Consider the following 114247-nt stretch of genomic DNA (forward strand, 5'->3'; position numbering starts at 1 on the left):
AAAGCGCTCCAGCTGACTGTCGACGAGCGGCTGTACTTGTACGCACTGGCGCTGGAGTCCGGAACAGGTGCCATCCCGCCGGAGGAGCCGCAGCCACAGATCAGCCCTTCGCTCCAGCGTATCTTGAAAGAATTGCGTTCCTGTCCGACGATTATCTCGGATCGGCGCTGCCATATCGTCGGCTGGAACGAAGCCGCCGCACACGTCTTTTTAGACTTTGAACAGATCCCGTACGAGCAGCGCAACATGATCCGTCTTCTTTTTACGCGAAAGGAATTCCAGCGTCTGGCCGTCAACTGGGAGCACTTCGTCAGCGGCTTTCTGGCCATATTCCGGGCGTATTACGGGCAATTCGTGGAGGATGAATGGTACGAGCAGTTTTTGCAGGAAATGCGGGGACTGCATCCCGAATTTCAATCCCTGTGGGAGGAAAGCCGCGTGAGCTCCGCTCCGGAAGTGCTCGTGGAATTCCGCCATGCCAAGGCAGGCAAGATGCTGTTCCATCTCACCTCTCTGCTGGTGCAGGGCGATGTCGCGTTGCGCTGCAGCATCTATACCCCGGACCCCAACTCTGCCACGGAAGCCAAGCTGCAGCAGTTGATGGACGCCCGCAAGTAACCGCGGTTTCAATTAGCAGGAAAAGCAAACAGCCTGACCGCTATGGCCAGGCTGTTATTTTGTCTGCGATTCACTTAGTGGTTCACGATGCCCACGCGCGCTTCCGTCGTCTGGTGGAAATCGGACTCCTCGCAGCCCTCTTTCCACAGCAGGTAGCGGATACTGTCAGCCAGCGCTTCCCAGCTCGCTTCGATCACGTTGGTTGAGACACCGACTGTGCTCCATTTCTCTCCGTTGTAAGAAGACTCGATCAAGACGCGGACCTTCGCTGCGGTCGCTCCGTTATCGTCCAGCACGCGCACCTTGTAGTCGGTGAGGTGCATATTGGCGATACAGGGGTAATACGTTTCCAAAGCTTTGCGGAGCGCGTTGTCCAGCGCATTGACGGGACCGTTGCCATCCGCAGCGGTGTGCACCATTTCCCCGTTCAGGTTGAGCTTTACGGTCGCCTCCGAGGTGATGGCCCGAGACGCCGCTTTTTCCATCAAGATTTTGAAGGAATCGAGGGTGAACAGATTTTTCAGCTTGCCCGCCGCTTCCAGCAGCATCAGCGTAAGCGAAGCTTCCGCCCCCTCGTACTGGTAGCCCTGGAATTCGCGCTCTTTGATGCGGGTAATGATCTCCCGCGCTTCCTCCCGCTCCAGCGAGATGTCGATCTCCAGCTCTTCCATTTTGGCCAGCAGATTGCTTTGTCCCGCCAGCTCGGAGACGAGCACGCGGCGAATGTTCCCGATGTTCTCCGGCTCAATATGCTCGTACGTCTTCGGATCGCGCAGGACCGCGCTGACGTGAATGCCCCCTTTGTGGGCAAAAGCGCTGTGGCCGACAAACGGCTGGTTGTTGGGGAGCGTCATGTTCGCGATCTCCGCCACGTAGCGGGAGAGCTGCGTCAGCTCCTGGAGCTGTTCGCTGCTGACACAGCGGTAGCCCAGCTTCAGCTGCAGGTTGGGGACCACGGAGATCAGGTTGACGTTTCCGCAGCGCTCCCCGATTCCGTTGATCGTTCCTTGCACTTGCGTCGCGCCCGCTTGCACCGCCGCCAGTGCGTTGGCGACCGCCACGCCGCTGTCGTTGTGCGGATGAATCCCGAGCGGCACGCGGATGCCTTCCGTCACGCTCCGCACAATATCGTATATTTCCGTAGGGAGGCTGCCACCGTTTGTGTCACAGAGGACGATCCAGTCCGCACCCGCTGCCTCGGCCGCCTCCAGCACTTGCAGGGCATAGCGCGGGTTGGCTTTGTAGCCGTCAAAGAAGTGCTCGGCCAAAAAGAGGGTAGTCATTCCTTTTTCTTTCAAAAACGCGACCGAATCGGCTACCATCCGCAGGTTTTCTTCCAATGTCGTCTTGAGTGCGTCGGTTACGTGCAGGTCCCAGGACTTTCCAAAAATAGCCGCTGCCTTTGCGCCGCTCGCTACCAGCGCCCGCAGGTTGTCGTCATCCGCTGCTGCCACATGCGGACGACAGGTGCTGCCGAAAGCGGAAACCTTCGCATGCTGCAGCGGAATCTCGCGGATGCGCTCAAAGAACGCCATGTCCTTGGGATTGCTGCCAGGCCAACCGCCTTCGATAAAATCGATACCAAACTGATCCAGCCGCAGTGCGATCTTTATCTTGTCTTCCACCGACAGGCTGATCCCTTCCCCCTGCGTACCATCTCGCAGGGTCGTATCGTACAGATACACCTTGCTATTCATGTCTCCACCCATCTCCACTAATTATCTGAATAATCTTATCATTTGAATCATTAGAAGTCCGGTGATTTAAGTCAGTTGTATCCGTCTCTTCGGCATGAAAAAAGAGGAAAACAACCCAACCAACGCCGAAATGAGCAGGTCCGACACCGCCTCCATCATCACGGATTTCGGTTTTGGACATGCCGAAATACCGGTTTGGGGTCGTTTCTTCTTAAACCGGCATAGTTTTTTCAGATTTTGAACGATTGCCGTGAGCAGTGCCTGCTCCTGCATGCAATCCAGGCCGCGGCTCCGCGCGCGACCCAGGCCATGCGCGACTTTGCTTTCGGCAAACACATGCTCGCACCGCGTCCGTAACTTTTGCAGATGACGGTAAGAACCCTTGAGCTGAATTTGTTTGGCTTTGTTGCGGATTTGGATTTCTCGGATTTTGGCCAGACGCTTGCGTTGTTTCTTCGGATCGTTCGTTTGGCGTTTCCAAGTCGGTACATCTTCCAGTGCCAGGTTGCGAAGCGAAACCAGAGGAATAATCCCTTGCTCGAACAGCGCTTGCAGATAATCTGTCGTACCGTAGGCTTTATCGGCAGAAAGCGTGCGAATCCGGATTTGCGGATGGGCAAAACGGATCGCGGCCAGCTGTTGCAAGCTCGTCTCGCGTTCAGCCGTTCCGGACGCGATGCTCGCTTGCGTAGACAGAATGACGCCGGATTTGACATCCGTCACATGATGCACCAAATACCGCAAATGCGCTTCCTGACCGTTGCTCTTTTTGTACAAGCGAGCATCCGGGTCCGTCACGCTGCGGTAGGTCTTGTTCGAGAACCTTTTGCCATGAAAATCTTCATGTGTCGCTTCGTCTTCCAGACGCCGTTCTGTTCGCGTGGGCGGTGCGGGCGGCCGTCTGTCATCATCGGAATCAGCGGCGTCACCTTCGGGTTGCTCGTCTTGCCGGGCCATGCGAGCCAGGTAGTCTTCAATCGACTCCACAGGTGCCAGAGTGATTTCTTTCAAGCTGTGGATAGAAGCGTTGGCGCGTACTTGGGAACCGTCGACTCCCGCATCTACATCGGGTTGGACCAGTCCGGCGGCGATGCACTGATCGACGACATGTTTCATGAGCGTGTCGAAAATACCGTGTTTTCGCCACAATTTCCGGGTCTTCACCAAGGTCGTCCGATCCGGCAGGGACGGCCTGGATGGATCCGGGCGCAAGACGGATTCGAAATCCAGTCCGCAAAACCACAAGTAGCCCCCATGCATGGGCAACAGTTGATACAATTCCCGTTCGGAATGGTTGAACAAATACGAAAGCAGCATGAGTCGAACCATCCGCTCCGGGTCAGCCGCCGGGCGTCCGGTACGTTCCGTATACAGCGGCGCCACCCAATCATGGACGATGGAAAAATCAAGCGCTTCGTTCAGTTGGCGCAAGATGTGCTTTTTCGGTACGAGTTCATCCATATCCACAAATTGGAACATCTGAGGCTGGATAGCCGATGACTTATAGGCTTTCATGTTCAATCACTCTTTCGATCATCGTGTTACGATATAAATTCGACAAACCCGTGATAAAGGCCTGCTTACGCGGACTTTTTCACCGGACTTTTAGATGTTATCCAGTATACCATAGCCCAAATCGAATTAGAACGTGACCACTATAGGTTTTTTCTATGCACGCATAGGCAAGACAAACGAAGCTGTCCGCTCGATCGCTTCCTCCAGCTGCGGCGTGCTTCCCAAAAAGGGATGCTTGGCACCAAACGTGTGGTCTGCCCCCTCGATCCAGGCCAGTTCACTGTTTTTCGCCGCCTGATGCAGGCGCTCTGCCCCTTTCACCAGTCTGGCAAAGTCATTTTTGCCTTGGATGATGCACAAAGGCTGGGGCATCATTGCGACCTTTTTCAGTAGATCGTACGCTTCCCGGTTCTGGTCGACGTCGTCGATGACAGCCCGTGAGATGGGCATATTCTGGCCCGTGCGCGCATTGGGTATGTATCCGACGCCATTGTCCGCGATTTGACGGCGCAGCTTTTCATCGAACAGATTTACGTCCGCGATCCCGTTCCAGGTAATGATCCCCGCGACCTTGGAATTCCCTGCCCCAAACAGGATGGCATCGCCCCCGCCCTTGCTGTGGCCGAGAACGAAAAGCCGGCCGGTATCCACGTGAGCCGGCAACGGGAGCCGTCCCGACAAGGCCCATTCCGTCAGGATCTGCAAATCGGCGATCTCGCGGGCATACGTATTGCGCCCGAATTTCTCCAGTTCGTCAAACTCCGTCAAGCTCTCCCCGACGCCGTTGCACGTAAAATTGAAGCGGATCGTCGTGATCCCGCGATTCGCGAGAGAATCCGCCACGTACGGAAAGCTGCCCCAGTCCTTGAAGCCTTTGAATCCATGGCAGAACAGCAGCAACGGCTGCCCGTTTCCTGCCGATGCCTCCGTGTGGACATTGCCCCGGAGCGTCAATCCTTCGTCCACGGGAATCGAAAATGCTTGCTGGCCCATGCGCTCCCACCTCTCTCCCTTTTTTCTTCTATTATGCCTCGCTTTGGACCGAAAAGAAACCAAAGAGGCATGAGCGGCGCTGGTGGCCTGCTCATGCCTTTTTTTCACGGAAGTATCCGCTCCTTGTGTTCGCTTCATCCTCCGTTTTTTCCAACAAGGAAAGGGCGTACTCCAACGGTCTGCGTATGGCCAGTTGATACCGTTGTTTCTGGCCGAGCTGCCGGAAGATGTCCCGCCCCGGTTTGGGATTGATCTCGATGATCCACACCCTTCCCTGTACGTCGATACCCAAATCAAATCCGAACTCCATCATTTGCCCGTAATGCTCTTCGATGCGAGCCACCGTCTTCAGCGCGAGCTCCCGGCATTCGCGAATGATTCGCTCCGCCGCTTCCTTCCCGAACCGCTCCGTCAAAAACAGCGCAGCAGGCATTGCCTTTCCGCCCCCGTGCAAATTGGAGGTCGACAATTGCGGAGAGCCGATGCGCAGCCCCATTCCCGTGACTTTCCATTGCCCGCTCCCGTCCTTTTGGACAAGCAGCCGGGCGTCCACGACCCGATGCGGCACCAGTTCCAGTTCCAGCCCCTGCTGAAGGAAAAACTGCTCTTTTCCGTGCTTTTCCCGCTCCATCCACTCCTCCAGCCGCTTGCACAAAGCAGCCTGGGAATACAGCCTTTCACTGCTTTTGGCCTGCTTCTTGGTTCTTCCGTACAATCGGTACCCCTTCTCCAGCCTCTCCACACGCAATATGCTGCGTCCGCCTGTTCCATTCGTCGGCTTCAGGTACAAAAAGCGATGGTGCTTCATCAGCAAGGACAGATTCTCCCTCGAATAGGGCAACGTTTGCGGCAGCCACCTTTCCAGTGCGGGATCCTGTGCCAGCACTTGATGTACCTGAAATTTATTGGAAAATCGGCTGTTGGCATAACGAAACCAGTTTTGCTTGCGGAAGGGCAGGTAGAGACTGTGCTTGGGAAGCGGGTAGTAGCGATAGCGGTCGATGACGATGTCCGGCCAGTCAAACCATTCACTCTTCCAGCCTTTCTCGGCGGGCACGTACCCTCTGATCCTCTTCTCTGCGTAACGGACATCTTGTGGGCCGAACAGGAATACGTTCGCCCCCAGCTCACGTCCTGCCTTCACCAAACGGCGCAAATAAACGGGTTCCGTAAATCCGTCTTCTCTTCGAAAGGTCAGTATGCCGATCCGTTTCCTCACCCGGGGCATCTCCCTCCTTCGTTTGGCTGTCTCGCTTACCTTATCCAGTTTATGGCCAAACGCATAAAAAAGCGCCTTCGCCCGGCTAGGCGAAAGCGCATATTCTCAAGGAAATTGGCATGTTTACCTCTGATGCAGCTCCAGGTAGCGAAGGGCGGTTCGACCGAGCAGCTCGCCTGCGACCAGCATGGCGTCCTCATCGATGTCAAAACGCGGATGATGGTGCGGATATGTGGCGAGCTTGTCGGGATTCCCCGCACCCACGAACAAATAGGCCCCCGGTACCTTCTCCAGGTAGTAGGAGAAGTCTTCGCCTCCCATCAATGGCTTCATCGGCTCTACGCGGCTCTCTCCGAATGCCTCGATCGCCGCTTCCCGGGCAATGGCCGCTTCCTTCTCTCCGTTGATCACAGCCGGATAGCCTCGCTCGTAACGGACGACTGCGCGGCCTCCGAGCATGGCAGCCGTCCCCTCCGCGATTTCTGCGAGGCGCTGCTCCGCGCGGTCGCGCACATCCGGCAGGAATGTCCGCACTGTACCGGTAAGCCGGCAGCTGTCGGCGATGATGTTGTTGTTGTCCCCGCCGTTAAACGTACCTACCGTCACGACGACACTCGCCAGCGGACTGATGTTGCGGCTCGCGATGGTTTGCAGGCTGCCGACGATTTGCGAGCCAATGACGATCGAATCGACGGTTTCCTCCGGCACGGCTCCGTGCCCGCCCCGTCCCTGGATCTCGATGACGAAATCGTCCGTATTGGCCATGATCGGCCCCGGGCTGATGAATACCTTTCCGACCGGCAGCATGGACCAGAGATGCACACCGAATATGGCATCTACCCCGTCGACAGCGCCATCTGCCACCAGCTGCATCGCACCGCCCGGCGATTCTTCCTCCGCATGCTGGAACAGGAAGCGGATTTCCCCGGCGAACTGGTCGCGTCTTGGCGCCAGCACGCTCGCCAGCCCCAACAGCTGGGAGGTGTGGCCGTCGTGCCCGCAAGCGTGCATGACACCCGGCACTTTCGATTTGTACTCTACTTCCTTCAGGTCCTGGATGGGGAGGGCGTCGAAGTCCGCACGCAATGCCACTGTCGCTCCCGGTCGGCCGCCTCGCAGCACGCCGACGACTCCCCGGCCGCCTACGCCTGTGCGCACCTCGTCAAATTTCAATTCTCGAAGAATTTCCGCAATAAATGCGGGGGTCTTCTCTTCCTGAAAAGACAGCTCTGGATACTGGTGCAGATGACGTCTCCAGCCAATCATCTGCGGCTCCATCGCCCGGAGCAGTTCGTTTAGTTGATCCTGTAAGGACATGATCCTCTCTCCTCCACCATTTCGCATTCGAATCCTAGCACGTTGTTTGTCCCTATCATAGCAGAAATCCGTCAAAAAGGGAGAGGAATACTAAGCAAAAGCAGCGAGTCTGCGCTTCCGATCCGCAAACAAAACCACCCCGCAATAGCCTGCTCGCTTGAGCGTCGCGCACGCCTCCGCCCAATGCTGGCCGACCTGCTCCGGGTAGCAGGCGCGGGACGCTACTGTCACCGGGACCTCGTGATGCGCCAAAATTTCCAGCCATCTCCCGGACGGGCTTCCCCCGCGCTGGGGCGTGCTGGCCAATAGCGAAGTCGGCAGCTCTGCTGCCACATCCCGGCGCCGCAGCGCACGCGCAATCCGCTGGTAGTAAGGAAGCAAGGCGGTCTCGTCCCGCATGAAGCCAAAAGACTGCAAACCGTCATCATAGGCGAGCAGATCGAAAAGTCCGCTTTGTACGGCTTGCTCCAGCCAATCAAAGTAATGGCTGTACAAAACGCTTCGCTCCATTCTTTTCAGCCGCTCCCGCGAATCGGCGACGATCAGCCCCAAACCCTTGGGAAACTTTACCGCCCCGATGCACACATCCCAAGGGCCTTGCTCTATGAAGCAAGCGAGGTCTGCTTCCCCGCCCGGAAAATAGTCGAGCTCCAGCCCGATCCGCAGCGCGACCCCTGCTTCTTCCCAGCGCGGTCGCTCCTCGCGCAAGAAAGCGACGTAATCGGAAAGCGAATCGACGGCGACCTGCTCCAGCCACCTGCGCTGCGCCCTGCCCGCCTGGTCGCCTCCGAGGTGCAGATGCTTCTCGTAATAAGGCTTGCCCTCGGAAAAACGATACAAATGCTCGGCAATGCAAACCTCTTGCAGCCCCGCCTTCTTTGCCTGCCTCAGATACAGATCAAGCCACTCCCGCGAGAAGGGACCCTTTTGGAGGCGGACGGCCAGTCTCCCTACCATTTCCTCCGCCCATTCTCTCCTTCCTTGACCCTCATCTTGCCGGTGTGCCGCCTGCAGAGACTCCGCTGTTCGATTCAGCCATTCCAGCGAATACGGCCCTTCTTCCAGACGCACGTGAAAATCTGCCTTCATCCCATCCCCTCCATCCATCCCCTCCATGGGTTTGTCCGAACCCCTCTTCTTCTTTATTATGTGGAAGATGGATGACATATGTCGAAAGAGAAAGGCGAGCACAGTAAGGTTCACCTCTGTATAATAGAGGGTGGGAATCGTTGGAAAATCGGTTGCTGCGCAAAGGAGGCAGACAGAAATGTTCGGGATCATAGTCGGGTGCTTGGTGGGAGGCATCCTGCTTGTCGCTTATGCGAGCGACCGCCAAGCGAAGAAACGCCGCGATTCGTCTGCCCGAACGGCGGGCGCACATTTGCATTTGGCAAATGCCGCCGTAGGGGAAGCACTTATCAGAAATGCCATGGGGTCGTTCGATGATTGTTAAAAGCGAAAGATAGAGAGGAGTAACACGGTGCTGTTTGATAAGGAAATCATCGGTTGGAACAAAGTCCATGACGTCGCAATCGACTCGGCAGAACTGCTGCGGCTGCATGGATGCGAGCATACGGGCGTTCACTCCCGTCGTGTCGCTGCGGAGGCAAAAAGCCTTGCTGAGCGCTTCGGCTCCGATCCGCACGCGGCCATGGTCGCCGGATATTTGCACGATATCAGCGCGATTTACCCCAATGATCACAGAATCGCCGTCGCCAGACAACTCGGGATTGAAATTTTGCCCCAAGAAGAGGCCTTCCCGATGATCATTCACCAAAAACTATCTAGGGAGATGGCGGAATCCTTGTTCGACGTCAGCGATCCCGCCATCCTCTCCGCCATCGAATGCCACACCACCTTGAAAGCAAACCCATCCCAAATGGATCTGGTCTTGTTCGTCGCAGATAAAATCGAGTGGGACCAGGCAGGCACGCCTCCCTATCTCCCGCGCTTGCAAGCGGGGTTGGCCAAGTCGCTGGAGCATGCTGCGTACGCCTATTTGTCTTACATGTGGGAGCAACGGGACAAGCTGCGCGTCCTGCACCCCTGGCTGAAAGACGCGTACCTGTGGCTCTCCGCCCGGCTGTGACATGATTTTTCCGCAACCCGGGAACGCAAAAATCAAAAAAGCGGGAGAGTCTCCCTCTCCCGCTTGAAACGCCTGAGCCACCTGCCCCTTCATACGGCTCATTCTCATTTCCGATCGTATACGTAAAACGTGTGCGGATGACGATTCTTCTCATCCACGATGCCTTCGCGCTTGTCCACCAAGATGAACGCGTCCCGATCCCACTCGGGGAAAAACGTATCCCCTTCCGCTTCCAGATCGATTTCCGTGATGTATAGACGGTCTGCCACATCCAGAAACTGTCTGTAGATCTCGGCCCCGCCGAAAATGATGACATCTCCAAGCGCCAGCACTTCTTCTTTCGTATGGACCACATCGACGCCGTCCGGCTGAAAGTCCCGATTTCGCGTCAGTACCACATTGCGTCTGTTGGGCAGCGGCCTGCCCAGGGAATCGAACGTCTTGCGTCCCATGACGATCGTCTTGCCGGTCGTCAGCGCCTTGACGTGCGCAAGGTCAGCGGGCAGGTGCCACGGCATGACGCCGTCCTTGCCGATCACCCGACCCTTGGCATAGGCGACCAAAAGACTGATCATACCGCCACCTCGCCTTTGATGTGCGGATGGGCTTCATACCCGACGATCTCGATATCGTCATAGGTGAAGTCGAAAATCGATTTCACATCCGGGTTGAGCTTCAGCTTCGGCAGAGGCTTCGGCTCCCGGGTCATCTGCAGCTTGACCTGTTCCACGTGATTGAGGTACAGATGCGCGTCTCCCAGCGTATGCACGAAATCGCCCGCCTCAAGCCCGGTCACATGCGCGATCATATGGGTCAGCAAAGCGTAGCTCGCGATGTTGAACGGGACACCGAGGAACGTGTCACCGCTTCGCTGGTACAGCTGGCAGGAGAGCTTTCCGTTTGCTACGTAAAACTGGAACAGCAGATGACAAGGGGGCAGCGCCATCTTGTCCAACTCCGCCGGGTTCCAGGCGCTGACGACCAAGCGGCGCGAATCGGGATTGCGCTTGATTTCATCAATGACCCATTGGATTTGGTCGACCGTCTTCCCGTCGCGTCCGGCAAACGAGCGCCATTGCTTGCCGTACACCGGTCCCAGATCCCCGTTTTCGTCCGCCCACTCGTTCCAGATCCGCACGCCGTTCTCCTGCAGGTAGCGGATATTCGTATCGCCGGACAAAAACCACAGCAGCTCGTGGAAAATGGATTTCGTATGCAGCTTTTTGGTCGTCACCAGCGGAAAGCCCTCGCTCAGGTCAAAGCGCATCTGATGTCCGAAGATGCTGATCGTTCCCGTGCCTGTCCGATCTTCCTTCGTGACGCCTTCGTCCAGAATGCGCCGGCACAAGTCCAAATATTGTTTCATCGTGATCGCTCCTTTCTCGTCCTCATCTATACTACCGATTCCGCGGCGAAATGGAAAGAAGGGAAATGCGTCCTTGGGGTCAAACCCGGCGGATGGCTGTCCTCCGCGGTCCCAGTCCCGTTTCCCGGCATGCTATAATAGGAAATGCCAACCAGTTTTGCCGGCACTCCCAAAAGAAAGCGTGATCGAAACATGAGCGGAAAAGCTCCTTCCCAGAAAAAGCCGATGTACAAGCAAATCGCCGAGATGATCGAGCAGCGCATCAGCGCGGGTGAATTTCCCGCCGGCAGCTTCCTGCCTTCGGAACGGACTTTGGCGAAAGAACTGCGCGTCAACCGCTCGACGGTCGTAGCCGCTTACGACGAGCTGCAGGCGGCGGGAGTCGTGGAGCGAAAACGAGGGAGCGGCACGATTGTGAGCCAAGATATTTGGGGGCTGGCTCGCACCCGGGTGCCAAACTGGCGCCACCTGAGCGAGACGGGCTCCTTTCGCCCCAACCTGCCGCTCTTCCGCAAAATTCGCCGGGAGACTGAAGCGCACGACTTGATCGACCTGGCGAGCGGCGAGCTGTCGCCGGATCTGGTGCCGCACGAGTCTCTCAAAAGACTGCTTGCAGCGGGAGACTTTCCCGCCCATTTTGGCTACGAGCATTCGCTGGGCAACAGCTCCCTGCGCGAGACGCTCAGCGTCCATATGAAAAAATGGCGGAGCATTGACGCATCCCCTTCCGCCATCCTTATCACTTCCGGTGCCCAGCAAGCCCTGCACCTGGTCGTGCAATGCCTGCTCCAGCCGGGGGATGCCGTGGCGATCGAAGCCCCCTCCTACTGCCATTCGCTGCCGCTCTTCCATTCCTCGGGTTTGCGGACATTTTTGCTCCCGGTGGACCAGGACGGGATTGACCCGGTGCAGCTGGAGGAGCTGCATCGCAAGCACCGCATCAAGATGGTGTTCCTGGCTCCGAATTTTCACAATCCGACAGGGACGCTCCTGTCCTTCGAGCGCCGGCTGCGGCTGCTCGCCATTTCCGCGGAAAACGGCATCCCCATCATCGAGGACGACCCGTACAGTCTGACCTCCTTTTCGGGCGAGCCTGTCCGCACGCTGAAATCGCTGGACAAGCACGGCACGGTGCTGTACATCAGTTCCCTGACCAAGATCGTCGCATCCGGACTGCGGATCGGCTGGATCGTCGGACCGCAAAGTGTCATCGAGCGCCTGGCGGACGCCAGACAGCAGGTCGATTTCGGACACAGTATCCTGCCGCAATGGCTCGCCGACCGTTTCCTCGCCTCTCCCGAATTCGCCGATCACATCCACCGGCTGCGCACGCAATTATCCATCCGCTGCGAGCAGCTCGCGCTTTCGTTGCGAGACGCGTTTGCCGATCAGCTGGAAATGAGCCTGCCAGCTGGAGGCATCCACCTGTGGTGCCGACTTGCCGGCGGCTGGAGCGAACAAAATCTCCTCTCCGAAGCGGTGAAACGAGGGCTCGTTTTCGTTCCCGGACATCTGTTCGGTGCAAGCCCGGGCCATGTTCGCTTCACTTTCGGCCGCACAAGCCTGGAGCACATCCCGGAGGCTGTTTCCCGGTTCGCTGATGCCCTGGATGCAAGTGGATGGTCAAAAAACCAGTAAAGTGGATGGCCCCTTTTTCTACGGCTCATTATATGATCGAGGTAAGCCTGACGGAAAGGAAGAGACAAGGTCATGCCGATTTACCCTTTTATCATCATTGTCTTTATTCTGGTGTTCATCGCCCTGATCCTCACGTTTCGGATCGGTTTGAATCCCGCGGAAGCGAAACAACGCAGTTTTGCCCACCGCTCCCGCAATCTTCTGCTCATCTACGGCACGATCACCCTCGTGCTGGTGATCGCTCTTTCGGTCTATATCTACCGGCTATAGACGCAACAAAGACGCCGTCGAAATATCGTCAAGACGGCGTCCGGATTATCATCTTTGTTTGTTTCCTCTTCCCTTAGACACCTTTGCGGGCTACGTTGGCAGCTTGCAATCCCCGCTGTCCATTCACGATTTCAAACGTGACTTGCTCGCCCTCTTCCAAATTGCGATAGCCCGTACCCGAAATCGCCGAGTAGTGCACGAACACATCGGGTCCCCCATCCCGTTCAATAAACCCATACCCTTTTTCCTTGCTAAACCATTTTACTTTGCCTTGAATCATTGCGCTTCCTCCCTGTAATCAGTGCAGCTCTTACGCTTACCCCATCATATGCGGATGCGCGGAAAGAGGAGATACGCTAAAATAAATAAAGTCTGGATCTTGACGATTTGCAGCAGGAAGGAAGGGATTGCAATCATGCGCAAAGCATTGATTTTGGGGTGTGCGCTGCTGCTGACTGCCTGCTCGGACATCTCCGAGGGAGTCCAAAGCGCGCAACAAGCCGTTGAAACCGGAAAGCAGGCGGTAGAGGCCGGAAAACAGGTCGTCGAAGCCGGAAAGCAAGCCGTCGAGGCGGGAAAGCAGCTGGCTGAATCAGAAGTCGCCCAGCAGTTGAAGACCTACCTCCAGCAAAAATACGAATCATCCGAGCAGCTGCGCAACGCCATGTTCAGCGGAGACGGAAAGCTGGTGGCCGAGCAGCTGAAGCAGACCGAGCTTGCCAATTTCAGCTTTTACAAGTCCGACCTGTTCGGCGTGGAATACACGGGCCAACTGACCGGGGACGGCACCTTCAAAGTGCTCAAGCACGACTTGAACAACAGCGGATCGGAACCGGTCGTCGTGAAGGAATTCAAGGTGTCGCTGGACAGCAGCGGGCAAGTTCAGGTGCAGTAAAAGTCAATACGGCGCTCCTCCTTCACCAGAAAACGGCGGGGGCTGGAGCGCTTTCCGAACCACGCCTCCGCAAGCAAGCGGATCCCTTCCTCGATATCCTCCTCCTTCATCCCGCCAAAGCCGACAATGATGCGAGGCGATTGTCCGCCCGGCGGCCTGAACCAGCTGCGCCCGCTCGGATACACCCGTATGCCGGCGTCAAGCGCCTGGGCAATCAGCCTGTCTTCGCTTCTGTTCGTATCGATTTGAAGCAGGATGTGCAAACCAACCGAATGACTCAAGACGCGGACCTCCGAGGGCATATGCGCATGAATGGCGTCAAGCAGCAGGCCGTGCTTGCGGTGGTACAGCGTCCTCACTTTCCGTACATGCTTTTCCCAATGTCCCTTTTGCATAAACAGCTGCATGGTTCGCTGCAAATGCCGGGAGACCGGGGACGGATAGGCCGAGAAAGAAGTGAGGTAGCGCTCCAGCAGCTCTGGAGGGAGCACCGTATAGTCCAGACGCAGCGCAGGTCCAGACGCAGCGCAGGCGAGAAGGCTTTGGAGAAATTCCCGATGTAGACGACCGTCCCGTCGCGGTCCATCCCTTGCAAAGACGGTGTCGGCTTGACATTGTAGCGGAATTCGCCGTCATAATCGTTCTCGATGATCACCCCGCGGACTTTGCCTGCCCATTGCAGCAGACGCTGCCGCTTGGCTACAGGCATGACCATCCCGTGCGGATACTGGTGGGCCGGGGTCGTGTATACCACCGTCGCGCCGCTCCGCTCCAGGCTTTCGATCGACAGCCCGTCATCCTCCAGCGGGATCGGCACGACCTCGTACCCGTGATGCGAAAACACGACCCGGGCATCGGCGTAGCCCGGTTCCTCGACGGCAACCACACGGTGTCGGTCCGCCAGCAGCAGGCACATAAAGCTGAGCGCTTGCTGAAGACCCGTACCGATCAAGATCTGCTCCGGCTCGCAATGAAGCGTGCGCGCCCTGCGCAAATAGTCGGCCAGCTCCACTCGAAACTCCCACTCCCCCTGGTTGTCCCCGTAAAAAGCGAAATCCTCCGCGTGCCTCTCCATCGCCTCCAGCATGCAGGTACGCCACTCCCGGTACGGAAAAGCGCCGGTATCCACTACCGATCCATGGAAATTATAGCGGGTGTTCGGGAGCTTCCTCTCCTTTTTCTGCGGTATTTCCACCCTCCGTGGCTTTGTACGGTGCTCCGTCCCTTCCGCCCACACGTCCAATTCAGCGGCGAAAAAACCGCTGCGCTCCCGACTCGTAATGTACCCTTCCGCCAGCAGCTGCTGATAGGCCGCCTCCACCGTGATCTTTCCCACGCCGCTCGATTTGGCGAGCTGCCGGATGGACGGCAAGCGCTCTCCAGCTGATATGGTCCCCGTGGCGATTGCTCGGCTCATTTGCAGGTAGAGCTGCTGATAGAGCGGCTCTTTGCTCTCCATGTCCAGCACAGGTGTAAAATCCATGCGGCCCCCTCCATCTGTCCTTATCCGATTCTTTATTTTTGTCTCTATGAATAAGAACAGAATTTTTATACAGTAATCCTATCAAAAAAGGGAAGCGAGGAAAACCGCATGCCGATTCACCTGCAAGGGAAAAAAGTCATTCTCCGGGATATCCGCCCCGATGATCTGGATGTTCTCTACTTCTGGAATTACGAAGCAGACGATCGGGACCATTTGAACTGGAACGGGCCGTACAAGCCCTTGGATCCGCTCACCAAAGAGGAGTTCAAGGCCCAGCCCCGGTACCAGGAGTCGCTGGCGCTCGTCGACACAGATGCCCCTCGTACGGAATTGATGATCGAAATCGACGGAGAGCTGCGGGGAAGTGTGGGCCGCTATTGGGTGTCGGAGGTGACCAACTGGTGCGAGATCGGAATCGTCATCTACGATTCCCGTTACTGGTCCAATGGCTATGGCAGCGAAGCCTTCCAGATGTGGATCGACTATCTGTTTGCCAACATGAATACGGTGCGCCTCGGGATCGGCACCTGGTCTGGAAACGAGCGGATGATGAAGCTGGCCGCGCGCTGCGGAATGCAGCTGGAGGCACGTGTGAGAAAGGCGAGGATCGTCCGCGGAGAGTATTACGATGCGATCAAGATGGGGATGCTCCGGGAAGAGTGGGAGGCGCTAAAGCAGCAGCGCGCCTAGCTCTCCCTCCAACTTACAAGCGATAGACCACGTCCCATTGAGAAATTTTTCATCGAGGCTTCTTGAGGGACAAAAAAAAGCCAACACACCCGGTTGGCTTTTTCGCTTGCGAACAACTCCCGCTCTTCTACTTTTTGGAGATCTTGATTTCAAGGCCCAAGTCTTCCCCGTTCTCTCTGGATGTCAGGGTAACCGTTTCGTCGTCGACTTCGACCTTGTACGCTCTGTAGATCTCGTTGTTGTCCTTGAGGGCATCCGCGATCTTGTCTGCGATTTCTTCGGCTGTATCATTGTCATCGACGTTGACTTCAACGGTCTCCTCGAGATGTTCATCTTCTACCTTGATGATGTACTTCTGGTCGGCTGGCGCTTTCGATTTCACGGTAATTTTCCAGGCTTCCGCCGCATCCTTCCCCAGGTGCCCCTCCGCGATTTTGTTGTCCATTCCCAGATCGCTCAAAGCGCTGCCGGCAAGCTTGATGGACGGAACCTCGTCATCCGGGCTGTTGTCGGTTTGGAACACAAAGCGTTTCTGCTTGCTGTCAAAGGAAACCTCCACGCGGTCGTCTTTGCCGAGCGCACGGCCAATCGCCTCTTCCAACGCTTCTGCGACATCTCCCCCGTTTTTCTGTGTGCCGTCGATTTCGGAAAGATCGATGCTCCTGGCAGTACCGCCGTTCAAGGAAATCCACATCGTTTTGTCCGACAGATCCGGGGTGCTGTCGCGGACTTCCCAGCCTGTTTTCACCGCTTCGTCCAGCTCGTCGGAATCGTAGCCGTCGGAAATCTTTTCGATGGCGAATTTGACTTCTCCATACTCCTGACTCGTTCCGTACGCGTAAATCGTGCGGATCTCTCCATCCTTCAAAATCGCGTCGATCTTCATCCCTTCGGACAAGGAATCGAAGCTGGAGCTCTTCCCGTTGATCTTGACCGTCACGTCATCGGCCACCTCATAGGTTTTCGAGCCGATGGTCAACTCCTCGTCATCCACATCGATATCGGAAATGGTCCCTTTTACGTGGTTGCCGAAGTCGACCTGGCCGACCTTGCCCAGCAACCGGTTGACGAATACGGCCATCTCCGCGCGCGTCACCGGTTTGTTCGGCTTGAACGTCTTGTCCTCGTAACCCGCTACGAGCGACTGCAGAAGCGCGTAGGACAGGTATTCCTTTTCTTCGGAAGTCAGCGATGTAATGTCCCCGAAGTACAATTTGCTGTCGTCCACGTCTTCAAAATCAGCGCCCAAGGCGTTGACCAGCAATTTGACGACAAAGAGCCGCGTAGCCGGTTTGTTTGGCGAAAACTCTCTTGCATCCACGATATGGTTGACCAGCGCGAGCTTCACCGTGTCCTCTGCCCAATCCGGGATGTCCCCTCCGTAATAGAAATCATCATCTGTCAGCAGATCCTCGTTTTGCGTCAGCAAATTAATCACCATCGTCAAGGCTTCCAGTTGGGTGACAGGCTTGTTCGGACGGAAAGTGTGATCCGGATACCCCTTGATGATGGATTTGTCCACCATGACTTTTACGGTATTTTCCGCCCAGTGCTTCTTCAAATCGGTAAACTGGAAATACCTGCTGTCGACCTTCACTTCTTTGGAATGTCCGTTTCCTTTTTGTTTGTTGGCATTTCCATTGCCATTTCCATTTCCGTTATTGCCTTTGGCGCTGACCGCTGCCGCAAAAGAAACGGTCAACGTCCCAGCCAGAATCGTTGGCAAAATTTTCTGTCTCCATGCCTTCATTCCTTGTTCCTCCTCTGTGGTGATAAGATCCTTCTATGAAAAGCAGACGGAGGATTTTCCCAAGAAGTTGCAGCCTGTTGCAGCTTTCGGATAAAAAAGACGACGCCCGGGCACTCACCCGGGCGTCTTTCCTATCTATTTCCGAATCGTTTATGCCAGCTCGGCAGCCACTCGATCCAGCTTGCCTTGCAGTTCATCCAAGTCGACATTCATATCGAGCGCGGCGAACAGACCGGTGAAGTACTCGTTCACCTGTTCGATTACGCGGCTGCGCTCTGTCGCAACGAGTTCGCCAAACAGCGCGGAAAACTGCTCCGCCAGCTGTTCGTTGCCTGTCGCGACGTAGGCCGCTACCGGCTCCTGCATGCGCTTCTCCAGCTCTTCGCGCACTTTCAGCTTGCCGTCTTGTTCAAAAAAGTCCTTCGTGTTTTTAAACAGGGCCAACGCAGGCTGAAAAGATGCGGCTCCTCCCGGAAGCTCCTCCGCAAAGGACAGTGTCTCCACCTGGCGAGACTGATACGGTGCCAGTGTCAGCCCGTCCGCATATGCCTGCACATCGCGCTGCCATCCGGCGACGAGCGCCTGGCCCTGTTTGTTGACAAACTTCTCCAGGCGCAGTGTCGTCGCCCGCAGCTCCTGAGCCAGATCATAGCTGATCGCCCGCAGCAGATCGGTCAGACAGCCTTGCAGCGCCTGCTTCATATTTCGTCCGTCCTCTTTGAGCACGGACGGATTGAAGGCGAAATTGTACAGCTCGTTGAAGCGGAAGAACAGCCGTTGCTTGACGTAGTAGAGCAGTTCCTCCCGCTCTTTTGCCAAGTCGCGCTCGAAGGAAGCCGTCGTCAGAGACTCGACTGCCGCCAGCGCGGACGTCTTGGCCTCGAGCGCCGCCGCTTTGCGCGCAAGCCGCTCGTCCTCTCCCGACTTGGCCATGCTCATGAACTGAGCGAGCGTATCGTAAGCGCGGCGAATTTCGCCCATCGCGGCGCCTACCGCGATCTGGGTCAGCTCTTCAATGGTAAAGCGCAGGAACTCCGCTTCAAAGGCCGCCATGCCCGACAGCTTGAACGCCTCGCTTGCCGGCATCAGCTCCGCGCCTTCCGGAGTCTGCGTTCTCTGGCGGTATACTTTTTCTGCCGAAGCGGCCAGCTTGCCTTTTTCGTGCATGCGTGCCAAAAGTGCCGTCTGGCTCGACACCGGATAGATGCGCGGCAAGCGAATTCCGCAGGAAAGCAGGTTCTTTTCCACGTGGGAAATCACGCCTTGCAGCTCCTCTTCGGACGCTGCGAGGTCCGCTGCATTCACGATGAAGAACATTTTGTCCATTTCAAACGTGTCCTTCACGCGGCCCATCTGCAGCAAAAATTCATGGTCCGCCTGGGAAAAGGCGTGGTTGTAATACGTCACGAACAGGACTGCATCCGCGTTTTTCATATATTCAAAGGCGACCCCGGTATGGCGGGCATTGATCGAGTCCGCTCCGGGGGTATCCACCAGGACGATGCCCTGATCCGTCAGCGGACAAGAGTAGAACAGCTCGATGTACTCCGCGAAGCACGCTTTCTCTTCCTTGGCGACGAAGCCTTTGAACGCCTGCATGTCGACGAGCAGCTCCCCGCCCAAATGGGCCTGCATGTCGGCGAGCCCTTTGGTGACGGCTTTCAGGAAGGTGTAATGCGGCTTGGCAGTCGGCGGAATTTGCGCCACATCGATTTTGCCCAGCTCAGCCAGCGCATCCGCAAGGCCCGTCGCAGTCAAGCCGAAAACGGCGAGCGAACGGAGTACGTCCTGCTCGATCGCCTCGCCGCTCTTCAGCACGACACGGACCGTCCCGTGCGGATATTGTTCCGTCGGAGGCATGATCTTGTTGATTGCCGCCGTAGTCGGATTGGGCGATACCGGCAGGACCATATCGCCCATGAGCGCATTGGCGAAGGAGGATTTCCCCGCACTGAACGCACCGAACAAAGCCACGGTAAAGCGATTCGCTTCCAGGCGGTCTGCCCGCTCGAGCATGGCCCCCGCCTGTGCCTGCATTCCCGGCACTCCCGTTATTTCTTCACTCGTCCGCCGCAGCCGCGCAGCAGCGGCATACAGCTTTTCTCTCAGTTGATTCATGCTACTTGTTCTCCTTTTTGCAAGATCGCCAGAAGCTCCTGTCTTGTTTGTTCTTCCACCGTCGCCAGCTCAGCCAGCTTCCCGTGAACCGCAGCCAGCTCTCGCAAGACGTTCAGACGCGCTTCCTGCTCAGCACCTTGCTCCTTGGCTTGCTGCTCGATGCGGGCCACGATCCGCTCGATGAAGCCGAGTCCGGCACGGCGATACTCGAGCTTGATCCCGTCCGCTACATCCTTGCAGTAATTCATGACGTACTCTCGCGACTGGGCCCCGTCCTTGATGTGGGCAGCGAGGAATTCCGGCGTGATTTCGATCGCGGTGGCATGGACCTCTGCGTGATACTCTTCGTCGCGGATGCCGTACAGCTGCGGCTGTTTGCTCAGCAGCTCCTTGAAATGGAAGTCCAGGTTTCCTGCCACTTTCTCGCGCAGGTCGGCGAGCAAGGCTTCCTCCCTGCGGGCCTTTTCCTCTTCCGTCTTTTTTCCGGCGAACAAAAAGCCGAGCTTGAAGCCTGGCTTTTTGCTCTCAAGGTAGCTTTGAGCCGCTTCGTTGGTGCTGTAATACGTCAAGCGGGCGTTGTCCAGAAGCACGCTCAGTTCTTTTTCCATGCTTCTTCTCGCTTCATTCGCGCGTTCGGCCAAAGCGGCAGCTTCCGACTCCGCCTGGCGAAGCGCCTCATGTACGGCGGCTGCGTCTTTGGTGTCGAGTCCGGCTGCTTCCAGGTCGTCCAGCTTGGCTTCCCATTGCTGGCGCTGGCCCGCGTTTGCTGCCTTGAGCACATTCACATGCTCGTCGATCAAATGCTGGGCGGCGCTCTTCACGCTCGCTTCTACCAGCTCTTCGCGGCTGCCGATCAGCTGGAGCAGCTTGCCCCGAAACTCTTCGTACTGGTTTTCCGGATGATCCGGTTCGGCCAGCGAGGTGTAGAAGATGCCGTCCGGATGAATGTTCCACGTCGCGAACGCTTCCTCGACACTCTCCTTGTAGCTGTCAAAGTCCAGCTCGAAATCGATGTGCTTGTCGATCATGTTCACGACGAGATAGACCGGCTTTCCCCGGTCTTTCAACGTTTTGGTGAAGTTGAAGTTCTCCTCCGCTTGAACGTGATTGTAGTCCATCATGTAAATGACGACGTCCGCCAGATGCAGCGCGGATTCCGTCGCGATTTTGTGCGCGGCGTCCGTCGAGTCGATTCCCGGTGTATCGAGCAGGCTGGATTGCTCGTCAAGCAGCGTGCCCGGATAAGAGACTTCCACCGTCTCCACTGTATCCCCGTCGACAGCAAACTGTTTCAGCTTTTCCATCTCCGTATCGGGATCGAATGTAAGCACGCCGCTGTTTGTGGTGTAGACGCGGGCCGCTTTTTCCCCTCCGCGAATCTTGACCACATTGGCGCTGGTCGGGATCGGATTTGAGGGCAGCAGATTTACGCCCAAAAGCGTGTTGATCATGGTCGATTTGCCTGCGGAAAAGTGACCGCAAAAGGCGATATTCAGCTCGGCCCGTTTCGTCTTTTCCGCAAGCTGTCTGAGTTTTGCAGGGGTCGTGTGATCCCCTTTCTCGTCCATTCGTTTCGCGAGTTCTTCCCATGTATGTGCAAGACGGGAGAAATCCGTCTCCCGAGTCATCACTTGACTTTGAGACACTTGCCTACCACCCTCTCCATTGTTGCTATTCTCTCTACTACTTCTCTATTCTACCATGCCGAATGTATCATACCTGATCTGGTTGTTCAATGAGTTGCGGAAAACTTTCCCGTGGAACTTTCATCCGCATAAAATGGTCGAGTTCTGGAAAAAATCGCTCTAACATGATATTCGCTTTTTGGAACGGGAGGAACTCCCATGTTGCGCAGATACTTGGCACAGCATCGCAAAAAGAAAGCCTCCTCTTCTCTCATGCAGCATTTACGGCCGCAATCAGCTGCACCTGCCTCGCTCACGACGGGCTTGCAGGACAACATCGATTCGATCCGGTCAATCCTGGGCAATCCGCACGACCTTTTGGTCCGTTCTTTTTTTATCGGAAAAACGAATCACTCCTGCGCAATCGTCTGCATCGACGGACTGGTCGACAGCGATATGATTCACGAGCAGGTTTTGGCGAATATCCAACTGATGATTTCCACCGCAAACAAAAACGTCCCGGTCGAGCCGGACGCCATTCTCTCCCTGCTCTACGAAGAAGTCCTGTCCGTCATTGAGATAAAAAAAGTGTCTGATTTGAATCAGATCCTCGATAGCGTCCTCTCCGGCGATACAGCCTTGTTCGTGGATGGCGCGAGCGAGGTCATCATGATCGATAGCAAAGGCTGGAAGACGCGATCCCTGGAAGAGCCCGTGTCCGAGGGACTCGTACGCGGCCCGCGGGATGGCTTTACGGAGAGCATCCGCGACAACACGGTCCGTATCCGCAGACGAGTCAAGGATTTCCACCTGCGCTTCGACGGCTGTCTGGTAGGGCAGCGCAGCAAGACGGAGCTCATCGTCGCCTACATCGACGACATCGTGGACAAGGAGCTGCTGGACGAAGTGAAGCGCCGTATCGCCACAATCGACATCGATGAAGTGGAAGAGTCCGGCTTTATTGAACAGTGGATCGAAGACGACTTTTTGTCGCCTTTCCCGCAGATCCACAACACGGAGCGGCCGGACAAAGTCGCCGCCTCCCTGTTTCACGGCCGCATCGCCATCTTGCTGGACGGCACGCCGATGGTCCTGATCGTCCCTGTCACGCTCGGACTGCTCATGCACTCGCCGGAAGATTACTACGAACGCTGGATCGTCGGGTCGCTCGCCCGGCTTCTGCGGTATCTGGCCGCCTTCTTGGCCGTGTTTTCTCCTGCGTTCTACATCGCCCTCGTTACGTATCACCCGGGGATGATCCCCTCCGACCTTGCCTTTTCGATCGCGGCTACCCGAGACGGCGTTCCGTTCCCCGCCTTCTTGGAATCGCTCATGATGGTGACCACGATGGAGCTGCTGCAGGAAGCGGGACTGCGCTTGCCCAAGCCGATCGGGCAAACGGTAGGAATCGTGGGAGGACTGGTCATCGGCGACGCTGCTGTATCCGCCGGAATCGTGAGTCCGGTCATGGTCATCGTCGTGGCTTTGACGGCGATCGCTTCCTTCGCCATCCCTGCCTATCATCTGGCGATCGCTTTTCGGATGATACGCTACTTGGCGATGTTTGCCGCAGCGATTTTCGGCGTGTACGGCGTCGTGCTCAGCTTGATCGTGATCATGATCCATCTGTCCAACCTGACGAGCATCGGGTATCCGTACCTGGCTCCGTTAGCGCCGCAAATGCCGCGGGACTGGAAGGACCTCATTCTGCGCGCTCCCGTCACCTTCTTGAAAAATCGGCCGAAGTCGCTGCATCCGCAAGACGACACTCGCATGAAGTCAGGGGATCCATCATGAGCGCTCAAACCTTATCGGAAAAACTGATCGGAAAAAACCACATGGGACTCAACATCGCGTCCGTCACGATCGGGGTCGGGATCCTGACGTTTCCCCGAACCTTGGCAAAAGCGACCGGTGCTTTTGACGGCTGGATTTCCGTCCTGCTGAGCGGTGCGATGGCCTACGGAATTGCCTGGCTGCTGGCCAAGCTGGCATCCCGCTTTCCCCGGCAGACGTTTTTCGAGTACACGTCCCTGATCGCCACAAGACCGGTCGGCTATGTCCTGACCTTTCTCGTCTGCATCTACACGCTGCTGTTCGTCGCATTTGAAATCAGAGCGATCGGAACCATCTCCAAACAGTATTTGTTCTTCAATACTCCGGTAGAAATGATTACCTTGAGCTTTCTGCTGGTCGTCCAATACGCCGCAGCTGGATCACGCATTTCCTTACTGCGCCTGAACCTCGTGTTTTTGCCCATCGTCTTGTTCGTGATGGCGGTGGTTCTCGCTTTTACCCAGCCGCTCATCCAGATGGAAAACGTTCGCCCGTACTTCTCATCCAGTTGGAGCACGCTGCTGAAGGCTTGCAAGGATGTCGGCATTTCCTACTCAGGCTTTGAAATCATTTTGTTTTACACGATGCTGATGAAACGCCCTCAGGATGCGACGAAATCGGTGCTGATTGGCCTTTTGATCCCCGTTGTCCTTTACGCCATCATCTACATATTCGTCGTCGCGGTGTTTTCGACGGAGGTAGCCAAAAACCTGACGTACCCGACGATTGAGCTGGCAAAGGAAGTGGAGGTCCCCGGCGGTTTTTTCGAAAGGGTCGAGTCTATGTTTTTCACCATCTGGATCATGACGATTTTCAATACGTGTGCCATGTGGCTGGATATTACTTTGCTCAATCTGACCTCGATGTTCAGACGCGTCGACAAAATCGTCTGGATCCTGGTTCTCTCTCCGGTCATTTACTTCATCTCCATGCTGCCGCAGACGTTGATCAACTTTTTCTCGTTTGGCGACTGGCTGGTTTACTACGGGATCGTCATCGTCTACTTGCTCCCGATCCTTCTTTTTGGCATCGCCTGTCTGCGCGGGGTGAAAGGGCATGAATAAACGCCTGCTGCCCTATGGGACAGTCGCACTTGCTGCATCGCTTCTCCTAACCGGCTGCTGGGATCAGGTGCAGATCGAGGAACGCGGCTTCGTGGTCGGAGTCGCCGTGGACGCTCCCCGCAACAAACTGGCACATCAGCAGGCACATAAAGAAGCGCCGAACAAGCCGGATGGCCAAAGCCGCTTTCTGGTCACCACACAGTTGGTCATCCCGGGCGGCATGATCGCGGCGGGCCAGTCCAATGGGGGTGGTGGCGGCGGGCAAAATACGGCGAACGAAGCCTTCCTCAACATCACGTCGGAAGGAGACTCCCTGTTTGAAGTGTCGCGTGAATTGGCCACACGGACCAGCCGCACCCCTTTTTACCAGCATTTGAAGGTCATCGTAATCTCGGATGAAATCGCCAGAAGCAAGTACGGCTTCGCCAATGCCATCGACTTCTCGCTGCGCGATCCTGACTCTCGCCGCAGCACCAAAGTGTTCATCTCCAAAGGCGAAGCCAAAAAAGTGATCGAAGTGAAGCCGAAGACGGAAAAGCTGCCGGCTCTCTACATCGACTCGATCGGCGATAACATCAGCAAAAACGCGCGGATGCTCCCGGTTGTCCGCCTTGGGGACGTCCACGAACAGCTGCTGAAGGACTTCAGTTTTGCTCTCCCGAGGATCACGGCTGAAAAGTCGGAGGTCAAAATGGCGGGAGCCGCTATTATCAACCCGGACAACCACTTGATCGGATTCCTGGGAGAAGAGGAAACGGAAGGGTTGAATTTCTTGACCGGGGAGATCCGCGGCGGAATCTTGAAAGCCAGAGTCGGAAGCGATCTGGTCGTCCTCAATATTCAGGGGGCGAAACGGAGCATCAAAGCGGACGTACGGGATCGTCAGCACATCAAATTCACCATCAACATCCAGTGCGAAGGCGCTGTCGTGGAGTCGTTTTATCCCATGGATTTGTTGAATGGCAAATCCATCTCCAAGCTCCAGTCCGCTTTTGCCAAAGAGATCGTCCGCATGTCCAACGACACGATCACCAAGGTCCACAAGGATATGCCGGCAGACGTTCTCCGGCTGGGACGCCACCTCAAGCAGTACCACCATTCGTTGTGGAAGCAGATCAGCCATGATTGGGAGAAGGGGCAAAAGCTGTATGAGAAGTGCGAGATCGCAGTAAACGCCGAAGTCTTCATACGAAATGTAGGCGGGATCAACAAGACCGAACATTCCTTGGGAAGGTGAGTCTTCATGCAGAAGCTATTGGGAACCCTGCCTCCTTATTTGACGCTGACAGGCGTCGTGCTGTCGTTTTTGATTCCCTATCTCCTTTTCAAAATCAACGGGAAGCTGCACAAATTGGGCGATCCTCCGTGGAAGGGCAAGGGCAAGAAGACTTGAGAACAGGAATGGGTGTCCCCTCCCCCTATCCGCTTCCCCGGCAATCGGCGCCAATGAAAAAAGCTCCCAGGTCGGCCGTCGCCGCAGTCTGAGAGCTTTTTTCGTTTGGCTTAACGGCCGGAAGTTTCCCCTGCGAGGACGTCCGCGAATGCCTTGGCGTAAGCCGGCAGATCCGGCGGCTGTCTCGAACCGATGATATGTCCGTCTACTACGACCTCCTCGTCCACCCAGACAGCGCCCGCATTTTCCATATCGTCCTTGATTCCGGGTGTGGAGGTCGTCCGGACTCCCTGGAGAACCTTGGCGGAAACCAGGACCCAGCCGGCATGGCAAATGTGCCCGATCGGCTTTTTCGCACGGTCCATCTCCTGAATGAACCCCAAGATTTCCGGATATCGGCGCAGCTTGTCGGGAGCCCAGCCCCCTGGAACCAGAACGCCGTCATAATCGGCCGCCTGCACTTCGCGGATCGACTTGTCGGACACGCACGGCACTCCGTATTTTCCGGTGTACGTCTTGCCAGCCTCCGGACCGACCAAATCGACGGCAGCCCCTTCTTCTCGAAGCCGCAGCACGGGATACCACAGCTCCAAATCTTCAAATTCGTGTTCGACGTAGCAGACCACACGCTTTCCAGCCAGTCTCATGAAATCACCCTCCTTGTTCCCTTCTTATTGTACAAGGCGGCTGAAAATTAGAAAACCTGGCTACGCCATGCCTTTTGGCGGAGCCGCGGTACCCAAAGGGCACAAGTCTTGCTATCTCACTGTGTTCGAAGTCTCGCTATGTTGCCCTTATACTGGATAGGAATTTTATAAATTCCTATCTGTATGAAAAAAGTGAGAAACAGGTTTTTCACGCTGTTTCCCACCTTGAAACAAAAACGATATGTATAGAATGCTGGTGCCGGTAGAGGGACTTGAACCCCCACGGTTTCCCTCACGATTTTGAGTCGCGCGCGTCTGCCAATTCCGCCATACCGGCACATATTTTGTCAACATCCCGCCACGAAAGAGGGATGGACTGGTCGGGAAGACAGGATTTGAACCTGCGACCTCTTGGTCCCGAACCAAGCGCTCTACCAAGCTGAGCCACTTCCCGATCACTGCATTGTCAGATCGATCCCGATGAGCAACCGATTCTCCACAATGAATCTTCGGCATGCTTGCAGGGATGAAATGGCGTGCCCTGAGAGATTCGAACTCCCGACCTTTTGATTCGTAGTCAAACGCTCTATCCAGCTGAGCTAAGGGCACATTCGACAAAATTTGCAATAACCCGTTAACACTTATCTATTATAACGACGTATGTGCCCAAAATCAAGACCGAATTTTCCTTTCGCAGCTCGGCTCACCTCTGCATTTCCCTTGCCAGGTACAGGATGAACATCCCGGCGACATTTACATAGGTGCTGGTGGACTCAGACGAATCCGCCACCCCCCCATTGTCTTGCTGCATCGCAAACAAATGCCGCTCTGCCGCCTCCTTGCCCGCATCTGTGAGAGAATGCGCCTGCAAGCCCAGCAAATAAGACAGGGTGGACAGCGTGTACGCACCTTCCCACTGCGGAAACGCTCCCTCCTTATTGATCTTCCCGGACATCTCGCGCAAGGCCAACGAAAACATCGGCGTATCGGGAATGAGACAGGCCGACCATCCGTTGGCGAACCATCTTGCATAGGAGGGCCGAAGAGATTGCTTGCCCTTGCCGTCGAGCATGACGGCATACAGCCTTCTGTCCGGGTCAAAAAAACCCGCGAAGCTGCTTTTCAGCTTCTCCGCTTGTCTTTCTGCAGGCGATTCGGGAAACAGCGCTGCCGCTGCCACCAAACCCGCGTAGGTCTCCGCATTGTCCGCCGCATATTTCACCTTGTACAGCCCATAATCGCGGATCGAACGGGCACGGCTCTCCTTTGCCAGCTGATACGAGCTCCAGTAAAGTCCGTCCGCCGGATCCAGATTGTACCGAACCAAAAACCGGTACGCGCGCTTGGCCGCCCCACGCAGCTGCTGCCGCAGCTCGGGCTTGTCCGTACGTCTGTCTACCTCCCGCGCTACGTAAATGAACAGCGCCATCGTCGTATCGATTCCGCGTATCGCGCTGAACTGCCTGTAGCTGCCAGGTACCGCCGGGACATACCCCTCTCCCGCCCGCTTGTAAGACAGGTGCCAATCTCCCTCAGGAGTCTGTACCCGCATGAGCCAACGCATCCCCCGCTCCACCGCACGAAGGTACGCAGGGTTCCTGGTCAGATCATAGGCGCTGATCAGGCCCATCATGGCGTACAGCATGTTGGAATCTGTATTGATGTAGCCGGATTCCACGATGGCTCCGTGCTCATCCTGCTGACGCAGGATAAAGCCGGCAGCCCGCTCCAGCCGCTCGAGCCGCTCCTGTCGAAGCGGCTCCTTTTTCTCCGCTGCCCACGATTGGTTGGATACAGCCAGGTTCCAGACGAGCAATACAGTCAGGATCAGCATTGCCTTTTGCCGCCTCTTCATCGCCGCTCACCTCCGGGAAGAATAGTTTCCCCCGGCAGGCTGCTACCAATTCCACACCTCGATTCGTCCCAAATCAAAATCGTGGAACAACGGCTCGTTGCGCAGTTTTTCCAGCTCTCTCACCGGACCGGTCACGACGGCCCCGTAAACCTTGACGCCGTTCTGTTTGAGGTAGTCCAGCCGCGGTGCATCTTCCCTCACAAATGGATTGGTCTTGCGGCTTTGCAGCCATTCCAGATCCGCGATGATCCCGCTGGCAGCCATTTTCGCCGACTCTTCGTCGTCCATGTAGATTTGCATGGAGGTGACCCGGTCTTCTTCGTAAAACACCGCCGGACGCAAGCTCAGATGGGGCACCCAGGTGAGATCGCCGCTAGATGCAGCGGAAGTCTTGAACGTTTTCAGCTCGCCCGCGTACACAGGCATCTGCACAACGTGGACGTCGTATTTTTTCAACAGCGCCACCAACGCCTCCGGTTTCTGCGCTGTCATGGTGGCAAAGGACATCTCCGCGACGTATCCGTCCTCGATATGCCTGAGCTGGTCCCATACGCCATCCTGTTCTTCTTTATGGGGGAAAGGAGACCTCCCCAGCAGGTCGGGTGCCAGCACGAACTTGAACGTACCCTGGCGATCGTGCAAATCCGTGGGCTCATAGTGGAGCTCGTAGCGCAGCTCCCCCAGCAAGGGCTTTGTCAGCTCGACCGTCCCGACGACGAGATCCCACTCCCCGATTGCTTGTACAATGTCAGTGTCGCCTTTTGCGTCAGCCAAGGTGTGAGTTGAAACTCCTTACCGGATTTGTCTGCCTTGAGCCCGGTGTAGTGCGTTTCAACCAAGGTCTCGCCAAAGCGGATCAGCTCCTCTCTCATCCCCAGCTTGTGAACGGCAATATTGGCTACAATCATGTAAAGCGCATAGCAAAACAGAATGACAAGCACCCACCAAACAATCGATTTCCCCCGTTTCAGCCTCGATTTCCAGGTGGAGCTTGCCGCTTGTTTCTCTACCCATCCGTTCTCCAACTCTTCCTCTCCTCTGCTTTCCTATGTAGCAAAAAACTGCTGGAATACGATGCTGATGGGCTCCAGCAGTTTTTCAGACGATCAGATTTTCCCTATGGCCCACCAGTCCCTTCCATTGTAACGCAATAGCAGGGATATTTTTACAATTTTTTACCCACAACGTCTGCAGCAACCCCGAAGCGGGGTCCTCTCCCGCCCAGGCAGGCTGAACGGATAGTCCAGCGGATGCCGCCCAACCACGATCCACTTCCCGTTCGTTTTTCTCCGCAGCTGATAGACGCGAAAAAAACGATCGCTCGGGTCGAATGCAAACCATACAGCCAATGTGACATTCGGTCCGCACCGGGACAGTACTTGCGATTTGACGATGGGCGGCGCCCCGATTCCATTGCCTACAGGCACTGCCAGCTTGCCGTGGATGCGGCGCAAATCCAGGTTGCCGATCACCCGTTTGGCAAGACAAGGAGACATGTTTCGCGCAAGAAAACGGCGAATGCTTGCCAGCGATTGAAAGCGAGGAGGCAGTATGACGCCCCTGTTGCCGACTTGCTTTTCCGCGGAGAACACGATCGTCCAAAACGCTTGCTCCGCCCTCCTCACCGTCTGCACCCATGTCTTTTTCATCCGGCATCCCTCCCTCTTACCATGGGTATGCAGCGCCAAGCATAAGGGGTTGGGCGATCGTCCCGCATACATATCCGAGGAGGAAAGCGGACAAAGTAATACGGTGGTCTGTTATATTCCATTCAAGGAGGAAGCAACGCGAATGCCTAGTCAAATCAACACGGATTCCCTGAAAAAGGCCGAAGTTTCCACGGAGCTCGCCAAGACGATGATCAGCCAAGCCATCCAGCAGTCGGCCGCCAATCCCCAATTAGCGGAGGAAGCGCTCAAACAGGCTTCCCAGGAAATCGCCCAGGCCCAAACTATGGTGTCGCAGGTGCAGTCCGCCATGCAGATGCAGCAACAACAGCAGCAACAGCAAGCTTCCAAGTAGGGGAAAGACATACCGGCAGGCGAACCGTTACGGATTTGCCTGCTTTTTTGTATGGGGAAACCTGTCTCGCTGGAAATACCTCCCCATCTCGCTTACAATGGGCGTATTCCATACAACTGGGCCACGATAGGGGCTGCGCGAGGAGGGTTCATGATGCTGAAGCCATCCGGCATCAATCATCTGCTGTATTCAGTGTCCGATCTGGACAAGTCGTTTCATTTCTATCGGGACGTCCTGGGAGCAAAACCGCTGGTGCGCGGGAGAACGCTCGCTTATTTCGACCTGAGCGGTTATTGGCTGGCCTTGAACGAAGAGCGGGACATTCCCCGTGAGGAGATCCGGCACTCGTACACACATTTGGCTTTTTCCATCGGGGAGGACGAGTTTGACGCCTGGCTCACCCACCTGCGCAAGCACGATGTCCACATTCTGCCGGGCAGGGAACGCGACGTCCGCGACAAGCGCTCCATCTACTTCACGGATCCCGACGGCCACAAGTTCGAGCTGCACACCGGCACGCTGGAAGACCGCCTCGCCTATTACCGGCAGGAAAAAGACCATATGATCTTTTTTCCGAATTCGTAACTGTCTGAACGCTCGGGTGATTCGACAGATTTAGAAAAACACGACGCCATGTCTTTTGGCAAAGCCGCTGTAGAAGCAAAAGACCTATTCCTTGACGAATAGGTCTTGCTTCTTGTTCCTCTACGTTTTTTTCCTCTTCCGTGCGGACCGTTTCCTCACGGCAGCGCTTTTTATTACGATCCGGCGCAGCTGAGCGGCCGACAATGGCCGCGTATATCCGAGCCGCTTGGAGCCTGCCATGCTTGCTACCCGCCCAAGACCGCCATTCGCACGGGCTACGCGGATGCCAAACGCCTGCATCGCCCAGTGGACAGGAAACGCGATCGACAGCCTGCCGTCAGCGGAGCCCGCGAAATTCACAGCGGCGGCGTAATTGGCCGACGTCAGCCATACGGAGCCAGAGTCACCTGGCAACGATACGGCCGTCTGCCCCCGCACGACCGTCTGGTTGCGGAATCGAATGGTGCCCAGTCCTCCGAGACCGCCATAATCTACATTGATATCCGTATGAATCGATTCCACGACCCCGCTCACTCGCCCGCTCGTCCGCCCCACTTTCTTGAAGCGTGCCCCTACCGCATACCCGCGGACATGCCCCCGGACGGTGCCCACAGTCGCATACCTGGGGGCGAGAAGCCTGTTCGAGGTCGGGATCGAGAGGGCCGCATCCATGTAGTTCGCCGCATTTTTTCGCAAGCGGATATACCGGTACAGCCGTCCGATTCGACTGATGCCGGAGCGCCCGCCGTCCGCCCCGCCAGGCTGGATCGTCTCCGTGTAGTCGCTGGAATTGTTGCGATTCAGCACATGGTTGTTGCTCAGCAAAAAACGCCGCGCTCGCCGTGCTGCCTGTGCTACAATGAGGCCTGCTGTCCCGGACACCCGCGGATAACCGACGCTGTACCCCGCTATGACAGGGCGAATCCTCCGGCGAAAGGTCCCTCCTCCCGCTGCAGGACGAGCGACTGGATGACAACAGCACCGCCCGGAGACAACCGTCCTCACCGGGACAGAGACGTGCCCGGCTGCCTTGCTCTTCTTGACCGCCACGCTGCCCGGACACTGCTTCGCCACGGTCGCGCTCGCATCCGCCGTATACATGACGACACAGGCGCCGTCTTTTTTGTTTCGTCGATTCTTGTATCCCACACCGATGCCGACGACTCCCGGCATGCTCTTCCACTTTTTGACCAACTGCTGCTTGGCCCGCAACGCTTCCCGAAAGGTAGCCATGGGATCCCTTCCTTTCTTTGGATTCCTCCACATAGCCATCGTATGTCGGACTTGGCCGAAAACGTTGGACACCTGCAACACGTACAGGCCGCCTTTTTTTGCACAATTAGAAAACCTGGCTCCGCCATGCCTTTTGGCGAAGCCGCGGTGGAATTTTACAAATCCCTGTCTGTACAAAAAAAGCCGCCCAGCTCCCAAACGAGAGCCAGACGGCTTTGCGCAATCACTTTACCTCAGGACGCTTCCTGCACAGCGCTGCTCGGCACCGGCTGCACCATCTTTTTATTGGTGTGCACCAGCACGATATTCAGGATGACAGCGGTCAGGGAACCGGTCACGATCCCGTTTTGCAGCAGCATCTTCGCCAGCGTCGGCAGTTGGTCGAACATGCTTGGAACTGCGGCGGAGCCCAATCCTACCGCGATACTGCAGGCAGCGATCAACAGGTTTTCGTTTTGGCGAAGATCGACGTGCGAAAGGATGTTGATGCCGGAAGCCACTACCATGCCGAACATCGCAATCATCGCACCGCCCAACACCGCATTCGGGATGACGGTAGTCAGAGAAGCAAGCTTTGGCAAAAGGCCGAGGACAACCAGAATGCCGCCTGCTCCGATCATGACATCGCGGGATTTGATGCCTGTCAGGCTGACCAGGCCGACGTTTTGCGAGAACGCCGTATACGGGAAGGCATTGAACAAGCCGCCCAGCACGATCGCGACCCCTTCGCCGCGCAAGCCTTTGACGACGTCCTCTTTGCTGACCTCTTTGTTCGTCACTTTCCCGAGGGCAAAGTAAACCCCTGTCGACTCGGCCATGCTGATGATGTTTACCAGAATCATCGTCAGGACGGCGACGATGCTGAACTGGGGAGCGCCGAAGTAAAACGGCTCGACAACGCTGAACCAGGAGGCAGTAGCCACATTGGCGAAGCTGACCATCCCCATGAAGTAAGCGACGACGGTACCGGCAAACAAACCGATGAGGACAGAAATAGCGCGAACGAATCCGGTAAAAAAGCGATTGATAAGCAAAATGATAACGAGAGTTCCCAATGCGAGAAGCAGGTTGTGCGGCTGACCGAAGTCAGGCATCCCTTGACCGCCGGCCGCATTGTTCATAGCGACTGGAATAAGAGAGAGACCGATGATCGTAACGACCGAACCTTGAACGACCGTCGGGAAAAAGCGCAGCAGCTTGCCGAAGAGCGGAGCCGCCAGCACGACGAAGATCCCGGACAGGATGATGGCCCCGTACGCTGTCGCGAGGTTGGTGGACGAGGCGATGGCGATGATCGGGCCGACCGCCGTAAACGTACAGCCGAGCACGACCGGGAGGCGAATCCCTGTGTAGCGCGTGCCGAGAACTTGCAAAAGCGTGGCGATGCCGGAAGTGAACAAGTCGGCAGCGATCAGATAAGCGATTTGCATCGGGGTAAGATGCAGCGCACCCCCGATGATCAACGGCACTACGACTGCACCCGCATACATGGCCAGAACGTGCTGCAAGCCCAGTGTAACGACTTTTTGTTTGGATAGCATAAGCGTTAATCTCTCTCCTCTTTTCCGGTATGATGAAAACCTCTGTCAACGCCTGATCGTAAATGAGCGACTGCGAAACGGATGATCGCTGATTTCGTTACGCGCGGATCGCTGCAGGCTCCATGAACTCGATTCCGCTCGGAGACATGGACTTGATGCGGGCCAATGACTCGATGCGCACGCCTTCTTTTTCCAGCAGCCCGCGGCCTTCCTGGAAGCTCTTCTCGATGACGGCTCCGATGCCGACGAGGTGCGCTCCCGCATCCTTCATGATCTGGGTGAGACCGACCAAAGCCGCTCCTGTCGCCAGGAAATCGTCGACGATCAGCACGCGGTCGTCCGCATGCAAATATTGCTTGGACACGCTGATCTGGTAGGTTTCCTGCCGGGTAAAGGAGTGAACGGGTGCCGCATACACTTCCTCCGTCAACGTGACCGCTTTTTTCTTCTTGGCGTAAATGAACGGCACGCCAAGCGCAAAGGCGGTCGCCATCGCAAAGTGGATGCCGCTCGCTTCGATCGTGACGACCTTGGTCACGTTCTGGTCGCGAAACAGCTCGGCAAAACGCTCCCCGATCTTCATCGTCAACTGCGGATCCACCTGGTGATTCAAAAAGGCGTCCACTTTCAGTACGGTTTCCGACAATACCTTGCCGTCTCGGACGATGCGCTCTTGCAGTTCTCTCATCTAGCTTCCCCCTCCATGTATGAAGCAGCCTTTTGGCGCTTGAAAACAGAAACGATAAAGCTTGTACAGGCGGTGCTGTTGCCTTTTGGAAAACAAAGGAAGCCCAGAGAGAACAGATCTTCGGGCTGGCATGAACGAAACTACCAACTCCAAGTGAAATCTGTCCCTCTGGGCTTGATTTTCCCGAGGCCAGCGCACGAGTCTCACCCGCGCAAACACGCAAACGAACCTGTCTGCTTGCGCTCTTTCCCGAGGCAAACAAAAGGTACGCAGGCGCTCTCTCACTCGTAGTCAGGCGATTTACGGTCACCCGGTAGAAACTGTTGGGCCTTATTCCCAAAATTATACGAGCCTGCGTTATGCTTTTTGGATATTGACCAATCTATCATATCTGGCGGCCACGGGGCAAGCGTAAATTTTTGAAAGCCAGGGAACCTTCCAGCGTCCGAAAAAACAGGAAAAAGCCCCCGATCCAGTCGAGGGCCTTCCTTTATCGCTTCGGCTTTCGCTGCCGCATTTGCATGTTGATTTTTTTCCATTTATCCTTCTCGGCTGCCTGCAGCTTCGCGTCTTCCTTGCGCGCCAGATGGGCAAGCTCTCGCTGCAGCTTGAGATAGCTGTCAAAGCGGGCCTGTTCCAGCGTTCCGTCGGCAATCGCTTCGCGCACGGCGCATCCCGGCTCCCGCATATGCTGGCAATCATTGAACCGGCATGACTGCGCGATCGACTCGATATCGTCGAATGCCCCGCGGAACCCTTCGTCTGCTTCCCACAGCTGCAGCTCCCGCATGCCGGGCGTGTCGATCATCAAGGCGCCGCTCGGCAAAAGAAACAGCTCCCGGTGCGTCGTCGTGTGCCGCCCGCGATCATCCCCTTCGCGCACTTCGCTCACTCGCTGCATGTCCATGCCGCTCAGCTTGTTGATCAGCGTGGACTTTCCTACCCCGGAGGAGCCCATGAGTGCCACCGTCTGACCTGCTCCCAAATACGGCGCAAGCTGCTCCAGCCCTTCATCGCGCTCGGCGCTGACGACGTGCACGGGCACTCCGATGGCTACCGATTCGACTTCACGCAGCCTGGTTGCCAAATCGTCGCACAAATCGGCCTTGCTCAGCACGATGACAGGGGAAGCGCCGCTCTCCCACGCGAGGATCAAATAGCGCTCCATCCTGCGAATGTTGAAGTCGTTGTTCAAGGCATTGACCAAAAAGACGGTATCGACATTGGCTGCCACGATCTGTTCTTCTACTGTCTCACCAGCTGCCTTGCGGGAAAACTTGCTCTTGCGCGGCAGCAGCGCATGGATCGTCGCCTTCTTTTCCGCTGCGCGCGGACTGATTACGACCCAGTCCCCGACGGCCGGATAATCCTCACGGCCCGTCGCTTCGTAGCGCAGCTTACCCGTCACTTCGCCCAAGAGCTCGCCATGCTCGCTCAGAAGGCGGTACATCCTTTTATGTTCCAGCGTGATGCGTCCCACGCTAAATCCCTGTTCGGCATATGGGGCGAAATGATGGGCAAAAGTCTCATTCCAGCCCAAATTTTGCAATGTTTGTTGTGTGCTTTGATTCACGAACGGATTCCCCCTGCAAATGGTTATGTTCCCTGGCTGTTCTCCAGCCAAAACCAGTCACAGTCGAATCCCCAAATCATGAACGGTATCAGTGTTCGCTTGAAAGGAGGATTCCTGTGACCCCGATTGCGACAATCTCTACCCATTTTGTGCTTGCCATATTACATCTCTCCTTTTCAAACCGATCCATTCAGGTTTGGTATGTGATTTCCCAGATATTGTACCATGAAACGGGGACGATGCAACAGGGTCAGTCTCCCCCGCCTCCGCCGCCGTCTCCACCTCCGCCGTCAGAGCCGCCGCCGTCATAACCGCCATCGCTGTGGCTATGGCTGTGGCTGTGGCCATGCCCGTGTCCGTGTCCGTGACCATGCCCCCAACCGTCCGAATCGTCGCGGCGATGATCGCTGTCCGCGTAATAGATCGGACTGCTGTCGGAAGACGAGGAGTTCGACCGGCCGCGGCCGCCCCTTTTGGCGTTCGAAGCCAGAATCACCAGCAGTATGATGAACACGAATGCAACGACGATGATCGTTTCCATAAATTCCTCCCCCTCTATTGCGCCTGTCCTTCCCAGTATACCATGTGCTACAGATCCGGGATGGAAGCGACTGTCATTTCTGGGGAAGAGCAGTCGCCTAGCCTGCCGTCCGCTTGCGCACCGGCGCTACTGCCAGTACATTTTCAACGGCGAACACCCGGCAGGCTTTGCGTGCGTAACAGTAGGCCTTGAACCGCTGGCCCGCAGCGTCTAGCTCGAGGATCCGGACGATGCGCCTGCTGGTCTCGCCGTTTTTGCCCAAGTAGATCATCTCGAAGACCTGCTGACGCTCCCAATATTTGCTAAGTTCTCGAATCATCAGTAGTCACCGCCATTTCGTCTGTACGAATATCTTATCACTCGGAACATATGTTCGCAAGTTTGTTCGCATGGAAATGGGAATGAGAGAACCTGGCTACGTCATGCCTTTTGGCGGAGCCGCGGTTGCATTCCTATCAATACAAAAAAGGCATGGCCCAAAAAGAGCACATGCCTTTCTTCATATCTGCCACAAGGTTTTACCGTTTTCGCAATGCCCTGCCGAACACACCGGCGATCGGGAGCAGCAATACGGCCGCTACGGTCAGAGAGGCCCGAATGGACAGCCGATTCCCGATCCAGCCCACGATCGGGCCTCCCGCCGTCTGCCCCAGCGCATTGGATTGGCTCAGCATGGAAAGAACCGTAGCCCGCACGCCGCTCGGGATGTTCATGTTCAACCACGTATCGTACAGCGGGCTGCTGACGGCTTCGATCACCCCGACCAGGAGCAGGGACGCCAGTGCCCACCAAAAGTTCGGGGACAAAGCGAAGGTCAACACCGCAGCGACCCGCAGGCTCGTGAGGATGAACATCCCCGCCATGACGAGCCGCTCGTTGTTTACGTCCAGTCTCTTCTCGGTGAAGCGGACGGCGAAGATGCCGAGAAAAGCGGTCAATGCCGCAATGCCCCCGAACCAGACAGCCATCGAAAAGGGAACCGCTTGCGGAAATCCGACATCCGTAATCAAATGGGCTTCCCGCAGCCGGTCATACCCTTCCGAAGCGGCCCCGCTCAGCAGCGTCACGAGCAGGATCAGCAAAAGGATCGGCTGGGAGCGAACCACTTGCGCTCCTGACAGCCATGTCTCCTTCATCTCCCGCCATTGCGACGCACCCCTTTCCCGCTTGCGGGGTACAAACCTTGTTTCCTTCATGAAAACTGTCAGAAATGTCCCCAGCCCAAGGTAGATCAACCCGCCGATGAGGTAAGGAAGCTGCGGGCCTAGCGTGGACAACCCTACACTCAGGACGATGCCTGTCAACGTAGCCACCAGGGAAACACGCTTCGCTTGCATAAACAGGCTGCCCAGAGACTCTTCCCCCGCCTCATCCGCGATCCACGCCGTATCTGCACCGCTGACGAACGTGTGCCCGAGCCCAAAAAACACCTGCGCGAGAAGGACCCACCCGAACATGGGGAGCAGGGGTACCGCCACTTGCAAGGCCCCCATCACGCCTTGAAGCGCAAAACCGAAGCCGAGGACGAACATCCCCACGATGATGGACAGGCGCCTGCTGTACGTGTCGGCCACGACCCCGGTAATCCCTTCAAACAGGACCACCGTGAGCTCCAGCACCGTGCCTACCACCAGCAGCTCCAAAGGGGACAGCCCCAAAGCCGCAATATAAAAAACGGCATAAGTCGTAAACATCGTCGAATCGGCCAACGCCGACAGAAATCTCATGATCAGATACACATTTTTCGCATTCATTTTCATAGGAACTTCGATCCGCCTTTTCCCGGCAGACGGACACGTTCCCTTTTATTGCCGGCATTCGGTTTGCCGGACCGGCTTTTCCCCGACTACCTACCGGCACAAAAGCGAGCGTGTCTTCCTGCCGCTCGATTTGTCTTTCTGTCGTGTGTGGAATGCAGCCGTTAAAAATTTTGGCATGAGTATACACCTCCAAGAGTCATTAGCTATATTATATAGATTTTGAAAATCCTGGCTAGAGAAATTGTTTTCCTTGACGAAAGTGCCCGACTTCTCCGCTCACGAAAAAACGCGCAGAGCTCCCGTCTGCGCGTCTGGTTCTTGATTAGGCTTTTTTGCGGAACAGGCTCACGATCGAGATCAGCAGAGCCAAACCGGACAAAACCAGCGGCACGGTGTTGCTTCCTCCCGTCGAGCTGGCGGTTTCCTCTGCCGGTGCTGCCGCTTGCCCGTGATCGTGACCTGCGTCGCCGCTGGCACCGGCTTTGATCGTGGTTACGGAGGCAGGCGTCTGGGAATCGGCTGCTCCGGTCCACTCCACCACTTCTCCGTCCGCATAGGTCTGATACGCTTTCCAGGACAAAGCCCCCGGCTCTTTCGGGTTGGCGCCGACAAAGGCGAATTCCGCGAATTCGTGCGGGCCAATGCCTCCGTTGGTTGCTGTCCAGACCAGCGCGGTATTGCGTCCATCCTTGTCTTTCTCAAACTCGTAGGACCAGCCTGGGATCGGCTGTACCGTACTGACTTTTACCTCGGCCGGAAACTCCAGTTTGACCTTGGTTGTTTTCACGTCTTTCTCCACAGGAACACGGACCGTGTATTTCTCGTAGGCTCCCGTCGTCGATTCTTTCGGATAGACGTTTACGTGAGCCTGTGCTGCAGAGGCAAGCGTCAGAATCGCCCCTGCCATCAGTACACTGCTCATCCATTTGCCAACCTTCATCGTAAAAAACCCCCTACTGATTGTATCGATTGCTGTATTTCCGTCGGATACGAGGTCTGGCTCATCCACAGCCCCGCCAGGATTGCCACGACGCCCAGGAGAAGCTCCCAGCGCAGCAAGGCGGGTTGCAGCGTGTTTTGCTTTCTCCAGCGACGTGTTTGGCGCCAGGCGACGATCAGCATCCCGCAGACCGCTGCTATTTTGGCGTACAGCAGGTAGCTCCAGGTGAGAGCGCTGCTCAAAACGCTGACAGCATCCGTCTGCACAAGCAGCATGGCGACCCCGGTAAGCACGGCCAGTGAAGCCGCAATTGCCACTGTCCTCAGGAAGAACGCTTTAAACTGCTCATTTTTCCATTCCGTGCGTCTGTACACGAGCAGCAAATATGCCAGGGCTCCCATCCAGATGGAGACGGTGAGCACATGCAGGATCCTGAGCCCGATGGCCAGCCACACCGGGGTAATTCCCCACGCATGACCGCCAAATGCCTGCGTCCCGAGCAACGTAAGCCAAATCGCGACGTACCAGCCCTCGATCATGTTCGGAATCGCCAGCAGGATCAACAGGACGAGCGACACGAGCAGCATGACCGCGAACGGAGACTGCGCCAGCACTTGCCAGCTGCCTTCCCAAAGCATGTCGGTCAAAGACACGGCCGCAAGCGACTCGTCGTACAGAAACCAGAGGAACACCAAGCCTACGAGGGCGAGGCCCCAGCCGATCGGCCTCATGATACCAAGCAGCTCGGAAAACGCAGGCAATCCGTGGCGCTGTGCTCTCCAGGCGAGCAAGTACAAGCCCCCGCCCAGCAAAAATATGCCTTGCGTCAGATATCGGTACACGATCAAGTACGTGTTGTCGGGCTGTTTTTGCGTCGGGTCCACCACGGTCGCGCTCTTATGCCCGATCGAGAAGGTCACGCGTTCTTCAACCGGATGTCCGTCCTCGGAAACGACAGAGACAATCGCCACGTATGTGCCTTCCCGCAAATCCGGAAGCCGGGCGTTCACCTGGGAAGCATCTCCGGGCTGCAGCGTGGGTCGTTCCAACTGGATCTCATCGCCTTCGTTGTTAAACAGGCGAACCGACACCAGGTCGGGCTCCAGCGTCTCGGTGAAGCGCATGGAAATTTGCCCCGGACTTGCCGGCAGCACTTCGCCGTCTTTGGGGCTGCTACCCATCAACCCGGCGTGGGCCTGCACGGACTGTCCCGCCGCGCCGAGCACGAGGAACAAGCAGAGCCACAGCATGGCCAGGTATCGTTTCATGTCCATCACCATCCACTTCGGTTCCGTAGCTTTTCCACAGAATTTATCCTATCAGACTTGCGGAAATGTCCATATGGCTCAAAGGGGCTATCTGCTGTGACGAATTGTTGAAGGCGGCTTCAACACTTACCGGCATGGCACTTGAGCCTTGCCACAAGTTCGCCGGCATCCGTAATATCTTCTCTTTTTCCCTTTTTCCTGGACAGCTTTTGGCTTCGGCGGGCTTTCAGGGCGTCTCGTTGGCTTCGCTCTGGTGTCTATCGTTAAGTGATAACAAAGCAATAGACCGGAATTCCTTATCTTGCTTAATGGAATTCCGGTCATTTTTGAACTTAGAAAACAGTAGTCGGTTTAGATTCATCGCAGTCTTGAAAGGAGTTTCATAAGAAAATCGAATAGCAAAGTTGCAGACGGCTCATTGACTATCAACACATCAGTTTAATGCCACTGCTCAGTCTATCCCTTTACTTTGGTCTTTATAGAATATTACTTCTCTAATTTGATCCGTTGTCAGTCCTAATTTCAAATAAAGTTGGATGGAATGAATGGATTCGATAACCTGTTCGTCATATTCCCTATAATTATTTTCTTGACGAGAGGCGCTGATTAAGCCTTTCTCCTCCTTAATATCTAATCGAACGATTACTGACCCCGGATCGTACAGATTTTGGTGGGTTCTGCACGCTTGGAATGGTTTGAGAGTTATTTTGATGACCCAACCGATCAAGCAGCAATCAATCGAGGTATTGATTGGTATGAAGATGATAGATTTGAATAAGGCATCTTGAATCACTAAGGCGGAGTTTCATGAAAAAAATCCTGCGAAACAAAATATTTATAGCTCTTTTTATTTTGACCCTAATTCCCTTTTTACTCTATTACGTCGCATTTTACTAAACAGTCTCCACCCCTACAGCTTACCGGTTAAAAATTGCGCCTCACCCAAACCAAAACTCCAATCAGCGTCACTGTTTTCAACGATGGATACCAGTAAATCAGTGGGTGCGATTCCACATTCCGTTTCTAGTCTGTCGGCGAGCAAGGCATAGAGCTTTTGTTTTTTCTCCTTTGGCCGCGATTTACTGATGATGGACAGAACGACAAGATTATGGGTACGGTTAAATCCTAACCCCGTATCCTCTATAACCAGGTGATCCGCTGGATGCTCGTGTACAATTTGGTAACGATCCCGCTCGGGAACCTCAAAGGCCTCTACGACAGCTGCATGTGCCACATCCAACAGTTTTTTCAGGCTTTCCTTGTCGCGCCCTTTTATAAGGTCAAAACGCAGTAATGGCATAACTCATTCTCCTTCTTTTCCTTCATTTGTAGAATAGGAAAGTTGTTCGTACTTTTCCATGCAAAGCTTTGTGCTTTGCTGAACAAAGATCAATACTCGCGACACTTGGTTGCGCCGTTGCTGTAGCGGTTGACTGTTTCCTTTGACGTCAAAGGCTCGAGCCAAAACCATATATTCCCCCACTGATTTTGGACACCATCTATAGCTGAATCGCTGCCACTCCATGTTACTGCGCGGCTCTACGCTGGCTTCCTTCCAAGTTTCTCCACCGTCTGTAGACACCTCGACGAAGGAAATCTCAATAGATCCCCTAGTTTTACCCCTGTCCACACAACGTTGCCGACTCTTCTTTGTGGCACTCTAGGGTTTAGGGGATTACCAGCGCACTCATGAAACGCCATAACGGATGTTTGCGGGAATTCTCTCAGCTCATTCAGGCTCAACTTCGTTGTTTTCTCAACCAGACCGTCGAGTTGAAGCTCCCACTCACCACATTCCATATCAGGGATGCCAAGGTGCCACACCTTGAATAAATCATCTTCGCTGGTAAGCTGTTTTGAATACGCACTGGCTTCCCGTTTCTGAATGAGTCCAAAGCCGGAAACCTTCATCCGCTGCGCCGCTTTCGGAGCACTTTCCATGGAAAATCACCAACATTCTCAAATAGGCTTTACTCTCTTTTCTATCTGGTTACCTTCTGGTTGCATTACGTACTTTCTCCGCATCAGTCGTCATTCATTCCATGAAGAGCAATCCTTTTCACTTCTGTTCTTGCTTGTTTCATGGTCTGTTCCACAATCTTGGCGGCTGTGCGATCGCTAGCCAACCTCAGGCCTTGTCCTGCCCAAAGAGACATGTATTCAGGGTTGTTGGCCTTTGCAGCAGCATGACGTATGTCCCTTGTCATCGCATTCTGAATGGGATATCCGGGGATATCTCCGGTATAATGCTCCATGTCATTCATGAATGCAGTTTGGATTCCCCTCGCGGCTTTCCCTGAGTATGCGGATGTAATTCCGGTAGCGTCCTCAGTTTCCAAAAGGATCTTCTGTTTGTATGCTGCATGGGCTCCGCTTTCTGGGCACGCGAGAAAGGCAGTCCCCATTTGTACAGCAGATGCACCCAATACAAGGCTTGCCACGAGCCCTCGCCCATCCATGATGCCTCCAGATGCGATGACAGGTATCGACACATGATCGGCAACTTGCGGAACAAGAGCCATGGTGCCAATCAGAGATTGGGATACGCTCTTAAGGAATGTACCTCGATGTCCACCAGCTTCACTTCCTTGTGCCACAACAGCGTCTGCACCGGCAGCTTCCCATCGTTTCGCTTCTTCAACTGTTGTTGCCGTGCCGATAACTACTGTTCCATTCTGCTTTATTGCCCGGATCACGTCTTGCGGGGGGATTCCAAAGGTGAAACTACATACAGGAACTTTCTCGTCCAGCAATACTTGCACCTGTTCTTCAAACGACTCGGAAGACGTTTGAATCAATGGATTTTTGGGAATGCCCAGTTCTTCCCGATAAAAATTGAGGAAGTCTGTCATGCGGGTGATCGTTTCTTCGGATTCCGTAGGTTCCTCCGGTACAAACAAGTTGACTCCAAATGGCCGATCTGTTTGTTTTCGGATTTCTTGGATCGCCGTGCGAAGTTGTTCCGGTGCCAGGTATCCTGCCCCCAGGTTGCCTAAACCCCCGGCATTAGAAACGGCTGCTACCAATTCAGGAGTAGTAGGCCCCCCTGCCATTGGTGCCTGGAAAATGGGGTAACGAATTTTCAGTTTGTTTGTTACTGCAGTCTCAAGCATTTTAGACCCTCCTTTGATTCCATAGTTCAATGGAAAAATTCATGCGGTTGGGTAGCGAAGCCTGCGTATCCTCCCCTTGTTTCCTTCCATTGTACCTTCACTCAAATATTGAGTAAAATGAAGTAAAACAATGCTTGGCATTAAAAAATACAATACCTGTTGGCGGAGGGATCACGATGGACATCCGAGACTTGCAGATTTTTTTGGCCGTCGCAAGCGAAGGAAGTATTACTCGGGCAGCCGAAAAATTGGAATACGTACAATCGAGCATCAGCATTCGTATCCAGCAGCTCGAAAGCGAACTGAAAACAGAACTGTTTCATCGCCAGAGGCAGGGGGTTCGCCTCACAACCTCCGGAGAAGTGCTTAAATCCTACGCGGAAAAAATTCTCTTTCTTGCACAAGAGGCAGAACGGGTCTTGACAGATCACTCGATCCCACGCGGGCCATTGCGAATTGGATCTCTGGAAACCACGGCGGCAATTCGGCTGCCTTCTATTCTGGCTGAGTATCACAGCGCCTTCCCGGACGTTGATTTGTCGCTGCGAACGGGCTCGACGGATGAACTCGTCAATCTGGTGTTGAAGTATGAATTGGATGGAGCTTTTGTGGCCGCACCCGTTGAAAACGTTGACTTGGAAAGTACAGAGGTCGGGACTGAGGAACTTGTGCTGGTATCTAGTGGACGGTTTCCCTCTATGGATACATGGGAGGATATTCGAAATTTCGTTTTGCTGGTATTTAGACCCGGTTGCTCTTACCGCAGAAAGCTTGAGGATTGGTTGCATTGGGAAGGGATTATACCTGCCAAGATTATGGAATTCGGAACGATTGACGGAATCATTGGATGTGTTCAGGCAGGCCTCGGGGTCTCTCTTTTACCCGTTTCCGTAGTGGAAAGAGCTACGCTTCAATACAACTTGCGGATCCATAAAATCTCGGAGAAATTCACTAAAACACCAACACTTTTCATTCGTCGTAAAGATACCCATGAAACAGTGGCTGTTTCCGAATTCATCCGGATTTCGAAAGAGATGTTTAATCATGCTGCGAAGGAAGAATTGTAGGATCGTGCGCGGCCGGCTGGTCTCTTATCGAGTTCTAGCCAGACCTAGAGCTTTATGGTCCCAGAGTATATCTTCTACAACTGATGCCTGACTGTCCTCACACGTAACAATTAGGATGACTTCTCCCTTCTTCCCTTTTTTCAGTTGAAGCTGCTTTTTGTTTCGTTTCAAAAGGTAAATGAACCAGCTCAGGGACACTCCTATAAGAAAGCCTAGAATCGCACCGACAACTCCCCAGATAATGGGCCCTCCTTGCCACACGAACCCTTTGCTGGCACCGATGGTAGCAAACATAAAGGCAAAAATCATGCCTTTATCGATAAATGACAGCCCATCCGCCCGATGGATACTGTCAAGAAGTCTCGGTTCTTTTTTGCGCAAATCAAGCGGTACTGCGTAAATGGATGAGATTCCCTTTTCCTCGAGCTCTGTAATGGCTATTTCAACAAAGGTTGAATACTCAAATGTAGCAAATATTTGCATCGTCATTGATCTCCTATGGTGATGAGATGCCCCACAGGCTGGTAATTTTCTACAAGGAATTGTCTTTGAGCCTCATCAAACAGTTTGTTATTTTCAACGGTGCTCGTATAGGCATCATAAATGGTAAAGAAATAATAAGAGGGAAAATACAATAACCATTGCTGATCGAGGACCGATGAAGAGGCGGCCACATCCCCCAGGATTAGATAGTGCACCGCCAGGATCAGATTGGATTGCCATACGATGACAATCGTACTGATAAGAATAAAGACAGCCAAAATAATACGGTGCAGGTACAGTTGGCCAATGCTGGGGACTCCCATGGACCATGCAACCGCTATCCATGGTTTGCGTTTATCGAGGTAATTGATCTCGAGCGCTCCGATGTTAAACACCGTAAAGCGTCCTTCTTCCCTTTGTGCCAGAAGATAAATCTTGTTCATATCGACGGTCGAACGATAACTATCATAAATGGCAAATAAATAAACAGGGATATAAAGCGACATGAATCTGGGATCCAGTACCTCTCTGGCTGCCTGGAATTGACCGTTCAATGTATAAATCAAAGCTAGATTCAAATGGATTTTCTGGTTAATAAAGAACTCCCACAGAACCAGCGCATATCCACGCAAATATTTATTCAAGAGCAAATGTCCAAAGCCCGGAAAAGCCATGGACCAACAGGCTACTGTAATGGGATTGCGCTTATGCAGTTGCGTCGTTCCCAATAAGCTGACGTACGCCAAGTATCGTCTGTTGCGAAATTGATTTCTAAAGTTATCCATATCATCACCCTGATTTTACCAGTTGGTTTCAAGATTATCGTGTCTTTTTATGAAGGGGGATATTCATTCATTCTTCACTACCGTGCAAAAGCCGTATGTGAATAAGAAATGAAACAACCAAGATACTACATCTTGAAGAGAGCAAAGTGCAGCGGAGGGAGTCTATGTCATTTCAGAAACCTCAGGTAAAGCCAACCAATATCGAATTAAGCTGTACGGAAATCGGGGGACTTTGGGGCGTTTATTTCCAGGAAGGCATGGCGGTATGTTTCCTTACCTACTTACTGCATCATCTTCAGGATGGGCAGATTGTTCCGTTGGCGGAAGAAGCGCTCAAGATCTCGCAAGAACGCATAAACAAGATCAAAAAATTTTTTCTTGCTGAAAATTTTCCGATACCGGCAGGGTTTTCAGAAGCCGATGTGAATCTAACTGCCCCTCCGCTTTTTCACGACACATTTACCCTGAGTTTTATCTACATGATGAATCGGTTGGGAATGATTAACTATGCGTTTACTGCTTCCAATAACGTTCGTCTCGATGTGTTAGATTTCTTCACTGAATGCATACATACGTCTACCGAGATGTTCGGCAAAGCCGTGCGAATGATGCTGGAAAAAGGCATTTATGACCGCCCGCCGAAAATGAACTACCCGAATAAAATCGAGTTCGTCCAGAAAGCCTCCTTCATTGACGGGATCATTGGACTGAAACGACCTCTCAATGCCATAGAGTTGTCCGAAATATTCTTCAATATCGAGCGCAACTACTTTTCCGTTATTCTCACGCTCGGGTTTGCACAGGTAATGGAAGATAAAAAATTGAAAAATATAATCCTCAGAGGCAAAAAAATCAGCGAACAACAAATCGAGTTATTCAACAGTCTGCTGATGGAGGAGGAGCTGCTCGGAACGGTACCCATCAGCATGGAAGTCACGGCATCCACCGTTTCCCCCTTCTCCGACAAGTTCATCATGTCAATGATCAACGTATTGAACTCGGTAGACATCCTTTTGATATCGCATGCCCTGTCGGTGACGATGCGAGCCGACCTCAGCTCTCACTACGCCAAAATCATCACGGATGTGATGGCGTTCGCCAAAGATACGTACGATATCATGGTGGAACGCCAATGGCTCGAACAACCGCCGCTTACGACAGATCGAGAGCAGCTGATGAAATCCTAAGGGCCTGATTCGACTGGAGCATATCTGAAACACCGGTCTGAGGCAGCCATTCCCCTCGCTGCTTCCGCCTATACCAATAAAAAAACGAGACTGGAGTATCGTCCAGTCTCGTTTTCCTTTATCGGCCGCTCTTCATTTCTGTCCAGTAGCGGTCGTATTCCTGCAAGGTGTCCCCCACGTCTACCAGCCACTCGGCGCGGTCGATGTCGGCTTTGTCGAGGAAGATCATTTTGTTGGCGCGGTATTCTTCGCTGTGAAGCGGGTATGCTTTCTCGTTCGGGTTGCTGTAACCGATGGACTCGTAGTTTTTCACGCTGACCTGCGGGTCCATCAGGTAGTCGATGAACTTCTCCGCCAATTCCTTATGCTTGGCGCCTTTCGGGATGGCCAGAGTGTCTGCCCAGATCGTAGCGCCTTCTTTCGGAATGACGTATTCGACATCCGGATTTTGCGCGTGGATGAACGCGGCGTCACCGGACCAGACAGTACCGATCCATGCTTCTTCGGCGATCATCTTTTGCTTGATGTTGTCGGTATCGAACGCGACGACGCCCGGCACGAGCGTCTTGAGGTCGCCGAACGCCTTTTCCAGCTGGCCCTTGTCCGTAGTGCTGTTGGAGAAGCCGTTCTTGATCAGCGCCATGCCCATGACCTCGCGCGGGTCGTTCAGGAGAATCACGCGGTCCTTGTACTTTTCGTTCCACAAGTCAGCCCAGCTCGTAGGCGGCTCTTTCACGAACTTCTTGTTGTAGGCGATTCCCGTAATGCCCCACGTATAGACGACGGAGTGCTTGTTGTCCGGGTCAAACGGAGGTGTCGTAAACGTGGACACCATGTTTTTCATGTTCGGAATGTTTTCCTTGTTCAGCTCTTCCAGCAGACCCAGCTTGATCATCGTCGCGACCATGTAGTCGGACGGCTGGATCAGGTCGTAGCCGGATGCGCCCGCCTGAATCTTCGCCAGCATTTCCTCGTTGCTGCCGTATACGTCGTAGTTGACCTTGACGTTGTACTTTTGTTCAAAGTCTTTGATCACATCCGGATCAAAGTTGTCGGCCCAGCTGTAGATATTGAGCACTTGCTCTTCCTTCTGCTCGGACGAGGAAGACGAACAGCCTACGACCGTAACTGCGAGTGCGGCGGACAGAGCGCCGATCATGAGGGACTTCAATCGTTTCATTTTCTCCTCTCAACCTCCAAATCAGTATGTGATAGTTTTTGAATCCTTGCGTCGGAACAGCTCGGCGACGACCACGAGCAGCACGGTGCTCGCAATCAGCAGAGTAGACAGAGCGTTTACCTCGGGCGAAACGCCGCGTTTGACCAGGCCGTAAATGTAGAGCGGCAACGTCGTCGAATTGGGCCCTGCCACAAAGAACGAAATGATGAAGTCATCCAGCGACAAGGTAAAGGACATGAGAAAGCCTGCCACGACCCCCGGCATGATCAGCGGGAGTGTCACGTAGCGGAGCGTCTCCCACGGAGTGGCGCCCAGGTCCTGGGCCGCTTCCTCGAGCTCCTTGCCCATATCGGCGAGCCGTGCCGATATGATGACCATCACGTACGGCATGCTGAACGTGACGTGCGCCATGATCAGCGTAGCCTTGCCCAGCTCCATGTGAATCTGGCTGAACAGGACCAGCAGCGCCAGCCCCATCATGATTTCGGGGATGACGATCGGCAAGTAGACGAGGCCGTTTACTACCGTCCTCCAGCGCGCGGAGTAATGCTTGACCGCCAGCGAAGCCGCCGTACCGAGGACGGTCGCCAGCACGCTGCTGATGATTCCGATGCTGAGGCTGTTGCCCAGCGCCTGCATGACTTGCCTGTTGTCGAATAACGAAAGGTACCATTTCCATGTAAACCCGCTCCAGACGGCATTGATTCGCGAGTCGTTGAACGAGTAGATCATCAGGATGGCGATCGGCAAATACAGAAAGACCAGCATGAGCCAGGAGTACCCGGTCAGCGTGTGTCTGCGCCATGTTTTCATGCGGCTCCCTCCTTCGTCTCGCTGGCTTTCGTAGCCCGGAAGTACAGGAGAATGAGCAGCATGGACAGGAGCATCAGCACGATGGACAAGGCAGAGCCAAACGGCCAGTCACGCGCCGACAAGAACTGGTTCTGGATCACGTTTCCGATCAGGGCGGACTTCGCTCCTCCCATCACGTCCGGCACGACGAACATCCCGATCGACGAGACAAAGACGAGAATGGATCCTGTCACGACTCCGGACTTCGTCATCGGCAGCGTCACGTGCCAAAACGCTTTCCACGGCGTAGCACCCAGGTCGTAAGCGGCTTCGAGCTTGCGGCGATCCATCTGCTCCAGCGAAACATAGATCGGCAATACCATAAACGGTACGAGCGTGTAGACCATCCCCAGCAGCACCGAACCGGAATTGTACAGGAGCGGAAGCGGCTCCGTAATGAGGCCGAGCGACTCCAGAATCGTGTTGACGACCCCCTGGGATCGCAGGATGATCACCCAGGCGTACGAACGGACCAGAAAGTTGATCCAGAACGGGATCATCACAAGAAGCAGCCAGATTTGCTGCACCGACCGATCCAGGCGGGAAATGTAGTAGGCTAGCGGATAACCGAACAAGATCGACAGGACCGTGGTCAGCACCGCGACGACGAGCGTATCCCAAAAGATTTGCCCGTACAATGGATCGAGAATGCGAATGTAGTTGTTCATCGTAAACTCGTAGACAACTTGTCCGTACGTTCCTCTTTTTAAAAAGGAAAGGACAGCGATCAGCAGCATCGGCACGACGAAGAGCGCAAAGAGCCACACAAGGGCCGGAAGCGCAAGGATTTTGACCGGCTTTTTGTTTAGCAAGGCAAAATCACCTCGTCTGCCTGTGACCAGCCGATCGCCACGCGGTCGTCCACCTGCCAGTCGAGGCCGTTGCCCGCATATTGGTGGGCCATGACCGTCATATCCTGTCCGTCCAGACGGATAAACACCTTCCGCAGGTTGCCCAGGAATACCGCATCGGTAATCGTCCCCGTGCAGCGGTGCTCGGTGGCATCGGAGTCGGTCCGATACAATTTGATCTTCTCCGGACGCACGGCGCTGCAGGTGTCGCCTTGGCGAAAAATGTTGTTCTCCCCGATGAAGGTCGCGACAAACAGCGTCTGCGGCTTGTTGTAAATCTCTGCCGGCGAGGCGATCTGCTCGATCCGGCCCTTGTTCATGACGGCGATCCGATCTGACATCGCCATCGCCTCTTCCTGGTCATGCGTTACGTAAATAAACGTAATTCCCAGGTTTTTCTGCAAGTTTTTTAGCTCGAGCTGCAAGCTTTTTCGCAATTGGTAGTCAAGCGCTCCGAGAGGCTCGTCCAACAGCAGCACGCGCGGGTTGTTGACGATGGCGCGGGCGATGGCCACCCGTTGCTGCTGGCCGCCGGACAGCTGCTTCGGCGTGCGCTTTCTCAGCTCCGTCAATTGGACGTACCCCAGCACTTCTTCCAGCCGCCGCTTCTGCTCGGCTGCGTTCACTTTCTTCATTTTCAGCCCGAACAGGATGTTCTGCTCCACATTCATGTGCGGAAACAGCGCATACTGCTGAAACACCATGTTCATGTCGCGCTGATAGGGAGGCACGCTCCCCAGCGGTTTGCCGTCCAGGAAAATGTCCCCTGCCGTCGGTTCCTCGAAGCCGGCGATCATCCGCAAAAGGGTTGTCTTGCCGCAGCCGCTCGGACCGAGCAACGTCAAAAACTCCCCTTCTTCGATGGAAAGGGAAAGCGGCGGGACTACGACGGCCTCGGCGAATCTTTTTTCGATTGTATCCAGCTGTATGATAGTTTTCATTCGGTCATCTCACCATATGTCATAATACTCATAGCAATCTAGGTTACTATATCGAATATGTTCGGTTTTGTAAACAGTTTCACCCGTACTCGCTTCAATTTTTCCTCGATCCAAAGGCGGACTTCCGTACAAAAGCAGCCGGGCAGTCGCATGACGATAGGCCCGGCTTTTTTATGCGTCTTTTCTTATATCGATCCAGAAGCCTCCTCGGCTTTCCGTTTCCCCGATTTCATACCGAAGTAGTTCGTCCCGATTACCCCTGCCACGATCAAGACCGCTCCAACCACATGGTAGTAAGCCAGGCTCTCTTGCAGAAACACTACTCCCGCCACAACGGTGACCAGCGTCGACAAATTGCCCAGGACGCTCAGCCTGGACGCCTCCATCTTCGCCAGCGCGAAATTGTTCAGAAACGAAGTGACGAGCGACGATAAAATGCCGAGGAACAAAATCGAGACGACGAAGCGCGGATGCTGAAACGGTTCAAAAAACTGCCCCCACGTGCCGTCCGCCAGGTGACGGGCGACTGCCCAGACGTTGAAGAACAAAAATCCGATGAGCGCGACCGCAAATGTCATGTCAATAAAATGAAACGACCTCGTAAGCCTTCTCGCCAGCACGCTGTAACCGGACATGGACAGGGCCGACAGAAGGATCAGAACGGTCCCGAGGGCGTTTCCCCCGAACGAAGCGCCCTTCATGAGAAAAATAAACACGACGCCCGCCACGGACAACAGGGTAGATGCTTTTTGCAGCCAAGACGACGTCTCCTTTAAAAACCAGCTGGCCAAGAGCAGCGTAAAGATCGGAACGGTCGCCTGAATGATCCCTGCCTCGGACGAAGTCGTATAAAGAAGGCCGAACGCTTGCAGCGCAAAAAATAGCGCAGGATACAGAACTGCGAGCGGCAGAAGCGCCCCCATTTCTCTCGGCCTGATCGAAAGCCGCACCCAGCCGGATAAAACGGGAATCAAGGCCGCAACAAACGACAAAGTAAAACGGTGCGCCAGCGTATCGACCGGATCGGCGACGGTCAGCGCCATCTTTACGAAAATGAACGACAGGCCGACGATGACGGCATTGAGAATCGCTGCGACAACGGCTTGCTTGGTTTGGGACATACGTGAATTCTCCTCTCGACAGATCAGACAAACTTTACCAGAAGTCCTTCCTCTATCATAAAGGGCCGGCACCCTCCCTTCCATGCGAAAATCGACGAACTGTTCCGATACAGTTTGGGCAGGCGGCGTCTCGCTGGAGGATGATCATTCGGTCTGGCCGGCTTCGGGAAAACTCGTGTCAACGGGCAGAAAAAAAGAGGATTCGCTAATGCGCGAATCCTCTTCAAAGGTTGTGGCTCTGTGTCTTCTATTAGGCTTCCTTGGACACGTGAATCGCATCGTCGACAACTTCGACACGGATTCGTTTGACCTCTTCCTCGTCCATGAGCAGATCGGCGATGCCGTCTTCGACGTGTTGCTGGATGACCCGGCGCAGCGGTCTTGCCCCGAAAGCCGGATGGTATCCTTTTTCGGCCAGCAGCGCTTTCGCTTCGCCGGTGATGCTCAGCTCCATGCCTTGCTCTTTCAGGCTGCCGATAACATCCTGCATGAGTACATCCACGATTTTCACCAGGTCTTCCTTTTGCAGATGGTTGAAGGCGATGATCCCGTCAAAACGATTGAGAAACTCTGGTCGGAAATAAGCGCCCAGCGAATCGAGAACAGTCGTTTGCTCGGGTTCTTTGGCGCCGAAGCCGACGGAAATTTTCCGCTCGCTCACACCCGCATTGCTCGTCGCGATGATGACGCTATCCTTGAAAGTGACGGTGCGCCCTTGGCTGTCGGTCAGTCGGCCGTCCTCCAGGATTTGCAGGAACATATGCTGTACGTCCGGGTGTGCCTTCTCGATCTCATCCAGCAGGATGATGCTGTACGGATTGCGGCGGACACGCTCGGTCAATTGTCCGGCTTCCTCGTGGCCGACATACCCTGGCGGAGAACCGATCAGTTTGGAGACGGAATGCTTCTCCATGTATTCGCTCATGTCCAGACGAATCATCGAGTCGCGTGTGCCGAACAGCTCCTCGGCCAATGCGCGTGTCAGCTCCGTTTTCCCTACGCCGGTCGGACCGACGAACAGGAAGGAAGCAATTGGTCTGTGCTTTGGCTTCAGACCTGCGCGGCTGCGGCGGATCGCCTTGGCGACCTGTGTGACTGCCTCCGTCTGGCCGATGACCTTTTGCTGCAAATGCTCGGCGAGATGCTTCATTTTCGCCTGCTCGTCCCGCTGCAGCTTTTTCACCGGGATACCTGTCTTCTGTTCGATGATTTCCTGAATGTCCTCGACGCGGACGACCGCGCGCGCTTCTTCGCTGTCCAGCCTATCCAGCCGCTCGAGAATGCCTGCTTCTTCATCGCGCAGCTGGGCCGCACGCTCGTAGTCCTCAGCCTGGGTCGCCTCCTGTTTTTGCGCGGCGATCTGCTTCAATCGCGCCTGCAGCTCCTCCTTGTCCCCGGTAACCGCACGGAGGTTGATCTTGGAGCCCGCTTCGTCCATCAGGTCGATGGCCTTGTCAGGCAGGAAGCGGTCCTGGATGTAACGGTGCGAGTATTCCACGCAAGCCGCGATTACCTCGTCCGGGTACGACACTTGGTGGTACGCTTCGTACTTCGGACGCAGCCCTTGCAAGATCATGATCGCTTCCTCGGCGGTAGGCTCTTTGACCATAACCGGCTGGAAACGGCGCTCCAGAGCCGCGTCCTTCTCGATGACGCGGTATTCCTTCAAGGTGGTTGCCCCGATGACCTGCAGCTCGCCGCGGGCCAACGCAGGCTTCAGAATGTTTCCTGCGTCCATGGAGCCCTCGGCCGATCCCGCTCCGACAAGCAGGTGAAGCTCGTCAATGAACAGAATGACGTTTTTGCGTCTTTGCAGCTCCGCGATGACCTGTTTCATTTTCTCTTCAAACTGGCCGCGAATGCCGGTGCCCGCGACAAGCGACGCCACGTCGAGCGTATACACGATTTTGTCCTTCAGCTTGGACGGCACACTGCCTTCCACGATGCGAAGGGCCAGTCCTTCGGCAATCGCCGTTTTCCCTACCCCCGGCTCCCCGATCAGGACCGGATTGTTTTTGCCGCGGCGGTTCAGGATCTCGATCACGCGGTCGATCTCTTTGTCCCGTCCGATAACCGGATCGATCAGGCCGGCGCGTGCCGCATCGTTCAGATTGCGTCCCAGGCCGTCCAGGATGCCTCCACGGTCGGCGGCAGGAGCTGTGGGGCCTGCCTGTGCCCCCGGATTCATGGAGCCTTTCGCGAACCCTTGCAGGAAGTCATCCAGCCCGGAAAACGAAGAGAACGGGCCGAAATTCATGCCAATCCCGATTTTGTTCGAAAGCTTGGAATGGCATTCATGGCACAGATAATGCTTTTGCTGTTTGCCTTGCACTTGTATATTCAAAAACACGGTCGCGTTGCGTTCTTTGCATACTTCACACTGCATAAACTCTTACCCCCTATACAGCGATTGAATGAATTGGAGTAGCGCCCCTGCGGATGGGTAAAAATAGAGATGCCATCCCGAAAGGCCGGGCGCTCATTACGTTTGACCTTCATTGACCTTTCGATGTCTTTATTATAGTTTGACCATCTTTGACTTTCAAGAGGAAATCGTTAGGAAACGTACTGTCATGCTGAGTATTGCTTCGCTACTTGTCCCTTCCTATAATAGTCTTGAGAGACAGAACGTCAGGGGGCCTTTTCCATTGAATACACTCGCGTATGGACTTCTTGGGCTGGTGGCCCGGACACCCAGTTCCGGCTATGATTTGATGCTCCAGCTCCAACCTTATTGGCAAGCCAAACACAGTCAGATTTACCCGCTTCTCGCCAAACTGGAACAAGAAGGGTACATGGAGTTCACCCGTGTTCACCAGACAGATCGGCCGGATAAAAAAGTGTATTCCATTACGGAAAAAGGAGAAATTGCGCTGAAACTGTGGCTCGCAGAACCGACAGCCGAGCCGGTCGTCCGGGACGAGCTCGTATTGAAAGCGTACTGCCTGCAGCTCACGGACGATCAGAAAGCACGCGACCTGTTCATGGAGAGGATCGAACACTGCCAGGAGCAAATGCAAATGTACGAGCACATCATGTCGGAAATGGAGCAGCAGCTGGACGGAAAGCCCGACCATCCGGATCACCCTGCCTTTAGCGACTATATTCTATTGTCCTGGGGGCGCCGCCGGATGAAAGAAGACATCCTCTGGTGCGAATGGGTGCTGGATTTGCTGAAGAAAAAGGAAGCCGAATAATACGCATTGCCACAAGCCTTTCCTCCCCGCGAAGACGTACGGAGACGAGAGGCTTCTTTTTTTTTCGCAACGAGCTGTTACTATTTTCCATTATTTATCCGATAATCAAAAAATAGGCGAATCGGGAGAACCGGTTCGCTAGAGAAAACAGATGGGGGAAAGGAGGGATAGAGTGGCGGAAGCAGATAGCTTGCAGGAAAAAAGTCTCTACAAGCTGGAAAAACAAATCGAAGTTTTATACGACCTGGAGAAGACCGAGTGGTGCTGGAAACGGTAAAGGCAGCGCTCAGCATCGATCCAAACAACCTGACTGCCCTCTATTATCTCGGTCGTACATACCGCAAATTGAAAAGGAATGAGGAAGCGCGGGAAATTGCCGGAAGGCTCCTGGAACTGGACGCAGAAAATCCGACCTACCACGCCTTTATGGGCACGATCCTGGATGCTATGGAGCGCTACGAGGAAGCTGGAGCTGGAATGGCACGAGACGGCACTGGATTTGCTGGAAAACGAGCCGCCCTGGGCTTACGGACTCTTCGTGCTCTCCAAATGCCGCTACGCCGCTGGAGACTATGAAGAGGCTCTCCGGTCGTATCAGGAGGCGATCGGTCCGGACCCCGACTTGGCCGAGGAAGACTACCATTAGGAGCTCCTCACCGTAACGGACAACGGCAAGGTCAAATTAAAGGTGGTCGAGCTGGATGCACATCGGCGCCACGACACGTTCGTCCGCCCCACGATCACGTTTGCGGATATCGGCGGCATGGAGCGTGTAAAGGAAAACATCCGGGTCAACATCATTTTTCCCATGCAGAATCCCGAGCTGTTCCAAGCGTACGGCAAAAGCGCAGGAGGCGGGATCTTGCTATACGGCCCTCCCGGCTGCGGGAAGACATTCATCGCCAAGGCGACGGCCGGCGAATGTCAGGCCCATTTTACCACCATGGCCATTACCGATATCCTCGACATGTACATCGGGGAAAGCGAAAAGAATTTGCACGAGATCTTTGAAAAGGCCCGCCTGCGTACGCCCTCTGTCGTATTTATCGACGAAATCGACGCTATTGGCGGCAACCGTCACAACATGCAGAACAGCACCAGCCGGATCTTGACCAACCAGCTGCTGGTCGAGATGGACAGCACACAAAACAACAATCGCAACCTGCTCGTCATCGGCGCGACCAATACCCCGTGGTTCGTAGACTCGGCGCTGCGCAGGCCGGGCCGCTTCGACCGCATTCTCTTCATTCCGCCTCCCGATCTCGAAGCGCGTACGGAAATTCTCCAGCTGCACATGAAAGGCAAACCGGCGGAAGCGATCGATTACCAATCCATCGCCCATCAGACGAATCGCTACTCCGGGGCCGATCTGAAGGCGGTCTGCGACATTGCCAGCGAGAGCGCGATCAAGAGGGCCATGGCGACCGGAAAAATCGTTCCCGTCACGACGGATGACCTGATCAATGCGCTGCGAGTCGTCAAGCCCTCTACCATCGAGTGGCTCAACACGGCGAAAAACTACGCGACCTACGCCAATCAAAGCGGCTTGTACGACGATATTCTCGAATATTTGCAAAACAGCTAGCATGTGCTCCCATTCCCTTGTGGAAGGAGCTGGGGGCAGAGTAGCTGCAACTGGGTTCCATCCGCTTCCATTCTCCTAAAAGAAGAAGCCTTCCCTCTTCTTTTATGAAGACCGGGAAGGCTCGCAGCGGAGCTTGAAAGGATCGCCCCTGCCTTCGCTTAAAATTTTTCCGGAAACTGTTTGACGATGCCGTCTGTCAGGATGTCCGCCAAATGAATCATATGGATCTCGTTTTTGTCGGTTGCGGCAATATCCGCTTTCCAGTCTCCTTTGAGGCAGGCAACGACAATTTCCGTAATGAGCTGAAGGTGGGTATACAGCATATCTTGCAGGGTTTTAAACGGCCAGTTCGGATTTGCTGCGCTTAAAAATTTGGCGATATCGTCGGCGTTTCTATGCCAATCCGCCTCCAGCTTTTTCACATCCGCCTGATTGCCCGCTTTGGCAGCCGCCACAATTTTCCCTGCGATGAGAATATGCTCTCTCAGAAGATCAGCCAGCTTATTGCCGGCGGCTTCCCCGTAATAAGGCTTGATCACATTCCCGATGTCCTGCTGGTTCCGCAAAAGCCGGTCCAATACGTCCTTTTGATCTGCACGGTTCGATATGGCGCTGACAATATAGCTTCTGGTCCATATGGTATGGTCGATCCAAACCTTCTGCATATCCGTTTTCAGCTGCACCATTTTGGGACTTAGGCAAACCGGATCCTTCTTCCCGCCCTCCTTCGCTTGCACGGATCCTATTTCGGACGTCATGGTAAATATAAGCGCAAAAGTTAACAGAATCGCCAGCCATCGTTTGTTTTTCATCGTCTTCTGCTCCTCTGTACGTTTTGAAATCAAACAGGCTGTTATATTATGGTTACATTATCCGATTTTATACAGAGGACTGGGCCGAGCCATAAAGCAGGCTGCCTGCCGGTTGCCTAAGCAGCCGCGTGATGGCCGTGCACACAGTAAAAAACCTCCGCTTGAACGACTCAAGCGGAGGCTGTATTTTCAATCATGCTCTTCTATTTGCTTTCCAACAAGCTTACTTCTTCGTCACCAGTTCCAGATCAACCGGAATGTTGGCATCGACTTGCTCGCCTTTGGCGACTTTCAGTGCTGTTTGTACAGCTGTTTCCCCGATCGCAGCAGGTTTTTGGGCGACGGTTGCGCCCATTTTTCCGTCGTTCACAGCTTTGACAGCATCGTCCGTAGCGTCGAAGCCGACGACGAGGATGTCTTTGCCTGCCGCTTCGATGGCTTGCAGCGCACCCAGGGCCATTTCGTCGTTGTGGGCGAATACAGCCTGGATGTCTTTGTTTCCTTGCAGGATGTTTTCCATGACGGACAGACCTTTTGCACGGTCGAAGTCAGCCGGCTGGGAAGCCACCACTTTTACGCCATCTTTGTTGTCGACAGCTTCGTGGAAGCCTTTTCCGCGGTCGCGCGCTGCGGAAGTGCCCGCGATCCCTTGCAGCTCGACGATGTTGCCTTTGCCGCCGAGTTTTTCCAGGATGAAGTCGCCTGCCATTTTGCCGCCTTTTGCGTTGTCGGATGCGATGTGGGAAACCACTTTTCCGCCTTCAGCCGCGCGGTCAACGGTAATGACCGGGATGTTGGCCTTGTTCGCTGCTTCCACCGCCGTCACGATGGCCGCGCTGTCGGTCGGGTTGATCATGATGACACTTACTTTTTTCTGGATCAGGTCCTCTACGCCGCTGATTTGTTTCGCGGTGTCATCCTGCGCGTCTACGACGAGCAGCTCTGCGCCCGCTTCTTTTGCAGCTTTTTCCGCCCCTTCTTTCAAGGAGACGAAGAACGGGTTATTCAATGTGGAGACAGCCAGGCCGATCGTCACTTTGCCGCCTGCGTTTCCACCTGCGTTGCCTGCCGATTGCTCAGGCGCCTTGTTTTCCAGACTCGAAGAAGTCGAACAGCCTGCCAGTACCCCCAGCGCCAGCGAAGAAGCCAGCACCATTTTCCAAACCTTTTTCATGCGATTCCATCCTCCTTAATTTCTGCTCTGTTTTTATTTATTTGCTTTAGACCGGTCCAAGAGTACTGCGATGAGAATGACTGCCCCTTTGACTACCGACTGGTAGAAAGAGGAGACGTTCATCAGATTGAGACCGTTATCTAACACACCGATGATCATCGCACCAATCAAGGTACCGACGATCCAGCCGCGCCCGCCGGACAGGCTCGTGCCGCCAAGAACTACTGCGGCGATCGCGTCGAGCTCATAGGATGTCCCTGCAGTTGGTTGGGCCGAGTTCAGGCGGGAAGTAAGGATGATCCCGCTGAGTGCCGCGAACAGACCGCTGATCGAATAGACCAGCACTTTTACCTTGCCTGTGCTGATGCCCGACAGCTTGGTCGCTTCCTCGTTGCTACCGAGCGCGTATACATGCCGCCCGAAAGTCGTATGGCGCAAGATGAAATAGAGAATGGCAAAAGAAACGAGCATCCAGATGACCGGCATCGGAATTTCCAGGAAGAACCCTTTCCCCAGCAAGGCGAAGTCCTGGTTGAGTCCGGTAATCGGTCTTCCCTCGGTGTAGACGAGGGTCAGTCCGCGGAAAACGGTCATCGTCGCCAAAGTCCCGATAAACGGAGCAACTTTTCCTTTCGCGACAATCACGCCGTTGATCGCCCCCATGACCACACCGGCGAGCAGGCCGATCAAGACGGCGAGCCAGGTGTCCATGCCCCCGGTCATCAACCCGGCCGTAATGGCGCTGGAGAGGGCCAGCATGGAGCCGACAGACAGGTCGATCCCGCCAGTAAGAATGACGAAGGTCATCCCGAAGGCTATCAGCGCGTTGATAGAAATTTGGCGTAACACGTTGAAAATATTGCTGATGGTCAAGAAGTCGCTGTTGATGATGGACAGGACGATGACGATCAAGGCGAGCCCGAGAAGCGGGCCCATTTTCTGCAAAACTTTAAACCGCATGGCTAGTCCCTCCCGTCGCCGCATACATAATCAATTCCTGTGTAGCTTCCTCGCGGGTAAACTCACCGGTGATGCGGCCTTCGTGCATCACCAGCACGCGGTCGCTCATTCCCAGTACCTCCGGCAGCTCCGATGAGATCATCAGGATGGCCACCCCTTCCTGCGCGAGTCGATTCATGATGTCGTAAATTTCCTTTTTCGCGCCGATGTCCACCCCGCGCGTCGGCTCGTCCAAGATCAGGATTTTCGGTCGGGTCGCCAGCCATTTGCCGATGACGACCTTTTGCTGATTCCCGCCGGACAGCGATCCCACGATCTGCTCCCCGCCAGCCGTCTTGATGAACAGGCGGGAAATCGCGTCGTCTGCCAGCGCCTGCTCCTTGCCTGGCTGCATGACGCCCAGCGACGAGACTTTCTCCAGATTGGGCAAGGAGATGTTTTCCCGCACCGAGAGCGAAAGAACCAGCCCTTCCTCTTTGCGGTCCTCCGTCACGAGGGCGATCCCGGCCGAGATGGCGTCGATCGGCTTCGTGACACGAATGGGCTTTCCGTCCACGTAAATTTGCCCTTCCCGTACCTTCTCCAGACCGAACAGCGCTTTGGCCATCTCCGTGCGCCCCGCGCCCATCAGGCCGGCCACTCCGACGATCTCGCCGCTTTTCACGGTAAACGAGATGTCCGACAGCTTGCCTTTGACGCTCAAATGCTCGACGCGCAGCCGCTCTTCGCCCCACTTGACGTCTGCTTTCGGGAAGCGGTCGGTGATTTCGCGGCCGACCATCATTTTCACCAGTTCATCCATATCGGTATGAGCGGTCTCGACCGTTCCCACGTATTGGCCATCGCGAAGCACCGTGATCCGGTCGCTCACCTGGAAAATTTCCTCCATCCGGTGCGAGATGTAGATCATGCCGACGCCCTTTTCCTTGAGCGACGCGATTACTTCGAACAGGGCGTCGATTTCCCGATTGGTCAAGGCCGCTGTCGGCTCGTCCAAAACGAGAATGTCTGCCTGCATCGAAAGCGCTTTCGCGATCTCGATCATCTGCTGCTGCCCGACGGACAACTCGCCGACCGGCGTATCGGGATCAAGGCTGATCGCCAGCTGGTCCAGCCAGCGCTTCGTCTCCTTCCGCATCCTGCCCCAGTTGACGAACCCCGACTTGCCGTACGTATACTCGCGGCCCAGAAAAATGTTTTCCATGACGGTCAGATGCGGAATCAGGTTCAACTCCTGGTGGATGATCGCAATCCCGCGGCTGGCAGCGATGTCAGGCGTCATTTTCTCCTGCACCTCGCCTTTGACGACGATCGTTCCCGCATCCCGCTCGTAAATGCCCCCGAGGATTTTCATCAGCGTGGATTTGCCTGCTCCATTCTCCCCCATCAAGGCGACCAGCTCGCCGCCCTTCAGGTTCAGCTGGACATCGCTCAGCACCTTGACCCCCGGGAACGACTTGCTGATTCCTTTCATCTCCAATAGGAATGCTGACATGTACTCTCCCTCCCTTCGCTATGCGTTTTTAGAACGTCACGCCTGCTTGCAGGATCACATTCGCATAGGGCGTGCACTCGCCCGTGCGAATGATGGCTTTGGCTTCTTTCGTCAGCTCTTTGAACTCTTCGTGACCGACGCTGGACAGATCCGCTCCCGCCAATGTCCCTTCCAGGCGGGCCAGCGCCGCGGGCTGAGCCGTCTTCAGCTCATCGGCGAATATCGCCCGTTCGACCTGCATCTCGGTCAAAACCGCTTCCAGCACGTCAAAAAACGAGGGCAGCCCGGGAACGACAGCCAGATCGATGCGGGTCACCTGATCCGGAATCGGCAGGCCGGCGTCGCAAATGACGATCCGGTCCGTATGTCCCAGCCGGCTGATGACCGACGAGATTTCGCTATTCAAAATGCCTAGTTTTTTCATGATGCTCCCCCTACTCTGCGGTGAATTCCTCAACTTGTGCGAGGGTCGGCATGCCTGCTTGCGCGCCGAGCTTGGTTACGGCAAGCGCTGCCACTTTGGTTGCGAATGCCACTGCATCGCCTACTGCGGCTCCGCTGGCCAGCGCGTAGGAAAATCCGGCATTGAAGGAATCTCCCGCACCTGTCGTGTCGACCACGGTCACCCGGTGGCATGGGACTGAGCCGGATTCGCCTTGCGCCGTCAGATAAGCGGCCCCTTTGGAGCCCAACGTCGTCACGACGGTGCCTACCCCTTTTTGCAGCAAGGCTGTCATCGCCTCTTCCAGCTTCGCATCTGCTCCGGTCTGGGCCAGCAGGTAGAGCTCGGACTCGTTTGGGATGAGCACATCCACATTCCGCAAGAGCTCGTCCGGCAGTACGCGAGCCGGTGCCGGGTTGAGGACGACGGTCTTGCCCAGCTCCTTCGCCTTGGCAGCGGCGTACACTACCGTCTCCAGCGGGATTTCCAGCTGCAGGAGGACGACGTCAGCCTGGGCGATCTTCTGTTCAAAGAGGTCGATGTCGGCCGGTGTGACCTGCCCGTTGGCCCCGGCGACGAAGATGATCTGGTTGTCTCCCTGGGACAGCACGATCGAGGCGATGCCGGTGTGGATGTCCGCCAAGGTTTTGACCGCTTCCATGTCGATGCCTTCCTGCTTCAGCGCAGACAGCAGCTCTCCGCCGAAGGCATCGCCGCCAACCGCGCCAAGCATCGCTGTTTTCGCTCCCAGACGGGCCGAAGCTACGGCCTGGTTGGCGCCCTTTCCCCCCGGGATAAAGTGGACCTGATTTCCTTGAACGGTCTCGCCCATTTGCGGCGGACGATCCGCCTCGACGACGAGATCCATATTCAAACTGCCGATAACGACAACCTGTGGCGTTTTTTTCACGTGTTCTCTCTCCTTTTACCGTCTCGTGGAATCCCGGACGATCAATTCCACGTCCAATTCGTACAGCCTGGCTTCCGTGACGCCTGATTCGATCTTCTCGATCAGGACTTTGGCGGCCAGAGAGCCCATGTCATAGTTCGGCTGCGCGACCGTGGACAGCTCCGGCTGGGTAATTTCCGTCAGGCTGATGCCGTCAAAGCCGATCAACGCCACGTCTTCCGGAACGCGCACGCCCATCTGGTAGAGCCCTTTCAGCGCGCCGATTGCCATCAGGTCATTGCCGCAAAAGATTCCGTCCACGTCGGGATGCTTGGCAAACAGCTCTTTTACAGCCGCCAGCCCGCCGTCCATCCGGAAGTGCCCCGGCACCATCAGGCTGGGCGTGTACCACGGAAAGTGGAGCACCGACTCTTCGTAGCCGAGCATCCGCTTTTTGGCGGTAATCAGCTCCTGAGGCCCGTAGATATGGGCGATCTTTTTGCAGCCGAGCTCGAGAAGGTGCCGGACAGCCAGCTTGGCTCCCTCGTAGTTGCGGGAGCGGATGACGCTGCACGATTGCCTAGTCGGCGCCCGGTCCAGCACCACGAGCGGGATGTTGTTCCGATGCATCTGCTCGACGTCGTCCTGGCCCAGCGTGTTGGACGCGAAGATGATGCCGTCGATGTATTTTTTTCGCAGCATCTCGATGTACGAGCGTTCCTTTTGTCCCTGATCGTCCGAGTTGCACAGGATGACCGTAAAGCCGTGCTGCTTCGCGACGTCTTCCACGCCCCTGGCGATCTCGGGAAAAAACGGGTTGGCGATATCGGGCAGGATGAGGGCGATCGTCCCTGTCTGCTTCCCCGCCAGCCCTCGCGCCACCGCATTCGGCTCGTAGTTGAGCTGTTCGATCGCCCTCGCGACCTTTTGCTCTGTATCCTTGTTGACGTATCCGTTTTTGTTGAGGACCCGTGATACCGTAGCTACGGAGACCCCCGCCAGCTTGGCTACGTCCCGAATAGTCGCCATGCCTGTTTCACCGACTCTCTTATGTGTAACCGGTTACACATCCTCCCAAAAAAGTGAATGATCGAGGACGTCATTCATGTGTAACCGGTTCCATGTTTGATTTCACTATACTCCCGCAGAAAAAAATCTGTCAAGGCTTTCTGTTCGGTTCGTGTAAAAGAAATTGCTGGAGGGGATTCTACCGCGGCAAATGGACCCAAGCAAAAAGGCAGCCTAAACGTCGCCGTTTAGACTGCCTTGTTTTTTCTTCCTGCCTGTTCAAGCCTGTCCGGCGCGATAAACTTCCTTCCCGGCCACAAAGGTCGACTGCACCGTAAAATCTTTGCCAAGCACGACGATGTCCGCATCAAAGCCTGCTGCCAGACGGCCTTTGCGATCAGCGATGCCGAGGATCGTCGCCGGAGTGAGAGAGGCCATCTCCACAGCTTCCGGCACGGGCACGCCGCTCAAGGTCACCATGTTGCCCACGGCTCGGTTCAAGGTCAAGATGCTCCCTGCCAGCGTCCCGTCTGCGAGCTTGGCTTCCGCTCCGTGGACGTGCACTTCCTGGCCGCCCAGATCGTAGGACCCGTCCCCCAAAGCAGCCGCGCGCATGGAGTCGCTGACCAGCGCGAGCTTGCCCGCCGATTTCACCCGGTACAGTATTTTCATGACGGCCGGGTGCACATGGATGCCGTCCGCGATCAGCTCCGTGCTCAGCTGCTCGTGGTACATCGCGGCTCCCACCACGCCGGGCTCGCGATGATGCAGGCCGGTCATGGCATTGAAGCAGTGAGTGAAATGGCGAACGCCGGCATCGACCGCGTCTGCCGCCTGGGCAAAGGTCGCACCCGTGTGCCCGGCCGATACGACGACGCCTCGCTCCTTCAGCCAGGCGATCGCCTCAAGCGCTTCCGGCTGCTCGGGCGCGATCGTGACGACTTTGATCAAGCCGTCTGCCAGCTCGTACAGCCGTCGTACTTCCTCCAGCTTTGGCAAGGCAATATTTTCTTCTTTTTGTGCTCCTTTATAGCGCGGATTGATCCACGGCCCTTCCAGGTGGATGCCGGCGACCTCTGCACCCGGCAGTCCTGCCCGGCTGTTTCGGGCGATGTTTTGCAGCACGGTCTCCAGCTGCGCGTATGGAGCCGTCATGGTCGTCGCCAAAAAAGCCGTGACCCCAAATCGCGTCAATGCGCGTGAGATGGACTGAAGCGATTCGGGCGTGCCGTCCATCGTATCGTGACCTTCGATGCCGTGCATGTGCATATCGACAAAGCCCGGGCAGATCCATCCGTCGCCTGCTTCGATGATCTCTTCAGGCAAGCTTCCCGTATACGCATCTGCGTCGCCCGCGTACTGGATCGATCCGTCCACTGCGACGACCAGTGCGTTTTCGATCGCCTGCCCGTCCACAATAGCCGTCCCTTTCAAGGCAATTGCTTGATTCATGTTGATTCCCTCCGTTACCTGCCTGTGTACAGCTCCCAGCCATTCGCTGCCTCTTCGCTATTCCTCCAGTCGTTTTTCCAGCTCCAGCTCATCGCGCAGCGGAATCCCGTCCTCACCGACCAGAGGAATGGACGGCTTCGCCTTCCTCGCCATATCGACTGCACGGCGGTGGACGCAGGCGAGCTCGTACCCGCGCTTTTGGTAGAAGCGCAGCGCGTTCAGATTGTCATTGGTCGTCAGCAGCCAGATGCGGGTCACCTGGTTCTGGCGCGCCTCTTCCTCCGCCGCCTTCATCAAAGCGGTGCCGATGCCGAGCCCTTCCCGCAAGCTGTCCAGGGACACGATTTGCCGCTCCCCCGCCGCGTCACAGTAAGTAAGAAGCCCGACCACGCGGCCATCCTCCCAGGCGGCAAACCCAGGCAATTCTCCACAATTGAACTGCTGGTTTCGCGCTCCGTACACCATCACCTGGCCGCCCCAGTGCTCCGCAAAAAACTCCGGCAGCCACATGCGGTCTTCCTCGCCAAGCCTGCCGATCTTCCATTGGCTCATGGTCCTCTCCTCCTAGCACATGCCGCGGCATACCCGTTCGGTCTCTGCTACCAGCTGCCGCACGAGCTCTCCCGCGCTGACTTCCCTGCTGAGCGAAGCGGCCTGGCCTGCCCACATGGACAAGTACTCGCCTTTTCCCTGCTTGGCGGCTGCCGAGCGGATGTCCCGAGTAAGGGCGTTCTGGACAGGGTACGGCGGCAGCTCGCTGTCGTGCGGATCCAAACGCCTCATGAATTCGTTCTCGATCCCTCTGGCCGATTTGCCGGAAAAGGCGCGGGTGATCACGGTCCCCTCGTCGCTCGCTTCCCGGATAGCGCGCTTGTGCTCTGGATGGGCTCCGCTCTCCCCGCAGGTCAAAAAGGCGGTTCCCAGCTGTACGGCCCCGGCGCCCAATGCAAACGCTGCGGCAATTCCCCGACCGTCCATGATTCCTCCCGCAGCAATCACGGGGATCTTTACCCGATCGACGATCTGCGGAACCAGCGCCATCGTACCTACGAGATTGCTGGGGGAATCCGGCAAAAAGGAACCGCGGTGTCCTCCCGCCTCGCTGCCCTGCGCCGTCACCATGTCGACCCCGCTCGCTTCCAGCGCCACAGCCTCCCGTACCGTCGTAGCCGTACCGATCACCGTCGTGCCCAGACGCTTCAGCTCCTCCAGCCAGCGCTGCTCAAGCACGCCAAACGTAAAGCTGAAGACGGGCACCTTCTCCTCCACCACAACGGCCATCTGCTCCTCAAACGGCTCCGTATAGCGAGTCACCACGGGATCCGCAGGAATGCCAAGCTGCTCCCGGAACTCGTTCATCACCTTGGCCACAGGAGCAGCGACGGGCTGGCTCGCGTCAAATGGCTCCGGGATGAAAAGGTTGATCCCAAACGGCTTGTCGGTCAGCTCCCGGATCGCCCGGATCGCATCGCGGATCTGCCCCGGGCTCATATACGCCGCGCCCAGGGTGCCGAGACCGCCGGCAGCGGAAACAGCGGCAACCAGTTCCACAGTCGTCGGACCGCCGGCCATCCCCGCTTGAATAATGGGCCATTGTATCTGCAATCGAGCTGTGATCGGATTGTCCTTCCACATGTTCCATCCCACTCCCTTGTTTGGTAGATGCTATTTTTGCTCCCGGCGAACCAGATCGAGAAAATGCGCCAGCACCCGTGCCGTCATTCCCCAGATCACACGCCCCTCCACTTCGTAAAACAAGTGCTCCACCGTACCGGATCGCCACGGGTAGCGCTTGCCTCCGGGGATCAGGTGAAAAGGAAAATCCTCCTCGGGCTGCAGGAAGGTCGACGTGCAATGAACGGAGGGCTGCATGGACAGCAGCGTATCCAGCGGGATGATGAACACCTCGCCTACTTCATCCGGATTGGGCTGCATGTCCCGGATGCTGTCCAAATAGCCGACGAACGGAAAAATGCTCCCCCTTCCCGGCCCCAGCAAGATGTCCAACGCGCCGATGTAGCGGATGCACTCAAGGGAAAGCCCCAGCTCTTCGCTCGTCTCGCGCCGCGCCGTAGCCCAGCGCGATTCATCACCTTCCTCCGAGCGCCCTCCCGGAAAACAGACCTCTCCCGCCTGACGCCGCATCGTGCTCGCCCGTTTCTCGAACAAAATCCCCAGGCGCCCATCTTCCATGTGTACCAGCGGCAAAAGAACGCTGAACGAACCGTACCGTTCGTCGCCCATGACGGCGGGCTCCCTTTTGCCTAGCAGACCCCGTATACGGGCGACGGTCGGATCGGAAAGCTCCTGTTCCTCCTGCTCGATCGGATTGGAGACTTCGATGAGATTGCCGTCCGGATCGCGCAAATAGACGGAGAGGATCGGTCCGGTCGCACCCGTCCGCCGGATCGGTCCCTCGACAATCTCCTCTCCGCAAGAGTGGATGTGGGCGACGACCTCATCCAGCGGCATCGACGTGAGAAAGCAAAGGTCAGCAGATCCCGGGACGGGATGCTGCGCCTTTGGTTCGAATTCATGGCCGGCCTGATGCAGATTGATTTTTTGCCGGCCGTACGCAAGCGCCCGGCGGCCGTTTCCGAAGGTGACCGCCTGCATCCGCAGAACGCGTTCGTAGAAGCCGATGGTCGCCTCGATATCCCGAACCGTCAAGACAAAATGGTCCAGACTGTCGATCATGTGCATCTCTCCCTGTATGTACCTTGGCTCCATTATAGCACTGTCCGGTTGTTCGGGAGGAGTTGCGGCAGAGTAAAGTACCTACGCAACGAACAGCGACGGTGCATGAGGAAGACGCGACGACCAGGGATTGACCTCCTCGTTCCGATCGGCTTGTGAAAATCTCGCAAAAAAACCGGCGCCTCCCTCGGGAAGCGTCCGGTCCGGTTATTCGGCGACCAGCCATGTGACATTGTGAGCCTGCAATTCCTTGGTCCAGTCATCGGGAGGAGTCGAGTCGCTGATGACGATGTCGATTTCCTTCAGCTCCGCGACTTTGCACAGCGTACTGATGCCGATTTTGGAGTGATCTGCCATGACAATGCTCTCGTTGGCGTTTTCGATGAAGCGTCTGGCCAGGACGGCGCGTTCCGGGTCGTAGCACGTCAGCCCTTTATGGACGAGGAGGCCGTCCACGGAGAGGAACGCCTTGTCCACGAAAAAGTCTTTCATCATCTGGTCGGCGAACGGGCCGCCTACCCGGTGATGCTTGGCGTTGACCTTCCCGCCGAGAAAGTACACTTCGGCCGACAGCAAACCGCCGTTTTGATACTCGATCAGCATGTTCAGAGCCGTAATCGAACAGGTCAGGATAGTCAAATCCTTTTTGGTGGACAAAAAGTGGATCATTTGCAGCGGAGTCGTCCCCTCGTCAATGACGATGGTATCGTTGTCCTGGACCATCTCTGCGGCAGCCCGGCCAATCCGTTTTTTCTCCTCGGCACGCATGACTTCGCGGCTCAGATGGGACGGCTCTGTCCGATCCAGATTCAGCTTGACCGCTCCTCCGTACACGCGCTTGAGCTTCTTTTCCATTTCCAGCTCTTCCAAATACCTGCGGATCGACTCGGAAGATACCTGCAGCTTCTCCACCAGCTCGTTGGTCCGCACCTTGCCGTTTGCGTTCACCAATTGCAAGATAATCTGTTTGCGCTCTTCCCCGAACAAAGACACGACGTGGGTCCCCCTATTGTTCTGCCGTTCATTTCTTACTTTGAATTGTAGAGGTATCGCTCCCTATTTCGCAAGAGAAAATCCGTTGTTTTATCTGTTTTTCGTTGTTTTTTCAGAAAATGCGCGCTGCTAGAAACGGCTTTTTTCCACCGCCGACAGCAGCCGCTCCACGTCCTCGGGGTACACCTCGCCGATATTGCCGATGCGAAACGTGTCCGCCTGCGAAATTTTCCCGGGGTAGATGACGAACCCCGCCTGTTTCAACCGCTCGTAAAACGCCGCAAAGGAAAATGCCCCGCCGTCCGGGTAATGGAACGACGTAATGAATGGCGATTGAAAAGCCTTCGGCAGCAAGGGGCGGTAGCCGAGGCGTACCATTCCGTCCTCCAAAATCTGCTGGTTCCGTAAGTAGCGCTCGTGGCGCTTGGCAATGCCGCCCTCCTCCTCCAGCTCCGCCAAAGCCTGGTGGAAGGCGTGCACCACATGCGTCGGAGACGTGTAGCGCCACTTTCCGTTTCTCTCCTCCATCGTCTCCCATTGGTCGTACAGATCCAGCGACAGCGTTCGGGCCTGGCCCTTGCACTTGCGCAGCTCGTCCGTTTTGGCGATGACGAAGCCGAAACCGGGCACGCCCTGGATGCACTTGTTTGCGCTGGAAATGAGGTAGTCGATGCGCAGCTCCTTTACGTCCATCGGGATGCCGCCGAAGCTGCTCATGGCGTCCACGATAAAGGTCTTGCCGAAGCGTTCGGCCACCTCGCCGATGCCCCCAATCGGATTGAGCATCCCCGTCGTCGTCTCTGAGTGGACAACCGCGACGTGGGTGATCGCCGGATCTTTTTCCAGCATCGCGGCGACAGGTGCTGCCGACACCGGAGCGAGCTCCCCGAAATCGATCACTTCGGTCGCAATCCCATGGACGCGGGCTATCTGCACCATCCGGTCACCGTAGGCCCCGTTGGTCAGGACGAGCAGCTTGCCGTCTGACGGAACGGCGCTGCTCAACACCGCTTCCACACAGAACGTGCCGCTGCCTTGCATAAGTACAGCCGTATAGTCCTCGAAGCTGGCCGTCGCCAGCCGAACCAGCTTGTTCCTGATCGTCTCTACGAGCTGATTGTAATCCCGGTCCCACGTGCACCAGTCCCGCAGCATCGCCTCCCTTACCCCGCTCGAGGTCGTCAGCGGCCCCGGGGTGAGCAGCAAATACGGATTTTCCCTCGCAGCCGCCCTCTCGGTGAAATTCGTCATCTGTCCCATTCCTCTCTTCTCCTGTTGCCTTCTGGCTGCAGCTTACGGCCTCTCTCCCGCTTCCAGCCGCTTCTCTATTTTCGCCAGCGCTTCATCGAGCCGTCCGATTTCCTCGATGACGTAGTGCGCGCCTGCCTCCCGCAGTCTCTCTGCGGCGCGCGAGATTTTTTCATGAAGCACTTCCTGGGGAAGCAGTCTTACTTCCTCCTGGGACAGTCCCAGCTCGCTCCCGCCTTTCAATACCCCGACGGTCCACATGCCAGCATTCCGGCCTTCTTTCATGTCGCTCGCGGTATCGCCGACCTTCACCATGGCGCTCAGCGGATAGCAGTCCAGCTGCATCGCATTTTGGAAACACATCCACGGATAAGGCCGGCCAGCCGGGACATCGCTCGGCGTCACCAGCACGTCCGGCGCGTAGCCTTGCTCCTCGCTTGCTGCTGCCACGACGTCCATCATCTGGCGCGTATAGCCCGTGGTGGAGCCGATCTTGATGCCTTTGGCACGAAGGCGGTTGGCGAGATCGACCGCTCCCGGCACCGGCGTCGCGTACTCGTGCAGCGTCTCCATCAGCAGCGGCTCGAAATCCGCGTACAGCTCTTCCACATCGCGTTCGTCCGGCATGCGTCCGTACTTTTCCTGCCAGAGCGCCGCCACCCGGTCCATGTCAAGCAACGCCCGGATGTGATCCCGCTTCAGCATCCCCATCGGCTCGCGTGCTTCCTCGACCGTCAGCTCGATCCCGCGCTTTTCGAATACCTGCAAAAAAACAGCCAGGGGAGCGAAGCATCCGTAATCCACCATGGTCCCTGCCCAATCCAAAACAACTGCTCGAATCATTTACGCCACCTTCTCCTTTTCCTGGCCCGCCCAGGCAGCGCGCTTGCGAATGGCTGCTATAGCCCATTCCGCTCCTGTGCGGGCGACGATGTTCAGACAGACGATCAATACCGACATAGCGGCTGCGGGCGCGACATCGCCGGCGTCGTCCATGTTCACGATGGAGACGGCAGCGAGCTTGAAATCCGCCGCGTACAGAAACACTACCGCCGAGACCGTCACCAGCGAATTGATGAAAAAGTAAACGGCCATTTCCATGATGGCAGGCGCACAGACCGGCACGGTGACCCGCCAAAACACTTTGGCCTGTGGGATGCCCATCGACTCCGCAGCCAGCTCAAACTCCGGATCCAGCTTTTTCAAAGCCGACGTTGCCGTGATGAACGCGACCGCGAAGAAATGTACGACATTGGCGAGGATGAGAATCCAGATCGTGCCATACAGGCCGTGAAACGGGTTTTGCGGATCGTTGAAAAAGAAAATGTAGGAAAGGCCGATGACCAGACCCGGCAAGGCCAAGGGCAGGATGGACAGGAAGTACCCGGCTTGCCGCAGCCCCTTCCACGCCTTCGTTTTTTCGATCACATAAGCCGCAGTGAACGTGGCGGCAGTGCCCAGGATGGCTGTCAGCAGCGAGACGAGTACGCTGTTCCATAGCGGACCCGCCCCCTCTCCGGCCACATGGGAAAAATCGTAGTGCTGCCATCCGAATCCGAGGTTGTACGGCCACACCTTGACGAAGGAAGCGAGCACCACCGCCGCCATGAGCAGCAGAAGAAAACCGCTCACAGCCAGGCAGAGGATGAAGAAAAAGGTATCGCGAGCTTTGTTTTCCTTTATGCGGTATGGCTTGGACTTGGCCGTGACTGCCGCGTGCTGCTTGCGTTCGACGATGCGGTCCACGATGAACGCGGCCAGCGCCGGGAGAATCAGCAGCAGTCCTACCGTCGCCCCCATTGTCATGTTTTGCTGTCCGATCACTTGCTTGTAAATGTCAGTCGCGAGGACCGAATATTGCCCCCCGACCACCTTGGGCGCGCCGAAATCCGTAAATGCCAGCGTAAAGGTGACGAAGCACGCACTGACAATCCCGTATTTGACGCTCGGAACCGTCACCGTCCAAAATTTCCGAATCGCGCCTGCTCCCAGCGTATCGGCAGCCTCGTACAGCTGATAATCCGCAAAAGCCAGAGAAACCGCCAGAATCAGGTACGCCTGCGGAAGGACGTAGACGACCTCCGCCAGGATAATGCCTACAGGACCGTACAGATCGATGTCCCACGAGAATGGCAGCAAACCGAAGATTCCCGTCGTGACCAGCCCCTGATTGCCAAACAGATAGGTCAACGCGATCCCGTGCATCATCGTCGGAGCAAACAGCGGCAGGAGCGCCACCGCCCGAAACGCCCGCTTTCCGCGGATTCCGCTGCGCGTCATGGCATAAGCGAACAAAAAGGCGAGCGTGACCGCCGCGGCTGTCGTAATCCCCGCGACGAAAAGCGTATTCGTCAGGGATTGAGACAGAGCCGGTGTGGAGAAGTACGCCGCGAAGTTGCCAAATCCGACGAAGTGACCGGTGCGGTCGTAGAAAGCTCTGGAAAAGAGCTGTATCAGCGGCAGCAGCACGCTCGTCAGAAGGGCGGCCACTACAAGCGCAATCAGCCCTTTTTGCAGCGTATCCTTCCCTCCCTTGATCACGGATGCTTTCATGGGCACCACCCCTGTTCCGTTGCGGCAGCTGCTTCGTCGCGTTCAAAGCGGAGCAGGTGATCTGCGGGCAGCTCCAGCCACACCTTTTGCTCCCTTCGGATGTCCAGCTTGCTCGCCTCGCCTGCCGGCAAATCGAGGAGCAGTCGTTCATCCTTACGCCCGCCGTCCAGCCAATCCAGATAGAGACGGTAGAACGCTCCGCGAAATTCGATTTCCCGAACCGTTGCGCCGATGCCATCGTCCGATTCTTGCGTCAGGAGGCGCAAATTTTCCGGGCGAATGGCAAAGAGCTCGCCGCCGCCAGACGATGCCGGATCGCTGCTTCCTCTACGGATGAAGTTGATTGCGCCGATGAAATCCGCGACGAACGGCGTCGCAGGCCGGTTGTAGATGGCCTGCGGCGTCCCGACCTGCATGACTTCCCCGTGGTTCATCACGACGATTTTGTCTGCCATCGTCAGCGCCTCATCCTGGTCGTGCGTGACCATCACCGTCGTCATTCCGAACGTTTCATGCAGCCTGCGAATTTCCAGCCGCAGCTTTTGCCGCACTTTGGCATCCAGCGCAGAGAGAGGCTCGTCCAGCAGCAAGACGTCCGGCGAAAGAGAAATGGCGCGAGCGAGCGCAATGCGCTGCTGTTGACCCCCGGAGAGCTGGGAGGGATATTTGTCGGCGGCATGCGACAGGTCGACCATCTCAAGTGCTTCCTCCACCTTCGCGGCGATTTCCCGCCTGGACAGCTTTTTCTGCTCGAGGCCAAACGCGATGTTTTGAGCCGCAGTCAAATTCGGGAAAAGCGCGTAAGACTGGAACATCATTGCGATATTTCGCTGCGAGGGCGGCAGGGAAGTGATCTCCCTGTTCCCTATCATCATCCGTCCCGTCGTCGGCTGCTCCAGCCCCGCGATCATCCGCAGCAGCGTCGTCTTGCCGCAGCCGCTGGGGCCAAGCAAGCAGACGAACTCGTTTTTGGCGATGTCGATCGAGATGTGGGTTAGTGCCGAAAACAGGCCGAAGCGCTTGCTTACCCCTTGAATCGAAACATACGATTGTGTCATGATGCCGTTTCTCCTCGCTGCTTACTTGGGCTCACTCTTGGTCGCGTACCGTTTTTCCCACTCGGCGAGCAATTTCTCACGATTCTCGGCAGCCTTTTTCAAATCAAGCGGCACGAGCTGCCTAAGCGGATCTACGGAGTACCCTTCCGGAAGAGGGGCTCCCTCCTGTTTCACGCTGACGATGGCGAAGTTCTGGCCATAGGCTTTCATCGCCTCGTCGGAGATGGCCCAGTCAAGAAACAGCTTCGCTTCGGGCTTGATCTGCGCTTTTTTCATCAAGGCATTGGCTTCGACGTCCCAGCCGGAGCCTTCTTTCGGAAAGACGACTTCAAGCGGCGCTCCTTTTTTCTTTTCCGCAATGGCACGGTAACCGAAGGAGATCCCGATCGGATATTCGCCTGACGCCGCCATTTTCGCCGGCTTGGAGCCGGAGTGCGTGTAGATGGCCATATTTTCGTGCAGCTTGTCCAGATACGGCCAGCCGTCCGTTTCGCCTTTCAACTGCATGACGCCGTTGATCGTCAACAGCCCCGTTCCAGAGGACGCGGGATTCGGCATGACGATCATGCCTTTGTATTCGGTCTTCGCCAGGTCTTCGTAGGAACGCGGGATGGGCAAGCCGCGCTTTTCCAGTTCTTTGGTGTTCACGGCAAAAGCGGTTTCCCACGCATCAATCCCGACCCAGTGGGCTGGCTCCTTGTCGTCCTTGAACTCGGCTGATACCTTCTCGATGCCTTTGGGCGAGTAGCCTTCCAGCATGCCCTGCTGATCGAGGACGAGCAGGCTGGTAGCCGCGGTCCCCCAGACGACGTCCGCCTGCGGGTTGTCTTTCTCCGCCAGCAGCTTGGCCGTGATGATTCCGGTCGAGTCGCGGACAATGTTGACTTTCACTTCCGGGTATTTTGCGTGGAAAGAGTCCAGGTACGTTTTGATCTGATCGTCTTCCAGGGCTGTATAGACGGTGATCTCTCCGGATGGTGCAGCCGCCGTGGCTTTCTGTGTGTTTGTTTGGGATTGTGGCGCCTGTCCACAGCCTGCCAGAACTCCGATCGACAAGATGGACGCAAGAAACGGATACTGCCACTTTTTCATGAGAATCTCTCCTCTGTGGGAAATGTTCATTTCCTGTTCTTACGTCCCATCTTACGGGGGGAATATTAAGGGAGTGTGAATGAACCGTTAAAGAAATGTTTTTCTGTGCATTTCGTTTGTTTTTCTTTGCGTTTCCCTATTCTTTCTTGCGCTGGTTGACGAACGTCTCCCGCAAATGGCAGGCTAGCTGAATTTTCAGGACATCCTCCGGCTTCTCCAGGGAGAGATTCAGCAGCTGCTCGATTTTTTTCAGCCGTTTGTACAGCGTATTGATGTGGATGTGCAGCAGTTCGGCCGTCCGGATCGCCGAGCTGCCTGTGGCGATATAGCGGAGCAAGGTGCGTTCCAGATCGTTTTGCTTCGCCTTCTGGGTCTGCAGCGGCCTGAACATCTCGTCCAGGAATGCCACCATCTCCTCGGTGGGCTGGTGCAAAAAGAGTCGGTTGATTCCCAGATCCTCGTAGCGCAGAAGGCCCCTATGCTTGCGCTCTGCCAGGTACTGGAGGGCTTTCCCGGCTTCGTCGTGGCTCTTTGCGATCGTACGGATCCCCTGCCCCGCCGTGCCTGCCCCCGCGCACAGCGGCAAACCTTCGCCTTCCTCCCACTCTGCCACCTCGTCCGAGACACGCTGACAGAGCTTGTCGATCTCCTCCCGCGTGGACAGCATCGCGAGCAGGGTCACTTTGTTGTGATAGCCGAACAGGAGATGCCTGCAAGTCCCGAGCCTCTTTTTGATCCGGGCGATGAGGCGGTGCACCTCTGCTTCCAGCTGCCTGAGATCCTGGGTGTGGCGAAAGGAGAAGAGGAAGACGATCATGTGGTCCTCCAGCCGCAGCCCCCATTCCTCCCCGCCCAGCTGCAGCAGATCCGGCTCCTTGCTCTCGACCAGCTCCCGGAAAAACTCGTGCGTTTTCTTGTAGTAGACATCGGTGAGCGACTGCTTTTTCACCAGTTCCAGCGCGAGTACCGCTCCGCCCTGCTCCAGCGCGATTTTGCCCAGCTCCTCCAGCGGTTTGTCCAGGACGGCGATCAGACAGCCGAGAAACACATGGCCGACGACGATCGGTGTCACGTGGTATTCCCGCTGCTCCTGGCCGGACATGCGTACGACGACCGGAGAGTGCCGCCGGGCAAACAACCGCGAGATTTCGTCCATGGAAAACAGAGGGGGCGACCCCTGCTTGCGCGAGTACCAGTTTCCCTCCAGAAAGTCGACGAACACGAGCGGCACGCCGATGATCTTGTCCAGTGCGGCGACGATTGCCTCCATCCCTTTGTTTTCCAAAGACAGGCGCGTCAACGTCTCGTGCACTTCATTGCGCTTGGACAGGTATTGGTTTTGCCCTTTCAGCTCTGCGAACAGCCGCGCGTTTTCGATGACGACGGCGGCCTGTCCGGCGAAGCCCTTGAGCAAATGGACGTCCCTCTCGGTGAGCGTCCCCTCCGTGTGGTTCTGGTGAATGATCATCGCCCCGATCGGCTTGTCGCCGACGGAAATCGGAGTCGAAATAATCCCTTTCACATGGGAAAAGTCATAGGACGACAGCAGGTACTGGAGGTTTTCTCGGTCGATGTTGTTCATCGCCCGGGCGATCTCCTCGCGGGTAAAGTAGATCCGCGGCTGCCCGTCCGCGAACGTCTTGCCGACGATGGCCTCCCCGACCTTCAGCCGGTAGCGCAGGACATTGTCGTTCAGGCCCACGGCTGCCCGATTGACGAGTCTGTCCGTTTGCGGGTCGTACATCGCGAGGATCCCTGTGTCCGCTGCCGGGATGACCTCGATCGCATTGTCCAGGATCTCTTGCAAGAGCTTGTCCAAATCGAGCGCAGAAGTGATTGCGCGGATGCCGCCGACCATTTTGGCCAGCTCGTTTTCCCGCTCCTGCACGATGCCTGACCAGTAGAGCTGATAGAACAGCAGATGCAGGTAGCGCAAGTCCGCTGCCGCAAGCTCGCAGGCCGTTTCCCTGAGGACGACGACCACCTGGTAGCCTTGCGGGTAGGCAAACCCGATCGCTGTCCCCTGCTCACCGGGGGTGACTGCATAAGGAGTCGATCTGCCGGGCTGCTCCTGCTTCGGGACCGGAGCGATTTTGCGGCCCGCTGCTTTCGGATTGCCGATCCGTCCCACGTGTCGAAACTCCCGATGATGGGGCTTGCGCTCCCAGATGTGCCCGGCCCAGCCTTCCCCCTTTTCCTGCAAATACGTCTGAAGCTGCTTGGTCACTTCGGCTGACAATATCTGTTCCCCCTCTAATACGGTAGAAAAACCTACACCAACAATCCAACAATTGTACAGAAACAAACATTGAAATACAATTTTCATTATTCTTATAATTTTCCATAATAGAATTTGCCATTTTCCCTACAAAGGAAGTGATTCCATGACACGAACGGCGGAAGAGCGCCAGAAGTACATCGTTTTGTCCATGCTCTTCATCGCGTGGCTGATCGGCAATTTGGACCGGATGGTCATCAACGTCGCGGTCATCCCCATCGTGGACGAGTTCTCCCTCGATCCGACGTCCCAAGGGCTGATCCTCTCCAGCTTCTTTGCCGGCTACGCCTTGATGCAGATTCCGGGAGGCTGGCTCGCCGACAAGTTTGGCGCAGCCAAGATCCTGACGATTTCCCTGTTTTTATGGTCCATTTTCACCGCGTTGACAGGCTCTGCCTGGTCTCTCGTCTCCCTGATCCTCATTCGGTTCTTGTTCGGTTTGGGAGAAGCGCCGTTCTCACCTTCCAGCGCCGTGCTGATCTCGGAGCATTTTCCCAAGGAGCAGAGGGGCCGCGCCCAGTCGACTCTGTTGTCGGCAAGCGTCATCGGCAAAGCGATTACGCCTGTGCTGGCCTCCGGCGTCATCGTCTGGCTCGGCTGGAGAAGCCTGTTTTTTGCCATTGGAGTGACAGGGATGGTCGTCGCGGTGCTCTGCCTGATTTACCTCAAGTCGCCTGTTCGGGACGCAGCGGCCAGCAAGAGCCAGCAAACCAAGGTTCCCTTGAAGACGCTGCTCAAAATGCCCTTGCTGTGGAGTCTCTTGCTCACGTCGTTCGGAATTTACTTCGTGACCTGGGGAATGGCGAGCTGGATGCCTACGTATCTCGTCAAGGTGCGCCATCTCGACCTGGTGTCCATGGGGGCGCTGTCGACTATTCCTTCCGTCACCAGCTTCCTCGCGATGCTCGCAGGCGGCGTGCTGCTGGACCGCTGGATGGCCGGCAGGGAGAAAGGTTTTGTTGCGGTGTGCGCCTTGCTCACCGGGCTGTTCATCTACCTGATGTTCAACGCCCCGTCCGTCGGAATGGTCGTGCTGTACGAGACTTTGAGCGGAATCACTGGCACCTTCATCGTCATCGCGGTCGGCTTGCAGCCGTTGAAGCGCTTCTCCCAGGAGGTCATCGGCACTGCGATGGGGATCGTCAACTTCGGAGGACAAGCAGCCGGCTTCGTCGCCCCGCTCTTGATCGGGATGACCGTCAAGGCATTTGGAGGTTCCTACACCGCCGCTCTCTGGATTCTCGTCTCACTCATGGTCGTCTGCGCCATCGCAGCCATGACCTGGCCGTCGGAGAGAAAGACTGCGGCCCAGCCCGCCGCTACTCCCGCCGGGTAAGTCCCTGCAAATAAGCCTATCTCGAAAAGGAGCGAATCAACATGCACAGCACACTATTTGCCAACTTGGAAGCACTCTATCCCGAACTGGTTACCCTTCGTCGCGATATGCACATGTACCCCGAGCTGTCTTTTCAGGAGGTGGATACGCCGCGGAAAATCGCCGAGTACCTGACAAAGCTCGGGCTGGAAGTCCGTACAGGCGTAGGCGGCCGTGGAGTTGTGGCCACGCTGCGGGGTGGGAAGCCGGGCAAAACCGTGGCACTGCGGGCCGACTTCGACGCGCTGCCGATCCAGGATGAGAAGGAAGTACCGTACAAATCCCGCATCCCAGGTGTCATGCACGCCTGCGGGCACGACATTCACACGGCCGCCCTGCTCGGCGTGGCTACCGTCCTTTCCGAAGTGAAAGACGAGCTCGCCGGCAATGTAGTCTTCCTGCACCAGTTCGCCGAAGAAGTCATTCCCGGCGGAGCCAAGCCGATGATCGAGGACGGCTGTCTGGAAGGGGTCGATGCCGTATACGGCGCGCACGTCGCTTCCCAGGCTCCCTTGGGCACGGTCGGCACAGGCATCGGCTATGTGACCTCTGCCTGCGATTCGTTTGACATCGAGCTGTACGGGAAAGGCGGACACGGTGCTATGCCCCATGCGACCGTCGATCCGATCGTCGCGGGCAGCCAGCTCGTCATGAACTTGCAGCAGATCATCAGCCGGCGCATCGACACCAAATACCGGACGGTTCTGACCGTCAGCTCGTTCGTTGGCGGCGGAGAGACGTACAACGTCATCCAGGACAAAGTCCACCTGAAAGGGACGATTCGCACGTTCGAGGAGGATGTGCGGGAAAAAATCAGACAGGAAATCGAATTGATCACCCGGACCACAGCCGAACAGGCGGGAGGCACTGCAAAATTTACCCTGACGCCGGGCTATCCGGCTACCTGGAATCACGAAGAGGACGCGCTCCGCGTGAAAAAGGTGGCGAAAGCCCTGTTCGGCGAGGAGAGCGTGCTCAGCCACGAGTATGGAATGGGCAGCGAGGACTTCGCCTACTATCTCCAGCACAAGCCGGGCGCCTTCTTCTTCGTAGGCGGCGGCAATCCTGAGCTGAACGCCGTCTATCCGCACCACCATCCCAAATTCGATGTAGACGAGCGCTCCATGCTGAACATCGGAAAGCTGTTCATCGGCATCGTCCTGGACTACCTGGCGGCTGAATAACGGCTTGCATTGCGGTACACCCTGCTCCGTTCCCCTCCTTTCTGAGGGAACGGGGCTTTTTGCTGTTGCCAAAGGCAGTTTGCGCATTTCTGGCTGTTCCGAAATTTTCCATCCTGCCTTACAATAAGTCTGGGTTCATTCACAAACGGGGAGGGTCATTTCCTTGAGAATCAGTGAATTGTCAAAGATCACCGGCGCAAGCGCCAGATCCATCCGACATTACGAAAAGAAAAACCTGCTATCATCCGTACGTCTGGAAAACGACTATCGTGTATTCGATCCATCGGCCATCGAACGGATTCGGATCATTCAACTGTACCTGGGTCTGGGGCTGACCACGGAGCAAATCGAGGAAATTCTGCAATGCGAGGACAACGGTCCGGACGACTATGCGTTTTGCCCAGAGATGCTCGGGATGTACCAGGAGAAGCTCGACCAGGTCAATCGGCAGATAGAGGCGATGGAAGTGCTGAAAGAGCGGTTGGAACGACAGATTCAGAAGACAGTGGAAAAACGCATCCACACAGCAAGCCCATCCGAAGCCAGTTCAAAAATGAAATCCCGGTCTGTTGGATGACCGGAATTTCTCTTTTGTTACATCGGCGTTGTTCGGAGAAGCTCTGCCTGGCGGGGAAAGCCCTCGTTTCCATATCCCGCGTCGATCGCCAGCTGTGCAATCGCTTTTGCCACGCTCAGCACACTGACGTCTATACCATTGTTCTTCAATGCCTGAATGACGTGCTCCATTCCAGCTGCTGCCCCATTGGCCCCATGCCAAGGACCGTCACCGGATTGCGTTTCGATGCGGTGTTACTTCCCATGAACAAGTCCACCGTTTTTCTTCAGCTCATCGAAAACGCGCGAAAAGGCATCAGCACCATGCCCTTCCTCTACCTTTTTCTTGGCGATGGCTTGGATCGGGACCAGCCAGTCGGGAGAAATCCCCAGCTCTCTGCTGGAACGGACGATGTTGTCGAGCGCGAGCTGATTGACCAGCATGTTGGATACGTCCGTTGAATAGTCGCCTTCGTCCAAGGCGCGTGCGGTATTCGGGTCCGCAAGCAATGGTACGATCAAATGCTGCAGCCAGTTCGTCACATACGGCAGAAATTCCGTCGCCGACACGTTGGCCGTGGAAAGCAAGGCTATGGCATGGAAATAGCTGTACCAGGCGCCATACATCATGGTGAGAAGGGCCAGATCGTACAGCAAGGGAACCCCGGTATCGGCGCTCAGATAGGTCGTGTGCCCACCCAACTGCTTCAGAAGCGGTTCGTGTGCATCGAAGACCGCCTTTTCGCCCCCGTAGAAGATCAAGGCATCCGGTGTCCCGATCATCGGCGGGATCGCCATAATGGCCCCATCCAAATAGTTAATCCCATGCTCGGCCGCCCACTCTGCAGTTCTGCGAGCCCCCTCCGGCGTCCCCGTAGTCAGGTTGACCAGCACCTTGCCTTTCAGTTCAGCCGTCAACGGATTGAGCAGATCATCCATGACGTCGTAAGTAGATACACAAACAACGATGACCTCGCTTGCCGCTATGGCAGATGCAAGCGTATGAGCGGGAGACGCGCCTTTTGCAACCAGACCTTCTGCCCTCCCGCTAGATCGGTTCCAGACCGTGGTCGGATAACCCGCTTTCAGGAATGCACCTGCCAAAGCCACCCCCATATTCCCCAGTCCGATGACGGAAACGGCTGTCAGGTTGTTTTCCAGGTCGGCGTCCTGGTGTCCAAACAATTCTTTCTCTTTCTCCATCAGTTTCTTTGCGCCCCTTTCTTTGTTCGGCAGTACGTTTCCTCCCAACTGTAAAGGCTGACACTAGTGTAAAGGTCAATAGGAGATCGGGGCGCAAACTGCAAAAAAAGAGCGCCAACTGCTATCGGCGCTCTCCTCTCTCTATGCTATTGCCGCTGCTTTTGCAAGGCGGCTTCCACCGCAGCGATGGCGTGAATCTCGGTCGTATCGTACACTGGCACCGGACAGTCCGCTTGGGTGATGAGCAGCCCGATTTCCGTGCAGCCGAGGATGATCGCCTCTGCTCCCTCCCGGATCAGCGCGGCAATGATCTCCTGGTACTCCCGCTTCGATTCCTCGCGAACGATGCCCCGGCACAGCTCCTCGTAGATGATCGTATGAACAGCCTGCCTCCCCTGTTCATCCGGGATCAGCACGTCCAGTCCGTGCGCTTCTCGCAATCGTCCTGTGTAAAAATCTTGCTCCATCGTAAATCGTGTAGCCAAGAGCCCCACTCGCTGATGACCGTCCGCCTTGATTTTCGCCGCTGTCGCATCCGCGATGTGCACGAAGGGCAGGGCGGTCGCCGAAGTAATGGAAGAAGCCAGCTTGTGCATCGTGTTGGTGCACAGCACGATCAGGTCGGCGCCCGCCGCTTCCAGACTTCTCGCCGCTTTCGCCATATGCTCGCCCGCTTCCTCCCATTTCCCCGCATGCTGCAGCTCCTCGATCTCGGCGAAGTCGACGGAATACAAGATGCACTTCGCCGAATGCAGACCGCCCAAACGATCTCTGACTGCCTCGTTTACTAACCGGTAATAGACGTGGGAGGATTCCCAGCTCATCCCGCCGATCAGGCCAATTGTTTTCATGCTCCTTCCTCCCTCGCTTGCAAATATCTTTCTATCCTTACTTTTTCTCTCCATCTAAAGCTTTGTCCTGCACGTTGAGCCAAACGCCTTGCCGCTACTTTCAGCCCACCCGCATATCCCCCGTCAATCGATGTCCGTTTCGTTTTAAATCGAGGATGCCAATTGTTTGGTAGTCGTCGCGATTTGATTATAGGCCGCTTTCAATTCTTCAATCGCTCTCGAATTTTTCGAGATTTGCTCGTTGATTTCTTCCATGCTCCGCATCATCAAGGAGACGGATTTTGCTATATCCGTCAATTGACCTGAAATGTCTTCCGCTGATTCCTTGCTGGAGCTTGCCATCTTCCTCACCTCATTCGCGACAACCTCGAACCCGCGGCCATGTTCACCGGCTCGAGCAGCCTCGATAGCGGCATTCAAACCTAGCAAATGGGATTGTGCTGCAATTTCTTTGACAATGCTTGTCACGGATTGGATACTTTTTACCTGATCCGTTACCGCTTCCGCTTCCGTATTCAGCTTGGTCATATGGCTTACAATCAGTTTCGAGGCTCCCAATACATGATCGGTGCTGGCAGTCATCTCTTCAACCATTGCCATCAACTCTTCCGTGCTTTGCTGAAAAACCGTTTCTCGTTTCGTGATATCCGTCGCGATCTTGACGACCGCTTCCACGTTGCCATTCTCCATAACAGGCATATACGTTGCTTCCAGTGTCAGTCTTCGCCCATCCTTCGAAACCCGCACGATCTTTTCCTGAGAAGCTTTCCCCTCACGCAAACCGTTCCACAAGTTCACATACGCTTTACTCGACACATAATCAGGCAAGCAAAACCTGCTATGATGAAGCCCGACCATTTCATCTGCCTCATATCCCATGGCAGAAGCGAATTGTTGATTCGCCCAAATAACCTCTCCTCGGGTGTTGAACATAATCATGGCCAAATGGCTTTGAATCGACGATAAAACCGCAAGATTTCGAGCCGTCATGGTTTGCATTTCTTGCATGTTCCTCTCCCTTTGTACCGTGCTTGTTCATTCACATAAATCGGAACCGTTTCTAAGCAGCGTGTTCCCCGTGCCATCACGATGTATCCGATTTCGCATTCGTTATCATCCAAATTCGATAAATGGGACCAAGCATGAATCTTTGGTATTTTATCATTGCAATCTGAACAATTTCTCGACAAAATTCGCCTTCTTTCCCCATCGCCAATGGTTCAAGTTTGCCTCTTCTGTCTTTCAGGATGCAATACCCACCTGCCAAGGGCGGAACACCCGGAAAGTACCCTACCCATTTCCTGTTTGTTCCAGTACAATAGATCTCGGGAATCCCGGATCAATCCAAAGCAACAGCGTGGGACGAAGGAGGGGATGATAGGGTGGGCAAAAAAATCGTACTGGCCGGCGGCTCCGGCTTCCTCGGAAAGGCCTTGGCCGAGCATCTGGCAAACATGGGCTTTGAAGTGGTGATCTTGACACGCAGCGCTTCCCGGAGCGGTCCATCCATTCGCTACGTGCAGTGGGACGGGGCCACGCTCGGCGATTGGGCGCAAGAGATCGACGGGAGCTACGCCCTCGTCAACTTTACCGGAAAAAGCGTAAACTGCATGTATACGCAAAAAAACAGGGAAGAGATCGTTCGCTCCCGGTTGGACTCTGTTCGTGTCCTGACCGATGCCGTGCTGGCCTCCGAGCATCCTCCCCAAGCCTTTATTCAGGCGGGTTCGCTCGCCATTTTTGGGGATACCGAGCAGGAGTGCGACGAACAGGCTCCGCACGGCACAGGATTTTCGGTTCGTGTCTGCCAGCTGTGGGAGGAGGCCTTTTTTGCGCGGGAGCTGCCTCAGACGAGGAAAGTCATGCTGCGCATCGGCTTCGCCTTGGGGAAAAACGGCGGCGCACTCGAGCCGCTCGCCAAGCTCGCGTCCATGGGCTTGGGAGGAACTGTCGGGAGTGGCAGACAGTACATCAGCTGGCTGCATATCGACGACTTGAACGAGATGTTTCTGTTCACAATCGAGAATGAAAAGATTAGCGGCGTCCTGAACGCCACAGGGCCGCGGCCGGTGACCAACCGCGAGTTCATGGCAACCCTGCGCAGCGTGCTGAACAAGGGCTGGGCCCCGCCTACGCCCGCTCCTTTCGTCTGGCTGGGCGCCTATCTCGTCATGCGGACAGATCCTGGCCTCGCACTTACGGGACGCAACTGTGTCCCCGCGAAGCTGCTCGAAAGCGGATTTTCCTTTGCCCATACGGATTTGGAAACGGCGCTGCGCGATTTGCTCGCGCCCGCTAAAGAATAGACGAAAAATCTCTGCACGAATGTCCGAGTAGAAAACACTTTCTCCCTAAAAGGAGGCGTCAGGATGACGTTGTGGATGTTTGCCGGGATTGCCATCGGCGGGATATTGCTGTTCGGGGTAGCATACGAATTCTTCTCGCGGCGCTCCAAAAGGAAGACTCCCCAGAAGCCGGGGAAGTACGATCAGGTGTACATGGAGCAGGTCCTGCAGGATACGCGGGATACAGTAAACAGAGGAGATCTGTGAACATTGGATTCACTTGGTATACAGCCAAAAGAGCCAAACTCCCGTAAGGAGCCTGGCTCTTTTTCATCCACCTGTCGCATCATTTGGCACGACGCTTCCGCATCCCCTGTCTCCTGGTTTTCGCGTTTGCGTGTTTCCGGATGCTCCTTTTTTTCTTCCCCTTTGCCTTCTGGTTGCTCTTGGCGCTTTTGTTGAAAGCAACAGACCCTTTTCCTCCGCCAACGGCATGCTGCTGCTTGGTATTGGCGCTTTCGATGGCGCAAGAAAACTCGCATAAGAATTGCGAAGGGAGCCATACTACTATCATCGAGCCCGGTGGTGTGTGTTTCAAACAGGCTTTAGTCTTTCAGGAGGCGATGTGCCATGGATGATTTACACGACACCCAGGTGAGTAAGGGAAACCGTTCACAGTTGTAGCTTCTAACTTCATTTCGGAGGTAGATGCGTCGCACGTGATTATCGGTAACACCCTAAAACTAACGGGCTCGATGAATACCGTCTCCTTTTAGGAGGCGGTTATTTCATTGCCGGGCGACGGCCCTATTCTCCAACATGATACGATTCGTGAAAGGTCACGCCTTGCGCTGCGTTGTGGTCCACCTCGATCAGCAGCCGGTCGTTGATCAGCGCAGGGTCTGCAGTCTCCCCGTACTCAAACGTCTGGTACGTGACGAACAGCTCCTCCGCTCCAAACCGAATCTCCTCCACTTCGACGGAATCGGTAGGGCTGTCCGTTGACTTTAGGAGGAGGTACGTTTTTTCTCCCCTCGGCAAGCTTTCTTTCACCCACACCGATTTGGCCTCCCATTTGCCCGCCCATTCCTGAACGTCGGCGGGAGCATCCGCCACCTGCAAAACACGATAGCGTCCGTCTGGTGCCGGTTCTCCCTGCGGATGCAGCTCGTTATACCCCGTTACGCTCCAAATCTGTCCGCGGTTGTTCCATTTTTTCATGGAAATCTCAAGAGCGGCGCCGTCTGCCGTCGTGACCAGCACGACGCGCGGATTGACGGAACGGCTGACCGTGATCATGCTGCGCATTTCTTTTTGGAGCCGTGTTTCCACAAATGCCTCCACAACCGCCTTGTAATCATGGCTGCCAGGTTGTCCTTCGAGATCGAACTCGATACCGCCGACGCCTTTATCATCCGTTGCGTTGAACATCTTCCGAAGATGATCCTGATCTTTCAAGGCAGGCGGCATATCCTGCTTCTCGGTCGCCACCGCCTTGGGCAGCGCGCCGACCTGCCTGTTCAGCCGCTCGACTTCAGCCGACAAATCCGCCACGGCTTTACGCCCCTGTGCGATTTCCTTTGCATCCAGTACGGCTTGATTGCCGGCTCCCACCAAATAGCCGCCGTAGCCGACGGTCGCCAATAGCAAGGCACCCGCTAAAGAAAACAGCCATGCTTTCAAGACGATCACCCCTGTTTTTGAAAAGAGTGGAAATTCATACCTATTTTACCATAAGCACGTTTGTATGGAGGCTATACATGAAAGGCTTGCCAGCAATAGCCCTCTCTTGATCAACCGGGCCCCATACTGGGGACGACGGTCATTCAAAAGAAATAAAAAAGAGCCCCTCCGCAACCCTATATGCGTTTGCTTGCGGAAGGGGCTCTTTCAGCCGTTTGTTCAGTTGTGGATGTACTTCTCGAAGACTTTGCCGAAGACCTTTCACGACGTATTTTTCACGGGCGTTTTGCAGCCAGTCGAAAGCGTACTGATTCAACGACTGGAATTGCGCCGCCACGTCGGACTGCAGGTTTGCCACGCTGCCGATCGTTTGCTTCGCCAGGCATGTCCGCTGGCAATTTTCATCTTGCCTCTCTTCTTCGCGTATGGGCTTTTTTACCTCATGACGTATAGTACGTCCGGCATTAGGCCCGGCTTTGCCCTTCTAGTATAATGCAACTACAACTGAATATTCTAAATAGGATTCGCGCGTGGAGACAGGCTATTTTCCGAAGGAGGAGAGGACTCATGATGGGCTACGATCCTTTTTTTCTCAGTGAAAAGCATCCCATCCCGCTGCCAACGCTGCAGGGGCGCATCAGTCAGGAAGCACTGGACAACGGGCACGTATTCGACTTCACGCATTTTTCCATCGTCATGAATCGCCGCACCCGCTTCGCCGTTTTTTCCGCAGCCTGTGTGGACGTCAGTCGGGCTGTCGATATCCCGCGCAACAACTCGGCGTGGCATTTCGACGAACGGATCGGCGTGGAGAACCAGGTCGGACCTGAATATTACGCAGACAACGATTACGACCGAGGCCATCTCACCCGCAGAAGAGACATTTGCTGGGGAGATCGGCGGGAAGCCCAAGATGCCAATTACGACTCGTTTTGCTACGCCAATATCGCCCTGCAGCACCACGAGTTCAACACGGGAGTCTGGAACTGCCTGGAGGATTGGGTCTTGCAAAAGTGGAACACAGCACCGCGGCTGATCATCCTCACCGGTCCGATCCACAAGGACGACGATGAGGAATACTGCGGGGTGCATGGCGAAGCCGGCTGCGGGGTCCGGGTGCCATTCGGCTTTTGGAAAACTGCCTTGTATCTCGACAAACAGGATCAGGTCGCGTCCGTCTCGTTCCTCATCCGGCAAAGCCCCGAGCGATCCAGAGACCAATGCGAGTACAGGCGGCTGGTGACCTACCAGGTGCCGCTCGAGACGATCGCCAAAGAGACCGGGCTGCAATTCGACGCGGGACTGTATGCGCGAAATCCGCTGTCCACGCAGCTGCGCCTCGTTGCAGCTGGCACCGAAGCAGCAGCCTTGCCGATCCGGCTCCCTGTCTACTCGCCGGAAGACATCAGGTGGACATAGGCCGGATCCGGTACCAGTACGAATAAACTTCCTTGTACCCCAGTTTTTCATACAGTCGGAGCGCAGGTGCGTTGTCCTGCATGACTTGCAAACAGGAATGCTTGGCACCGCGCTCCGTCCCCCACCGCAAAAGACTTTGCACCAGCTACCCGGCGAATCCCCGCCTGCGCTGCGATGGTCCCGTCACAATATCGAATAGGCCGATGTACTCGCAAGCGACCACCTCCCCGTCGCAATACAGCGCTCCGTAACAGGAGGATGGGATGATGTTACGCAGCGTTTGCGACATCGTCTTCTTTTCTTGCTCATCCTTCCCGGAAAGCCTGCAAAAAGCGTCGATCCATTCATCCGTGCACCTTTCCTCGATCCGGACTTGCGGGTACGGGCAGTTCGATCTCTGCCAAGGCGAACCGTCTGTACGCTCGCAGGTGAATGCGCTTCGTATCCTCTCTGCTCCAACAGTCGGTCGATCCAACCCGGTTGGCTACGCGTGCGGCGTCATCTTGAAAATCACAGGCAGACGCTTGTCTTTCCATAAATATCCCCCTCACCAGGAATGGAAAGGGGGTCGTATGCTGATACCTTCTTACAGCCAGGTGGTCTTGCTGTCTGCGGAAGCCCGTGCTGTCGGCGGGACATCCGCCTCCGGATAGCCGATGAACAAGGTACCGACCACTTTTTGGTTCTCCGGCGAACCGAGGAACTGCAGCAGCCGTTCGTCCCGCACCAGGCCGATCCCCCGTGTGCGCCATACCATGCCCAGGCCCAGCTCGCCCGCAGCCAGCCACATTGAGTGAATGGCGCAGCATACCGCATATTCGTTATCTTCCGACGACGCTTCGTCCCCCGGGATGATGTCGGCCGTCGCTACGATGACGAGCGGCGTCTTTTCCAGGACGGCCAGCGATTCCTGAACCAGATGGGGCTTGGTGGGAAAGCGCTCCGCTAAAAACTCCCGGGCGATCTCTTCGTAGCGCGCCTTTGCTTCTCCCCGGATGACGTAAAAATGCCAAGGCTGACGCAGCCGGTCATTCGGTGCGAGTACAGCACAATCGAGCAGTGCCTTGATCTTTTCCGTCTCGACCTCACGCGGAAGGTAATTGCGTACCGCTCTTCTATTTTTCAGTGCTTCCTGTATCGTCATGTCTTCCTCCTTCTCCCTTTTCCAAAAATGAGCTTGTTCCCATCCATTATATACAAATCGCCATCGGCCCGCCTAGGACGGGAACGCTCCGCTTGCCGGGTTTAGAGTCAGTCGAGGGGGATTTCGAAGCGCAATTGCCGGTCCACTACGATCGTGATCGAGCGAGATTCAGGCGAGATGGGGTGAAAGTCCTTCGAGAACTGGGTAACGCCGATGATGCCCCCTCCTCTGTTTCCCTTTTCGTCCGTAATGCTGGAGAGCGGAACGCCTTTTGAATCAAAGACGCGAATGTCATTTGAAAGCATCATGATCTGGTTCACCTTGTCGTCCTCGGTCAACGATAAGGAGTCCTTTTCCGCCTGTACCCCAAAAACGATTCTCGTAGCACTAGGGGCTCGGATCACTTGTTTGACCGAGATCGTGTAGTCTCCGGATTGACCCGAGACCTTTGGCTCTGTCACCTTCGTAAACTCGTCTGCAGGCTTTCGGGAAAGCGGAATGTCAAACTGCCATTCCCCCTCTACGCCTCCCATTTTCTCCAGCTTCAATTTCAGCGGAAGTTCTTCCGGCAATGGTTCCGTAAAAAACGGCTGGAAGGTTCCGTAGTACGTGTTTCCTTCTGCGTGGCGCCAATGCAGCAAGTAGCTGTTCTTGGCCTGTTCTTCCGTAAAGGTCCTGGTGATCGTCTGCCCCCCCAGGCTGTAACTTACTTTTTCGATATGCGGGTACCTTGTTTCGTTCGGCGGGAACGTAACGGTAAAGCCGACGGAGAGGTTGAGGCGATCGTAATACGCTTCCTTGAGGGCTACCGTTATTCCTTGGTCCGTCGCCATTTGCTCCAGTCTTGTAGCCAGCCCTTGCTGATTCGCTTCCCTGATCCCCGAATCCCCGATAAATCCGATAATCGAGCCCACAAAAGGCAAATTCCTCAGCATGTGGGCCATGGTCGGCGAAACAAAGCCCGTGCCGATCAACAGGAACACTCCCAAAAAGAGACAAGCGACTGGCATCAGCCAGTAATTTTTTCGCGTGGATCGATTCTTTCGCATTGGCTGAGGGGGTAGCGAGTCCAACACGTGATCGATTCCGGCGGAAAATCGAGCCGGAACATCCACAATCGCATTCTTGGCAAATTGGCGGAGCTCTTTATCCATCTGCGATTCATTCATGACCTGTCCTCCGTTCTGCAGACTCCGGGGCGAAATAGGCGGCCAACTTTTTCCTCGCCCGGCTCAACCTTGATTTGATCGTCCCTTCCGGTAAACCGAGTACGATTGCCATCTCTTTAATCGCCATATCTTCCAAATAGTAAAGAACGATGCAGAGTCTCAGTTCTTCCTCCAAACACTGAACGGCTTCTTGCAGTTCGACATTCTCTTCGAAGCGGTACGGCGACACTTGCTCCTGCCAATCGTCCAACAGTACCAGCTTGCTTGTTTTGCGGGCCAGACGGTGGCATTCGTTGACGAGGATTCGCATCAGCCACGACTTGAACAGCCGAGGCTCACGCAAGGAAGACAGGGAGTGGTACGCTTTCCAGATGGCTTCCTGTGCAGCATCCAGGCATTCGTTTTCGGACCGCAAAATAGAACGGGCGACCCGGTACATGCTCTGCTTGTGTGTCTTGACCAGCCTCGCAAAAGCTTCCACATCTCCGCCGCAGGCAAGCTCTTCGTCGCATGGATTGCTTGATTCTCTCATTGGCTTCACATCCTGTTTGGATTCTCTACTAGTAAGACACACGGAGGGGGCTGTTCGGTTCTCCTCTTTCCTCATTCTTTCGGTTCACATCTGTTCCGGAATCAAAAAGGCAGCGTCAGCCAGGGACTCGCGAAAGAAGTTCCAGACTGCAGCTGCCTATTTTCAAGTGCTTATCCCGTAGCTTCCTCCATTCTCCATCCAAACCAACCAGTCGACAGACCCGCTGGCCAGTCTTGCTCCGCTGTGACTTTTCTCGACCGGCATTTTGCTATTCATTCGTACACATCCGTCACCATCTTCAAAAAAGCCAGCAACGCTTGCGCCTGATAAGCGTTTTTCTTCACGACGACACCGATTTTCCAGGGGATGTACTGACTGCCGATCTCTTTTACGATGAGACCCTGTCCTCCCATTTCGATCAGCGGACGGGGAACAATCGCCACTCCCAGCCCTTCGCGAACCAACGCCAGCAGCAGATCCCACTGGGTCGTGCTATAGGCGATATTCGGTACGAACCGCTCCCTGCGGCAGCTTTCAAGGACCACTTGACGCAAGGCAAACGTGGGATCGAACAGGATCCAGTCCTCCTGTGCAAGCTGCGCCAGCGCAATCTGACGTTCGTCTTTCAGAAAGTGCTCGCTCGGCAAGCAGGCGACAAACGGCGCTTCAAAGATCAGCCGTTCTTCCAGCTCCTTGCTTCTCGCGGGAATCACGACAAAAGCGACATCGACTTCCCCCTTTTCCACCAGCCGCTCTACTCCAAGTCCCCCTTCCTCGACGATTTCCAGCGAGACCCCCGGGTGCTTCTTGGATAAAGCTTTCGCCACTTTCGGAAAGAAAAAGGTCCCTATGATTTGTGGCAGCCCGACTTTTACGTGTCCTTGCACGTGTTCGTTGCTGTCTTGCAGCTGGTATTGCAGCTCTTTCATCTGCTGGAGCACGGCGATCGCCTTCTCATAGACAATCCGACCTTCTTCGGTCAAACGATTAATTCGGTTCGAGCGCTCAAAAAGAGTGACGCCAAGCGATTTCTCCATCCTTTGAATCGTTTTTGACAAGGACGGCTGCGCGATATAAAGCCGCTCGCTTGCCTTCGAAAAGCTTCCACTTTCCACGATCGTTTTAAAAACTTCGAAGTCTCGTAGATTCATCCAAATTCCCCATTATACATGTTTGGCATAATGACTATGCTGATCCTATATTTCACAAGACAGACGATTTCTCCTACCATTTTAGAAAAAGGAGGAGATTTCGGATGACAACATGCAAGGTGGCAGTCGTTCAGGCAGGCTCCATTGTTATGAATAAAGCGAAATGTATCGACAAGGCCGTCAAGCTGATCCAAGAGGCCGGGGAACAAGGGGCTAACCTGATCGTTTTTCCCGAGGCGTTCATACCGGCATATCCACGCGGGATGAGCTTTGGCGCTGTAGTGGGAAACCGATCGGACAGCGGGCGCAATGATTTTTTACGTTACGCCAAAAATGCCATCCCTATACCCGGACCGGAGACAGACCAGCTCGGGGAAGCCGTAAAAAAAGCAGGTGCCTACGCAGTCATCGGCGTCATTGAGCGCGACCGGGAAACGAGCGGGGGCACTCTCTATTGCACTGCGTTGTTCTTCGGCCCCGATGGCAGCCTGTTGGGAAAACACCGAAAACTCAAACCGACAGGCAGCGAACGTCTCATTTGGGGGGAAGGGGACGGCAGCACCCTCCCTGTTTTTGAAACGCCCTATGGCAAAATCGGTTCATTGATTTGCTGGGAAAACTACATGCCTCTGGCCCGCGCTGCCCTGTACGAAAAAGGGGTCCAGATCTATATTGCGCCTACCGCCGATTCGCGGGACACCTGGTTTGCTTCCATGCGTCATATTGCCGTAGAGGGCCGTTGCTTTGTTTTGTCCTGCAATCAGTATTGCACGAAGGAGATGTATGAAGAGGATTTGCTGGAAACAGAGGAAATGCGAAACATGCCTGACGAAATCACGCGCGGAGGAAGCTGCATCGTCAATCCGCTGGGGCAGTTTTTGGTGGAGCCCGTTTTCGGAAAAGAAGAGATTCTGTATGCGACGTTGGATTTGGACGACATCACCCGTGGTCATTTTGATTTCGATGTCGTCGGCCATTACAGTCGAAAAGATGTGTTTCAACTCACCGTGAACGCAGAAAAGCGATATAGCTAAGTGGAAAAAGAAAGTTCCGGAGTGGCATTGGTTTTGCCTTTCGCTTATAATTTCCACATATTGCAAAACTTGATCAGGAGGGATCCGCCTTGCCAAGAGAAAAAATCCCCCGTTAATCCCGAGCTCCGCCTGCTCCCCGTCCAGACATCTGGTTTCGATGACCATCTAAGCACTGGGGAGGACGGCGAATCATGAAGCCTTTACTAATGGATTGGAAAGACCTTCGTTTTGGAATCGAGATAGAATTTGTTGGTGGTAAACCCGAGAGTGTGGAGCTATTGCCCGGCTGGACGATGGCTTTCGATGAACGGCAAATGGATGATACCGGGGAAGAATCCGGCGGCGAGCTGCAAACTCCCCCCATTCAGTGGAAGGATCGGGCACAAATCCGCGAAATGTTGCGAAGGCTCCTTGCAACAGGGGCCAGGGCAAACTGGAATTGCGGACTTCATGTCCACGTTGGGTTGGAGTTTTGGGGAGAAGAGGCGATTCCCGATTTTATCGAGGCTGCCTTGCTGCATCAAGATTCCGTGAAATACTTGTTGCAAACGAGTGAGGATCGGCTGGTATACTGCCCCCCTGTCACACCGGAGATGCGGGATCGATTTATTTCGGCCCCAGGGGAAGCAGCTCTTCTGCGCAGAGGGCGTCCCCAGTCCCATCGCTGCGGCATCAATCTTGCCGCGTGGTTTGACCACAAAACAGTGGAAATTCGTTATGCAAACGGCACGTTGCACTACGATGAAGTGATGACTACCATTGAATTTTGCCTTCGTTTCGTTGCAGCCATCGGCACCAAACGCACACTCTCAAACAATCCCGGCCAGCTGGCAATGGAAATCGGGGCACCTCTCACCGGATATCCTCCGCCCATTCCCGCCCCGCGTTGGTACCGCGAGAGACTGTGGCTGGAAAATATGCTGGTCCCGATCTTGACCCCTTTCGCCAACAGCCTTGTCCCAGATAGCGAAATCCTCCAGATATTGCCCAGGCCTGACGGTTTATTGGTTGCGATTGAAGATACCGATGGCAAGGTGGTCAGATACCTTTTCCAGTTATCCGCAAATGGTTGGAGAGTTGTTGGCAAGCATCCGGATTCATGCAGCACGCAGATCTGACAAAAAGGGCGTCCAGCCGATGGACGCCCCATTCCCTATCGCTCATGACTCCCAGTGTGTGAAACGAATCCCCTCCTCCTTCGTATTACCAAAGGATCATAATGGGAGGGCGATCTTCGTTGGGAGTACTTCGCGTGTTTTTCTTGATGACCGATATCGGGTTCATCGTGTACTGGCTGGTGACCTTGCTGCATCTCATACCGGCACCGTATTTGTTCAAAGACTACGAAAACCCGATTCTCAGCGCTTGGAACTGGTCCTTCCTGCCGCTTGACATCTTGATCTCGCTCACTGGCTTGTTCAGTTTGTATTTGTACGGAAAGCAGAACGGGGCGTGGAAACAGATGGCGCTCATTTCTCTGATCCTCACCTTCTGCTCCGGCCTTCAGGCGATTGCTTTCTGGGCGATCCGACTGGATTTTGACCTTTCCTGGTGGCTACCGAATCTGTATCTCCTGCTTTATCCGCTTTTCTTCATTCCCCGGTTGCTTGCCAAATAAGAAAAAAAGCATGCTGCTACGCATGCTTTTTTTCTTGCCCGAAGCGATTCGGTCCTCGATCTCGGGCTTGTCTCACCTCTATCGCATCGCTTTCTTTCATCCCATACCGGTGTCCCGCCACTTGACGCTCTTTGTCGTGAAAGGAGAATCGAAGGAAGACGGAAAAAAGAGGCTGGTTGTGCCAGCCCCTCTTTCATTCCTTTTTCGCCAACTCCGCCTTCAATCTTGCATTCTCTTCCAACAGCTTTTGAACGTCCGGGACATCCTTGCCGGAAACCCAGCCAGACAAATCATCTCTTGCTGCATACACCGGCAGTTGATCGCGAAGTACCATTTTAATGTGCCGTACATCTTCAACATAATAGATAGGGACTTGTTCCATCACCGATTGCTTAAACTCTTGAAACTTCTGATAGTGTTCAATTGCTGTGAAATCGTATGGCTTTTGTCTCAATGCTTCATCGGTGACAACAAAAGCAAATCTGGGTTTGCCCGCTTCTCCGGCATACTCGTATTCCCAATGCGTATAGCTCTTGGATTCGTCGGGAAGCGTTAAACCATAGAATCCTCCGAGAATCAGGATATATACATCGGACTCGTCGATCCATCTCTTCCTGATTTTCATTGGACTTTCCTTGAAAAACTGCTCGATTCCAGCAGGGATATGACCGGCTTGAAGTACGGCTTCGACAGCGGTATGTCTTTCCTCAATAAGGTCGCTGAAAGTAGACGATATGTAAATTTGCAATTTTTTTCTCATAGGCCCGCCCACATGAAAGTATTCGTATAAATAGAATCTACCACTCTTACACTTGATTTGTCAAAATTTACTGAAGTGCAAACGTTGTTGGCGTGGCTGAGAATTCAGCACATTGCTCCACGCGCTTTCTTCCTAAACAACGGTTTCCATTCAACTGAATGGGGTTAGGCCGCTCCTTCTTTATTTATGGTGATCTAACGAATCCAAGGATGCTTGGCTTCCTGCATCGGATTCGGAAACCATTTCGCTGGTTCGCGCGGCATTATGTTTTTGTTCCGGGTTGCAGGAGGAACTTACCGATCCGCCAGTCCTCAGACCACCAGCATGATTTCCGGTTCCGTATCCGGCTGCCCTTTTCGTTTGCTTTCCATCATTCAAATTTCCCTCAATGAAATGGTATAAATGAGACGATCGGGAGCCGCAAAATGTTACGGGCAGATGAAATGTGGAGATCGCAAAGTATGGAATGACCAGGCAGACGAAGAACAATGCCCTAAAGATGGTCCATGCTTCTTCTCTCCTCCCTTTTTGAATGAGCCATCGCGGGGACTCCGGAGTACCCTGTCGCAGCAAAAGGACGATTACTGCTGGGATCGCGGTACTGACCAGCATCCACCTCCACGCATCTGCACCGAAGCTTGCCAAGGAATGTCCCGACCAGAATGGAAACCACGTAACCAACCGTCCAAACGACGCTTAAGGAGGAAATCAATGCCCCTTTGTATTTCTTGGGGACAAACTCCACCAGCAGCGTAGTCCCCACAGAATAATCTCCTCCGAGAGCAATCCCTGTCATCAATCTCAAGACGAAAAGGAGAAACGGATCCTGCACAAAAAATTGAAGGACGATGACGCTGGCTTCGCCAACTGCAAAAATGGCATGCAAAAGGAAGCGGCCTCGAACCCTTTGAGTATCAGGGACAAAAACCGCTTCCTTTCTTTCTCTTCTTTTTTACGGTCAGCTAAACAAGAGCCAGCTCACTGCTCAGACCAAGCGCCCGCGAAGTTTGTACATCGATCTCACGGATCAGCTCTGGGTTTTTCACGAGCGACACGCCGTAAGAAGGAATCATTTCCTTGATTTTCGGCTCCCACTCCTGGATTTGTTGCGGGAAGCATCTCGACAGCAAGTCAAGCATGACGGAAACGGCGGTAGAAGCCCCCGGAGAAGCCCCGAGCAATGCAGAGATCGAGCCATCCGCGGCACAGATCACTTCTGTACCGAATTGCAGCGTTCCTTTGCCGCCTGCAGCCGTATCCTTGATGACTTGCACGCGTTGTCCAGCTACTACTATATCCCAATCCTCGCTCTTGGCGTTCGGGATAAACTCACGCAGCTCTTCCATGCGCTGTTCTTTCGACAACATCACTTGCTGGATCAGGTACTTGGTCAATGGAACGTTCTTTGCGCCTGCTGCCAGCATCGTCAGGACGTTGTCCGGTTTTACGGAACCGAGCAAGTCAAACATGGAGCCGGTCTTTAAAAACTTGGGCGAGAAGCCGGCGAATGGTCCAAAGAGCAACGATTTTTTACCATCGATATATCTGGTGTCAAGATGCGGAACAGACATTGGAGGAGCCCCGACCTTTGCTTTTCCGTAAACTTTTGCGTGATGCTGAGCTACTACTTCCGGATTCTTGCACACCATGAACAGGCCGCTTACCGGGAATCCTCCAATATGTTTTCCTTCAGGAATGCCGGATTTTTGCAGCAAGGGCAGACTTCCTCCACCGCCGCCGATAAAGACGAATTTTGCTTGGTGGTGTTCGACCAAGCCACTCTGGACGTTTCGCACTTTCAAGTCCCACGAGCCGTCGCTTGTGCGTTTGATGTCGTCCACCTGATGGTTGTAGTTGATCTCGACGTTTTTGCGCTGCAAGTGGTCGAACAGCATGCGTGTCAACGCGCCGAAGTTCACATCGGTTCCCGTGTCGATCTTCGTTGCCGCGATCGGTTCATTGTCGTTGCGGCCGTTCATGATCAACGGAATCCATTCCGCCAGCTTGCGCGGGTCTTCGGAGAATTCCATCCCGTGGAACAGAGGATTGTTTGACAGCGCTTCAAAACGCTTTTTCAAAAACTCTACATTTTTTTCACCCTGCACTAAACTCAAATGAGGCAATGGTCTGATAAAGTCCTCTGGATTCCGGATCAGGTTGCTGTTTACCAGATAAGACCAAAACTGTCTGGATTCCTGGAACTGTTCATTGATTTTGACTGCTTTGCTGATATCAATGGATCCGTCCGGTTTTTCGACAGTGTAATTCAGCTCGCACAGTGCGGAGTGCCCCGTTCCCGCGTTGTTCCATTCGTTCGAGCTTTCCTCTCCTGCGCTTGCGAGCTTCTCAAACACAGTAATCTTCCAGTCCGGTACCAATTCTTTCAGCAATGTTCCCAAAGTCGCGCTCATGATTCCGGCACCAATTAAGATAACGTCTGTTTTGGTTTGTTTGCTACTCATTTTTACCGTCCTACCTCGCCTGATATTTGAAGAAAAGATGGAGGCGCTCCAGCCGGCCCATAACAAAGCCAGGGTGCGACCCAGTCACACACCTTTTCCGGGATGAATAATAACCTGATATATAGTGTAACACTATTATGGGTAGAATAAAATATTTGCTATTATATGCTATTCAAAAATACGACAACTTTCCTTCATGATATCCTGTGCCGGTTACAAATGAGAAACATTCCCCAGCCCTCTGGAAAACCCACAGATATCAAGGCCTGCCCTTCTGTCGGCGGGATCTGCGGATTCAGTTTCCGACCACCAAATAATGGGTGTCCTTCGAGTTCTTTGCTTTACCGCTTTCTTTTTGGAAACGAAAAAAACTTCGGTTTCAGGTCTCGGATTTTCCTTTTTTATTCTCCAAAGGGCAAAAATGTGCTCGATATTCGGAAACAGAAAGAAACACAACAGATGCCGGCAGCGATCCGTTGTGTTTGGTTACCCATTCGGTTCTATTCAAACCGGCTTCCCGTGTATGGCCATTTGGGCTTTGTATTCGTCCTCCTTGGCGACGTAGATGTCATATTGGATATTGTCTGTGCGCGGCAAGAAGGGAAAACCGTTTGTGTGCTGTCGGTGAAGAGTGGGTGTCCGGGTCCGAAACGACACGCCTGCGGCTTGCAGTTTGTACACCACACGGAAGTAGTTCTCGCTTCCGAAAGCCGTGTAAATCAGGCTCTTCTTTCTGGAAAACAGCCACTGGAGCATACTCGCCACAAAATCCCTCCTCCCTCTTTCCATCTTATACGGGGGCGAGAGGATGTGGTTTCGTTTTCAGGCAGGAGAGTCCCTCCCTAATCCGCTTGGCTCTCCAAATATGCCAGCCCTTTTGCGATCACGCCGTAAATCGGGTCGTTCTGGGCGTTTTCGCTAACCACCTGTGCAGCAAAGCCGCGAACTCGCTGTTCGACGATCGCGCGCACCCGGCCGTCGTTCTGCAGGACGCCTCCCTGCAAAATCATCCGGAACGGTTTGTTCTTCAGCCCCAGTCGATCAATTACCGCGCGGGCAGCAAAAAACAGCTCCTCCCCCGCAGCCTGCAGGATTTCCGTCGCTACTGCATCGCCCCGATCCGCCGCTTCACTCACCAGCACCGACAGCTCGCCTACCTTGTCGACGGAATAGAGCGGACCGTACGTCCAATTGAACAGCTCATCCACGCGGGCAAGGCCGAGATACGGCAGCAGCAGGTCAGTCAGTACGGTTGGCTCGCCCCGGCTGTCTGCCGCTTTCAGCACGGCCGTGATTGCCCGCTTCCCGATCCAGTACCCGCTGCCCTCGTCACCCACCCGGTGGCCCCAACCGCCTGCCCGGGCCGTTTCCTGCGCCTCGTTTACCCCAAATGCGATGGAGCCGGTGCCCGCGATCACCAGAATGCCTGGCTTTCCTCCGGTAGCGCCGAGCAGGGCGGCAAAGCCGTCGTTTTCAATGATCAAATGACGGACGCGGATGCGCAGCTGCGCGAGGACGTGATGAACGAACCCTGTGATGACCTCGCGATCGTGCTCCGTGTCCAGTCCGGCGATTCCGAAGACGGCGCACTCGACCTCCCACTCCAGCTCCTCCGCCTGCGAATGTCCCTGGGGCAGTGCGAGCGCTCCGCGGGCGAGAGCATCCTGCTGTGCTTGCAGAATCGCTTGCAGCAGCTCCCGAGATGCCGCTTCCTCCCCGATCCCTTGATAATTGCACGAGCCGGAACGCCCTGTGCCGACTTCCTGCCCGGATCGGTCCACCAGCACGGCCAAGCACTTGGTGCCCCCTCCGTCCACTGCCAGGAGAGGAATCCGCACAGCCGCCATTACCCCACACTCCATTCGGCTACGATAGTATCCAGCTGCTTCCACATCTGCTCACGGGCCGTTTTCTCCGCTTTCAGCTTCGCTGTCTGCTCTTGCAGGGACGTGGTGCGCTTCTCGATCATGCGAGTGATCTCCTCGGCATTTGGTCCTCCGGGCAGCTTGCGGATGCGGACGAAATGCACCGGATCCAGCGCGAGACGCAGCTCCTCCGCTGTCAATGCCAGCTCCCTGCCGATGACTTCCCGGGCCGCCTTGTTTACCAGCCCGAGATCGATCTGATCGGCCCGCAGTCCGGCAGCCATCGCTTCCTTGACGACGCGGCTCACGATGTGATGGGAATTGCGGAACGACAGCCGGTCCGTGCGCACGATCGTATCCGCCAGCTCCGTCACCGTAGCAAAGCTTCCTTTCGCCCGCTCCAGCAGTCCTTCCTTGTTCACTTCCATCGTCCCGACGACGCACGCCATCAGCCGGTACATCTGCTCTAGCACGGACAAGCTCTTCCACACGTACGGCTGCATGTCGTCCTCCGTGTCCACGATGTCGCCAAACGGCGTGTTGTGCATCATCGTCAGGACCGCCGCCGCATTTCCCGCGCTGCTGGACAGCAGCGAGCGCATGTGCTCGAAGGAAACCGGGTTGCGCTTTTGCGGCATGATCGAGCTGATTTGCACGTACGGGCTCGCCACCTTCAGCGCGGCAAATTCCTGCGTGCACCAGAGAAGCATGTCTTGCACGGTACGTCCCAGGTTGATGGCCGCCAGCTGCACGGCAGTCGCTGCCTCGCCCAGATAGTCCGCTCCGCAGACGGCATCGTACGAATTCTCCACCAACTCGTCAAAGCCGAGCAGCTGCCGCATCCGCTCCCGGCTGATAGAGAAGCCTGAAGTCGTCAGCGCCGCCGCCCCCATCGGACTGCGGTTGCACGTCCGGTAGGCGCTGATCAGCCGCTGGATGTCGCGGCTGAGGAGGTCGCATGCCGCCATGATGTAGTGAGCCATCGTCGTAGGTTGCGCCTGCTGCGTATGGGTATACCCGATCATCACCGTCTCCGCGTGCTCTTGTGCAAAGAGGAGCAAATGCTCTTTCAGATAGAGGGCTGATTCCAATGTCACGAGCAGTTTGTCGCGCAGCACCATCCGGTAAATGGCGATGCCCATGTCGTTGCGGCTGCGCGCCAGATGCAGATTGCCCGCCACATCGGGGGCAAGCTCCAACAGACGGCTCTCTACCTGAAAGAACAAATCCTCAAACTGCCCGGTATAAGCGGAGCGGCGCAGCTCTTCCATCTCGATGCCGACGAGCGCGCGGGCGATCGCCTTGGCTTCCTCCTCCGTGAGCAGCTCCTGTTCGCGCAGCATGATCAGATGCGCCTTGTTGATGGCCATCATCGGCTCGAGGAGATGATGCTTCGCTTCGTGAAAAGCAGGGGCAAGCACCGCCTCGACATACGTTTTTCCCGGGAAGCGCTCTCCCTCCTGCTGAAAAATGCGTTCTCTGTAATCCATCTGACTTGCATCTCCTTCCCTGCCGGTTCTTTTGCTACTGCTGTTACTGCGATAAGACTTGCGGCTCTTCCCGAGGGAAAGAGGCTTGGTACCTGCGCCCCTCTCCCTTTCGCGGAAAGAACCCGTGCCTTCGATTCGTTTCGGGCTCGTGTTAAAGAACCCGTGCTTTGGTTTCATTTCGAATGACGATAAGCGGCTACTTCCTCTTCGTCATTGATGCAGGCTGACCATGTTTACAAACAGCCGGATCGCGCCGGGCACCAGGGCCGGAATTTCACGGTACCAGACCAGGGAGCTGTACGTGTACGTTCCCTTTCCGTACTTGGCGGTCAGGAATGTGCCGGTAAATTCGTCCTCCCCGGGATCGCCGTTGGAAATCAGCTCGGTGTACTCCTTGCCCCACTGTGCGGGGTTGTAGGCGGAGCGATCCTGAATCCAGTTGCTCCAGTCCTGCTCCGTGATCTTGTTTGGTGTGTTGAAGATCGGATGGTCGGGTGCGAGCATCGTCACTTTGGAATTCTCATCCGTGACCCGCCACTGGATCAGCGGCTCCCCGATCTTGATCGGGTACGGAGCCAGTTCCGGCTTCCACTTGTCTTCCGGCTTGTGGTATTGGACCACCAGATTGCCGCCGTTTTCCACGTATTTGAGCAAGCGCGCATTGCTCGGGATCAGTTCGGGACGGAAACCGTACGCGCGAATGCCGAGGACGATCGTGTCGTACTGGCTCAAATCGCCGGACTCGATGTCTTTCGCTGTCAGATTCGTCACATTTACGCCCAGCTGCTGCAAGTACTGATCGATGTTGTCAAAGCCGCTGGAGACGTAGCCGACCTTCAGGCCCTCCGGCACTTGGAGGTCAAAAGCCTTGATCGCCAGCTCCGCAGGCTGGATGAAGTAGGTCGTGCCGATGTGCGGGTAGCGGATGACCTGCGCTCCGTGGCGGCTCTCTTTGCCCCCGCCTGTCGCAACTGCCGTCACCTTGTAGGAGTCGGGCCTCACGGACGATGCCGCTTTGACTGTAAAGGCGACCGACTTGGTTTCTCCTTTTGCCGCAAAGTCAAGCGACGCCGCTGCCGGCTCCGCGCTCCACCCTTTCGGCACGTCCAGCGAAACGCTAGCCTTAGCCGCTCCCGGATTGTAGTTTTTCACCGTGACTTTGACCGGAATCGGATCTCCCGGCTTCAAGGTGTTCAAGACGGTGGCGCCAGGGCTGAGCGACAAGGCAAACGGCGGCAATACCGCCACGGCATCGCTCGGTACGGCGTGGCTCGTCGCCGTCGACCCGGCGTAGCTGTATGAGATGTCCGCCGAGAGCGATGGCGCTGCGTACGGCTCAAACAGGCGAGCGTCAGCCGGCACCGAAACGGTGTAGGTCGTCTTTACCGTCTGGTTGTAGCCGAGCTGGTCAAAGCTGGCAGGGCCTTGGGGTGTCGCCTTCCAGCCGCTCGGCACGTTCAGCTTGAGATTCACCTTGCCCAGCTTGGATTGGCCGCCGTTGTACGCCGTGACCGTCACCTTCGTCGTCTGACCGGCGACCAGCTCGCCCGTCTCCGGCTTCACCTTCGTCACGAGCGACAGCGATTCCGCGCTGGCTTTGTTCAACTGCGCCTGCTTCACGCCGAGGCGGTGCAGCACGTCGGTCTTGGCTTCGGCAGGAAGATGGGAAGATTGCACGTCACGGACCGACTTTTCCACGTCTGCCAGCATCTCGTGGACTTCTTTCGCCACCGCTTCGAAGCGCGGATAGGCGGAGATGACTTCATCGGCGTCCTTTTGCAGCTTTTGCAGATCGCTCGCGACTTTGTCGCCTCCCGACTGTCCGGCTACCTCTTTCGCCAGGTCGGCAAAGGTGTAGGCGATGCCGTCGAAAAAGTCCGTCTCCTTCTTCTTGATCGGCACGACGGCCTGGTCGAGCTTGTAGTAGTTGAAGCTCGGCCCCTCGTCATACACTCGCCCCATCCCCTGGCTCTTGTGCATGAAGCGGGATTCTTCTCCCAGCTGCACGTACGATGCACCGTAGATCTCGTCGTACGTGCCGACCGGTACGCTGACGGTGTAATCTTTTTCGTTAGCAGGCAAATACAGCTTCTTCACTTGCCACGGCGTCAGGCCTTCTTTCAGCTGTTCGGGAAACACGGTCGGGTCGGCGGCGTCTTTGAACGCCCGAACCGTAATCACGTTGATTGCCCGATGATGCCCGTGCGTCGAAGGCTCGTTGAGAAATGAGGGAACCACTACATCTGGCCGCAGCGTGCGGATTTTGCGGATGAGCCGCTCGTACGCTACGTCCTCTCCCCATTTTTCCAGAGTCTCGTCAGGACTTTTGGAAAAACCGAAGTCAAAAATAGGGTCGTTGATCTTCTCGCTGAGGTTCTCCAGATGGATGTTCGTGATTTTGGAAGCCTCCTGCAATTCGCGCGTCCGGATGATCCCGAGCGCGTTGCCCAGCTCGCTGCCGATCTCGTTTTGGCCCCCTTCTCCGCGGTTGGCAATGATGCTGGACGTATCCACGCCTCTTCCCAGCGACAAGTACGCGAGCATGGCGCTGTGCTCGTCGTCTGGGTGGGCACCGGTATTCATGGCGCTGGCGATCGTGGTCAGCGGCTTGATCGCTTTCCACAGATCGACGACACCCCGGTCGGCGTGGGCAGTCTGTGGCGCCGCCGGCAGAATCAGGCTGCAGGCGAGCGCTGCTGCAGTGGTGAGAGTGTACAGCTTGGCTAGTTTCCCCTTTCTCAATGAACCTTCCTCCATTCCCTACTTGGATTGATGTCTATATCAATCACGGCATCTACGGCTAGTATTTCCTGCTGTCGCCATGGATTGACCCAAAGAAGATGGCGCAGTTCATGAAGACGCTATTTCTGGCTGATCATGTTGACGAACAGCCGGAACGCTCCCGGTACCAAATGAGGAATTTCCCGGAACCAGGCGAGCGAGCTGTATGTGTAGGTGCCTTTTCCGTAGCGGGCGGTGAGGAAGATCCCGCGAAACTCCGGTTCACCCGGATCGCTGGTCGCGATCAGCTCGGTGTACTCGCTGCCCCAGCGGGAAGGATTGTAGATCGACCGCTCCTGCACCCAGCCGTCCCAGTCGGCGGCGGTAATCCGATTGGGCTCATGGAAGATCGGATGCTCGGGTGCCAGCACCCGCACCGGCGATTGCTCATTCGTCACCCGCCAGTCGATCAGCGACTCCCCGATGAAGATCGGATAAGGCGCCAGATGCGGCTTCCATTTGTCCTCCGGCTTGTGGTATTGAACCACCAGATTGCCTCCGTTTTCGACGTACTGCAGCAGACGCAGATTGCTGTCGATCAATTCCCGCCGAAACGCATAGGCGCGAATCCCCAGGACAATCGTGTCGTATCTGGAGAGATCGCCGCTTTGGATCTCGCTTGCGTCGATATTCACGCAATTGACGCCTACGGACCGCAAGTACTGGTCGATCTTATCGAAACCGCTGGAGACGTAGCCGACCCGCTGCTTTTCCGGAATCGCCAGGTCGAATGCCTGGACGTTCAGCTCCGCGCTGCGGATCAGATACGTGCGTCCGATATGCGGATATTCGATCACCTGGACATCGCGGCCCCATTCGGCAGCTCCTTCCCCTCCCACTACGCTGGCGCGAATTTGGTACTTTCCGTTTTGCACCTTTGCGGTCGTCTGAACGGTAAAAGCGACCGTCTTGGTTTCCCCCCGGAACGAAAATGGCAGCTCGACGACATCCGGCTGCACCTTCCAGCCGTCGGGGACGGTCAGGGAGACTTTGGCTGTCGACGTTCCCGACCGGTATTGCTTCACGGTCAGACGCACCGGGATCGTCTCGTTTGTGTGCAGCGTATTGAGCACCACGTCGGCTGGCGTCAGAGTCAGCGCGTACGGTGGGAGCACGGCCACGCGGGCTTCCGGCTCCACCCGGATCGTGCTGGCCGTATCGAAGGCGAAATACTGCACTTCCACTTCCAGCACAGGCGGCATATACGGATGATACAGCTCCGCATCGGCGGGGACAGATACCTCGTACACCGTGCAGACCGTCTGGTTGTAGGAGACGCGGGGGAATGCGGTCGGCGTCAGCGGCTTGGCGATCCAGCCGCGCGGCACGCGCAGCCGAAGCTGGACGTGCTCGACTTCAATCGCTCCGCCGTTGTAGGCGGTAACCGTCACGGTCGTCGTCTGTCCCCCGACCCATTCGCCTGTCTCCGGTTTGATTTTCACCACCAGAGAGAGAGCCTCCGCGCTCGCTCTGTTCAACTGCGCGTCCTTGATGCCCAGGCGGTACAGCAAATCCGCCTTGGTCTCCCGGTCCAGCGACGCTATGGCCACTTCCTGCTGCGCCGACTGAAGCAAGGCTTTCATCCGGTGCACGCGCCTCGCCACTTCGGCGAAGCGCGGATACGCCGAGATCACATCGTCAGCTGCATCCTGCAGCCTGTGCAGCGCTTCTGCGACCTCCGCCCCGCCCTTGGCCGCCACTTGCTCGGCCAGGTCGGCAAAGCTGTACGGCAGTCCGCTGAAGAAATCGCGCTCCTTTTCCTGCGCGGGCACCACGGTCGCGTCCAGCCGGTAGTAGTTGTAGGTAGGTCCTTCATCGTAGTGGACTCCCATCCCCTGCGACTTGTGCATGAAGCGCGAGCGTTCGCCGAGCTGCACATAGGAAGCCCCGTACGTCTGATCGTATTCCCCCACGGGTACGGCTACGTGGTAATCCTCGTTGTCCATGACAGGCACGTACAGCTTTTTGATCTGCCAGGGCAATAGTCCCCGGTCGGCATGCTGCGGGAAAATCTCGGGATTGGCGGCATCGTGAAATGCCCGCTGGGTCAGCAGGGTGATCGCCCGATGATGCCCGTGCGTGGTCGGCTCGTTTTCAAAGGCCGCCACGACGACATCCGGACGCAGCTCCCTGATTTTGCGGATGAGCCGCTCGTAGACGATCTCTTCTCCCCATTTGCGAAACGTCTCTTGCGCGCATTTGGAAAAGCCGAAGTCATGGATCGGGTCGTCGAGCTCCTCGCTCAGGATGCCGAGCGTCACATTGCTCATGATCGACGCCTCCTCCAGCTCCCTCGTCCGAATGATGCCGAGCGCGCTGCCCTGCTCGCAGCCGATCTCGTTCTGTCCGCCTTCCCCTCTTGTCGCGATAATGCTGGACGTGTACACGCCTCGTCCCAGCGCCAAATAAGCGAGCATCGCGCTGTGCTCGTCATCCGGGTGTGCCCCGGTATTCATGGCGCTCGCGATGGTGGCCAGCGGCTTGATCGCCGTCCACAGATCGATCAGCCCATGCTCGCCGTGCAAAGTCCGGGTAGACACAGGGATTGGAGGGACCGGCACTTTCGTCTGCCCGCCGCCCTCCTGCCTGCTGATTGCGTCACTGCTCCCCACGAAAAGGCTCCTCCTTTACCGAAATGCGTGGCTACACGGCGGTTCCTGCTCCGTCGCCGGTCAGTTTTCTGGAGATGAACAGCACGATGATGATGACCAGAATCTGCAGGACACCATAGGCGCACGCGGTTCCAAACTCGAAATTGTACATCTTCTGGAAAACCGCCACCGAGAGCGGCGTCGTCCGCGGCGTAAAGATCAGGATCGAGGCGACGAACTCCCCGATGCACTGGACAAAAGCCAAAAGCGTACCAGCCAGAATGCCGCCCAATGCCATCGGAAAGACCACCCGGCGGAAGCTGTACCACCACGATGCTCCCAGATTGCGCGCCGCTTCCTCGACGGACGGGTCCATCTGCATCAGTGTGGCGGATGTGGAACGAAATACGAGCGGCAAATGCCGAACGAAGTAGGCGAGCGGGATAATCCAGAACGTCCCGATCAGTACCTGTCCAAAGCTGAAGACGGTCGGTGTGCTGAAAGCGGCGATCAGGTTTACCGCTACGACCGTTCCGGGCAACGCCCACGGCAGCATGATCAGCACATCCAACAGCGTCTTGCCGCGGAATTTGAGGCGAACCATCGCATACGCCGCCGCCACGCCGAACAGGACGATCCCCACCGACGCGATCGCGGAGAGCTGCAAGCTGTTGGCGATTGGCCGCCACGTCTTGCTGTCCGTGAACAGGTCGAGGTAGTGATCCAGCGTGTACTGCGGAGGCAGGATTTGCACGGTCCAGGTCCCGTCCACCGAGAACGAGATGAGGACCAGCACGAGAATCGGCAGCATCAGGATGACGATGCCGACAAACGACAGAACCATCGCGATGTAACGCCCGGCCTTGCTCTTGATCTCCGTGCGGTGCACGCTGACGCCCTTGCTCAGGTTCTGGTAGTTGCGTGCGCCCTGATACCAGCGCATGATCAGGAGAAACAGGACCGAGACAATCGAGAGAATCGTCGATTGCGTCGCCGCCATGTCGAGGTCGCCATTCGTGCGGGACAGATAGATCTGCATGGTCATGGTCCGGTCGATGCCGAAGATCAGCGGCGCGGTGTACGACGCCATGGCGATCATGAATACAAGCAGGGACGACGCCACCATCGCCGGGGTCAGCATCGGCAAAATGATTCGGCGCCAGATCGTAAAGCGATTGGCTCCAAGACTCGCCGCTGCCTCCTCCAGCGAAGGATCCAGCCCCTTGATAGCGGCAGTCGCCGTCATGAAAAAGTAGGTGTACATCGTAAACGTGTGAACGACCACGACTCCCCAGATTCCTTTGAGTGAAAAGGGCACCTGGGCCAGTCCCAGCAGCTCCTTGAGGGCGCGCGGGAAAATGCCGCTCTCCCCGTACAAAAACGTAAAGGACAGCACTCCGATCAGCGGCGGCAAGGCCATGGGCACGAGTGCGAGGACCGACAGGATTTTCCGCCCCGGGAATTCGTAGCGCTCCAGCAGGAACGCCATCGCCACGCCAACGATCCCGCACGTGATGACGCTCAGGACGGAGATGTAGATGCTGGTCCACAGCGCCTCCAGGTTGGCCGTATGCTCGAGACTGAAGAAGCGCGCATAGTTTTTCCAGGTGATAGCCTCGTCGACCTTGATGCTGGCGACGAACGTTTCAAACAGCGGATAAATGACATACGCCAGCAAAATCAAAAAGAGTGGCGAAACGAGCACGTAGACGAAGGAAGGCGAAGCCGTAATGGACTTTCGTCTGACTGCTGCCGGCGCTTGCTGCAATTCTGCTTTCAATCGCTTCTCCCTCCTTTATCCAGCAAAGTAAATGCTCTCTTTCGGAATGTGCAGGGCGATCGTTTCGCCGCGCTGCTTGACGGGCCTGCCCAGGTTGATGGACATGCTGCGCAGCTGCTCGTCGCCAATGCTCGTCACGTAGTTGACGCACGCCCCGGTGAACTCTGCCAGTACGACGGAGCCGCTGACGACATTCGTTCCTTCGACTGCCGCGCTTTCCATGATCGATTCCGGCCGGATGGACAGCGTCACCTTTTCGCCGACCGTCAGCCTTGCCTGCGGCGAAGCGTTTTGCCTGAGGCCACTGAGGACGTGTCCGGATGCGGCCCGCACTTGCACCTCATCCCCTTCGATACCGGCTACGGTACCTTCCCACAGGTTGGTCTCGCCGATGAAAGAGGCGACAAACCGGTTCACCGGCCGGTGGTAAATGTCGTGCGGCGTGCCGATCTGCTGGACCTCGCCGCTTTGCATCACCATGATCCGGTCCGACATGGACATGGCTTCCGCCTGATCATGGGTCACGTAGATCGTCGTGATCCCCAGCTCGAGCTGGAGCCGTTTGATCTCAAAGCGCGTCTCCTCCCGCAGCTTGGCGTCCAGGTTGGACAGCGGCTCATCCAACAGCAGAATCTGCGGCTCGATGACCAGCGCCCGCGCCAACGCCACCCGTTGCTGCTGCCCTCCGGAGAGCTGGTCGATCCTGCGATCGCCGTACCCTTCCAGACGGACCAGCTTCATTACGCGCTCCACGCGCTCCTTCGTCTCCGACTTGGATACTTTGCGGACCTGCAGCCCGAAGGCGATATTTTCAAAGACTGTCATGTGCGGAAACAAGGCGTAGTTCTGAAAAACCATCCCGGTATTCCGCTTGTGAGGAGGAACCGACGTGACCTCCTGATCGCCGAAGCGGATGTGGCCTTCCGTCGGATAGTAAAAGCCCGCGATCATCCGCAAGGTCGTCGTCTTGCCGCAGCCGCTTGGGCCGAGAAACGTGAAAAATTCGCCGGATTCGATGTGAATGTGTACGTCTTCTACTCCTTTTGCGTTGCCGAAACGCTTATATACATGGTCCAGTGTTACGCTGCTCATCCGATTTTGTTTCCTCCTTCATGGCGAGTCGTGGCGAGGAGGCAGAAGTGACTAGACGGAAAGGACCAGTCCTTCCCGTCTAGCTTTCCTGTCACTTCTTTCCTTTGCCCTTGATGTTTTCATCCCAATGCTGCATCCATTCCTTTTCCTTCGCAGCCATGACGCTCCAGTCGAGATCCAGCGGCTTGAGCTCCAGGTTTTTCATGAAATCAGGCAGGTCGTCCTTGCTGATGTCGGTGCGCGCCGGGAACTGGAAGCGTTCCTTCGCCAGCGTGGAAGCCATTTCCGGACTCATGAGGAACTCCATGAACTGCTTCGCGGCATCCAGGTTTTTCGCGCCTTTTACGAGTGCCACTCCGTCGACGAGAATCGGCGCTCCGCTCTTCGGATAGACGAAGTCGTACGGGTGGTTGTTCTTTTTGCTCTGCAGGAGAACGTCTTGCAGGTTCCACAGGGAGATCACGCCTTCCTGACGGTCCAGCTTGAGGTACAGGTTGGTCGGGTCCTGCGTGTACTCCTTCGTGTTGGCGTCCAGCTTCGTCAGCCAGTCGTAGCCTTTTTCCGGGGTATCCGCGCCTTGGCGGTAAATCATAGCCGAGTAAATGGTCCGCATCGTTCCGGAAGGCAGGACGTTGCGAATGACGATCTTGTCCTTGTATTTCGGATCGATCAATTCGTCCCAATCTTGCGGCACTTCTTCTTTTTTGAGCGCCTGCGAGTTGTACATGATGACTTCAGGGAGCAGCATTTCGCCGTACCAGCGATCCTGCGCGTCCTTGTACAGATCCGGCACCTTGTCGGCAAACGTCGGTTTGTACGGCTCCAGAAGCCCTTCGTCCGCTGCTGTGCTCAGCGCAGACTGCGTACCGCCCCACCAGAAATCCGCCTGCGGGTTGGCCTTTTCCGCGCGGACGCGCTCCAGGATTTGCTGTGCGCCCATCTCCAGCGTTTCCACCTCGATATTCGGATACTTTTCGTTGAACTTCGGCAGCACGACCTCGAAGATGTTTTTATCGCGCGCAGTGTAAATCACGAGCTTTTGCTTTTCTCCGGATGGGGCCGGTGTCGATGCCGGCTGGCTTGACCCTTGTCCGCCGCCATTGCCTTGATCTGCCGGCTTCGCTTCCTGGCCTCCTCCCGAGCATGCAGCTACCGTCAGGGCCAAGGAACCCGCGAATACGCCCTGCATCCATTTTTTCAGCTTGCTGTTGGTCTTTTTCAAAATTGACTCCCCCTCTTTTCTTCTCACACTTTTTCCAGCAGTCTCGTGGACGGAAACGCTTCCAGGACGCTGTGCACGGCACCGATCAGCCCCGCCTGCTCGCCAAGGCTCGCCTTTTCGAGGCTAGGCACTTCCGGCACCCACTCGCTCAGCCATTCGTGAATCCGCTTCACCCCTTCTTCGTCGACATGGACCATCTCCCCGCTCAGGATCAAAAGCTCCGGGTTCAATACGCTGACGATGTTGGCCATCCCGTACGCCCAATGACGGTACACGTTTTCCAGCAGCATCTGCGCTCGGCGTTTTGCTGCCGGGCATGGCGGATGAGCTCCTGTATGACACTCGACCCTTCCTGAAGGTCGGAGAGAAATCCCTTGGCCTGCTCCTTGATTCCAGGGGCGGAATAGTGTGTCTCGAATACCCCGGACGCCTTTCTCGTGCGATTATGTACGGGTCCGATCATCATGAAGCCGATTTCTCCGGCCGCCTCTCTGCTCCCCCGGTAAAACTGTCCGTCCAGGATGATGCCCGAGCCGATCCCGGTCCCTACGTACATGTAGACGACGTGCGAATGTCCGACGCCCACACCGCGGACGTACTCGCCCAGTGTCATCATATTCACGTCGTTGTCGATGATGACGGGCACTCCCAGGCGTGCTTCGATGGTCTGCTGAATCGGCGACCCCATCCATCCCGTGCTCGGGGAAAAACTGACCGTCCCGCTGTTGCGCTGCGTGACCCCTTGGAGGCCAACCCCGATGCCAAGCAGCCTGTCGCGGGATATGCCGCTCTCGGCGAGGAGCCGGTCCAGGCCCGCAGCCAAGTCCTCGATGACGGTTTCCCCGCATTCCGGCTGCGCCAAACGCTTGCTGCAGCGAGCCAAAAACTCGCCTCTCAGGTCCGCGACCGCCATCTCCAGCGTCGAGCCGTCAAAGACTGCTCCGGCTATGGCGTACGCCTGATAGTTGTACTCCAGCAAGATCGGCTTTCGCCCGCCTTTGGAGTCTCCCATGCCTACCTCGCACAGCAGCCCTTCCTGGATCATCTCGTCGACCAGCGCGGAAACACACGGGCGGCTGAGCTGCGTCTGTTTGGCGATGTCGGCGCGGGATATTTGCCCGTGCTGGATCACCTGCTGCAGTACCTCTTCCTTGTTCAGGTTTTTTACCCGCTTGCCGTTGCCTGTTTTTCTAGGAACACGCACGCCTCGTCATTCACCACCCTGTCAGTTAGTTAAGTTTACTAACAAAGTTATCCAAATTATACCTGCCCACTCGACAATAGTCAAACTATTTGCTCTCATCTGAATTGGGTATTCTGCATCATTTTGGATAAACCGTGGAAGCGACGCGTGTCTGTTGGTCCGCCGCACTTGGAAAACCTGGCTACGCCATGCCTTTAGGTATAGCCGCGGTACCCAAAGGGCACAAGTCTTGCTATCTCACTGTGTTCGAAGTCTCGCTATGTTGCCCTTATACTGGATAGGAATGTTATCAATTCCTATCTGTACAAAAAACGACTGCCCGATGGACAGTCGTTCTGGTTTGTCTATTTCGCCGAAGCCGATTGTTTTTGGGGATGCTCGCCCTCGTTTTTGCCCAGTTCGTGCTTGATAAACAGGTAGCGCTCGATCTCGCGAAGCAAAACGAACAGCGAAGCCCGCGTCTCGAACTCCTCCCGCGAAGTCGGCAGGCCCGTGTCCCTGATCTCATGGCGCATGACGCGCAGCTGATCCAGGAAGCGGTAGGCGGTGTTCCCGGGATGCACCGAGTCTGCGAGCTTTTCCAAAAAGTCGGCGATCTGGTGGCCTTGTGGGACCTGTATATCGAGCGTGGAGATGATCGGCATCATCCGCTCCAGCAGTTCAAATTGTTTTTCCCGCATCACGAAGTATTGGTAGTAGGAGTCTTCCTCCCGTTTTCCCAGGCGGTTGTCGACGGAGCGCGACGCCAGCTCGATGGCCTTGCCGAGCAGCCCGGGCGTCTCGATCATTTCCCGCCCTTCCCAGTCGCTCTCGCCGTGCCGCAAATAATAGGACAACTCCCGCAATATCTTGCTGAATTGCTTTTCGACCTGCTCCTGCATGGATTTGAGCTCCTTGTCCAGGCTGGGCATGTACAGATTGACGACCAGCGCCACCCCTACCCCGACCACGAGCAGCGCCAGCTCGTTCAAGACCAGCGGCAGATCCATTCTTTGCGACGAGTACAGGTGCATCATGACGACCATGCTCGTGATAAAGCCTTCCTGAATGCCAAAGCGTACCGCCAGCGGCATAAAAACGAGAATCGCCAGCATGATAGCGAGCGGAGAATAGCCTAAAAGAGAAAACAGCGCCATCCCGATGCCGAGTCCCAGCAGGCTGGCCAGGATGCGGTTGCCGGCAGTGCGAAACGACTTCTTTACCGTGACTTGGATGCACAGGATGGTGATGATCCCTGCGGAAGCCGGAAACATCAGATCAAATTGCTGGGCGAGCAAGATGGCTATGGCTGTTCCGATAGCCGTCTTGAGCGTGCGATAGCCGATTTTTAACGAAAGAAACCTCAATCCTGCTCTCCTCCACGTTGAAAAAAATAGGTTCCTGTTTCATTACCTTTACCAATGTACCAAAAAGCGCCAAGGAACCAAAGTTAAGACTTTGTTACAAGAAAGAAAGCGGATGCCGCTTCATCGGGCATCCGCTTGGTCGAGCGATCACAGCTTTTTTCCGCACGCCGGGCAGTACTGGTAGTCCTCTTTGAGCGCTTCCCCGCAATACGGGCAAAACGCCTTGGCACCCTGTCTCTCCTCTTCCGTGCGGGCGGCCGCCGCTTCCCCGAATCGCAGGTTCAGCGGATCTGCTTCCTCCCGCGAATCGGTAATGTCGTACAGGGACATCCGCTGCTTGGACGTCGCGTTTTTCAAATGGTAGATAGCCTGAAAGATTCCCATGCCGACGAAGAGAATCCCGAAAGCCGGGAATAGGAAGCCGATCGGAAACGGAGCCTCGCGCGTGATGGAAAACGCGATGAAGGTCCAGAAAATGCCGAACACAATGGCGGCCACACTTCCCGCCGCACTCATCGCCGAAGGGCCGCGACCTGGTTTTATGCTTTTCAAACGAACACCTCCCTGGAACATCGTAACCCAAATGGAGATTCTTGACAAAAGAAAATCCCCTTTCAAAACGGCGGCATGCTTTGCTGCCCTTCCAGAAGGGGATGTCGATGGCTCGATTTTCTGCCTTACGCGAATGACGGCTTTCCACCGTCGACGTCACCGCTCAGCACTTTCCAGTACTCTTTGTCGGTCCCTTCGACGGAAGGGCCCACGAACAATTCCGCCCCCGGCGATCTGCTCCCTGCAATAGCCGCCAGGCTGCTCTCCGATTCTCCAGCAGCTTTTCGGACTTGTCGGCTGACCTTGTATACACCGGCAGCGGTTCCATAACGCCCCATCATTCTGCTTTTGCGAGTCATACGGAATCCCCTCCAATGAGATAGTTTATGGTTCGAAGCAAGTCGATATTTTCCTCCACAATCCTGGTCAAGTCGGCGTTTTCCAGCGGCTGCTGTCCCGAAAAGTGCACGGAGAGTACGTGATTGTACCCTAAAGGATAGCATAGCACATATACGTGAGCAAGTTCCTGCCGTTTAAAAAATGTCCATTTTCCGCTGAGAAACACGTCCAGGACGTAAATCTTCTGTTGTTCCTCCGCTTTCGGCGAGGCCGGCTGGAACGGAAAAAAGCGGCCTCTCCCTATATTGCCTCCCACTTGCCCGATCCCGTCGTTCCCCCGCTTTTGCCAAAAGGCAGCGCCCGTCACGCGATAACGCTCCGGAGGGATGATCGAGTTTCGCACGGCTTCGCTCAAGGCACTGTACTTCTCCTGCGCATTCGTCACCGTGACATTGCGATTATATTCCCAAAAGAAATGCAGGATACTTTGTTTCTGCAAAAGCTCCAGCTCCTTTTGCTCCAAGAGCTTTCGCGGATCCTGAAAGCAGCCCAGCTCCTGAACCTTCCGGGCGATTTGCCGGCATGCCACCGCTACCGCCGCCTCGGCGTTTTGGTCGGACCTGTGCTCGTAGGTCAGGAGCGTCAAGCCGTGAAGGTCCGATAGCAGGTGATAATCCGAAACGGTGTGGTCGGGGATCAGATCATCCCGTTCTCTCACCTCGCGAGGAATCACGGCAAACACGCGCTGGCGCCGCAGCTTTCCCCAGAAAAGCCCCATCTCGAACTGCGTGTTGTCGCGTGTGATGAACACATACTTT

Annotated in this window: 114 protein-coding genes, 3 tRNA genes, 2 pseudogenes and 1 riboswitch (2 of these 120 running past the window's edge); of the genes and pseudogenes, 28 read left to right on the plus strand and 91 right to left on the minus strand. The window is 55.7% G+C overall.

Features of this window, described 5'->3' with window-relative positions; all coding sequences use genetic code 11:
* A protein-coding gene (locus tag RGB73_RS22715; RefSeq protein WP_310764994.1) for a helix-turn-helix transcriptional regulator crosses the window boundary here: on the plus strand, positions 1-618 show its 3' portion. Its footprint begins 225 nt before the window's first position; 618 of the gene's 843 nt are visible here — the last part of the coding sequence; its start codon lies off the left edge, out of view; it ends in the stop codon at positions 616-618.
* 74 nt (positions 619-692) lie between these two features.
* Here the strand turns inward: RGB73_RS22715 and cimA are convergent, their stop codons facing one another.
* From cimA to RGB73_RS22745, 6 genes are all read right to left on the minus strand, one after another.
* Positions 693-2315: a citramalate synthase gene (gene cimA / locus RGB73_RS22720; RefSeq protein WP_310764995.1), complete on the minus strand. Its 1623-nt coding sequence runs from the start codon at positions 2313-2315 to the stop codon at positions 693-695.
* A gap of 66 nt (positions 2316-2381) precedes the next feature.
* Positions 2382-3830 (minus strand): transposase, encoded by a 1449-nt coding sequence (locus RGB73_RS22725; protein WP_310764996.1) that lies wholly within the window; start codon positions 3828-3830, stop codon positions 2382-2384.
* 153 nt (positions 3831-3983) lie between these two features.
* The gene (locus tag RGB73_RS22730) at positions 3984-4823 is read right to left on the minus strand and encodes an alpha/beta hydrolase (RefSeq protein ID WP_310764997.1); all 840 of its coding nucleotides are present in this window, start codon (positions 4821-4823) and stop codon (positions 3984-3986) included.
* Positions 4824-4914: 91 nt separating this feature from the next.
* Positions 4915-6042 carry a YheC/YheD family endospore coat-associated protein gene (locus tag RGB73_RS22735; RefSeq protein ID WP_310764998.1) on the minus strand — a complete coding sequence of 376 codons (1128 nt, stop codon included), beginning with the start codon at positions 6040-6042 and terminating at the stop codon, positions 4915-4917.
* Positions 6043-6165: 123 nt separating this feature from the next.
* Complete coding sequence (locus RGB73_RS22740; RefSeq protein ID WP_310764999.1) at positions 6166-7359, minus strand: amidohydrolase; 1194 nt, start codon at positions 7357-7359, stop codon at positions 6166-6168.
* A 90-nt stretch (positions 7360-7449) separates the two neighbouring features.
* Positions 7450-8448: a PHP domain-containing protein gene (locus RGB73_RS22745; protein ID WP_310765000.1), complete on the minus strand. Its 999-nt coding sequence runs from the start codon at positions 8446-8448 to the stop codon at positions 7450-7452.
* A gap of 178 nt (positions 8449-8626) precedes the next feature.
* On the opposite strand from RGB73_RS22745, the gene RGB73_RS22750 reads away from it, so the two are divergent.
* Positions 8627-8812, plus strand: coding sequence for a hypothetical protein (locus RGB73_RS22750; RefSeq protein ID WP_310765001.1), 186 nt, complete (start codon positions 8627-8629; stop codon positions 8810-8812).
* A gap of 30 nt (positions 8813-8842) precedes the next feature.
* Positions 8843-9448 (plus strand): bis(5'-nucleosyl)-tetraphosphatase (symmetrical) YqeK, encoded by a 606-nt coding sequence (gene yqeK, locus RGB73_RS22755; RefSeq protein ID WP_396136231.1) that lies wholly within the window; start codon positions 8843-8845, stop codon positions 9446-9448.
* Positions 9449-9552: 104 nt separating this feature from the next.
* Here yqeK and RGB73_RS22760 read toward each other — a convergent pair whose 3' ends face one another.
* Both RGB73_RS22760 and RGB73_RS22765 read right to left on the minus strand, forming a co-directional pair.
* Positions 9553-10023 carry a dihydrofolate reductase gene (locus RGB73_RS22760; RefSeq protein WP_310765002.1) on the minus strand — a complete coding sequence of 157 codons (471 nt, stop codon included), beginning with the start codon at positions 10021-10023 and terminating at the stop codon, positions 9553-9555.
* Complete coding sequence (locus RGB73_RS22765; protein ID WP_310765003.1) at positions 10020-10814, minus strand: thymidylate synthase; 795 nt, start codon at positions 10812-10814, stop codon at positions 10020-10022. The genes RGB73_RS22760 and RGB73_RS22765 overlap by 4 nt, the downstream gene beginning before the upstream one ends.
* A 192-nt stretch (positions 10815-11006) precedes the next feature.
* Between RGB73_RS22765 and pdxR (RGB73_RS22770) the strand changes: the two genes are divergently transcribed.
* Positions 11007-12452, plus strand: a complete 1446-nt coding sequence (pdxR, locus tag RGB73_RS22770) for a MocR-like pyridoxine biosynthesis transcription factor PdxR (RefSeq protein ID WP_310765004.1) — start codon at positions 11007-11009, stop codon at positions 12450-12452.
* Between the two features lie 72 nt (positions 12453-12524).
* Positions 12525-12722: a hypothetical protein gene (locus tag RGB73_RS22775; protein WP_310765005.1), complete on the plus strand. Its 198-nt coding sequence runs from the start codon at positions 12525-12527 to the stop codon at positions 12720-12722.
* A 73-nt stretch (positions 12723-12795) separates the two neighbouring features.
* On the opposite strand, the gene RGB73_RS22780 is transcribed toward RGB73_RS22775, so the two are convergent.
* A complete protein-coding gene (locus tag RGB73_RS22780) occupies positions 12796-13002 on the minus strand; it encodes a cold-shock protein (protein WP_310765006.1) in 207 nt (68 codons plus the stop codon).
* A 135-nt stretch (positions 13003-13137) separates the two neighbouring features.
* Between RGB73_RS22780 and RGB73_RS22785 the strand changes: the two genes are divergently transcribed.
* The gene (locus RGB73_RS22785) at positions 13138-13617 is read left to right on the plus strand and encodes a hypothetical protein (RefSeq protein ID WP_310765007.1); all 480 of its coding nucleotides are present in this window, start codon (positions 13138-13140) and stop codon (positions 13615-13617) included.
* Here RGB73_RS22785 and RGB73_RS22790 read toward each other — a convergent pair.
* Positions 13605-13898 carry a hypothetical protein gene (locus RGB73_RS22790; RefSeq protein WP_310765008.1) on the minus strand — a complete coding sequence of 98 codons (294 nt, stop codon included), beginning with the start codon at positions 13896-13898 and terminating at the stop codon, positions 13605-13607. The genes RGB73_RS22785 and RGB73_RS22790 overlap by 13 nt on opposite strands.
* 74 nt (positions 13899-13972) lie before the next feature.
* The gene (pdxR, locus tag RGB73_RS22795; protein ID WP_310765009.1) at positions 13973-15100 is read right to left on the minus strand and encodes a MocR-like pyridoxine biosynthesis transcription factor PdxR; all 1128 of its coding nucleotides are present in this window, start codon (positions 15098-15100) and stop codon (positions 13973-13975) included.
* A gap of 108 nt (positions 15101-15208) precedes the next feature.
* Between pdxR (RGB73_RS22795) and RGB73_RS22800 the strand changes: the two genes are divergently transcribed.
* Positions 15209-15790 carry a GNAT family N-acetyltransferase gene (locus tag RGB73_RS22800; protein ID WP_310765010.1) on the plus strand — a complete coding sequence of 194 codons (582 nt, stop codon included), beginning with the start codon at positions 15209-15211 and terminating at the stop codon, positions 15788-15790.
* 127 nt (positions 15791-15917) lie between these two features.
* Here the strand turns inward: RGB73_RS22800 and RGB73_RS22805 are convergent, their stop codons facing one another.
* The 3 genes from RGB73_RS22805 to RGB73_RS22815 form a co-directional block, all read right to left on the minus strand.
* Positions 15918-17540 carry an S-layer homology domain-containing protein gene (locus tag RGB73_RS22805; protein WP_310765011.1) on the minus strand — a complete coding sequence of 541 codons (1623 nt, stop codon included), beginning with the start codon at positions 17538-17540 and terminating at the stop codon, positions 15918-15920.
* Positions 17541-17690: 150 nt separating this feature from the next.
* A complete protein-coding gene (locus RGB73_RS22810; protein WP_310765012.1) occupies positions 17691-19658 on the minus strand; it encodes a dynamin family protein in 1968 nt (655 codons plus the stop codon).
* Entirely contained in the window at positions 19655-21286 is a 1632-nt protein-coding gene (locus tag RGB73_RS22815; protein ID WP_310774488.1) for a dynamin family protein, read from the minus strand. The genes RGB73_RS22810 and RGB73_RS22815 overlap by 4 nt, the downstream gene beginning before the upstream one ends.
* 216 nt (positions 21287-21502) lie before the next feature.
* On the opposite strand from RGB73_RS22815, the gene RGB73_RS22820 reads away from it, so the two are divergent.
* The 4 genes from RGB73_RS22820 to RGB73_RS22835 are packed head-to-tail and all read left to right on the plus strand — an operon-like array spanning position 21503 to position 25576.
* A complete protein-coding gene (locus RGB73_RS22820; RefSeq protein WP_310765013.1) occupies positions 21503-23080 on the plus strand; it encodes a spore germination protein in 1578 nt (525 codons plus the stop codon).
* Positions 23077-24183, plus strand: coding sequence for a GerAB/ArcD/ProY family transporter (locus tag RGB73_RS22825; protein ID WP_310765014.1), 1107 nt, complete (start codon positions 23077-23079; stop codon positions 24181-24183). The genes RGB73_RS22820 and RGB73_RS22825 overlap by 4 nt, the downstream gene beginning before the upstream one ends.
* Entirely contained in the window at positions 24176-25420 is a 1245-nt protein-coding gene (locus RGB73_RS22830; RefSeq protein ID WP_310765015.1) for a Ger(x)C family spore germination protein, read from the plus strand. The genes RGB73_RS22825 and RGB73_RS22830 overlap by 8 nt, the downstream gene beginning before the upstream one ends.
* A gap of 6 nt (positions 25421-25426) precedes the next feature.
* Positions 25427-25576: a hypothetical protein gene (locus RGB73_RS22835; RefSeq protein WP_310765016.1), complete on the plus strand. Its 150-nt coding sequence runs from the start codon at positions 25427-25429 to the stop codon at positions 25574-25576.
* A 110-nt stretch (positions 25577-25686) separates the two neighbouring features.
* Here RGB73_RS22835 and RGB73_RS22840 read toward each other — a convergent pair whose 3' ends face one another.
* From RGB73_RS22840 to RGB73_RS22875, 8 genes are all read right to left on the minus strand, one after another.
* On the minus strand, positions 25687-26223 hold the full coding sequence (locus tag RGB73_RS22840; RefSeq protein ID WP_310765017.1) for a type 1 glutamine amidotransferase domain-containing protein: 537 nt from the start codon (positions 26221-26223) through the stop codon (positions 25687-25689).
* Between the two features lie 254 nt (positions 26224-26477).
* A tRNA-Leu gene (locus RGB73_RS22845) sits at positions 26478-26560 on the minus strand.
* A 40-nt stretch (positions 26561-26600) separates the two neighbouring features.
* Positions 26601-26677 (minus strand) — tRNA-Pro (locus tag RGB73_RS22850).
* A 78-nt stretch (positions 26678-26755) separates the two neighbouring features.
* Positions 26756-26832 (minus strand) — tRNA-Arg (locus RGB73_RS22855).
* A 94-nt stretch (positions 26833-26926) separates the two neighbouring features.
* Positions 26927-28078: a glucosidase family protein gene (locus tag RGB73_RS22860; RefSeq protein ID WP_310765018.1), complete on the minus strand. Its 1152-nt coding sequence runs from the start codon at positions 28076-28078 to the stop codon at positions 26927-26929.
* A gap of 42 nt (positions 28079-28120) precedes the next feature.
* Positions 28121-28852, minus strand: a complete 732-nt coding sequence (locus tag RGB73_RS22865) for an anti sigma factor C-terminal domain-containing protein (protein WP_310765019.1) — start codon at positions 28850-28852, stop codon at positions 28121-28123.
* A complete protein-coding gene (locus RGB73_RS22870) occupies positions 28774-29103 on the minus strand; it encodes a hypothetical protein (RefSeq protein WP_310765021.1) in 330 nt (109 codons plus the stop codon). Before RGB73_RS22870 ends, RGB73_RS22865 begins: the two co-directional genes overlap by 79 nt.
* Before the next feature lie 150 nt (positions 29104-29253).
* A complete protein-coding gene (locus RGB73_RS22875; protein ID WP_310765022.1) occupies positions 29254-29727 on the minus strand; it encodes a hypothetical protein in 474 nt (157 codons plus the stop codon).
* A 142-nt stretch (positions 29728-29869) separates the two neighbouring features.
* Here RGB73_RS22875 and RGB73_RS22880 point away from each other — a divergent pair, with 142 nt between their 5' ends.
* Positions 29870-30100: a hypothetical protein gene (locus tag RGB73_RS22880; protein ID WP_310765024.1), complete on the plus strand. Its 231-nt coding sequence runs from the start codon at positions 29870-29872 to the stop codon at positions 30098-30100.
* A gap of 153 nt (positions 30101-30253) precedes the next feature.
* Positions 30254-30685, plus strand: a complete 432-nt coding sequence (fosB, locus tag RGB73_RS22885; RefSeq protein WP_396136232.1) for a metallothiol transferase FosB — start codon at positions 30254-30256, stop codon at positions 30683-30685.
* A 120-nt stretch (positions 30686-30805) separates the two neighbouring features.
* Here fosB and RGB73_RS22890 read toward each other — a convergent pair whose 3' ends face one another.
* From RGB73_RS22890 to RGB73_RS22945, 13 genes are all read right to left on the minus strand, one after another.
* A complete protein-coding gene (locus RGB73_RS22890; protein ID WP_310765026.1) occupies positions 30806-31918 on the minus strand; it encodes a chymotrypsin family serine protease in 1113 nt (370 codons plus the stop codon).
* Between the two features lie 233 nt (positions 31919-32151).
* Positions 32152-33459: a nucleobase:cation symporter-2 family protein gene (locus RGB73_RS22895; protein WP_310765028.1), complete on the minus strand. Its 1308-nt coding sequence runs from the start codon at positions 33457-33459 to the stop codon at positions 32152-32154.
* Positions 33460-33556: 97 nt separating this feature from the next.
* Entirely contained in the window at positions 33557-34147 is a 591-nt protein-coding gene (locus tag RGB73_RS22900; protein WP_310765030.1) for a xanthine phosphoribosyltransferase, read from the minus strand.
* A 268-nt stretch (positions 34148-34415) separates the two neighbouring features.
* Positions 34416-34517, minus strand: a riboswitch (purine riboswitch).
* Between the two features lie 120 nt (positions 34518-34637).
* On the minus strand, positions 34638-35720 hold the full coding sequence (gene rsgA, locus RGB73_RS22905) for a ribosome small subunit-dependent GTPase A (RefSeq protein ID WP_310765032.1): 1083 nt from the start codon (positions 35718-35720) through the stop codon (positions 34638-34640).
* Positions 35721-35970: 250 nt separating this feature from the next.
* Positions 35971-36234 carry a hypothetical protein gene (locus RGB73_RS22910; RefSeq protein ID WP_310765035.1) on the minus strand — a complete coding sequence of 88 codons (264 nt, stop codon included), beginning with the start codon at positions 36232-36234 and terminating at the stop codon, positions 35971-35973.
* Between the two features lie 124 nt (positions 36235-36358).
* On the minus strand, positions 36359-36580 hold the full coding sequence (locus RGB73_RS22915) for a WYL domain-containing protein (RefSeq protein ID WP_310765037.1): 222 nt from the start codon (positions 36578-36580) through the stop codon (positions 36359-36361).
* A 199-nt stretch (positions 36581-36779) separates the two neighbouring features.
* Positions 36780-37988 carry an MFS transporter gene (locus tag RGB73_RS22920; RefSeq protein ID WP_310765039.1) on the minus strand — a complete coding sequence of 403 codons (1209 nt, stop codon included), beginning with the start codon at positions 37986-37988 and terminating at the stop codon, positions 36780-36782.
* A 355-nt stretch (positions 37989-38343) separates the two neighbouring features.
* On the minus strand, positions 38344-38961 hold the full coding sequence (locus tag RGB73_RS22925; RefSeq protein WP_310765041.1) for a YcnI family copper-binding membrane protein: 618 nt from the start codon (positions 38959-38961) through the stop codon (positions 38344-38346).
* Positions 38958-40229, minus strand: a complete 1272-nt coding sequence (locus tag RGB73_RS22930; RefSeq protein ID WP_310765044.1) for a copper resistance CopC/CopD family protein — start codon at positions 40227-40229, stop codon at positions 38958-38960. The genes RGB73_RS22925 and RGB73_RS22930 overlap by 4 nt, the downstream gene beginning before the upstream one ends.
* Before the next feature lie 451 nt (positions 40230-40680).
* Entirely contained in the window at positions 40681-41022 is a 342-nt protein-coding gene (locus tag RGB73_RS22935) for a MerR family transcriptional regulator (protein ID WP_310765046.1), read from the minus strand.
* A 117-nt stretch (positions 41023-41139) separates the two neighbouring features.
* Positions 41140-41529 carry a tautomerase family protein gene (locus RGB73_RS22940; RefSeq protein WP_310765048.1) on the minus strand — a complete coding sequence of 130 codons (390 nt, stop codon included), beginning with the start codon at positions 41527-41529 and terminating at the stop codon, positions 41140-41142.
* A 239-nt stretch (positions 41530-41768) separates the two neighbouring features.
* Positions 41769-42170: a molybdopterin-dependent oxidoreductase gene (locus RGB73_RS30655; protein ID WP_396136127.1), complete on the minus strand. Its 402-nt coding sequence runs from the start codon at positions 42168-42170 to the stop codon at positions 41769-41771.
* 83 nt (positions 42171-42253) lie between these two features.
* On the minus strand, positions 42254-43342 hold the full coding sequence (locus RGB73_RS22945; protein ID WP_310765050.1) for an NAD(P)H-dependent flavin oxidoreductase: 1089 nt from the start codon (positions 43340-43342) through the stop codon (positions 42254-42256).
* A 176-nt stretch (positions 43343-43518) separates the two neighbouring features.
* Between RGB73_RS22945 and RGB73_RS22950 the strand changes: the two genes are divergently transcribed.
* Positions 43519-44409 carry a LysR family transcriptional regulator gene (locus tag RGB73_RS22950; RefSeq protein WP_310765052.1) on the plus strand — a complete coding sequence of 297 codons (891 nt, stop codon included), beginning with the start codon at positions 43519-43521 and terminating at the stop codon, positions 44407-44409.
* Positions 44410-44433: 24 nt separating this feature from the next.
* Here RGB73_RS22950 and RGB73_RS22955 read toward each other — a convergent pair whose 3' ends face one another.
* Both RGB73_RS22955 and RGB73_RS22960 read right to left on the minus strand, forming a co-directional pair.
* On the minus strand, positions 44434-44892 hold the full coding sequence (locus tag RGB73_RS22955) for a hypothetical protein (protein WP_310765054.1): 459 nt from the start codon (positions 44890-44892) through the stop codon (positions 44434-44436).
* 2 nt (positions 44893-44894) lie between these two features.
* Complete coding sequence (locus tag RGB73_RS22960) at positions 44895-45677, minus strand: hypothetical protein (RefSeq protein WP_310765055.1); 783 nt, start codon at positions 45675-45677, stop codon at positions 44895-44897.
* 146 nt (positions 45678-45823) lie between these two features.
* Between RGB73_RS22960 and RGB73_RS22965 the strand changes: the two genes are divergently transcribed.
* Positions 45824-46864 (plus strand): DUF3231 family protein, encoded by a 1041-nt coding sequence (locus RGB73_RS22965; RefSeq protein ID WP_310765057.1) that lies wholly within the window; start codon positions 45824-45826, stop codon positions 46862-46864.
* 118 nt (positions 46865-46982) lie between these two features.
* On the opposite strand, the gene RGB73_RS22970 is transcribed toward RGB73_RS22965, so the two are convergent.
* The 6 genes from RGB73_RS22970 to RGB73_RS22995 form a co-directional block, all read right to left on the minus strand.
* Positions 46983-48044: a polyamine ABC transporter substrate-binding protein gene (locus RGB73_RS22970; protein WP_310765059.1), complete on the minus strand. Its 1062-nt coding sequence runs from the start codon at positions 48042-48044 to the stop codon at positions 46983-46985.
* Positions 48045-48065: 21 nt separating this feature from the next.
* Positions 48066-48857 carry an ABC transporter permease gene (locus tag RGB73_RS22975; protein ID WP_310765061.1) on the minus strand — a complete coding sequence of 264 codons (792 nt, stop codon included), beginning with the start codon at positions 48855-48857 and terminating at the stop codon, positions 48066-48068.
* A complete protein-coding gene (locus RGB73_RS22980) occupies positions 48854-49708 on the minus strand; it encodes an ABC transporter permease (RefSeq protein WP_396136128.1) in 855 nt (284 codons plus the stop codon). The genes RGB73_RS22975 and RGB73_RS22980 overlap by 4 nt, the downstream gene beginning before the upstream one ends.
* Positions 49702-50688 carry an ABC transporter ATP-binding protein gene (locus RGB73_RS22985; RefSeq protein ID WP_310765063.1) on the minus strand — a complete coding sequence of 329 codons (987 nt, stop codon included), beginning with the start codon at positions 50686-50688 and terminating at the stop codon, positions 49702-49704. The genes RGB73_RS22980 and RGB73_RS22985 overlap by 7 nt, the downstream gene beginning before the upstream one ends.
* Before the next feature lie 185 nt (positions 50689-50873).
* Positions 50874-51809 (minus strand): DMT family transporter, encoded by a 936-nt coding sequence (locus tag RGB73_RS22990; protein ID WP_310765065.1) that lies wholly within the window; start codon positions 51807-51809, stop codon positions 50874-50876.
* 250 nt (positions 51810-52059) lie between these two features.
* Positions 52060-54195 (minus strand): ATP-dependent Clp protease ATP-binding subunit, encoded by a 2136-nt coding sequence (locus RGB73_RS22995; protein WP_310765067.1) that lies wholly within the window; start codon positions 54193-54195, stop codon positions 52060-52062.
* Positions 54196-54457: 262 nt separating this feature from the next.
* On the opposite strand from RGB73_RS22995, the gene RGB73_RS23000 reads away from it, so the two are divergent.
* The 4 genes and pseudogenes from RGB73_RS23000 to RGB73_RS23010 all read left to right on the plus strand — a co-directional run bounded on the left by RGB73_RS23000 (position 54458) and on the right by RGB73_RS23010 (position 56591).
* Positions 54458-55006, plus strand: coding sequence for a PadR family transcriptional regulator (locus RGB73_RS23000; protein ID WP_310765069.1), 549 nt, complete (start codon positions 54458-54460; stop codon positions 55004-55006).
* A gap of 261 nt (positions 55007-55267) precedes the next feature.
* Positions 55268-55375 (plus strand): annotated as a pseudogene (locus RGB73_RS30660) (tetratricopeptide repeat protein); the annotation flags it as partial.
* A 73-nt stretch (positions 55376-55448) separates the two neighbouring features.
* Positions 55449-55652: a hypothetical protein gene (locus RGB73_RS23005; protein WP_310765070.1), complete on the plus strand. Its 204-nt coding sequence runs from the start codon at positions 55449-55451 to the stop codon at positions 55650-55652.
* 42 nt (positions 55653-55694) lie between these two features.
* The gene (locus tag RGB73_RS23010) at positions 55695-56591 is read left to right on the plus strand and encodes an ATP-binding protein (protein WP_310765073.1); all 897 of its coding nucleotides are present in this window, start codon (positions 55695-55697) and stop codon (positions 56589-56591) included.
* A 158-nt stretch (positions 56592-56749) separates the two neighbouring features.
* Here RGB73_RS23010 and RGB73_RS23015 read toward each other — a convergent pair whose 3' ends face one another.
* From RGB73_RS23015 to RGB73_RS23100, 18 genes are all read right to left on the minus strand, one after another.
* Entirely contained in the window at positions 56750-57403 is a 654-nt protein-coding gene (locus RGB73_RS23015) for a glycosyltransferase (protein ID WP_310765074.1), read from the minus strand.
* 223 nt (positions 57404-57626) lie between these two features.
* The gene (gene rbsB, locus RGB73_RS23020) at positions 57627-58577 is read right to left on the minus strand and encodes a ribose ABC transporter substrate-binding protein RbsB (protein WP_310765075.1); all 951 of its coding nucleotides are present in this window, start codon (positions 58575-58577) and stop codon (positions 57627-57629) included.
* Positions 58578-58610: 33 nt separating this feature from the next.
* Positions 58611-59537 carry an ABC transporter permease gene (locus tag RGB73_RS23025; RefSeq protein ID WP_310765076.1) on the minus strand — a complete coding sequence of 309 codons (927 nt, stop codon included), beginning with the start codon at positions 59535-59537 and terminating at the stop codon, positions 58611-58613.
* Positions 59527-61032 carry a sugar ABC transporter ATP-binding protein gene (locus tag RGB73_RS23030; protein ID WP_310765077.1) on the minus strand — a complete coding sequence of 502 codons (1506 nt, stop codon included), beginning with the start codon at positions 61030-61032 and terminating at the stop codon, positions 59527-59529. Before RGB73_RS23030 ends, RGB73_RS23025 begins: the two co-directional genes overlap by 11 nt.
* A 28-nt stretch (positions 61033-61060) precedes the next feature.
* Complete coding sequence (gene rbsD / locus RGB73_RS23035; protein ID WP_310765079.1) at positions 61061-61456, minus strand: D-ribose pyranase; 396 nt, start codon at positions 61454-61456, stop codon at positions 61061-61063.
* Positions 61457-61466: 10 nt separating this feature from the next.
* Positions 61467-62384, minus strand: a complete 918-nt coding sequence (rbsK, locus tag RGB73_RS23040) for a ribokinase (RefSeq protein WP_310765081.1) — start codon at positions 62382-62384, stop codon at positions 61467-61469.
* A gap of 15 nt (positions 62385-62399) precedes the next feature.
* Positions 62400-63392, minus strand: a complete 993-nt coding sequence (locus tag RGB73_RS23045; protein ID WP_310765083.1) for a LacI family DNA-binding transcriptional regulator — start codon at positions 63390-63392, stop codon at positions 62400-62402.
* 258 nt (positions 63393-63650) lie between these two features.
* Positions 63651-64823, minus strand: coding sequence for an N-acetylglucosamine-6-phosphate deacetylase (nagA, locus tag RGB73_RS23050; protein WP_310765087.1), 1173 nt, complete (start codon positions 64821-64823; stop codon positions 63651-63653).
* A gap of 57 nt (positions 64824-64880) precedes the next feature.
* Positions 64881-65375: a GNAT family N-acetyltransferase gene (locus RGB73_RS23055; protein WP_310765089.1), complete on the minus strand. Its 495-nt coding sequence runs from the start codon at positions 65373-65375 to the stop codon at positions 64881-64883.
* A 12-nt stretch (positions 65376-65387) separates the two neighbouring features.
* A complete protein-coding gene (locus RGB73_RS23060) occupies positions 65388-66458 on the minus strand; it encodes an NAD(P)H-dependent flavin oxidoreductase (protein WP_310765090.1) in 1071 nt (356 codons plus the stop codon).
* 30 nt (positions 66459-66488) lie between these two features.
* Complete coding sequence (locus tag RGB73_RS23065) at positions 66489-67520, minus strand: VOC family protein (RefSeq protein ID WP_310765091.1); 1032 nt, start codon at positions 67518-67520, stop codon at positions 66489-66491.
* A 207-nt stretch (positions 67521-67727) separates the two neighbouring features.
* Positions 67728-68513, minus strand: coding sequence for a DeoR/GlpR family DNA-binding transcription regulator (locus tag RGB73_RS23070; RefSeq protein ID WP_310765092.1), 786 nt, complete (start codon positions 68511-68513; stop codon positions 67728-67730).
* Positions 68514-68642: 129 nt separating this feature from the next.
* Positions 68643-69764, minus strand: coding sequence for a 2-aminoethylphosphonate--pyruvate transaminase (phnW, locus tag RGB73_RS23075; protein ID WP_310774493.1), 1122 nt, complete (start codon positions 69762-69764; stop codon positions 68643-68645).
* Positions 69765-69806: 42 nt separating this feature from the next.
* A complete protein-coding gene (phnX, locus tag RGB73_RS23080; protein WP_310765093.1) occupies positions 69807-70604 on the minus strand; it encodes a phosphonoacetaldehyde hydrolase in 798 nt (265 codons plus the stop codon).
* On the minus strand, positions 70605-72314 hold the full coding sequence (locus RGB73_RS23085; RefSeq protein ID WP_310765094.1) for a putative 2-aminoethylphosphonate ABC transporter permease subunit: 1710 nt from the start codon (positions 72312-72314) through the stop codon (positions 70605-70607). It lies immediately after the preceding gene.
* Complete coding sequence (locus tag RGB73_RS23090) at positions 72311-73372, minus strand: ABC transporter ATP-binding protein (protein WP_310765095.1); 1062 nt, start codon at positions 73370-73372, stop codon at positions 72311-72313. Before RGB73_RS23090 ends, RGB73_RS23085 begins: the two co-directional genes overlap by 4 nt.
* Positions 73373-73393: 21 nt before the next feature.
* Positions 73394-74464, minus strand: a complete 1071-nt coding sequence (locus RGB73_RS23095; RefSeq protein WP_310765096.1) for a putative 2-aminoethylphosphonate ABC transporter substrate-binding protein — start codon at positions 74462-74464, stop codon at positions 73394-73396.
* Positions 74465-74600: 136 nt separating this feature from the next.
* The gene (locus RGB73_RS23100; RefSeq protein ID WP_310765097.1) at positions 74601-76703 is read right to left on the minus strand and encodes a helix-turn-helix domain-containing protein; all 2103 of its coding nucleotides are present in this window, start codon (positions 76701-76703) and stop codon (positions 74601-74603) included.
* 145 nt (positions 76704-76848) lie between these two features.
* Between RGB73_RS23100 and RGB73_RS23105 the strand changes: the two genes are divergently transcribed.
* The 3 genes from RGB73_RS23105 (at position 76849) to RGB73_RS23115 (ending at position 79878) form a co-directional block, all read left to right on the plus strand.
* On the plus strand, positions 76849-78078 hold the full coding sequence (locus tag RGB73_RS23105; protein ID WP_310765098.1) for an MFS transporter: 1230 nt from the start codon (positions 76849-76851) through the stop codon (positions 78076-78078).
* Positions 78079-78119: 41 nt separating this feature from the next.
* Positions 78120-79301 (plus strand): M20 metallopeptidase family protein, encoded by a 1182-nt coding sequence (locus RGB73_RS23110; protein WP_310765099.1) that lies wholly within the window; start codon positions 78120-78122, stop codon positions 79299-79301.
* A 163-nt stretch (positions 79302-79464) separates the two neighbouring features.
* Positions 79465-79878 (plus strand): MerR family transcriptional regulator, encoded by a 414-nt coding sequence (locus RGB73_RS23115; RefSeq protein ID WP_310765100.1) that lies wholly within the window; start codon positions 79465-79467, stop codon positions 79876-79878.
* A 17-nt stretch (positions 79879-79895) separates the two neighbouring features.
* On the opposite strand, the gene RGB73_RS23120 is transcribed toward RGB73_RS23115, so the two are convergent.
* From RGB73_RS23120 to RGB73_RS23135, 4 genes are all read right to left on the minus strand, one after another.
* Entirely contained in the window at positions 79896-80048 is a 153-nt protein-coding gene (locus RGB73_RS23120; RefSeq protein WP_310765101.1) for an imine reductase family protein, read from the minus strand.
* Between the two features lie 63 nt (positions 80049-80111).
* Positions 80112-81059 carry an NAD(P)-dependent oxidoreductase gene (locus RGB73_RS23125; protein ID WP_310765102.1) on the minus strand — a complete coding sequence of 316 codons (948 nt, stop codon included), beginning with the start codon at positions 81057-81059 and terminating at the stop codon, positions 80112-80114.
* A 146-nt stretch (positions 81060-81205) separates the two neighbouring features.
* A complete protein-coding gene (locus RGB73_RS23130) occupies positions 81206-81910 on the minus strand; it encodes an aspartate/glutamate racemase family protein (RefSeq protein WP_310765104.1) in 705 nt (234 codons plus the stop codon).
* Positions 81911-82054: 144 nt separating this feature from the next.
* Positions 82055-82918, minus strand: a complete 864-nt coding sequence (locus RGB73_RS23135; protein WP_310765105.1) for a methyl-accepting chemotaxis protein — start codon at positions 82916-82918, stop codon at positions 82055-82057.
* 374 nt (positions 82919-83292) lie between these two features.
* On the opposite strand from RGB73_RS23135, the gene RGB73_RS23140 reads away from it, so the two are divergent.
* Together RGB73_RS23140 and RGB73_RS23145 are read left to right on the plus strand one after the other, a co-directional pair.
* Positions 83293-84216, plus strand: a complete 924-nt coding sequence (locus tag RGB73_RS23140) for a TIGR01777 family oxidoreductase (protein WP_310765106.1) — start codon at positions 83293-83295, stop codon at positions 84214-84216.
* Between the two features lie 63 nt (positions 84217-84279).
* Positions 84280-84462, plus strand: coding sequence for a hypothetical protein (locus tag RGB73_RS23145; RefSeq protein ID WP_310765107.1), 183 nt, complete (start codon positions 84280-84282; stop codon positions 84460-84462).
* 540 nt (positions 84463-85002) lie between these two features.
* On the opposite strand, the gene RGB73_RS23150 is transcribed toward RGB73_RS23145, so the two are convergent.
* Both RGB73_RS23150 and RGB73_RS30665 read right to left on the minus strand, forming a co-directional pair.
* Positions 85003-85878 (minus strand): hypothetical protein, encoded by an 876-nt coding sequence (locus RGB73_RS23150; RefSeq protein ID WP_310765108.1) that lies wholly within the window; start codon positions 85876-85878, stop codon positions 85003-85005.
* A gap of 139 nt (positions 85879-86017) precedes the next feature.
* Positions 86018-86236, minus strand: a complete 219-nt coding sequence (locus tag RGB73_RS30665; RefSeq protein ID WP_396136129.1) for a YvbH-like oligomerization domain-containing protein — start codon at positions 86234-86236, stop codon at positions 86018-86020.
* A 209-nt stretch (positions 86237-86445) separates the two neighbouring features.
* Here RGB73_RS30665 and RGB73_RS23155 point away from each other — a divergent pair, with 209 nt between their 5' ends.
* Positions 86446-87297 (plus strand): DNA/RNA non-specific endonuclease, encoded by an 852-nt coding sequence (locus tag RGB73_RS23155; RefSeq protein WP_310765109.1) that lies wholly within the window; start codon positions 86446-86448, stop codon positions 87295-87297.
* Here the strand turns inward: RGB73_RS23155 and RGB73_RS30670 are convergent.
* The 7 genes from RGB73_RS30670 to RGB73_RS23185 form a co-directional block, all read right to left on the minus strand.
* Positions 87284-87439: a GNAT family N-acetyltransferase gene (locus tag RGB73_RS30670; RefSeq protein ID WP_396136130.1), complete on the minus strand. Its 156-nt coding sequence runs from the start codon at positions 87437-87439 to the stop codon at positions 87284-87286. The two genes, RGB73_RS23155 and RGB73_RS30670, sit on opposite strands and share 14 nt — an antisense overlap.
* A gap of 3 nt (positions 87440-87442) precedes the next feature.
* A complete protein-coding gene (locus RGB73_RS23160) occupies positions 87443-87586 on the minus strand; it encodes a hypothetical protein (protein WP_310765110.1) in 144 nt (47 codons plus the stop codon).
* A 55-nt stretch (positions 87587-87641) separates the two neighbouring features.
* Complete coding sequence (locus tag RGB73_RS23165) at positions 87642-87833, minus strand: hypothetical protein (RefSeq protein ID WP_310765111.1); 192 nt, start codon at positions 87831-87833, stop codon at positions 87642-87644.
* A 50-nt stretch (positions 87834-87883) separates the two neighbouring features.
* Entirely contained in the window at positions 87884-88441 is a 558-nt protein-coding gene (locus tag RGB73_RS23170) for a nitroreductase family protein (protein WP_310765112.1), read from the minus strand.
* 107 nt (positions 88442-88548) lie between these two features.
* Entirely contained in the window at positions 88549-89610 is a 1062-nt protein-coding gene (locus tag RGB73_RS23175; RefSeq protein WP_310765113.1) for a DUF4179 domain-containing protein, read from the minus strand.
* Positions 89603-90142 carry a sigma-70 family RNA polymerase sigma factor gene (locus RGB73_RS23180; protein WP_310765114.1) on the minus strand — a complete coding sequence of 180 codons (540 nt, stop codon included), beginning with the start codon at positions 90140-90142 and terminating at the stop codon, positions 89603-89605. Before RGB73_RS23180 ends, RGB73_RS23175 begins: the two co-directional genes overlap by 8 nt.
* 272 nt (positions 90143-90414) lie before the next feature.
* Complete coding sequence (locus tag RGB73_RS23185) at positions 90415-91293, minus strand: LysR family transcriptional regulator (protein ID WP_310765115.1); 879 nt, start codon at positions 91291-91293, stop codon at positions 90415-90417.
* 104 nt (positions 91294-91397) lie between these two features.
* Here RGB73_RS23185 and RGB73_RS23190 point away from each other — a divergent pair, with 104 nt between their 5' ends.
* The 3 genes from RGB73_RS23190 to RGB73_RS23200 all read left to right on the plus strand — a co-directional run bounded on the left by RGB73_RS23190 (position 91398) and on the right by RGB73_RS23200 (position 93945).
* Positions 91398-92327 carry a carbon-nitrogen hydrolase family protein gene (locus tag RGB73_RS23190; protein ID WP_310765116.1) on the plus strand — a complete coding sequence of 310 codons (930 nt, stop codon included), beginning with the start codon at positions 91398-91400 and terminating at the stop codon, positions 92325-92327.
* 191 nt (positions 92328-92518) lie between these two features.
* The gene (locus RGB73_RS23195) at positions 92519-93445 is read left to right on the plus strand and encodes an amidoligase family protein (RefSeq protein ID WP_310765117.1); all 927 of its coding nucleotides are present in this window, start codon (positions 92519-92521) and stop codon (positions 93443-93445) included.
* Positions 93446-93564: 119 nt separating this feature from the next.
* Positions 93565-93945, plus strand: a complete 381-nt coding sequence (locus RGB73_RS23200) for a DUF5360 family protein (RefSeq protein ID WP_310765119.1) — start codon at positions 93565-93567, stop codon at positions 93943-93945.
* 193 nt (positions 93946-94138) lie between these two features.
* On the opposite strand, the gene RGB73_RS23205 is transcribed toward RGB73_RS23200, so the two are convergent.
* From RGB73_RS23205 to RGB73_RS23285, 17 genes and pseudogenes are all read right to left on the minus strand, one after another.
* On the minus strand, positions 94139-94705 hold the full coding sequence (locus tag RGB73_RS23205) for a DUF4062 domain-containing protein (RefSeq protein ID WP_310765120.1): 567 nt from the start codon (positions 94703-94705) through the stop codon (positions 94139-94141).
* A gap of 180 nt (positions 94706-94885) precedes the next feature.
* Positions 94886-95317, minus strand: coding sequence for an MFS transporter (locus RGB73_RS23210; RefSeq protein ID WP_310765121.1), 432 nt, complete (start codon positions 95315-95317; stop codon positions 94886-94888).
* Positions 95199-95537, minus strand: a complete 339-nt coding sequence (locus tag RGB73_RS23215; protein WP_310774494.1) for an MFS transporter — start codon at positions 95535-95537, stop codon at positions 95199-95201. Before RGB73_RS23215 ends, RGB73_RS23210 begins: the two co-directional genes overlap by 119 nt.
* A gap of 130 nt (positions 95538-95667) precedes the next feature.
* Positions 95668-97167, minus strand: a complete 1500-nt coding sequence (locus RGB73_RS23220; RefSeq protein WP_310765122.1) for a malate:quinone oxidoreductase — start codon at positions 97165-97167, stop codon at positions 95668-95670.
* Positions 97168-97671: 504 nt separating this feature from the next.
* Entirely contained in the window at positions 97672-97923 is a 252-nt protein-coding gene (locus RGB73_RS23225) for a hypothetical protein (protein WP_310774495.1), read from the minus strand.
* Between the two features lie 86 nt (positions 97924-98009).
* Positions 98010-99014, minus strand: a complete 1005-nt coding sequence (locus RGB73_RS23230; protein WP_310765123.1) for an N-acetylglucosamine kinase — start codon at positions 99012-99014, stop codon at positions 98010-98012.
* Complete coding sequence (argH, locus tag RGB73_RS23235) at positions 99014-100522, minus strand: argininosuccinate lyase (protein ID WP_310765124.1); 1509 nt, start codon at positions 100520-100522, stop codon at positions 99014-99016. The genes RGB73_RS23230 and argH overlap by 1 nt, the downstream gene beginning before the upstream one ends.
* 210 nt (positions 100523-100732) lie before the next feature.
* A complete protein-coding gene (locus tag RGB73_RS23240; protein WP_310765125.1) occupies positions 100733-103264 on the minus strand; it encodes an NEW3 domain-containing protein in 2532 nt (843 codons plus the stop codon).
* A gap of 119 nt (positions 103265-103383) precedes the next feature.
* Complete coding sequence (locus tag RGB73_RS23245; protein WP_396136233.1) at positions 103384-105897, minus strand: NEW3 domain-containing protein; 2514 nt, start codon at positions 105895-105897, stop codon at positions 103384-103386.
* A 49-nt stretch (positions 105898-105946) separates the two neighbouring features.
* A complete protein-coding gene (locus tag RGB73_RS23250; RefSeq protein WP_310765127.1) occupies positions 105947-107674 on the minus strand; it encodes an ABC transporter permease in 1728 nt (575 codons plus the stop codon).
* 15 nt (positions 107675-107689) lie between these two features.
* Positions 107690-108766: an ABC transporter ATP-binding protein gene (locus RGB73_RS23255; RefSeq protein WP_310765128.1), complete on the minus strand. Its 1077-nt coding sequence runs from the start codon at positions 108764-108766 to the stop codon at positions 107690-107692.
* Positions 108767-108857: 91 nt separating this feature from the next.
* Positions 108858-109988 carry an extracellular solute-binding protein gene (locus RGB73_RS23260; protein ID WP_310765130.1) on the minus strand — a complete coding sequence of 377 codons (1131 nt, stop codon included), beginning with the start codon at positions 109986-109988 and terminating at the stop codon, positions 108858-108860.
* Between the two features lie 23 nt (positions 109989-110011).
* Positions 110012-111192, minus strand: a pseudogene (locus RGB73_RS23265) (ROK family transcriptional regulator).
* A 344-nt stretch (positions 111193-111536) separates the two neighbouring features.
* Positions 111537-112538 carry an aromatic acid exporter family protein gene (locus RGB73_RS23270; RefSeq protein ID WP_310765131.1) on the minus strand — a complete coding sequence of 334 codons (1002 nt, stop codon included), beginning with the start codon at positions 112536-112538 and terminating at the stop codon, positions 111537-111539.
* A 147-nt stretch (positions 112539-112685) separates the two neighbouring features.
* A complete protein-coding gene (locus RGB73_RS23275) occupies positions 112686-113090 on the minus strand; it encodes a zinc ribbon domain-containing protein (RefSeq protein WP_310765132.1) in 405 nt (134 codons plus the stop codon).
* A gap of 125 nt (positions 113091-113215) precedes the next feature.
* Positions 113216-113449, minus strand: a complete 234-nt coding sequence (locus tag RGB73_RS23280) for a hypothetical protein (RefSeq protein ID WP_310765133.1) — start codon at positions 113447-113449, stop codon at positions 113216-113218.
* Positions 113446-114247, minus strand: partial view of a TIR domain-containing protein gene (locus RGB73_RS23285; RefSeq protein WP_310765134.1) — the 3' portion only. The gene runs 227 nt beyond the window's last position; 802 of the gene's 1029 nt are visible here — the last part of the coding sequence; the start codon falls outside the window, past its right edge; it ends in the stop codon at positions 113446-113448. The genes RGB73_RS23280 and RGB73_RS23285 overlap by 4 nt, the downstream gene beginning before the upstream one ends.

This window comes from Brevibacillus brevis, assembly GCF_031583145.1.
GTDB lineage: Bacteria > Bacillota > Bacilli > Brevibacillales > Brevibacillaceae > Brevibacillus > Brevibacillus brevis_E.

Excerpts from the sequence above, each read along its gene's own strand:
- cimA (WP_310764995.1), bottom strand. The coding sequence starts at position 2,315 with ATGAATAGCAAGGTGTATCTGTACGATACGACCCTGCGAGATGGTACG.
- RGB73_RS22725 (WP_310764996.1), bottom strand. The coding sequence starts at position 3,830 with ATGAAAGCCTATAAGTCATCGGCTATCCAGCCTCAGATGTTCCAATTT.
- RGB73_RS22730 (WP_310764997.1), bottom strand. The coding sequence starts at position 4,823 with ATGGGCCAGCAAGCATTTTCGATTCCCGTGGACGAAGGATTGACGCTC.
- RGB73_RS22740 (WP_310764999.1), bottom strand. The coding sequence starts at position 7,359 with ATGTCCTTACAGGATCAACTAAACGAACTGCTCCGGGCGATGGAGCCG.
- RGB73_RS22745 (WP_310765000.1), bottom strand. The coding sequence starts at position 8,448 with ATGAAGGCAGATTTTCACGTGCGTCTGGAAGAAGGGCCGTATTCGCTG.
- RGB73_RS22750 (WP_310765001.1), top strand. The coding sequence starts at position 8,627 with ATGTTCGGGATCATAGTCGGGTGCTTGGTGGGAGGCATCCTGCTTGTC.
- RGB73_RS22760 (WP_310765002.1), bottom strand. The coding sequence starts at position 10,023 with ATGATCAGTCTTTTGGTCGCCTATGCCAAGGGTCGGGTGATCGGCAAG.
- RGB73_RS22765 (WP_310765003.1), bottom strand. The coding sequence starts at position 10,814 with ATGAAACAATATTTGGACTTGTGCCGGCGCATTCTGGACGAAGGCGTC.
- pdxR (WP_310765004.1), top strand. The coding sequence starts at position 11,007 with ATGAGCGGAAAAGCTCCTTCCCAGAAAAAGCCGATGTACAAGCAAATC.
- RGB73_RS22775 (WP_310765005.1), top strand. The coding sequence starts at position 12,525 with ATGCCGATTTACCCTTTTATCATCATTGTCTTTATTCTGGTGTTCATC.
- RGB73_RS22780 (WP_310765006.1), bottom strand. The coding sequence starts at position 13,002 with ATGATTCAAGGCAAAGTAAAATGGTTTAGCAAGGAAAAAGGGTATGGG.
- RGB73_RS22785 (WP_310765007.1), top strand. The coding sequence starts at position 13,138 with ATGCGCAAAGCATTGATTTTGGGGTGTGCGCTGCTGCTGACTGCCTGC.
- pdxR (WP_310765009.1), bottom strand. The coding sequence starts at position 15,100 with ATGGATTTTACACCTGTGCTGGACATGGAGAGCAAAGAGCCGCTCTAT.
- RGB73_RS22800 (WP_310765010.1), top strand. The coding sequence starts at position 15,209 with ATGCCGATTCACCTGCAAGGGAAAAAAGTCATTCTCCGGGATATCCGC.
- RGB73_RS22805 (WP_310765011.1), bottom strand. The coding sequence starts at position 17,540 with ATGAAGGCATGGAGACAGAAAATTTTGCCAACGATTCTGGCTGGGACG.
- RGB73_RS22810 (WP_310765012.1), bottom strand. The coding sequence starts at position 19,658 with ATGAATCAACTGAGAGAAAAGCTGTATGCCGCTGCTGCGCGGCTGCGG.
- RGB73_RS22815 (WP_310774488.1), bottom strand. The coding sequence starts at position 21,286 with ATGACTCGGGAGACGGATTTCTCCCGTCTTGCACATACATGGGAAGAA.
- RGB73_RS22820 (WP_310765013.1), top strand. The coding sequence starts at position 21,503 with ATGTTGCGCAGATACTTGGCACAGCATCGCAAAAAGAAAGCCTCCTCT.
- RGB73_RS22825 (WP_310765014.1), top strand. The coding sequence starts at position 23,077 with ATGAGCGCTCAAACCTTATCGGAAAAACTGATCGGAAAAAACCACATG.
- RGB73_RS22830 (WP_310765015.1), top strand. The coding sequence starts at position 24,176 with ATGAATAAACGCCTGCTGCCCTATGGGACAGTCGCACTTGCTGCATCG.
- RGB73_RS22835 (WP_310765016.1), top strand. The coding sequence starts at position 25,427 with ATGCAGAAGCTATTGGGAACCCTGCCTCCTTATTTGACGCTGACAGGC.
- RGB73_RS22840 (WP_310765017.1), bottom strand. The coding sequence starts at position 26,223 with ATGAGACTGGCTGGAAAGCGTGTGGTCTGCTACGTCGAACACGAATTT.
- RGB73_RS22860 (WP_310765018.1), bottom strand. The coding sequence starts at position 28,078 with ATGAAGAGGCGGCAAAAGGCAATGCTGATCCTGACTGTATTGCTCGTC.
- RGB73_RS22875 (WP_310765022.1), bottom strand. The coding sequence starts at position 29,727 with ATGAAAAAGACATGGGTGCAGACGGTGAGGAGGGCGGAGCAAGCGTTT.
- RGB73_RS22880 (WP_310765024.1), top strand. The coding sequence starts at position 29,870 with ATGCCTAGTCAAATCAACACGGATTCCCTGAAAAAGGCCGAAGTTTCC.
- fosB (WP_396136232.1), top strand. The coding sequence starts at position 30,254 with ATGCTGAAGCCATCCGGCATCAATCATCTGCTGTATTCAGTGTCCGAT.
- RGB73_RS22890 (WP_310765026.1), bottom strand. The coding sequence starts at position 31,918 with ATGGCTACCTTTCGGGAAGCGTTGCGGGCCAAGCAGCAGTTGGTCAAA.
- RGB73_RS22895 (WP_310765028.1), bottom strand. The coding sequence starts at position 33,459 with ATGCTATCCAAACAAAAAGTCGTTACACTGGGCTTGCAGCACGTTCTG.
- RGB73_RS22900 (WP_310765030.1), bottom strand. The coding sequence starts at position 34,147 with ATGAGAGAACTGCAAGAGCGCATCGTCCGAGACGGCAAGGTATTGTCG.
- RGB73_RS22915 (WP_310765037.1), bottom strand. The coding sequence starts at position 36,580 with ATGATTCGAGAACTTAGCAAATATTGGGAGCGTCAGCAGGTCTTCGAG.
- RGB73_RS22920 (WP_310765039.1), bottom strand. The coding sequence starts at position 37,988 with ATGAGATTTCTGTCGGCGTTGGCCGATTCGACGATGTTTACGACTTAT.
- RGB73_RS22925 (WP_310765041.1), bottom strand. The coding sequence starts at position 38,961 with ATGAAGGTTGGCAAATGGATGAGCAGTGTACTGATGGCAGGGGCGATT.
- RGB73_RS22930 (WP_310765044.1), bottom strand. The coding sequence starts at position 40,229 with ATGAAACGATACCTGGCCATGCTGTGGCTCTGCTTGTTCCTCGTGCTC.
- RGB73_RS22940 (WP_310765048.1), bottom strand. The coding sequence starts at position 41,529 with ATGCCATTACTGCGTTTTGACCTTATAAAAGGGCGCGACAAGGAAAGC.
- RGB73_RS30655 (WP_396136127.1), bottom strand. The coding sequence starts at position 42,170 with ATGGAAAGTGCTCCGAAAGCGGCGCAGCGGATGAAGGTTTCCGGCTTT.
- RGB73_RS22945 (WP_310765050.1), bottom strand. The coding sequence starts at position 43,342 with ATGCTTGAGACTGCAGTAACAAACAAACTGAAAATTCGTTACCCCATT.
- RGB73_RS22950 (WP_310765052.1), top strand. The coding sequence starts at position 43,519 with ATGGACATCCGAGACTTGCAGATTTTTTTGGCCGTCGCAAGCGAAGGA.
- RGB73_RS22955 (WP_310765054.1), bottom strand. The coding sequence starts at position 44,892 with ATGCAAATATTTGCTACATTTGAGTATTCAACCTTTGTTGAAATAGCC.
- RGB73_RS22960 (WP_310765055.1), bottom strand. The coding sequence starts at position 45,677 with ATGGATAACTTTAGAAATCAATTTCGCAACAGACGATACTTGGCGTAC.
- RGB73_RS22970 (WP_310765059.1), bottom strand. The coding sequence starts at position 48,044 with ATGAAACGATTGAAGTCCCTCATGATCGGCGCTCTGTCCGCCGCACTC.
- RGB73_RS22975 (WP_310765061.1), bottom strand. The coding sequence starts at position 48,857 with ATGAAAACATGGCGCAGACACACGCTGACCGGGTACTCCTGGCTCATG.
- RGB73_RS22985 (WP_310765063.1), bottom strand. The coding sequence starts at position 50,688 with ATGAAAACTATCATACAGCTGGATACAATCGAAAAAAGATTCGCCGAG.
- RGB73_RS22990 (WP_310765065.1), bottom strand. The coding sequence starts at position 51,809 with ATGTCCCAAACCAAGCAAGCCGTTGTCGCAGCGATTCTCAATGCCGTC.
- RGB73_RS22995 (WP_310765067.1), bottom strand. The coding sequence starts at position 54,195 with ATGCAGTGTGAAGTATGCAAAGAACGCAACGCGACCGTGTTTTTGAAT.
- RGB73_RS23005 (WP_310765070.1), top strand. The coding sequence starts at position 55,449 with ATGCTATGGAGCGCTACGAGGAAGCTGGAGCTGGAATGGCACGAGACG.
- RGB73_RS23015 (WP_310765074.1), bottom strand. The coding sequence starts at position 57,403 with ATGAAAAACAAACGATGGCTGGCGATTCTGTTAACTTTTGCGCTTATA.
- rbsB (WP_310765075.1), bottom strand. The coding sequence starts at position 58,577 with ATGAAAAAGGTTTGGAAAATGGTGCTGGCTTCTTCGCTGGCGCTGGGG.
- RGB73_RS23025 (WP_310765076.1), bottom strand. The coding sequence starts at position 59,537 with ATGCGGTTTAAAGTTTTGCAGAAAATGGGCCCGCTTCTCGGGCTCGCC.
- RGB73_RS23030 (WP_310765077.1), bottom strand. The coding sequence starts at position 61,032 with ATGTCAGCATTCCTATTGGAGATGAAAGGAATCAGCAAGTCGTTCCCG.
- rbsD (WP_310765079.1), bottom strand. The coding sequence starts at position 61,456 with ATGAAAAAACTAGGCATTTTGAATAGCGAAATCTCGTCGGTCATCAGC.
- RGB73_RS23045 (WP_310765083.1), bottom strand. The coding sequence starts at position 63,392 with ATGGCGACTATTCGGGACGTAGCCAAGCTGGCGGGGGTCTCCGTAGCT.
- nagA (WP_310765087.1), bottom strand. The coding sequence starts at position 64,823 with ATGAATCAAGCAATTGCCTTGAAAGGGACGGCTATTGTGGACGGGCAG.
- RGB73_RS23055 (WP_310765089.1), bottom strand. The coding sequence starts at position 65,375 with ATGAGCCAATGGAAGATCGGCAGGCTTGGCGAGGAAGACCGCATGTGG.
- RGB73_RS23060 (WP_310765090.1), bottom strand. The coding sequence starts at position 66,458 with ATGTGGAAGGACAATCCGATCACAGCTCGATTGCAGATACAATGGCCC.
- RGB73_RS23065 (WP_310765091.1), bottom strand. The coding sequence starts at position 67,520 with ATGATCGACAGTCTGGACCATTTTGTCTTGACGGTTCGGGATATCGAG.
- phnW (WP_310774493.1), bottom strand. The coding sequence starts at position 69,764 with ATGACGAATTTCACCGAGAGGGCGGCTGCGAGGGAAAATCCGTATTTG.
- phnX (WP_310765093.1), bottom strand. The coding sequence starts at position 70,604 with ATGATTCGAGCAGTTGTTTTGGATTGGGCAGGGACCATGGTGGATTAC.
- RGB73_RS23085 (WP_310765094.1), bottom strand. The coding sequence starts at position 72,314 with ATGAAAGCATCCGTGATCAAGGGAGGGAAGGATACGCTGCAAAAAGGG.
- RGB73_RS23090 (WP_310765095.1), bottom strand. The coding sequence starts at position 73,372 with ATGACACAATCGTATGTTTCGATTCAAGGGGTAAGCAAGCGCTTCGGC.
- RGB73_RS23095 (WP_310765096.1), bottom strand. The coding sequence starts at position 74,464 with ATGAAAAAGTGGCAGTATCCGTTTCTTGCGTCCATCTTGTCGATCGGA.
- RGB73_RS23105 (WP_310765098.1), top strand. The coding sequence starts at position 76,849 with ATGACACGAACGGCGGAAGAGCGCCAGAAGTACATCGTTTTGTCCATG.
- RGB73_RS23110 (WP_310765099.1), top strand. The coding sequence starts at position 78,120 with ATGCACAGCACACTATTTGCCAACTTGGAAGCACTCTATCCCGAACTG.
- RGB73_RS23120 (WP_310765101.1), bottom strand. The coding sequence starts at position 80,048 with ATGGAGCACGTCATTCAGGCATTGAAGAACAATGGTATAGACGTCAGT.
- RGB73_RS23125 (WP_310765102.1), bottom strand. The coding sequence starts at position 81,059 with ATGGAGAAAGAGAAAGAATTGTTTGGACACCAGGACGCCGACCTGGAA.
- RGB73_RS23130 (WP_310765104.1), bottom strand. The coding sequence starts at position 81,910 with ATGAAAACAATTGGCCTGATCGGCGGGATGAGCTGGGAATCCTCCCAC.
- RGB73_RS23135 (WP_310765105.1), bottom strand. The coding sequence starts at position 82,918 with ATGCAAGAAATGCAAACCATGACGGCTCGAAATCTTGCGGTTTTATCG.
- RGB73_RS23145 (WP_310765107.1), top strand. The coding sequence starts at position 84,280 with ATGACGTTGTGGATGTTTGCCGGGATTGCCATCGGCGGGATATTGCTG.
- RGB73_RS23155 (WP_310765109.1), top strand. The coding sequence starts at position 86,446 with ATGATGGGCTACGATCCTTTTTTTCTCAGTGAAAAGCATCCCATCCCG.
- RGB73_RS23160 (WP_310765110.1), bottom strand. The coding sequence starts at position 87,586 with ATGTCGCAAACGCTGCGTAACATCATCCCATCCTCCTGTTACGGAGCG.
- RGB73_RS23165 (WP_310765111.1), bottom strand. The coding sequence starts at position 87,833 with ATGGAAAGACAAGCGTCTGCCTGTGATTTTCAAGATGACGCCGCACGC.
- RGB73_RS23170 (WP_310765112.1), bottom strand. The coding sequence starts at position 88,441 with ATGACGATACAGGAAGCACTGAAAAATAGAAGAGCGGTACGCAATTAC.
- RGB73_RS23175 (WP_310765113.1), bottom strand. The coding sequence starts at position 89,610 with ATGAATGAATCGCAGATGGATAAAGAGCTCCGCCAATTTGCCAAGAAT.
- RGB73_RS23180 (WP_310765114.1), bottom strand. The coding sequence starts at position 90,142 with ATGAGAGAATCAAGCAATCCATGCGACGAAGAGCTTGCCTGCGGCGGA.
- RGB73_RS23185 (WP_310765115.1), bottom strand. The coding sequence starts at position 91,293 with ATGAATCTACGAGACTTCGAAGTTTTTAAAACGATCGTGGAAAGTGGA.
- RGB73_RS23190 (WP_310765116.1), top strand. The coding sequence starts at position 91,398 with ATGACAACATGCAAGGTGGCAGTCGTTCAGGCAGGCTCCATTGTTATG.
- RGB73_RS23195 (WP_310765117.1), top strand. The coding sequence starts at position 92,519 with ATGAAGCCTTTACTAATGGATTGGAAAGACCTTCGTTTTGGAATCGAG.
- RGB73_RS23205 (WP_310765120.1), bottom strand. The coding sequence starts at position 94,705 with ATGAGAAAAAAATTGCAAATTTACATATCGTCTACTTTCAGCGACCTT.
- RGB73_RS23210 (WP_310765121.1), bottom strand. The coding sequence starts at position 95,317 with ATGCTGGTCAGTACCGCGATCCCAGCAGTAATCGTCCTTTTGCTGCGA.
- RGB73_RS23220 (WP_310765122.1), bottom strand. The coding sequence starts at position 97,167 with ATGAGTAGCAAACAAACCAAAACAGACGTTATCTTAATTGGTGCCGGA.
- RGB73_RS23225 (WP_310774495.1), bottom strand. The coding sequence starts at position 97,923 with ATGCTCCAGTGGCTGTTTTCCAGAAAGAAGAGCCTGATTTACACGGCT.
- RGB73_RS23230 (WP_310765123.1), bottom strand. The coding sequence starts at position 99,014 with ATGGCGGCTGTGCGGATTCCTCTCCTGGCAGTGGACGGAGGGGGCACC.
- argH (WP_310765124.1), bottom strand. The coding sequence starts at position 100,522 with ATGGATTACAGAGAACGCATTTTTCAGCAGGAGGGAGAGCGCTTCCCG.
- RGB73_RS23255 (WP_310765128.1), bottom strand. The coding sequence starts at position 108,766 with ATGAGCAGCGTAACACTGGACCATGTATATAAGCGTTTCGGCAACGCA.
- RGB73_RS23280 (WP_310765133.1), bottom strand. The coding sequence starts at position 113,449 with ATGACTCGCAAAAGCAGAATGATGGGGCGTTATGGAACCGCTGCCGGT.